The following is a 115343-nucleotide window of genomic DNA, read 5'->3' as shown; positions in this document are numbered from 1 at the left end:
CACCGCGATGCCGATCAGGACGAACATCGTTAGCACGCTTTCGGGCTCGGCGATCGTGAACGTGTAGATGGGGGGCAGGAAGAAGAAGTTATAGGCTAAGCCCGAAAGCACGCCGGTCGCGACGCCCGGCCACAGTCCCAACCGCCCAGACGCCACGATCACCGGCAGGAGGTAGATAAGGTCAATGCCGCCGACCCCGATCCATGGCTCGGCTAGATGCGCCAGCCCGGTCGTCGCACCGACCAAAGCGATCACGGCGAGACCATACAACGCCAAACTCCAGTCGCTTTGCGATACTGCGGTGCGGACGCGAGGCGGCGCCTCGCCCGCCGGAATGACGTGAACCGCCAAGCCTTCGCTCACCGCGAGCATCGCTTCGACCACCGAACCGTGACGTAACGCGAACCACCAATTGCGGCTCGATTTGCCGATGACGAGTTGCGTGATTCTGGCCTCGGTGATCTGCTCGCGCAGACCGGCGGTGACGTTCTCGGCGGGAACAGTCGCGATTGTCGCGCCCAAACTCGCCGCGAGGCCGAGCGTATCGGCGACTTGCCGTCGTTGCTCCTCTCCGAACCCGGCCGCGCGCGGGGTTTCGATGAAGACCGCTTGCCATGGCGCGCGCAGCGCGTCGGCGAGGCGTTTGGCCGTGCGAACGAGGTTGTCAGCGCCGGGTAATTCGCTCACGGCGACCAGGACGCGTTCGCCCCCCGCGTAGGTGCCGGTTACGGCCTGCGCATCGAGGTGATCGGTCAGCGCTCTATCAACGCTCATCGCCGCATGACGCAACGCCATCTCACGTAGCGCTGTCAGGTTTGCCTTGGAGAAAAAACGATCGAGTGCCCGCGTTGCTTCCGCGGGGATATAGACTTTTCCTGCCTTTAGGCGCTCGATCAGCTCGTCGGGGGGTAGATCGACAACTTCGACTTCTGCGCCATCGAACACGCTGTCGGGCACCGTCTCCCGCACGCGGACGCGAGTGAAACTCGCCACGACGTCATTGAGGCTCTCGACGTGCTGAACGTTGAGCGTGGTGTAGACGTCGATCCCGGCGTCGAGCAGTTCCATGACGTCCTGCCATCGCTTTGGATGGCGACTGCCCGGCGCGTTCGTATGCGCGAACTCGTCGACCAGCGCGAGTTGCGGCCGCCGGTCGAGGACCGCGTCGATATCCATCTCTTCGAGCGTATGCCCCTGATAGTCGATCGTCCGGCGCGTCATCACCTCGAGCGGCGCAAGTAGCGTCTCGGTCTCTGTACGACCGTGCGTCTCGACCACCGCGATGACAACTTCGGTGCCCGCGCGCCGCCGCTCGGCGCCCTCCTGCAGCATCTCGAACGTCTTGCCGACGCCGGGGGCGGCGCCGAGAAAGATCTTGAGCCGCCCGCGCGACTCCGCCTTCGCGGCGCGAAGCAGCGCATCGGGGGAGGGCCGGGTATCCGTCATGGCCGTTACCTAGGCACTGCCGCGCGCGCGTGAAAAGCCCTGCGGCGGCGTTCCTTATGGCTTCTTAATGCGAATGCCCCGGATTCGCCCGCGAACCTTAATGCCCATCGCGCCTATCTCGCCTGCCGACCCATTCGGAGGCTTCCCATGCCCGACATCACCTGGCTTGCCATTCTTGGCGGCCTGTTCCTCGCGACGCTCGCCTTCGTGCGGCTGTGCGACAACGCATGACGCTTCACCTCGCACTAGCGGGCGTCACCGCGTTCGGCCTCCTCCTCTACCTCATTGCCGTGCTCGTGCGGCCGGAGAAGTTCTGATGACCTGGCAAGGCTGGGCGTTGATCGCTCTCTTCATCGCCTTTCTGGCGGCGCTCGCAAAGCCCGTTGGGTTATGGCTGTTCTCGCTCTACGAGGGACGCCAGACGCCGCTCCATGTCGTGCTCGGGCCGGTCGAGCGCGGGTTCTACAAGCTGTCCGGAATCGATCCGGAGGCCGATCAGAGCTGGCGGCGTTACGCGGTGCACATGCTGGTGTTCCAACTCGTCACCGCGATCTTTACTTATATCATCCTGCGCGCGCAGGGCTGGCTACCGCTCAATCAGCGAAGTCTGCCGGGCCTTGGCGCCGATGGCGCGATGAACACCGCGATCAGCTTCGTCACCAACACCAACTGGCAGTGGTATGTTGGTGAGGCGACGGTCTCGAACCTCGGTCAGATGCTCGCGCTGACGATCCACAATTTCCTGAGTGCCGCAACGGGCATTGCGATCGCCTTTGCGCTGTTTCGTGGTTTCTCGCGACACGAGGCGAAGGGCGTCGGCAATTTCTGGGCCGACATGACTCGAGTCACGCTCTACGTCCTGCTGCCGATCTGCGTCGTCTACGCGCTGTATTTCGTGATCAGCGGCGTGCCGCAGACCTTCGCCATGTCGGTCGACGCGACCACGCTCGAAGGCGCGAAACAGACGATCGCGCTGGGTCCCGTCGCGAGCCAGGAGGCGATCAAGATGCTCGGCACCAACGGCGGCGGCTTCTTCAACGCCAACTCGGCGCATCCGTTCGAGAACCCGACCGCGCTGACCAATCTGGTCCAGATGCTGTCGATCTTCGCGATCGGTGTCGGGCTGACCTACACGTTCGGCAAGGCGGTCGGGGATACGCGCCAGGGTTGGGCAATTCTCGGCGCGATGACGATCCTGTTCCTCGCCGGCACGACGGTCGCCTATTGGCAGGAAGCTGCTGGCAACCCGGTGCTCCACAATATAGGCCTCGCCGGCGCGAACATGGAGGGCAAGGAAGTTCGCTTCGGCACGGCTGCCAGCGCCTTGTTTGCCGCGGTCACAACGGCTGCGTCGTGCGGCGCGGTCAACGCGATGCACGACAGCATGACCGCGCTCGGCGGGCTGGTTCCGCTGTTCAACATGCAGCTTGGCGAAGTGGTGATCGGCGGTGTCGGTGCGGGTATCTACGGCTTCCTGCTGTTCGCGATCCTCGCGGTGTTCGTCGCCGGGCTGATGGTCGGCCGCACGCCCGAATATGTCGGCAAGAAGATCGAGGCGCGCGAGGTCAAGCTCGCGGTGCTGGCGATCGCGGTGCTGCCGCTATCGATCCTAGGCTTCACAGCATTGAGCGCCGTGATGCCGGACGGGCTCGCCGGGCCGCTCAACAAGGGGCCGCATGGGTTCAGCGAAATGCTCTATGCCTTCGCGTCTGCCACCGCGAACAACGGGTCCGCTTTCGCTGGCCTGACTGCCGGAACACCCTGGTATAACGGCCTGCTAGCGGTTGCGATGTGGGTCGGGCGGTTCTTCGTGATCGTCCCCGTGCTCGCCATCGCCGGCAGCCTAGCGGCCAAGAAACACACGCCAGCCGGTGCGGGATCGTTCCCGACCACGGGCGGTCTTTGGATCGGTCTGCTGGTCGGGATCATCCTGATCCTCGGCGGTCTGACTTTCCTTCCCAGCCTCGCGCTCGGTCCGATCGCCGATCATCTCGCGATGATCAACGGCCAGCTTTTCTGAGGACATCGACATGACCACGACCTCAATGTTCTCGGGCGAGTTGATCGTCCCGGCGATCGGCGACGCCTTCAAGAAACTCGACCCGCGTCAGCTGATCAAGAACCCGGTGCTGTTCACGACGGCGGTGATCGCCTTGCTGCTGACCGTGCTGCTGGCGATCGGCGGCGAGAAGCTTGGGATCGGGTTCCAGTTCCAGCTCATCGTCTGGCTGTGGCTGACGGTGCTGTTCGGCACGTTCGCCGAGGCGCTGGCCGAGGGGCGCGGGCGGGCGCAGGCGGCAAGCCTGCGGGCGACCAAGTCGGAACTCCAGGCCAAGCGCTTGACCGGCGTCGGCGATACCTGGGGCATGATCGAGGCGTGGCGGCTTGCGAAGGGCGAGATTTTGCTGGTCGAGACCGGCGACTTGATCCCGGCCGACGGCGAAGTCGTCGAGGGTGTCGCGTCGGTCAACGAAGCCGCGATCACCGGCGAAAGCGCTCCGGTGATCCGCGAGGCGGGTGGCGACCGCTCCGCCGTGACGGCGGGCACCCGCGTCATTTCCGACCGCATCAAGGTTCGCGTCACGCAGGAGCCGGGGCAGGGCTTCCTCGACCGCATGATTGCGTTGGTCGAAGGGGCTGAGCGGCAGAAGACGCCGAACGAAATCGCGCTGACCATCCTGCTGGTCGGCCTGACGATCATTTTCCTTATTGCGGTCGGCACGATCCCCGGGTTCGCGAGCTATGCTGGCGGCAGCGTGCCGGTCGCGATTCTAGCGGCGCTGCTGATCACGCTCATCCCGACCACGATCGCGGCGCTGCTGTCGGCGATCGGCATTGCGGGCATGGATCGCCTGATCCGTTTCAACGTGCTCGCCAAGTCGGGCCGCGCTGTCGAGGCGGCGGGCGATGTCGATACCTTGCTGCTAGACAAGACCGGCACGATCACGATCGGCGACCGCCAGGCGAGCGAGTTCCGCCCGGTTACGGGTATCGAGGTCAAGGCGTTGGCCGACGCGGCGATGCTTGCCAGTCTGGCCGACGAGACGCCCGAGGGCCGATCGATCGTTGTGCTGGCGCGCGACAAGTTCGCCGCCGCTGCGACCTTGCCCAGCGATGCCGAGGTCATTCCGTTCACAGCCCAGACGCGCGCGTCAGGCGTCAAGGTCGGCGGCGTGGCGGTGTTGAAGGGTGCAGTGGACTCGATCCTGAAGTCGCTGGCCACCGACGCCCCCGGTGCCGCTGAACTCAAGAAGATCACCGACGACATCGCACGAGGTGGCAAGACTCCGCTCGCGGTCGTCCGAGACGACCGGTTGCTCGGCGCGGTGGCGCTCAAGGACGTGGTCAAGGCTGGCGTCCGCGAACGGTTCGCCGAACTGCGCCGGATGGGCATCCGCACGGTGATGATTACCGGCGACAACCCCCTGACCGCCGCCGCCATCGCTGCCGAAGCCGGGGTCGATGACTTCCTTGCCGAGGCGACGCCGGAGGACAAGCTGGAGCTGATCCGCAAGGAACAGCAGGGCGGCAAGCTGGTCGCGATGTGTGGCGACGGCACCAACGATGCGCCCGCACTCGCGCAGGCGGATGTCGGCGTCGCGATGAACACCGGCACGCAGGCTGCGCGCGAAGCCGGCAACATGGTCGATCTCGACAGCGACCCGACCAAGCTAATCGAGGTGGTCGGACTCGGCAAGCAACTGCTGATGACGCGGGGCGCGCTCACGACATTCTCGATCGCCAACGACGTGGCGAAATATTTCGCGATCATCCCTGCGATGTTCGTCGCGCTCTACCCGGGTCTCGGCGTGCTCAACATCATGGGCCTCGCCAGCCCGCAAAGCGCGATCCTGTCGGCGATCATCTTCAACGCGCTGATCATCCCGTGCCTCGTCCCGCTCGCGCTGAAGGGCGTGAAGTATCGCGCGATCGGTGCGGGCCCGCTGCTCGCACGGAACCTCGCCGTTTACGGGCTTGGCGGCCTGATCGCGCCGTTCGTCGGCATCAAGCTGATCGACCTCGCCGTCGTCAGCCTTCACCTCGCCTGAGGACAATCGATATGTTCAAGGACCTCACTTCATCGTTGCGCCCAGCTCTCGTGCTGACGCTGCTGTTCGCCGCGCTGCTCGGGCTCGTTTATCCCGCTGCTATTACCGGTATCGGCCAGATCATTGCGCCGGCCGCCGCAAATGGTAGCCTAATCAAGGAAGCCAAGGGCAACGTCATCGGCTCGGCGCTGATCGGTCAGGCCTTCGCAAGCGACGCCTATTTCCACGGCCGCCCCTCCGCCGCCGGCAAGAACGGTTACGACGCCACCGCCTCGTCAGGGTCAAACCTCGGCCCGACCAGCCAGGCGCTGGTAGATCGCGTCAAGACCGACCTCGCCGCAGCCAAAGCCTCCGCCCCAGGTAATAACGTTCCCGCCGACCTGGTGACGGCCTCCGCCTCGGGGCTCGATCCCGATCTCAGCCCCGAGGCGGCTTTGTTCCAGGCGGCGCGCGTCGCGAAGGCGCGCGGGGTCGCGTCGGACAAGGTGAAGGCACTAGTGGCGGACAACACCGCCTATCCGCTGTTGGGCTTCATCGGCGAGCCACGCGTGAACGTGCTCGCTCTCAACCTTGCGCTCGACCGGATCGCGCCCCGGCCGTAACAGGAGGCATGGCCGCACAGCCCAAAATCCTGATCGTCGAGGACGACGCGCACATCCGCCGTCTGCTCCGCGTGGCGATCGAGCGAGCGGGCTATGCAGCGGGCGAAGCGGCGACGGCGCGTGAAGCGCTGTCGATCGCAGACATTGATAAGCCGGCGGTTGTGCTCCTCGACTTGGGTCTGCCGGATCGGGATGGTTTGGAACTGATCCAGTTATTTCGTGGAAAGGCGTCCGTCATCGTCGTGTCAGCCCGCGAGGATACTGGCGAAAAGGTAGCCGCGCTCGATCTTGGCGCCGACGACTATTTGACCAAGCCATTTGATACCGAGGAACTCCTGGCTCGCGTTCGCGCTGCGCTTCGCCATCATGCGGCCGGCGCCTCCGGGCAAACGCAAATCACCGCTGGCGACGTTGAAATCGATCTCGACCGCCGCCGCGTCCGTCGCGCAGGCGAAGAGGTTCACCTGTCACCGAAGGAGTACGATGTCCTTGCCGAATTGGCGAAACGCCCCGATCGTGTAATTGGGCACCGCCAGTTGCTCCGCACCGTCTGGGGTCCGGCACACGAAGATCACATCGACTACCTCCGCATCGTAGTGCGCAACCTACGGCAGAAGTTGGAAGCCGACCCCGCTCGCCCCCATTTACTGATCAACGAACCAGGTGTCGGCTATCGACTGATGGATCGAGACTAAGTTCATCTTCATGGAGCGCCCGATTCACTTCTCCTTGGCCATAAAGGCCGTGGAGAATGACGATGGGATATTCACGATATGACCCGGCAATGCAGGGACGCCCTGCGTGGAACGCCGGACGAATGGTCGGCACCAAACGTCCGCTGACCCAAAAGCAAATTTGGGCTGTTCGCTTTTTCCTCGAACGCGAAGGACGGCTTCGCGATCGCGCGCTGTTCGACCTCGCAATCGACAGCAAACTGCGAGGCTGCGACTTGGTCAAGGTTAAGATCGGCGACCTGGTTTCGGGTGCCGAGATCAGAACTCGGGCCATCGTCATCCAGCAAAAGACCGGACGCCCCGTCCAATTCGAGCTGACTGCAGACGTCCGATCCAGCCTCCTGGCATGGCTGGAACGACGCGGTGGTTCGATTGACGACTATGTCTTTCCAAGCCGGGTCAATAATCTCGGACATCTCAGCACTAGGCAATACGCTCGCTTAGTCGATGAGTGGGTGACCGCAATCGGGCTTAGACGCGAAGAGTACGGCACGCATTCGATGCGTCGAACGAAGGCATCAATGATCTACAAGGCCACCGGCAATCTTCGAGCGATCCAGATTCTGCTCGGGCACACCAAAATCGAAAACACGGTCAGGTATCTCGGCGTCGATATTGAAGACGCGCTGCTTCTCGCTGAGCGCACGGAGATATAATTGATGCGGCCCTTCAGACTGAAGGGCCGCTTTGTCGGCCTTCCAGTCGGAGAGCCGTCAGTCTGCAACCGGCCCAATTGCCGACGTCACTTTTCGGCCCATAGCGGAGTCTGATCACACGGCGTGATGGGACTTAAGCGCCGCCCTTCAACATCGCAGTCCAATCCACGCTGCTCATGCCTGCAGCCATCGCGCTCCAGTCGATGCAGGAATAGTCGATCCGGTGCAGCTCGCGGTGGAGCGTGCGGATGCGCGGGGCGAGACCATAGCGGCCGCCGGTGGTGAGCGGCGCGTGGCCGCAGATCTGGTCGAGCGTGCGGTCGGTGATGCCGGCGTCGTTGCCCTTGGCCTTGAACGTGTGGCGGAGCGAATAGAACACCAGCCGGCGGTCACGCGCGACATGTCGGTCGATGATGCGGTTGATCCGCTGACTGGCCTCCTTGGTCCGCTTGCCGACCTTGTTCTCCTTGAGGTCCGGGAACAGCTGGCTGTGGCCGGCGGCCCTGAGCGCGTCGAGATACGTCTCGAACCCCAGCTCGATCAGCTTGGCGTGTACCGGGATCAGCCGGATCGAATCCTCGTTCTTCACGCTCTTGGCGGCGAAGGCGTCGTCCTCATCCTCGGCATCGCCTTCAAGCGAGTACCTATCGATGTCGAGGTAGATGATCCTGCCGTCGCGCTTGACGTCCGCCAGCGCGACCTGTCCGACCTCCTCGAGCCGAGCGCCGGTGGTGGCTGCCAGCAGAAACAGCCAGAAAATCGTGACATCGCTGATCCGTGAACGCGAGTTCCAGCTCGCGTGGTGGGTGAACAGGGGTGCGGCGAACAGCGTAGTGAGTTCATGGTCCTCGAACGAGCGCCGCTTGCGATTGCTCTTCGAATACCCCTCGATCTTGATGCGCACGCCGGCATTGGCCGCGATCCAGCGCTGGTCGGCGGCGTAGGTGAGAAGCGCTTGGAGCGCGCCGACCCGCTTCTTGAGCGTCGACGGCGAGCATTTGGGCTTGGCGCCGCCGTGCTTGGCCACCCGTGCCCGGAACGGCAGCAGGCGGTCGGCGCGCGGCATCGTGGCCGGAAGCTTCGCCGCCTCGTCGCGATAATCGTAGAGCAGGTCGGCATCGATCATCGCGACGGGCAGGTCGCCCGCATAGTCGATGAAGTCATCCACCGCTGCCTCGAACTCGATCGCGGTCTGCGGCCGGGGATCGCGGCCGTCCTTCCATTCGGCGAACAGCTGCTTGAGGCGCAGGTTGGCCCGCAGCCGCGGGCGGATGGTCGATGGGCGCCGCGGGGCGAGACGGGCGCGGTTGACGTCCTCGTCGCCTGAGCGATGCGTATCGACAATCTCGAGCAGGGCGGAAGTGAGCTCGTCGTTGGAGAATCGTTCGGCGCCGTCGTGAAACGCGCGCAGCCGCGCGACGGGGCCGTCGAGGCAGTGGCGCCATCTCGACGGCGCGTCGTGCCAGCGCAACCGAATCCAGTTCGAGCCCGCGCGCTCGGCGTCACCTTCGTAGCTGGTCGCGAGGATCGCCTCGAATCGCTCGCGATCGGCGAGCACGGCCGACCAGTCGGTATTGGCGGCCGGCCCCAGCAGGGCCGGCGGGAAGACGTCGTCGGCGCTCGCCGACATGCGCCCGCCGGCCGCGGCGTCGAGTTCCATGAAGGTCATGACCAGCCGCTGCGCGCCGGTCAGCCCGGTGTCGCCGGCGGGACCCTCGCACCACCTTCGCACCAGCGCGGCGGGGGTGGGGACCAGCGTGCCCTCCGCCATCTGGCGCCGGGCGTCGGCCAACTTCTCCTCGAAGCTCGCATTCTCGCGCGCGAACGCGACTTTCGCGACCGCAGGGTCCTTGGTGCCGAGCGTCACCTTGACCTGGAGGCGCCCGCCGAACGCCGCGCGCAGCGCCTCCGGCACCGCGCGGCGGAAGTAGAGCTGACCGGTCCTGGGGTCCGCGAACGGGGTCGCCATGCTGAATCTCTTCACGTCTCTCTGTACCCATATTCTGTACACACAGCGGGTGAAAGAGGCGTAAATCCGGCACTTTCAGGCAGTTGCGCCTGACTGGTGACCCCTACGGGGCTCGAACCCGTGTTTCAGCCGTGAAAGGGCCGCGTCCTAACCACTAGACGAAGGGGCCGTCCTGAGTGCGGATTGCCGGTTAGGGAAAGCCGGGCGCGGGGTCAAGCGAATCGACGGCGCTATTTCGTCGCGATCGGTCGCGGATTGAAGGTGCTGATGTTCAGGCGATCGAGATCGGCGGCCATCAGGCCGCTAAGGTCCTTGCCACCCGGCGTGTTTAAATGGACGAGATCGATGAAGCCGTCCGCTGATACGCGATCCGAATAGTTCAGGATCGTCAGGTTGGGGCTGCCGCTTTCCTGCCTCAGCCGTGCGGCGATCAGGTCGCTGACCCCCGCCGGCAACGTGTCACGGAGCCAGGGGTGCAGCGGCATTTCGACCAGGACGACGCGCGTTCCCCGCGCCTGCAGGCGGCGGATCAAGTCGCCGGCGACCTTCGCCGCGCCGCTCTGGCTGTAGGTTTCGATCTTGTCGCCACCCGACAGTCGCAGGCGGTTCAGCGACTTGCGCAGGAAATCCGCGGGATAATGTTCCACGCCCAGCGTTCGCATCAGCGGACGCCACGGATTGTCGGCCGGCGCCTTCGCATCGGCGCCGCCCAGCGCCTTTTGCAGTTGCCCGTGGACGCCGAGCAGGGTGGTATCGAACCAGCCGCTGATGTCGGCCCGGCGTCGCACGATCCAGGCGCCGTCACGCACCGTGTCGCGGACGCGATCCTTGACCGATTGCGTTTCGGCGACCGCGGCGTCGCCCTGGCGCAATTTGCTAACGTCGATGAAGTCGAGTGGGGTGAACCCGATGATCGCGACGTCGGGCCGCAAGTCGCTGTCGGTCAGGATCGCTGCTTGTTCGGCCACGGCGGGCATGCCTGCACCGGCGCCCGCGACGCCCAGGAAGCGCCAGCGTTCGCCCATGTCTTTCGACAGGACTTCCAGCCGCACGCCTTCGCGCACATCAGAAATGCCGATGACCGCGGCCAGCGGGCGATCGGCCGCGACGTTGCCGTCGCGATAGGCGGTGACCGCACCTGACACGCGATCACGGCTTTCCAGGATATAGCCGATCCCCGCCGATCGATCGGGCAACCACGCCAGCGCCGACGACCGGTCGAGCGCAAGCAGACCGAAGTTGAATACGACGACCCAAATGACGATCGCGGCGCCGATCAGCAGGAACGGCCGGAAGCGGGAGAGGATGCCGGCGACCATGTCAGAACTGCTGATAGAAGAAGGCGGCGTCCTTCATGGACAGCGCATAGACGCAGATCAGCTGGAACGCGACGATCGCCGTGCGGACCGGCATGCTGCGGACGAGGCGAAGCGTGGTCTTGATCATCGGCTATCGTCCTATCAGCGCGACGGCGAGGAAGGCGAACGCGACATAGACGTACGTCACGACCGTCGCGACCACACGGATCGCCATGTTCTTGCGATACGCCACCATCTGTTGCGGCGTCAGCGCCTTTTGCAGGAAGTGGGTATACACCCGAACGCCGACCAGCCCCAGCGCGTGCAGCGCGCCCCAGGTCAGCCATTTCAGCGCGATGCCGTGCCACAGCCCGACCAGCAGGAACGACACGGTCGTCGCGAACGATGCATACAGCAACGGGCGCGGCCGCATCCTGCTGCGCATCAGCGCGATCTGGATCGGCATGAACACGTTGCGCTTGACGAAGTGCGACAGCGAAATGTGCCAGCGATCCCAGAAATCGATAACATTGCGAGAGATCAGCGGGTTGCGGAAGTTAACCGGCGTGGTGACGCCCGCGAGCTTGCCGATGCCGAGCGCGATGTTGCTGTACGAACTGAAATCCAGATACGACCACAGGGTGAACATCAGCGTTTCGAGCACGAATGCCGCGCCGTCCGACCTGAACCCGCTCAGGAAGATCTTGTCGATGAAATAGCAGAGCACGAATTTGTTGAACAAACCGCGCGCGATCACCTCGACCGCCTGCATGACGTCTTCGTTGGTGAGCCGCGCGTCGTCGAACGGCTTGCGCGCGAAATCGTCATAGGCGGCGATCGGGCCGGCGGCGAGCATGTGGAACGGGACCAGATAGTTGGTCAGCATCACCAGCGACGGCGCGGCGTGCTGGCCCGAAAAGACGCCCCGGATGACCTCGACGCAGCGCAGCGTGATGAACGAAAAGCCGACGATGGCCAGGATCGATCCGACCGCAGTGAACGAGGCGACGCTGGCCTGTAACTTGTTCACCATGAACATGAAAAACAGGATGGTCGACGATATCGTCAGCGTCGCGAGCTTGGCCGATTTGATTGAAAACGATTGCAGGACGACGAACACCGCGCCGACGAACAGCGGCACGAAGACCACGCTCTTCCCGAGCAGCAGGAAGAGGAACGCGAGATTGACCCCGGCGAAGAGATAGGACTTCGCCCGCACGCCCGATGCCATGTTGAGCAGAGCGATCGCCGCGAAGGCGACCGCCCAGAACATGACGCTGTTGATGGCGATTTCGTTCTGGTTGAACACTAACGCGTTCCACCCGCGGTTCGGCGCAGGAACGCGTAGCTGCCGCCCGCCGCGACCTCTTCGAAGCCGTGCTTATCGTAGAAAGACCGCGCGCGGCCGTTGTCGATCCGCACGGTCAGGGACAGCGGATCGGTACCCGCTTCGGCGATCGCTTCCTGCAACACGGTTTCGGCGAGACCGGAGCCGCGCGCGGCTTCGGCGATCGTGATGAAGGCGAGGTAAGTGCCGTCGCCGGCGATCTCCGGAAACCCACCGCGCAACTGGCGCAAGTTCATCGCGAAACCCGCAAACTGCTCGCGCTCCAGCGTGCGGCCGACGAGCTGGAAGCTGTTATACTGCCGCTCGGCAAGCTCGCCCATCGGATAGGTGCACAGGATCGCCGCGACCCGATCGCCGTCGACGATCGCGCGGCAATGCTCCAGCTCGGTTCCCGGTGCGCCGAACTCGTTCGCGATCAGTCGATCGGCCGCCGCGTCGGACAGGCTCTGATAATAAGGCGGCACCGCCTGGCGAACGAGCGCTGCCGCCTGCAACTGCTGCTCGGGCGTCAGGGTTTGCACGGGTACCATCGATCGCGCGGTCATGACGGCGATGTCAGCCGATTTCCGCCATCAGCGGGTGGCGTTTCAACGCCTGATAGTCGACCTTGCCGTTCACGTTGAACGGAATGTCGTCGACGATGAACACGCGTTCCGGCACCATATATTCGGGCAGCTGTTCCTTGGTTCGCGCGATGATGTCGCTTTCCGCTGCCGTGGCGCGGAGCGCGAACGCGACGCAGCCCATCGTCATCCCGCCTTCTTCCGGCGTCCAGGGCAGTACTGCGACCAGATCGCTGCCCGAAATCGTGCGCACCGCGTGCTCGATTTCCTGCAGTTCGACGCGGTAGCCGCGGATTTTCACCTGATGGTCGGCACGGCCGGCATAGTGATAGCCGTCGGCCGGATTATAGCGGCCGAGGTCGCCGGTACGATACCAGCGCCGGCCCTCAGCTTCGAAGAACCGCTCGGCGGTCAGATGCGGGGCGTTCCAATATCCTTGGGTTACCTGCGAGCCCGACAGACAAATTTCGCCTTGCTCGTGGGTGACGCGCACGCCGTCGGTGAACAGGCCGATATGCTGGTCGGGCAGCGGCTCGCCCAGCGATACCACCGCGGGCGGGACCTCCTGGCCGGTATGATAGTGGAACCAGCTGAACGCCACGGTGGCTTCGGTCGGGCCGTAGATGTTGTAGATCACCGAATTGGGTGCGGCGACGGCCCAACTCTCCGCGACCGCGCCGACCAACGCCTCGCCGCAGAAGAACGAATAGCGCAGCGAGGGCAAAGCGTTCGGCGTCAGCTGCCCGGCCTGCTTCAGCCACGCCGCGGTCGATGGAACAGACAGCCAGCCCGTGATCCCGAACTCCTGCACGATCCGGGTCGATAGCAGCACCGAATTCTCCGGTACCGAATACAGGCATGCACCCGCGAGCCAGGTCAGGAACATGTCGTGGACCGACAGGTCGAACGACAGATCGACGATCTGCATCACCCGGTCGTCCGGGCCGAAGCGGCAGAACGACTGGATACCGCTGAGATACGCGAACACGTTGGCGTTGGTGATCGGAACGCCCTTCGGCTTGCCCGTGCTGCCGGAGGTGAAGAACAGATAGGCGAGATCGCCATCGCGGCGCTCGGCGGTGAATTCGGCGTCGAGCGCGAATGCGGTGAGATCGCCCTTGACGCGTTGCGGCAGATCCAGGTCGCCTGCAGCCTCGGCGCTTTCGGGAAGGATGATCAATTCGGGCGTATCGACGCCCTCGATCAGTTCCTTGAGCTGACTGCGATGGCTTTCGTCGCAGATGATCACGCGCGCGCCCGAGTCACCCAGGATTTCGCGATTGCGGAGCAGCGGGAAACGCGGGTTGAGCGGGACGTAGCCAGCGCTCGCCAGCAACGTCGCGAGAATGCCGGCATAAGCCGTCTCGGTACGGTCGGCCAGGATCGCAACGCGGTCGCCAGGCACAAGATCGACGGCATCCGCGATCAGCGTCGCCATCGCGGCGGCTTGGCCGAACAGCTCGGCATAGGTCAGAGTCTTGCCCTTGCACCACAATGCTTGTGCGTCCGCATGTCGGCGCGCCGATGCGATCAGCGCCGCGCCAAGGCTCTTTTGCCCGACCAGGGCGCCTTCTGCAGAGTTCGACATTTCCCCGCCCCCGCGATCGTCAGCCGCCGGTGTGGCGCAGCACGGCGTCGATCAGCGACCCGGCATTTTCGAGCTGAGCCACCTCGGAGAAGCTGAAGCGGATGTTATAATGCTGTTCGATCGCGACGATGATCTGGACATGGGTCAGCGAGTCCCAGCCGTCGACATCCTGCGCGGTCGTATCCTCGGTCATTGCTACGCCGGGGACCCCCAGGACGCTTTCCACGATCCCCTGGATGGTCTCGAGGATTGCCGCACGACTCTGTTCCATGATGTGCCCCAGTTTTAAGCCGACAAACGCCACGTATTCGCCGGCGAAGGCCTTAGCGAAATGCGATCTGTAGTAAACCCGCCCTAAACCGCGTTAACTTCGATTACGTTACTAGTCGGCCCAGGCGGCGTCATCGAGGTGGAGTTCGGCGGCCGGGCGCGACGCCCAATCATCGACCTTCGGGCGGCCCGCGAGCCATAATTTGCGGTGCGCTGGGGCCTGCAGCAGCGCCTGGCCGAGCGCGGTATCCGCACTGCGGAACGCCATCGCCTTCAGGCTGCGGCCGTCGTCGCCCGCCATGATCGCGCGAACGTGACCGTTGCCCACGACATCGACTTTGATCGCGCGGAACGGGCCGGCGACCACGCGCGGGGCCGGCCAGCCCATGCCATAGGGGCCGCCGCCGTCGATCGTCTCGCACAGCATCGGCGTCACGCCGCCGGGCGCGAGCAGGGCATCGACCAGCAGTGCACGGTCGGCGTTGCTGCGCGCGACGGCTGCGGCGAGACGGTCTTCTAGGAAGGCCGCGAACGCGGCGAGCTTGTCCTCGGCGATGGTCAGCCCCGCCGCCATGGCGTGTCCGCCACCCGCGACGAGCAAGCCGGCTTCCTTCGCCGCCAGCACGGCGTTGCCCAGATCGACGCCGGGGATCGACCGACCCGATCCCTTGCCGATCCCGGCGTCGTCGATCGCGATGACGATGACCGGCACGCCCAGCCGTTCCTTGAGCCGCCCCGCGACGATGCCGATCACGCCGGGGTGCCAGCCCTTGCCGGAAACGACGGTGACGGTCGCGCCGTGCGGCTGGTTCTCCGCCTCTTGCTGCACCAGCGCTTCGATCGCGCGGCGTTCTTCGTTGAGTCGGTCGAGTTCGGTGGCGATGGTACGCGCCTCGACCGGGTCGTCGGTGGTGAGCAGCCGCACGCCCAGATCGGCGCGCCCGACGCGCCCGCCAGCGTTGATCCGTGGACCGAGCGCGAAGCCGAGGTCGCTACAGGTCGGCGCGCGCGTTAGCCGGGCGGCTTCGGCCAGCGCGGTGAGGCCGATATTGCGGCGCTGCGCCATGACCTTGAGGCCTTGCGCGACGAACGCGCGGTTGAGGCCCTTCAACTGCGCGACGTCGGCGACGGTGCCGAGCGCGACGAGGTCGAGCACGTCGAGCAGCTTGGGCTCGGCGCGATCGGCGAAGAAATCACGGCGGCGCAACTCGCGCAGCAACGCCGCACCGAGCAGAAACGCGACGCCGACCGCCGCCAAATGCCCGTGCTGCTTGCCGTCACGCTCGTCGAGGCGGTTGGGGTTCACCAGCGCCAGCGCGTGGGGCAGGGCGGTCGCACACTGGTGGTGATCGACCACGATCACATCGACCCCGGCATCGCGCGCCATATCGAGCGCCTCGAAAGCCTGCGCGCCGCAATCGACCGTGACGATAAGCGACGCGCCGCCCGCCGCGATCCGCACCAGTGCTTCGCCCGAGGGTCCGTATCCTTCCATCAACCGGTCGGGGATGTATGCCTGCGGATCGAGCCCGAGCCCGCGCAGCAACCGGATCATCAGCGCCGCCGACGTCGCGCCGTCGACGTCATAATCGCCGAACACGGTAACGGCCTCGCCCGCCTGGACCGCATCGGCCAGCCTGGCCGCCGCCTTGTCCATGTCGTTGAAGATCGAGGGGTCGGGCATGAAGCCGCGGATGCTCGGCGATCGATTGGCGTCGAGATCGTCGCGCGACACCCCGCGCGACAGCAGCAATTGCGTCACCAGATCGTCCGGCTGGAACCCCGGATCGCGCGCGTCGGCGGCGAGCGCGCGCCAGCGCCACGGCTGGCCCAGGATCGACCGCGTGATGTTGAGGATCGTGTCGGTCACGGCCCGCTATCTATCGCAGCCAGGTGCCTTCGCGGAACCACTTGGTGATGATGTACTTGACGCCCTGCACCACCGGCATGCCCTCGTGCAGCGTCAGCGTGTTGGGGCTACCGTCGGCGCTCATGTTGTTCCACGCGAGCAGAAGGCCGCGTCGCGGCGCGACGCGCAGGCCGGCTTCGGGGAACCAGGTCGCGCCGCCTTCCTCCACGTCGTTCAGATAAATCATCGCGGTCCAGGTCCGCTGCCCGCCGCTGCGCCTCATCTCCGGCCAGTATTTCTGGTTTTCGTGGAAGAAATCGTGGTGCGCGCGGAATTGCTGGCCGGGGGCGTAGCGCTGCCCCTGCATCGTCTCGCCGCTGACCGCAGGCAGGCCGAGCAGGTCGGCGATCGAATCGTCGATCGGCTGCACGTCCGGCGACCAGCGATCCATGTCGCAGCTCTCGCTGGTGCGGAAACCGTAATCCTCGCGCTCGGGCCGATCGGACAGCAGGGTCGAAGGACGGCGGTTGCCGTCGATGATCCGGATCAGCGTGTCGCACTGCGTCGGATTGAGGAAATCGAGATGGTAATAAGCTTGTGCCGCGCCGACCAAAGCGGGCTGCATCCGCGGATTGGCGTCGAGCCGCGCGGCTACGGTCTGGCCAATACGGGCGCGGTCCTTCGACGGGCCGCCGGCGGTGATCTTCTTCGTGCCTAGCATGGCCGGGACTCTTCGCCGCTGGCCCCGAAAGGCAAGAGCCCGGGAACGAATTCCCGGGCTCAAGCTTCTACGCGACGATCTCAGTAAAAGATGTCGTAGACGGTATCGACGACTTCGCCGGTGTAGATGTCGACCAGCAACGCGTCGTTGTAGTAGCGCACCCAGCGATACTCGCCATACGCCTCCGGTAAGCGATAATCGTAGGGGTCGTCGATCCAGTAATTCTGGCCGAACAGAACCTGATCGAGCACAAAGCCGATTGAGAACCGGCGATAGCCGTAGCTCCAGCCATACGGCGCATAGTAACGCGGCAGGCGGAAGGCGTTGCGGTTCGACGTGCGGTAACGCTGCCAATCATACTGATTGTTGCCGCGCCAGCCGCGGTTCCAATTGCCGCCGCGATTGCCGTCATTGCCGCGCCAGCGATTGTCGCCGTTCCAGTTGCGATTGTTGCCGTTCCAGCCGTTATTGCGGTCGCCGCGCCAGCCGTTGTTGGTGCGGTTGCCGTCGAAGCGGTTGCGATCGGCGCGCGCCCGCGCCTCGGCCTGTGCCCGTGCCTGGTCGTTCGCGTCGGGGTTTCCGCCGCCGTTGCGGCCGGCCCAGCCACCGGAGCGGTTGCCGTCGTTGTTGCCGCCATTGCCGTTCCAACGATTGCGGTCGGGACGCGCACGGTTCTGGTCCTCGCCGCGATTGACGAAGCCGCCGCCGTTGCTGCCGCCATTGTTGCGACCGGCCCAACCGCCGAAGCGGTTGCCACCGTCGCCACGCGCCTGGGGCGCCGGGGCGGGAGCGGGGGTCGGCGTCGAAGCGCCGTCGCCACGGCCACGCCAGCCGCCACCGTTGCCACGATTTCCGCCATTGTTGCCCTGCGGTTGGCTCGCACTCGAGTCGCCGCCGCCACGACGACCACGCCAGCCATCACGATCCTGTGCCGACGCCATCGCCGGCACGATCGCCGCCGCCGCCATCAGCCCGAGAAGAAAAGTCTTACGCATCCACGTAACTCCATCCGCCGGCGCACAAGCCGGCCCTACGATGACGCCTCTTTGCCCGAGTCGCGCTGACGCGATCCTGAATTGGCCCGTCAGCTAACAGAAAGAATTCTAGGGCGCAGGCGTCAATGCGGGGACAACGCGCGCGGCGTCCGAAGGATCAACGCCGGGCCGCGGACTCGCGACTGTGTCCTCGCCGCGCTGGATACGCCCGGCTCGTTGGATCGCCTCGACCAATCGAGGGTAGATGCCGCAGCGGCAGATATTGGTGATCCCGGTGCGGATCTGGTCCTCGCTGGGGCGCGGGTTGTTCCGCAGCAGCACCGACGCCGCCATCACCATGCCGGGGATGCAGAAGCCGCACTGGCTGACATTCTCCGCCAGGAACGCGGCCTGGATCGGGTGGCTGCGGTCGTGCGACAACCCCTCGATCGTGGTGACGAAGCTGCCCTCGATCGATCCGATCGGGACTTGGCACGCTTTCTTGGCCGCGCCGTCCACGTCGACGATGCACGCGCCGCAATGCCCGGTGCCGCAGCCATATTTGGTGCCGGTCAGGTTCGACGCGTCGCGCAACGCGAACAGCAAGGGTGTCGCCGGGTCCACGCGATATTCGACCGGCTGATTGTTCACGGTGAATTTGGTCACCGCGCACCGATAGTCGGAAACGCGCCGTTTCCGCCAGCGACATTGTCGAAGGGGAAGGGCAGGGCGATATCTGGCGCATGACACTTCCCACTCTGTTCGTGCCGCATGGCGGCGGCCCCTGTTTCTTCGTAGACCCCGATGGCGGTCCGTCCGACGCAATGTGGCAGCCGATGGAGGATTACCTCGCCGGCCTGATCGCCAGCCTGCCCGAGCGGCCCAAGGCGATCCTGTTGGTGTCGGGCCATTGGGAGGAATCGGCGATCACGCTGCACACGGGCACGCGCCCCGGCTTGCTCTACGATTATTACGGCTTTCCCGAGCACACCTATCACCTGCGCTGGGACGCGTCTGGTGCGCCCGACCTCGCGCGCCGCGCCGCCGCGTTACTGAATCGCGCCGGTTTCGAAACGCGCGAGGAGCATGAGCGCGGTTGGGATCATGGCGTCTTCATTCCGATGAAGGTTGCCGTGCCGAACGCCGACATTCCGCTCGTCCAGATGTCGCTCCGCGCCGATCTCGATCCGGCCGACCATATCGCCATCGGTCGCGCACTGGCGCCGTTGCGCGACGACGGCGTGCTGATCGTCGGGTCGGGCATGAGCTTCCATAATCTGCGCGTCCGCGGTGAGGCCGCGGTCGAGCGGTCGCGTCAGTGGGACGAAGCGCTGACTGCTGCCGTTACAGACGATGATCCGACCCGCCGCGCCGAACGCGTCGCCAATTGGGCTAGTCTGCCCCACGCCAAGTTTGCCCACCCGCGTGAGGAGCATCTGCTACCGCTCATGGTGGCGCTCGGCGCGGGCGGTGACGGGTCCGCGGTGCGCGATCACGCCAGCAACGTGCTGGGCTGGGACATCTCGGGCTATCGCTTCGATTGATAACGTTCACAACTGCCAACTCGCGACGGGTTGCGGCGTAACCCAAGCTGGTCCATCAAGGCGCCCGGAACCGGTTCCAGACCGGTCGCAGGGAGAGCGAGTTCATGGCCATCAATCCGGGCGTTGCGGCGTCGACCAATCCAGACACGGTGGGCGCAACGCACGAGGGTGTGAACGCCCCAGGCTTGCAGGTCTTCGTCTTTGCGCTGTTCTTCATCTTCGGCGGCATCACCAGCCTGAACGACGTCATCATTCCGAAGCTGAAAGAGCTGTTCACGCTCAACTACACGCAGGCGATGCTGGTGCAGTTCTGTTTCTTCACCGCCTATGCGGTTATCGGCATTCCCGGCGCGATGCTGGTCAAGAAGATAGGCTATATGCGCGGCGCGGCGGCGGGGCTGCTGACGATGATGGTCGGCTGTCTGCTGTTCATCCCGGCATCGAGCACGGCGACCTACGAATTGTTCCTGTTCGCGCTGTTCGTGCTGGCGACCGGCGTCGTGCTGGTCCAGATCGTTGCCAATCCGCTCATCACCTTGCTCGGTCCACCCAAAACTGCCTCCAGCCGGTTGACGTTTGCCCAAGCGTTCAACTCGCTCGGCACGACGCTTTTCCCGATCGCGGGAGCCGCGCTTATACTCGGTAGTCTGGCCAAAGTTCAGGCGAAGGACCTGAGCGGACCGGCGCTCGATTCCTATCGCACCGCCGAGAGTCAGGCGATCGTGCACGGCTATCTCGGCCTCGCGGTAGCGCTAGCGATCGTCGCGGCGGTCGTCTGGTCGTTTCGCAACCGATTGAAGGGGGAGGCGCATCAGGCCGGTACCGGTCTCGCCGGACTCGATTTGCTCGGGCGGCCGCGCTTCGCGTTCGGCGCGTTGTGCATCTTCCTGTATGTCGGCGCCGAGGTCTCGATCGGCTCGCTGATCGTCAACTACCTCAAGCAATCGAACGTCATGGGGCTGACGACCGAAGCGGCGGGCGGCCTGATCTTCGTCTATTGGGGCTGCGCCATGATTGGGCGCTTCATCGGTTCGCTGGTGCTGCGCCTGATGAGCCCGGGCAAGGTGCTGGCGGGCGTCGCGATCGGTGCGATCGCGCTGATCGCTGTTTCGACCCACACGACCGGCACGACGTCGGGCTACAGTCTTCTGTTGATCGGTCTGATGAACTCGATCATGTTCCCGACGATCTTCACGCTGGCGTGCGAAAAACTCGGTGCGCGGGCGGCCGATGGGTCCGGGATCATCAACGTCGCGATCTTCGGCGGCGCAGTGCTGCCGCTGGCGACCGGCGCGCTGGCCGATACGACCGGCAGCCTGGCGCTGGCGCTGCTGCTACCGGCGGCGTGCTATGCGATCATCGCGGCGTTCGGTGTGTACGCCCGTCGTCCCGCCGAGGACTATGCCGACGCCTAATGGGGCTGGCGCTCGCCGAGCCGTGGGGCGAACCGGCCGAGCGCGAGGTCGGCGTCGGAGAAGCGGATCGGGGTGCGCAGGCCGTCGAGCCGCTCGCCAGGGACGACCATGCCGCGCGCAGTGACTTGCGCGTCGGTGAGCGCCTGTTCGACGGTGTTGATCGGCCCGACCGGCACGCCGACCGCCTCCAGCTTGGCCAGCAGATCGTCGCGTTCGAAGCGTGACGTCGCGTCGCGGATCGCGGCAAACAGCGGCTCGCGGTGGACGATCCGCCCGGCATTGGTCGCCCAGCGTTCGTCGGGCGCGATCCCGACGACGCCGCAGAACCGCTGGAACTGACCGTCATTGCCGACCGCCAGGATGAACCAGCCGTCGCTCGTCGGAAAAACCGCATAGGGCGACACGTTCATGTGCGCGTTGCCGACGCGTGGCGGCGTGATGCCGCTCGCGAAGTAATTGGCCGCCTGATTGGCGAGCACGCCGGTCATCGTGTCGAGCAAGCTCATGTCGATATGCTGGCCGCACCCGGTCCTCTCTCGCTGGATCAGTGCCGCTTGGATGCCGATCACCGAATAGAGCCCCGTCGCGATATCGGCCATCGCGACCCCGATCTTCTGCGGCGCGCCGTCGGGCTCGCCGGTCAGGTCCATGATTCCGCCCATGCCCTGGATGATGAAGTCGTAGCCGGGGCGTGACGCGTACGGGCCGTCCTGACCGAAGCCGGTGATCGAGCAATAGATCAGCCGTGGATTGATTCCGGCGAGGCTGGCATAATCGAGTCCGTATTTGGCGAGGCCGCCGACCTTAAAATTCTCGATCAGCACATCGCTGTCGGCGGCGAGACGGCGGACCGCGGCTTGGCCTTCAGGCGTGGTGAAGTCGAGCACGACCGACGACTTCCCTCGATTGCAGGCGTGGTAATAGGCGGCGTCCTTGGTCCCGTCGGGGTTCTCGATGAACGGCGGCCCCCAGGTCCGTGTATCGTCGCCTGCCGGACTTTCGACCTTGGTCACCTCCGCGCCGAGATCGGCGAGTACCTGGCCCGCCCACGGCCCCGCGAGGATGCGCGCGAGTTCGAGCACCTTTAAGCCTTCAAGCGGAGCCTTCTTTGTCACGTCATTCCCGCGAAAGCGGGAACCCATCTCCCGCAGCCTGCCAAGAACATCCCGTCGGTGATGGGCCCCCGCGTTCGCGGGGGTGACGGTTGAAATCTAGAACGCGGCGATCCCGGTGATTGCACGGCCGAGGATCAAAGCGTGGACGTCGTGGGCGCCTTCGTACGTGTTGACGGTCTCCAGGTTCATCAGGTGGCGCATCACCTGATACTCGCCCGAAATCCCGTTGCCGCCATGCATGTCGCGGGCGGCGCGGGCTATATCGAGTGCCTTGCCGACATTGTTGCGCTTGATGATCGAGATCATCTCCGGCGCGAACTTGCCCTCGTCCATCAGGCGACCGACGCGGAGAGACGCCTGCAGTCCAAGCGCGATCTCGGTTTCCATGTCGGCGAGTTTCTTCTGGTAGAGTTGCTTGCTGGCGAGCGGCACGCTGAATTGCTTGCGGTCGAGCCCGTATTGCCGCGCGGCATGCATGCAGAACTCCGCCGCGCCCATGCTGCCCCAGCTGATCCCGTAGCGCGCGCGGTTGAGACAGCCGAACGGCCCCTTCAACCCCTGCACCTCGGGCAGCAGCGCGTCCTCGCCGACCTCGACCTCGTCCATCAGCACCATGCCGGTGATCGATGCGCGCAAGCTCAGCTTGCCTTCAATCTTCGGCGTCTCGAGCCCCTTCATGCCTTTTTCGAGCACGAACCCGCGAATGCCGCCGCCATGCGCGTCGGACTTCGCCCAGATCACGAATACGTCGGCGATCGGAGAGTTGCTGATCCACGTCTTCGCGCCCGAAATCGAATAGCCGGTCGCGGTCTTGGTCGCGCGCGTCGTCATGCTGCCGGGGTCGGAGCCGGCGTCCGGCTCGGTCAGTCCGAACGCGCCGATATATTCACCGGTCGCGAGCTTAGGCAGGTATTTGCGGCGCTGCTCCTCGGATCCGTATTCGTAGATCGGGAACATCACGAGGCTCGATTGCACCGACATCATCGAGCGATAGCCGCTGTCGATCCGCTCGACCTCCCGCGCGACCAGGCCGTAGGCGACGTAGCTCGCGCCGACCCCGCCATATTCCTCCGGGATCGTCGGGCCAAGCAGCCCGAGCTGCCCCATCTCGCGGAAAATCGCCGGATCGCTGGTCTCGTTGGCGAACGCGTCAATCACGCGCGGCGCGAGTTTGTCCTGCGCATAGGCACGCGCGGTGTCGCGCACCATCCGCTCGTCCTCGGTCAGCTGATCCTCGAGCAGGAACGGGTCCGCCCAGTCGAAATGCCCCATGCCGGCCATCATTGTCTCCTTGATGGCCCTGCATTGCCGCGCCGCGCGGCTTGCGGCAAGGAAAAGCGATGAGCGATTTCCGCCCCCGCCGCAGCGTGCTGTTCCTGCCCGCGAGCAATGCGCGCGCAATGGAGAAGGCGCGCGGGCTGGCGGCGGACGTGGTGATCCTCGATCTGGAAGACGCGGTTGCGCCCGATGCGAAGGCCGCCGCGCGGGATGCCGCCGTGGCAGCGGCGCGTGAAGGATTTGGTGCGCGCGAATGCGTGATCCGGATCAATGCGGACGACGGCGACGACGTGGCGGCAGTCGCGTCGAGCGAGGCGGATGCGGTACTCGTGCCGAAGGTGCGTAGCGCCAGCGACGTCGCGCGATACCGCGCAGCGCTGGGCGACAAGCCCTTGTGGCTGATGATCGAAACCTGCGAGGCGCTCGGGCGACTACAGGATATCGCGGACACCGGCGCGCATGGGTTCGTCCTCGGCGTCAACGACCTTGCGCTCGAACTCGGCGCACGACCGGGGGCGGAGCGCGCGTGGCTGGCGCCGGTGCAGGCGATGGTGCTGGCCGCCGCGCGGTCGCGCGGAATGATCGCGCTCGACGGCGTCTGCAACGATTTCAACGACGACGATCGGCTGCGCGCGGAATGCGATGCGGCTGCGGCGATGGGCTATGACGGCAAATCGCTGATCCATCCGCGCCAGATCGATATCTGCAATGCGGCGTTCAGCCCCGGCGCCGATGAAATCGCCTGGGCGGCCAAAGTGCGCGATGCGTTCGCCAGTGGCGACGGCGGCGTAACCCAGGTCGAGGGCAAGATGGTCGAGGCGCTCCATCTGACGCAGGCCGAACGGATTTTGGGGATGGCACGATGACGACGATCGCCGGGGTCGAACTGGGCGGCACCAAATGCGTGTGTGTCCTGTCGCACGACGGCGCGACGATCGCCGAAGAGCGGCGGATTCCCACGACCGACCCCGAAACGACGATGGCCGCGATCGAGGATGTGCTCGACGGCTGGCAGGGGTTCGAGGCGATCGGGATCGCGAGCTTCGGACCGATCGGGATCGATCCGGGCGCGGCGAGCTTCGGGTTCGTCACCTCGACCACCAAGCCGGGCTGGGCGAATACCGACGTCGCCGGGCGCTTGCTCGACCGCTACCGCGTGCCGGTCGGCTTTCACAGCGACGTGGTCGGGGCCGGGCTGGCCGAGGGGCAATGGGGTGCGGCGAAGGGCCTGCGCGACCACGCGTACGTCACCGTCGGCACCGGGATCGGCATCGGCCTGATCAGCGGCGACAAGCCGGTCGTCGGGCTGACGCATCAGGAACTCGGCCATATCCGCCCCGTCCGCATGGCGGGGGACGACTGGCCGGGCATGTGCAGCTTTCACGGCGATTGCGTCGAGGGGCTAGCGTCGGGTCCCGCGATCAAGGCCCGCGCCGGCGTCAGCGCCGACCAAATCGCCGAGGATTCGCCGATCTGGCCGTTGATCGCGCATCCGCTCGCCCAACTCTGCCACACCCTCGTTCTGACCGGCGTGCCGCGCCGCATCGTGTTCGGCGGCGGCGTGGCGCTCGGCGTGCCGTGGCTGCTGCCGATGGTGCGCCGGATGCTGGATGCGAGCATCGGCGATTATGGCGACCGCTCGCTGCTCGGCGAGCTCGACGACTATATCGTTCCTGCCGCGCTGGGCGGAGAGGCGGGGCCGCTTGGCGCGATCCTGCTTGGACAACAAGCACTTGGCGACTGATATCGCGTCATTCCGGACCTGATCGGTCCGCCCCCTTTTACGCCTCGTTAACCCTACCTGCTTACGCCTCGGCAACATCATTGGGGGCTCGTGTAGGCGATGCCCGAACGAGGGGTAGGACAGTTGCGCATTCTGATCGTCGACGACGAACCGGCCGTCCATGACTCCTACCGGCGCTGCTTCGCGCGCGCGGATACGGCGAGCGCGACCGCGCTTCATGACATGGCGACGGAGCTGTTCGGCGAGGACGCACCGATCCTGCCGAGCGATGATGCCGACGCGATCCAGTTCGATGCCATACATTGCAGCCAGGGGCTCGACGCCGTGGCCGAAGTCGAGGCGGCGATCGCCGCGGGCAATCCGTTCGCGGTCGCGTTCATCGACGTGCGCATGCCGCCCGGCATCGACGGCAAGGAAACCGCGACGCGCATCCGCGCGCTCGACCCCGACATCAACCTAGTTATCGTTACCGGCTTCTCCGATTTCTCGCCGATCGAGATTTCGAAGGCGGCGGGGCCGGCCGACAAGATCTTCTACATCGCCAAGCCGTTCGAAATCGCCGAGATCGTCCAGACCGCAACGGCACTCGGGCATCGCTGGCAGGTCGATCGCGAACTCGCCGATGCGATGGCGAAACTGAACCAGCAGGCGATCGAACTCGCCGCCAATGAATCGAAGGCGCTGCACCTCGCGACGCATGACTCGCTGACCGAAGCGCCCAACCGGCTGGCCTTCGTTCGCGCGCTGGCCGAAAAGGTGCGGAGCGGCGGGATGTTCGCCGCCGCGATGGTCGATCTCGATCGCTTCAAGCTGGTCAACGACACGCTGGGCCATCTGGCAGGCGACGAACTGATCCGCGCGATCTGTACGGTCTTGCAGCAGAACGTGCCGGAAGGCGCGGTCGTCGCGCGCCTGGGCGGCGACGAGTTCGGCGTGCTGTTCGACACCGCCGGCGAAGAGGCGGCGGTGATGGCGTGCGATCGCATCGTCGCGGCGTGCGCGGCGAGCTTCCGCATCTTCGGCCATTCGGTCCAGGGTGCGGCGTCGGTCGGCCTGGTCGTCGTGTCGGGCGACGAGGTACGCGATCCGGTCGATACCATGCGCCGCGCCGATCTCGCGCTCAACGACGCCAAGAAATCGGGACGCAGCGTCGTGCGTTTGTACAACGATTCGATGGACGAAAGCGTCCGCTTCCGTCGCCGTATCGAGGGCGGGTTGAGTCAGGCGATCGCGCAGGGCGAACTGAGTCTCGCCTATCAACCGATCGTCGCGGGCGACGCGATGGAAGTGGTCGGCTTCGAAGCGCTGCTGCGCTGGCGGACCGAGGAATTCGGCCCGATCAGCCCGGCGTTGTTCATCCCGATCGCCGAGGAATCGAATCTGATCCACGAACTCGGCGACTGGGTGCTCGACGAAGCGCTGACGGTTCTCGTGGACTGGCCGGGCCAGTACGTGTCGATCAACTTCTCGCCGCGCCAGTTCCGCCGCCAGAACTTCGTCGGCTATGTGATGGAACGCGTACAACGCGCTGGAATTTCACCCAATCGCGTGCAGATCGAGATCACGGAAACCGCGATCTTCGACAATGCCGAACGCGCGGCGGAAACGCTCTACAAGCTGCGCCAGATGGGCTTCCGCATCGCGCTCGACGATTTCGGGACCGGCTATTCGTCGCTCTACAACATCCGCAAGTTCGCGCTCGACTGCCTAAAGATCGACAAGAGCTTCATCGACGGCATGGGCCGCGAACGCGAAAGCGCCGCCATCGTCCAATCGATCGTCCATCTCGGCAAGGCGCTGGGGCTCGGCGTCGTGGCGGAGGGGGTCGAGACCGAAGCGCAAGTCCAAGCGCTCCGCGTCGCCGGCGCAAGCCATTTGCAGGGCTATTATTTTTCCCGTCCGGTGCCAGCAGAAGAAGCCAAGGCCTTGGCGAACGAGCGCTTCATCGGTGGTGAGGACGATCTCGACGGCGACGAATTCGCGGTCCTGCCGGGCGACGGAACCAACGGCTGATGGCGAGCATTCGCGCCATCGTCGCGCGAACGCGAAAGGCTTCGCTGGCCGGCAAGCTGCTCATCATCCTGGCCGGGGTCGGGGTGATCGGATCGATCGCGCTGACTTTGCTGCTCGCTGCGGTCATCACGCCCAGCTTCAACGCGCTCGAACGCCAATCGATCGACGGCCATATCGAACGCACGCGCGCAACGCTCAACGATTTCGCCGCCAAGGTCGAAAGCTCGGTGCGCGACTATGGCGACTGGAACTCAAGCTACGACTATATCGTGAAGCCGACCAAAGCATTTGAGGAAGAAAGCTTTTCCCGGCTCGCGATGGCCAACCTCGAAGTCGATGGCATGGCATATCTGCGCCCCGACAAGAGCCCGGTGATTGCCCGTTGGGTCGATGCCAAGTCGGGCGAGGAACGCAACGACCTGCGCGATGCGATGCTTGCCGCGATCCGCGCTATCCCGTTCGAGGGAGTGATGCGATCGGGCAGTTCCGGGCATTTCTACTTGCGGCTCGGGCAAGTGGTTGCCGCGGTCGGGGTGGCGCAAGTACGTCGCAGCGATGGCAGCGGCGCTCCGCGCGGCTATGTCGTCATGGCGCGGCGGATCACGTCGGCGCAACTCGGCCAATTGCTCCAAGTGCCGGCGCAGCTGGAATTCGCCGCGACCGGCCAAGCGATGATTGTGACGGGTGCCGATACGATGCGGATCGCGGTTCCCGTACCGGGCGCCGATGGTGGCCCGGTCGCCGCCGCGAGTTTCGCCGTCCCGCGCGACGTGTCGTTGCTCGGTCGGCACATGCTGTGGTTGGCGGTATTGGGATCGACGATCCTGCTCGCGATCGTGCTCACCGTGCTCAGCCGGATGACCAAGCAACTCGTGCTGGATCCACTCGGGCGGGTAGAGGAGCACATGCAGCGCGTTCGCGATTCCGGTTCGCTGAGCGCGCTCGAAGTCGACACGACACGCAGCGACGAGATCGCGTCGTTGGGACGCAATTTCAATTCGATGCTCGCCCAACTTAAGGATCTACGCGAACAGGTCGAAGTGCAGAGCTTCGAGCTCGGCCGCTCCGAAAGCGCGGTGGCGGTGATGCACAACGTTCGTAATGCGCTCAACCCGGTCACGACGATCCTGAGCGCCGAGATCGGTCTGCCGCTGGTCGATCGCGCGATGCTCGATAAGGTTATGACGGAACTCGCCAGCGGTGATCTGGCCGTGGATCGGCGCGCCAAGCTCGTCGCCTTCACCAATGCCGCGCTCGATGCCGAGGACCGCCAGCGCACCGATCGGCGCGATCAGCTCGAGATCGCGCGCGATGCGATGCGTCAGGCGCTAGAGATAATCGGCGCCCAACAGCAACTCGCGCACGAACGCCCCGGCCTTGAAACTTGCGACGCGACCCAGATCATCGCCCAGAACGCGACGATCGCGCGGCATTCGGGCGGCGGCGCATCGATCATGTTCGGCTTCCCGGCGAAGAGCCATCCGGTGCTCGCCAACCGCGTGCTGCTGAGCCAAGTGATCGGCAACCTGTTCTCCAACGCGGCGGAGGCGATCGCCGCGGTCAGCGGGTCGGGCAACATCACCGTGACGATCGACGACACACGCGACGGTCGCGTCGAAATCGCGATCCGCGATACGGGGGGAGGGGTTCGACCCCGCCGACGCGCCCAATCTGTTCCAACGCGGTTTTTCGACGCGCGATCACAAATCGGGCGGATTGGGCCTCCACTGGTGCGCCAATTCGATGGTCGCGATGGACGGCTCGTTGCGGCTCGAAAGCGCCGGTGTCGGATTCGGCGCGGTAGCGCGTCTGACGTTACGTGCGTCGCCGGCCGAGACTGTCGAAACCGACGTTGCAGCATAAAAATGGGGCGGCAAGCGTGTCCGCTGCCGCCCCGCTTACCTTCAGACGCAACGCGTCAGGCGTAGCGCACGCGGGTCGTCACCGAACGGCGGCGAAGCGTTCCGCCGATCGCGCCGAACCCGAGCAGCATCATCGCCCACGTCGCAGGCTCCGGCACAGCACCGCCGGTGGTCTGATTGTTGGAAGTCAGGCGGAAATCCTGGAATGTCCATGCCTGACTCGCGGTCAGGCTGTTGGCCTGCAGCCGGATGCCGAGCGAATTCCAGTTATTGGCGATCGCCTGGTTGAACACGCTCGTAATGTCGAAGCTGAAGATGCTGCCGACGGGCGTCGAACCGGGGCTGACGTTGAATGTACCGATCGTGGCGACGGCCGCCGCCTGGAAGTCGCTGATGTCTTCGAGATTGTTGCCCTGATAGGCGTAGATCGTGATCGGCCCGGTGAACGGCGTGTCGTTGACGCCTGAGAACAAGCCGCCCGCTTTGTAGACGTCGAACGTGACGAACGCCGTCGGCGACGACGTCAGGCCGGTCAGATTATACTCCGACAGTCCGCGCACGACTTCGGTCGAATACATGCCGACCTCGGCCTTGCCCGCCGGGTTGCCGAACGAGCCACCGGTGTTGGAGTGATAATGGTTACCGTTGGGCGACCCGGCGCCATCGTTGGCGACCGCGAAGGTGAAGCCGTTGGTGATGGTTTGGGCGGATGCCGGCATCGCGACGAGCGCCAGACCGCCGGCAGCGATCATCGCAAGTGATTTGTATACGGTCATGGTAATCCCCTATTGCACAATAGAAAGGCTGATGTTCGCCGTGCAACCCGGGCGGGACTCGGAGTTCCCTTAACGCCACGGTAAGATATTGGATTGTTTCGTCAAGGTAATCGAGCAACGGTCCGTCTCATCGAGAGACTGGCGGGCGTCCTAGGCGGCCCTTTCATTGGCGATGTCGTCCGTCCGCCGCAGATACGGTGGTACGAGGTTTTCTGCCCGAAACCACTCCTGCCGTTCAGCGCTGAGAGTGGCGAAGTTGCCGATCACGCGACGGCAATCGGGCGCGCGGCACTGGCAGATCATGTGCCAGTTCGACTGCGCGAGCGTCGTGGAATAATCCCAGGTGATTTCCTCGCCCGCAGCGATCTCGCGGATCGCGACGAGGAACACGCCGTTATCGGCGAAGCGTAGTCCCGCGTTGGGCGCACAGCTGTGATTGACGAGGTCGTCGATCCGCCCTGACGGTCCCATGAAATGATCCGGCGTGACTTGAACGAAGCGATCCGACGCTCCGCGCATCAAGGTGGGTACGCGATCAGCGCGAAAGCGGCGGCCCGTGAATTCGATCAGGCGCTCGCCCTCGGCAAAGCGTTGCGCCGCGACTACTGCCTTGCCGAGGTGCGTTTCGGTCACCTTGAACAGATTGGCGGGCGTACGGACCGCGTCGAGCAGGTAGAAGCGTCCGTTTCGCCGCCCGAGCGAACGCAGGGGGTTGATCGTTACCAGCCCGACCATGAACCACATGCTGGCGTGGCACAGCAGTTCGACGAGGATATAGGCATATTCGCCGACCGGGCTGCCGGGGGTGCGCGCCGCCAGCATCAGCGTCGCAAGATCGCCGAGGGTCCACAGTGCCCAGGCCGGCGACCATTCGCGGCGGCGGTCGGCGGCGACGCTCGCCCATGTCGGCCAGAAGCTGACGGGGACCGCGGCGACCACCAGCATGTGCGCCCAGAAGGCGTCGCGGAACAGCGCCCAGATGATCAGCGCGGCCAGGCTGGCCGCGATGCAGAAGCCCTCGATCCGGGACGGCGCGCTCCACGCCGATCGGCGCCACAGAGCGACCGTGATCGCGACGCAGGCGAAGGCGGCGAACAGGAATACCCAGCGCTGGATGCCGTCGGGATTGACCGCGGCATAGGTCGATGCTTCCACCGCAGTGGCGGCGGACCAGATCAGCCAGGATGCGCGGTTGGGCTCCACCAGGTTGCGCCGCAGCCCCGCAAGGTACGTCGCATAGCCCGCGAACGTCGCGGCCAACGCCACCAGAAACAATGTCTGGACCATTCACCCTCGCCCGATGCGCAATGCGTGCGCAACGGTTCATTTACCATGATCGGCGGAATCCGTCCATTCGAAAGCCTTGGAATCGTGGGGCTTAGCTAAGTGATTGAGTTTCGATTCTAATCTTCGCACCAAAACAAAAGGGCGGCCGCGTCGAAACGCAGCCGCCCTTTGTCAAGGTCGTATAGCCCGTCAGGGTTTGACTGGAATATCGGCCAAGGTGGTGGTCGTCGTAGCGTCGTACCCAGCCAGCATCTTGAGCTGCTGACCGTTGCCGAGGTCACCGCCCGAACAGCTCAGCATCTTGTTGATGCAATTCGCGGTCCAGAGATCGATCACGCTGTCTTCCCAGGCACCGAACCAATCGGCGTGAATGGTCGAACCCGGTTCCATGTCGGCCATACCGGCCATGCGATCCGAGGCGAGGTACCAGTTCTTCGTGGTCGCGTCGGTCGAATACCAAACGCCGAGCTGGAATTCGGGGATGATGTAGGGGTGGGTTTTCGGGCAGACGGCGTGTCCCTGGCCGTCCTGTACGCGGTACGCCATGTGGCTGCGATGGTCCGGGCTGTCGAGTTGCGTACCGTTCCAGCAATCGGGCGCCACCAGAACGGCACCGATGCGATCGCCGGTCGGGCAGCCGCGCAACGCCTCCGCGATCGTCGCGAAGTGACCGGTCGTGGCGCCGGCGCCATCGCAGTTCCACCAACGCTTGGTAGTGTCGGTCGGCGTGCTGGCCGGATCGAGCATATTGTACCCGAAGATGTAGCGCAGGCCGCGGGGCAGCGGCAGGCATGCCGTCGCATAGGTGGTGCAGCGCACGTCGGTCACCGGATAGCGCTTGTAGTAGACCGCCAGGCCGTCGGGCATCACGACCTTGCCAGCGCCGTTCATCATCGCCGGGACCCAATAGGCCGAACGGTTGAGCATGTCGTTGCAAGTGCTGTCACCGGACGTCCGCAACGAGTCATAGGTAGAATTGGCGTCGGCCTTGGTATTGCCGAAGAAGGTATGGAGGTGCGATTTTCCCGGTTGCCCCGGATATACAATCGGATCGTTATAGGCGTTGTGCGACGGTGCGCAGTTGAAGCGGAATGCTCCCACATCGTCGGGTGCCATCGATCCCGGAAGATCGCCGGTGCCCCAAGATGCTTGTAGATAGTCCTGCAGCTGAATGCCGGACGACACTTTTGCCAGCCCCTGCAGCGATGGCGCGGCAATGCCGGCGGTAGTCGGCGTAGGCGTGGGCGTTGCCGTTGCCCCTGGGGTCGGGGTCGGAGTTGGCGTAGGGGTCGGATCGTTCGCAACTGCGGTCACACCCGGCGATCCACCTGCGCCGCCGCATGCCGATAAGGCAAAGGCTGCAAGCAAAAAGGCGCAATGGCCTGACGAACGGAGGGCGCGCGATAGCATGCCCAAAAACATGGACGAGATGACGTAAAAACCCAGTTAAACGGAGTGTTTGTAATTGTTTACCACGTTTAGCGGCGATCGCGTCGAAGCCAATTCCAAGTCCCGAAACTCGTCTTGTGCAACGCACAACTCGGCTTAATCCGGCCCTTTCGATGGTTATTTGCGCATTAGGATTTGGGACCGGCGCACAACAAAGTGTGCCCAAGGCTGTTCGCCCGAGCGGTTACTTCGCCGATATCAGCGAGCGCGCCGACTGGGTCGCGGCAACGTCGTGTGAAATGAAACGTCGGGAATCGACGAAAGTTCCGTGCGAGCCTCAAGCTCGATTCGGCGCTCCGTCGATTTCTTTGAGCAGGCCGTCGAAATAGGCGATCGTCTTTGCCAGTCCGTCCTTCAACGGTACGCGTGGCTCCCACGACAATTTGGCTTTCGCCTGGGAGATGTCCGGCTGACGTTGACGGGGATCGTCTTGCGGCAGCGGATGATGGACGAGCTCGACGCTCGACCCGATCAACTCGCGTACCAGTTCAGCCAGCTCCCGCATCGTGAATTCGACCGGGTTGCCGATATTGATCGGCCCCGTCACGTCCGCCGGCGTATCCATCAGCGCCATCATGCCGGCGACGAGATCGTCGACGTAACAGAACGAGCGCGTCTGTTGGCCGTCGCCGTACAGCGTGATCGGCGTGCCGGTCAGCGCCTGGACGATGAAGTTTGACACCACGCGCCCGTCATTGGGGTGCATGCGCGGGCCATAGGTGTTGAAAATCCGCATGACCTTGATCTCGGTGCCATGCTGGCGGTGATAGTCGAAGAACAAAGTCTCGGCGCAGCGCTTGCCTTCGTCGTAGCAGGAGCGCGGACCGATCGGGTTGACGTTGCCCCAATATTCTTCGCGCTGCGGATGCATCGTCGGATCGCCATAGACTTCGCTGGTCGATGCCTGCAGCACCTTGACCTTCAGCCGCTTGGCAAGGCCGAGCATGTTGATCGCGCCCATAACGCTTGTCTTGGTCGTCTGGACGGGATCGAACTGGTAATGGACCGGCGAGGCGGGGCAGGCGAGGTTGTAGATCTGATCGACCTCGACCGACAGCGGGAAGGTCACGTCGTGGCGTAGGATCTCGAACGACGGGTTGTTGCGCAGATGCGCGACGTTGCGCAGCCGGCCGGTATAGAAATTGTCGACGCACAGCACCTCGGCACCGCGCTCGATCAACCGATCGCACAGATGCGATCCGATGAAACCCGCCCCGCCGGTCACCAGCACACGTTGTTCGAACGCCGTCATACATCCCCCTGGGTTGGGGTCGGGCTATCGTGTGGCGCAGACCCGCGCAAGGCATTCCACCCTGATCGACGGTGTCGAATAACGTTCGCTCGGCGGATTTCGTAACCGCTCCGGCGCATTGTCCCGATTCCGTACGGCGACGGCGCTTATACACTCGTCGCGTCATAATGTTGTGCCAATTTCGTCGTTAACGGCTTCGTGACGTTTGCGAACATACCTGAGTTGGGGCATGGCCGAAGCGGACATTCAGGGTTCATAGCGGGGCAGGCACTTCCTTTGGATATGGCCGTATCACAGACAATACTGACAGCTGATCGCGGCTCGATGGAGCGGCGGCGGATGCGGCTGTATGCGCTGTGTCTCTCGCTCGACGTGCTGGCGATCGTTACCGGCTTCTGGCTCGCCAGTCTGATCCGCGGCGGTCAGGGTCTTGCTCTAAACGGTATTCCGCTCGCACTCGGCGCGTTGCCGTTCTTTGTCTCGTTCGGGCTGGCGTACGGGGCGTACAGCGTCAAATGCCTCAGCGACTATGTCGAGTCCGCGCGCGCCGCGTTGGGTGCTTTCGGTGCGACGTCGCTGATCATCGTGACCTTTGCTTTCCTTGCGCAGGTCGGTGCGGTGATGTCGCGGCTGGCCTTCGTCTATTCGGTCATGATCACCGCGATACTTATCCTGGTCGGCCGCGCCATCATCGCCGGGTTGATCCGGTGGGCGCTCGACAGTGTTGCCGAGCGGTGTTTGCTGATCGTCGATGGCGCGCCCGTAGAAGGCGCGACGATTTGCGAAGTACTCGACGTCAAGGACCTCGGGCTGCGGCCCGATCTGGCCAATCCTGATCGTGTGGCGCGGGTAGGTGAGCTCGTCGATCCCTACGACAAGATTTACCTCAGCGTCGCAGAAGAACATCGCGAGGCCTGGATCACCGCGCTCAAGGCGACGGGGGCTAGCGTCGAACTATTGGTCTCGACGGGCGATATCCATGGCGCCGTCGGTCTGGGTAGGCTGGGCGATGCCGATACGCTGATCCTGTCGCTCGGGCCGCTCAGTCTTTCGAGCCGTGTTCAGAAGCGGTTGCTCGACCTGGCGCTGACGATCCCCGCGTTGATCCTGCTCGCCCCGCTGCTGATCGTCGTGGCGATCGCGATCCGGCTCGATTCCAAAGGGCCGGCGTTGTTCGCACAAACCCGCATCGGCCGCAGCAGCCGCCCGTTCAAGATCTACAAGTTCCGATCGATGAATCTTGCGCAGACCGACGCGACGGGTTCGGTGTCGGCGAGCCGTAACGATCAGCGCGTCACGCGCGTCGGCAAGTTCATTCGCGCGACGAGCATCGACGAGCTGCCGCAGCTCTTCAACGTGCTGCTTGGCAATATGAGCCTGGTCGGGCCGCGCCCGCACGCCACCGCATCGACCGCCGGCGACCAGTTGTTCTGGGAAGTGTCGCAGCATTACTGGATGCGGCACGCATCGAAGCCCGGTATCACCGGCCTTGCGCAGATCCGCGGCTATCGCGGATCGACCGAAAAGCGCGAGGATCTGGAAGGCCGGTTGCGGTGCGACCTCGAATATCTGCAGAATTGGACGTTTTTCGGCGACCTCGCGATCCTGGCCGCGACGGTAAAGGTGATCAAGCATGACAATGCGTATTGAGGCGCAGCCGACCCCGTCGCGCGGCCGCTGATGTTCAAGGCTCTCACCCGACGGCTGATCCCTTCTGTTTATGCGCGACTCGATACCGATGCGCGGTTGGGCGTCGCCGATCTCGTCAGTCGCAATTTCGAGGAAACGACCTATCGGCGCCTCGCCGGACTGGGGTTCGCGCCCGACGGCTATATCGATGTCGGTGCGTATCACGGCAATTGGACGCGGCTCGCGAACAAGGTGTTGGGCCAAAAACCGAGCCTGATGGTCGAAGGGCAGGCGGCGTTGCTGCCGGCACTCGAGAGCTATGCGGCGACGCGGTCCGATCTGTCGGTCTATGGCGGCGTTTTGTCCGCAACGTCTGGCGAGGAAGTCTCGTTCTACGAAATGGGCACCGGGTCCTCGATCTTCGCGGAGGCCAGCAACGCCCCGCGTGAACGCAAGACGGTAACGACGCATACGCTCGACGAAGTGGCCGCCGATTTCCTCACGACCGTCGCCGCGCCGTTTCTCAAGATCGACGTGCAGGGTGCCGAGTTAAAAATCCTCGCGGGTGGGGCCAAGGTGCTGGAGCGCGCGTCGCTGGTGCAACTCGAAGTCGCGATGCTGCCCTATAACAAGGGCGCGCCGCTAATGCCCGAGGTCGTCGCGTGGATGGCCGAGCGCGGCTGGTTGCCGACCGAGATATCGGGTTTCAGCCGTCCCTCGGGGCCGCTGGTTCAGATCGACTTGCTGTTCGCGCGCGCCGACTCGCCGCTTCGTCCCAGCGAGTTCCGTTTTTGACGATGACGTCGCGCGATGCCGATCAGATCGCAACGGTGAGCGATGGCGGCCCAGAGCGAGTTCCGACGGCCGGACCCGCGGCAAACGAACGGATGCTCGACATCGATCGCTCGAAGGGTTTGGGCATCCTGTTCGTCGTCTGGGGCCATCTGGCCGGGGGGGGCGCTGATGAACGCACCCTTGTGGTTCTACGTGTCGGTCGCCGTCGTCTACGAATTCCATATGCCGTTCTTCATGTATCTGAGCGGCTTCGTGTTCTTCTCGATCGGTGCGGTGGATCGCTTCTACAAAGCGCCGGCCACGTACGTTTGGAAACGCTTTGATCGATTGATGATCCCGTTCATCGTGTTCGGACTGCTCGTGGTCATCGGCAAGTACGTCGCCGCCAGCCTTGGCCCGGTGGACGATGGTGTGAACGGCATCGGCAGCGGTATCGCGAAGGTCGTCGCGAACACTCCCGACAACCCCAGTCTGTCGATCTGGTACCTGCTTGTCCTGTTCATCTACAGTGTCGTGACCCCGATCCTCTGGCGGATCGGCGGGCGACACATCGCGATTCTGCTGATTATCGGCGCCGTGGGTTGGTGCTTTGCTCTGCCCGAAGCCTATTACGCGGCCCGGATCGCGACATATTTCCTCTTCTTCGCGGTCGGCGGGTTTATCGCCTTATATCGCGAGCGCACGTTGCCCGCGATGAAGATGCTCTATCTCCCGGCGCTCGCGCTGATGGGTGTGCTTTGCTACTTCTTCCTCGGCAATCCGTTCGCACTGCTGGTGTGCGGATTGGCGTCCATCCCGGCGCTCCACGGCCTATTCCTCCAGGATTTCTGGGAGGGCGACCGCTTCTTCCTGACGATCGGCCGTTATTCGATGGCGATCTACCTGCTGAACACGATCTTCATCGGCATCGGCAAGATCGCGATCCTCCGCGTCGTGCCGCACGAAGGCGCGATGTTCGTGGTCGTGGTAGCGATATTGTTCGTGATCGGGGCGGCCGGCCCGATCATCGCGCGGACGGTGCTTGCGGCTATTCACCCCTTCCGCCCACTTCTGCGCTATGTCGATTAGCGGCGAATCGGTGTAGTCGGTGATCGCCGTGTTTTTTGTATCGAGAGATTCGACCCAGGCATGACCCTCGTCATCTTTTTTCTGGTGCTGTTGAGCTTCCCGCTGATCCTGGGACTGCTCAAGTCGTATCCGCACCGTCGAGTCTGGGCGTTTACAGTGCTTGGCGCGCTGCTGTTTCTCGGTGACGAGATTAGGCTGGAAGGGTTCATCATCGGCTGGCCGGGCTGGTTCGGTACGGTACGCGGTATCGCAATTTCACCGGCCGACGCGCTGGCGCTCGCTTTGGTCATGACGCGCCGCCCGGTGCGCGGTAACCTGCCGTTCTGGGGCGTGTTCGCCGTTTACGCCGTAGCATTGACGGTTTCGATGATGCCGGCATCCGTGCCGATGGCGAGTGTGTTCGCGGTCTGGCAGTTCGCGCGCATGCTGTTGCTATTTTCGGCGATTGGCGGCGAATGTTTTCGGCCCGATCTGCGGCAGGGGCTGCTCAACGGTTGCGGGCTGGGTCTGATGGTGCAGGCCGGCTTCGTGATCTGGCAGAAGCTGCACGGCGTCGTTCAGGCGCCGGGTACGATGGCGCACCAGAACATTCTGGGCATGTTGACCGAAGTGTCGTTGTTGCTGCTGCTGGCATCGTTGTTGTCGGGTAGCCGAAGCAAGTTGCAGATGGCGGGGATCGTTGCCGCGTTGATCATCATCGCCGGCGGCGGATCGCGCGGTGCCTTGGTGCTGGCAGGTAGCGGAGTCGTCATCCTGATGATCCTGTCGCTCGCGCGTCGGGTTACCCCGACCAAGATGACGATCATCGGCGCAGGCGTGTTGGCGTTAGCGGTAGCGGCGCCGTTTTCGCTGATGACGTTGAACCACCGTTTCGGAGGTAAATCGGTCATCACGCAGGAAGACGAACGCAATTCGTTCGAAAAGGCGGCGAAGGCGATGGCGGCGAACCATCCGTTCGGCGTCGGCGCAAACCAGTTCGTGCTGGTGTCCAATCGCGATGGCTACGCCGCGCGGGCGGGTGTGCCATGGCAGGTCAACGATCGGTCGATGCCGGTGCATAACGCCTATCTCCTCGCGCGCGCGGAAACGGGATTGTTCGGGGAACTGGCCTTCATCCTTATGCTCGTCCTGCCAGCGGTCAGGGGGTTATGGTTTGCGTTCACCAATAAACGCAGCCCTGGGGGCGAGATCGTGCTCGGCGCTGGCGTGGCGATGGCGCTGAACGTCGTGCACAACAATTTCGAATTCGCGGCATTCACCTATAACGTGCTCGCGCTGCTAATGGTGTGCATGGCGCTGATCGGTGGCGAGATAAGGGCCGCGCGAAACGCCGGGCGTCCGGCGCCCAAGCCTAAGGCTCCCGTTAGGCCGATCAATACGATGAGTCGGCCCGCCGTTTCCTGAGGACAGCTGTCCAGAACGCGACGCGTCGCATGCCAGTGCCGTGCTGCCGGATGTCATTCCGCAGTTCCGGCATGACCTCCAACGTGGCACAGGCGCTTCGTCGCAACACAAAATTGAATCTTTGGGACGATAAGAAGAGATCGATCGGGGACGCATGGTGACGGAATTCTGCATGAAGGCCGGCGGTGTGCTACGATCCGGCCGCATCTCCACAATCGGGCGGCGTTCCGCGTAGGCGAGTACATGAACGGAACGGCTACCCCCAATAGACTGATTTCGTCCGCCATGGGATTGTGGCGTGGACGTCTTGCGCGCCAGGCGATCTGGCTGACCGTACCGTTTGGCCTGCAACAGGGCGTTCGGTTGGTCACCAACGTCATCCTCGCTCGTTTGCTGGCGCCCGAAATGTTCGGGATCATGCTGCTGATCAACACGATGAGGACGGGCATGGAGCTGTTGTCCGACATCGGCATCGGCCAGAGCGTCGTTCGTAGCCAGCATTCGGCCGATCCGGTATTCCTGGACACCGCCTGGACCGTGCAATTGATGCGCGGCGTCCTGCTGGCGTTGGTCGCGCTGGCGGCCGCGGCGCCGATCGCGCACGCTTATAACAACGCTTCGCTGTTGCCGATCTTCTCGCTGGTCAGCCTGGGTTTCCTGCTGACCGGCCTGCAATCGCCGGACATCTTCCTGATGCAGCGTGACATGCGTCTGGGGCAGCGCGGCGTGTACGACGTCGTCTGCGCGATCGTGGTCAGCGCGATCACCGTCGTCCTGGCGATCATGTGGGGGAATATCTGGGCGTTGGTCTGGGGACTCGTGCTCGGAATGCTGTTCTCGACCGCAATGACGTTCGCGTTCGCGCCGTTCCGGATCCCGAAACCGACGCTGCATCGGAAATACCTCGCCGAGATCCTGCATTTCGGAAAATGGATATTCCTCGCAACCGCCGTTTATTTCGCGTCGATGAGCACCGACCGCATCTATTTTGCCGCGGTGTTGCCGCTGTCGTTGGTCGGCGTGTACGGCGTCGCGCGAACTTTTGCCGATCTGCTCGTGGCGCTGGCGCAGCGCCTGGGCGGCTTCCTCGTCTTTCCCAAGGTTGTCGAGCTCCGCAACAGTTCGAGCGATATCGCTGCCAGCTTCCGGCACAATCGGCGCTTGGCGCTCGGCGGAATCGCGTTGGCGATGACGGTTGCGCTGGTCGGCTCCGACCGCCTCGTCCTGACGCTGTACGACGCGCGGTATCACGCCGCGGCATTCATGTTGCCGGTGCTGCTTGTCAGCGTGTGGTTCTCGGTGCTGGCATCGTTCGGCGAGTCCGCGTTGCTCGGGCTTGACCGGCCCAAGGCTGGAGCATTCGGCAACGTCGCGAAGTTCGGCGTATTGATCGTCGGGCTGCCGTTCTTCGTGCCGCAATACGGGATCTTCGCCGGTCTGATCGTATTGCTCGTCGCCGAGGCAAGCCGGTGGCTCGCGATCTCGATCGCGTTGCGCAGCGAACGGATGGGGTCGCTGGGTGACGATCTGGGCATGACCGTCGCGATCGCCGCGGGTGCCGTCGTGCTGAAGTGGCTGCTCGGCTTTGCAGGCCTGGTTCCGACGTTCCAGCAATGGTGGGCATTGGGCGCGACGGTGCATGGCTGACACGGCGCAGATCGGCATCGTCGCGATCGGCCGTAACGAAGGTGAGCGGCTGATCCGTTGTCTTGCGTCGATGCCGCTGGGCATGCCGGTCGTCTATGTCGACAGCGCCTCGACCGATGGCAGCCAGGCGGCGGCGGAATCGGCCGGGGCGATCGTGCTCGCGCTCGACATGGCCAGGCCGTTCACCGCGGCGCGGGCGCGGGCGGAAGGCGTCGCGATGCTGTTCGATCGCTTTCCGGATACCGACTTCGTGATGTTCATCGACGGCGATTGCGAGATGGAGCCGGGCTGGCTCGATGCCGGGGCCGATTTCCTCTCGACGCATCCTGACTTCGCGGCGGTGTGCGGCCGCCGGCGCGAACGTCACCCGGAAGCGTCGTTCTACAACGCGCTCGCCGATCTCGAATGGGATACGCCGGTGGGTGAGGCCGAAGCGTGCGGTGGCGATTCGATGATGCGGGCCGACGCCTATCGCCAGGCCGGCGGGTTCGACCCCAGGATCATCGCGGGCGAGGAGCCCGAATTGTGCAGCCGGTTGCGCAAGGCCAACTGGCGCGTGATGCGGCTCGACGCGCCGATGACGATCCACGATGCAGCGACCTTCCACTTCAGCCAATGGTGGAATCGCGGCGTACGTAGCGGTTTCGGCTATGCGCAGACGTGGCGCGCGACGCGGTCCGGAGGGAGTGGGCTCTACGCCCGCGAACTCGCGCGCGCCGTCGTTTGGGCGGGCGTGCTGCCGCTGGTCAGCATCGTGGCGGCGGTGGTCGTTCATCCGGCGGCGATCCTGCTCTGGCCGGTGCTGAGCTTGCTCCAACTGATACGGCTCGGCGCGAAGTGGGGCATGCGCCGGGCCGTGCTGACCGTGACGATGCGCTATGCCGAGCTGCTCGGGGCGTTGCGCTATGGGGGGCGCTTGGCTAGCGGATCGCCCGGCGGCACCATCACCTACAAATAGGATATCGGCCGGGGCGATATGATCATTGGCTATCTGGTCAGCGAATATCCTGGGATATCGCACACGTTCATCCGCAGGGAGGTCGCGACGTTGCGTGACGCCGGCCTGGACATCCGTACCTATAGCGTACGCAAGACCGGCGTGTCGGCGGACGACAGCGATGCTCAGGCCGAGCGCGATCACACCTTCGTCATCCAGCAAGCATCGGCGTCTTCCTTCGTCGGGACCAATATCAAGGCGCTCGCCAAGCATCCTGTCCGCTATTTCAGCACGCTGAAGCTCGCCTTCGGTCACCGCGTGCCGGGACTACGCGCGTTGCTGCTGTGCGTTTTCCATTTTCTCGAAGCGATCGTGCTGGCCGATCGGCTCGAACGCGATGGCGTGACGCGGCTGCATGCGCATTTCGCCAATGCCGGTGCGACGGTCGGCATGTTGGCTGCGCATTTCCGCGGGCTGCCATGGAGCCTGACGCTGCATGGTATTTCGGAATTCGACTATCCCGCCGGATGGCTGCTCCCGGCGAAGCTCGAGCGCGCGGATTTCGCCGCGTGCGTTTCCTATTTCGGCATGGCGCAGGCGATGCGGCTGACGTTGCCGGAAATCTGGAAGAAGCTCGCCGTGGTGCGATGCGCGATCGATCCCGCGAGCCTGCCGGTCGCCGATCGTCATTCGCGAAGCGGTGCGTTGAAGCTCATCTGCGTCGGCCGGCTGTCGGCCGAAAAGGGTCACGCCGGACTGATCGGGGTGGTTCAGCGTTTGACTCGGGCCGGCGCCGACATGCATCTGACGTTGGTCGGCGATGGACCGCAACGCGTTACGCTCGAAGCGCTAGTCACCGAACTCGACGTGCGCGATCGCGTGACATTCGCCGGCGCCGCGACCGAACGGGATACGCTGGAGGCGATCGCCAAGGCGGATATCCTGGTGCTGGCAAGCTTCATGGAAGGCCTGCCGATCGTGCTGATCGAAGCGCTGGCGATGGGCATTCCGGTCGTCGCAAGCCGCGTCGCGGGGATCCCCGAAGTCGTCGAGGAAGGGCGCACCGGCCTGCTGTTCGAGCCCGGCAATTGGCGACAGCTCGAAGACGCCTTGGGCCGGCTGTCGCGCGAGCCGTCGCTGCGCGACGATCTCGCCCGGCAAACACCGTCGCAGCAATTCGGCCAGTTCTTCTATCCCGATGCGGCACGTCCGCTGATCGGGTTGTTCAACGACGCGCCGACCGGCTGAGCACCGCCCTTAGTTCTTCAGTGGTTTTTGCGCCACGAGCACGAACAGCGGGTTCTGCTTGAACAGCAATTTGTTCACCGCATGGATGCCGACATTGTTCGCCAACCGGAACGGGAACTTGCGATAGAGGTGCTGCAGGCTGACCTTGAACCCAGCGTCGCGCAGGCCTTTCTGCATCGCGAACGGATCGAGCAGGCGCTCGGCATATTCGCCGGTTTCCGGATTGCGGCACCATGACAGTTCGGGGCGCACGGGCAGCTTGCCGTTGGCCTTGAAGTCGTGCGCCGCCTGTTCGATTTCCGGGCGGATCAAGCCGGCGGTCGCGTGGACCAGCTTGGCGACGGCATCGTCGCCCATTCCGGGTTCGACGGCGCGGATCATGCGCTCGCGCATTGCGCCATAGGGTTCGGCGTTGGCGTGCTCGATCGGTCGCACTTCTTCCTTCAGCCAGGTGGCATGCTCCCACGACGAGTCGCGTTCGGCCCACATCGTGAAATTCCGCTCGCGAAACGCCGCGTTGTACGCGTTGCTGTCGTTGACGATCACGAGACGCCCGCCGGGTTTGAGCAGCGCGAAGCAGCGCGCGTACATCGCTTCCAGACTGTGGACGTGCTCGACAGCCTCGCTGCTGAAGATGCCGTCGAACGATTGGGCGGGCAGATCGACCTCGCAGACGTCGCCGACCATCGCCTCGACCTTCGCGACGCCGCCCTTGACACGCAGTTGCGTCAGGCACTGCTGCACGCCGTCGATCATCGAGGGCAGGATATCCATCGCGACGACGGTCGAGTCGGTCTCCTTGGAGAGAGCGAGCGCGTCCCAGCCGAACCCGCAGCCGACCTCCAGGATGCGCTTTCCGCCATAGAAGTGGCCGAGTTCGGCGACGTGGCCGATCCACCAGCTGAACCGGTCCCAATCTTTGTCGTCGATGTCGCGCCGATAGACTTGCAGATCGGGATGATCCGATCCGTGCGCATATTCCTCGATCGTCGATTTCAGCGTTTCCGCCGACACGTTACTCATGACAATTCCCCCGTTTGCCGACGCCGGCCGATATCTATTTGCCCAAGCCCTTGTTCCTATCGACGACGAGGACGCCGCGATCCTCGTCGGCGCGCAACGCCGGCTTCGGCGAGACGGCGACCGGATCCGGGCGTGCCGGGGCGCCGAGCAAGTCGTCCTTCACGATCGTGCGGTTGGGTGACAGCAACCCGGCGGGGTCGGTCGTCTCGCCGCCGCGATTGACACCGACCAGCTCCGCGGCAGGATCCGCATTGGGATCGACGATCGGCAGCACGACCGGCGGTGCCTCAGCGCTCGCATTGTAGCGTTCCCCGAATCCCGGCGGCCGACCGAGGCCGCCACGCATCGTGTAGAAGATGTGTGCGCCGATCGTCGCCACCTTGTCGAGCGATCCGGCCCAATAGGGCACGACGTAGTTGGCGTGGTAGTGCGTCGACAGGCCGACCGATCGCTCGACGCTGCCCGACAGCGCCGCGAGCGCGATCCTCCGCGCCTGCGCCCAGCCGCCGATGCTCGGGCGTCGCGCCAGGCTGCCGTCGCACGTGAAGCTGAACTGGCACCCGGTGCGCTGCTGCGATCCCTGGTACACGACGCCGCAGACCGTGTGCGGGAAGATCGGGCTGCGCATGCGGTTCAGCACCACTTGCGCCACCGCGCGCTGGCCGGTTTCGCTCTCGCTGGCAGCCTCGTAATAGATCGCCTGGGTCAGGCAATCGAGCGCAGCCGCCGCACCATTATTGGGTCCGACCATCGACGCCGTCGGGATGAAGAACGGCCGCGCGAAACTGGTCGGCATACCATCGAGCGGGCGGGCGGCGTTGATCGCCAGCGCATCGCTCGGCGCGATCGCAAGCGGCGTATTGGTCAGCAGCGTTCGGACCTCCTCGGCGGAGGGCGGCACCGCAATGGTGGCGGTCGACGATCGTTTCGACGCGACCGCGCCCGGCCGCACGTCACCGTGAACGAGTAGTGAGGCTGCGATGACGAACAGCATCGCCGTGGCCAGCCACGCGTAACGCGCCGCACCGCGAGTGGTCGCGCCATTGTTCGTTTTAGCGCTACCTCGTCGTCCGCCGTCGAATGACGAAACGAGCAGCATCTCGTCACCCGTTTTGGGCATGCGCGGACGATGCCTGGCGGCGGGCCGGGGCCTCACCGGCATCGGTTCGCGAACCCGGGATGTCGTTGCTGCCAAAACGTCACGCTCCACCAACGCGCGACTCCGCGTCTCGGCCAAAGCGGCTATCGGTGTCGGATCGACGAGTCCAGAATTACGATCGCGCCATTAACCCTGAAATGGGACGCCGGCGGTCGAAACGACCCGTTACGGCCGGTCGGGGCCGTCCATCTTATTGGGGCCGATCGGCGGGAATTTCAGCACCTTGAACACGTAGACGGCGACCAGCACCAGCACCGCGGCCGCGCCGATATCGGAATAATGGTTACCCAGATAATTGGCGACGGCACAGCCGAGCGCTGGGAACAGATATTCCATCAAATGATCGCGCGTACGCTCTTCGACGGACCGCTGCAGCATTAGGACGACCAGGCCGCCAAAGCAGATGATCGTCACCCAATCCCAGACAGTTTCCATCGCTTCACTTGCTCCCCAGCGGGCCGATGATCGGTTCGTCGCGCCGACCGGCGACCCCTCTATTTCGCTAACGCACCGCCGGGCGAAGTCAATGCCACTGCGTTGTCACGAATCGACACAGCACACTTTGCCATATTGCCTGCAACAACAATTGAATGGCATTGAGCGATCGAGTTTCGCGGGCGCAAGCGACGCGTAGGGGGTATCAATCGCGCATGCGCATCCTGTTTGCCTTGCCGGGCTTTCATGCCCAGGATCGTGGCGCCGAAGTGGCGCTGTTGGCCGTCGCGCGCGAACTGGCGCGGGGCGGGGACGACGTGACGGTGATGGGCGGTGGGCCGGAGCGGCCGGACGAACCCTATCGCTATGTCCACGTGCCGATCGTCGATCGCAAGCGCTTCGAAAAAGCGCCGCAATTCCCACCGTTCCGGTCCGACACAGCGTGGGAAGACGCGACCTTCGGAACGACGCTGCTGACCAAGTATCGCCCGAAGGATTACGACGTCGCGATCACGTGCAACTTTCCGTTCTCGCACCTCGCCCTGCGGCGGCCGACGTTCGGGAAATCGCCGCTGCAGATTTATGTCACGCAGAACGGCGACTGGCCGGCGCGGAGCGGCAAATCCGAATATCGCCTGTTTCGTTGTGACGGACTGGTCTGCACGAATCCGGATTACGAAGCCGAGAACAAGGATCGCTGGCCGACCGCGCTGATCCCCAACGGCATCGTGCTGGAGCGTTACAAGGCGGTCGAGCCGGATCGCGCCGGGCTCGGTCTGCCGGAGGGCGTGCCAATCGTTCTGATGGTCAGCGCGTTCATCGACACCAAGCGCGTGGCGGACGGCATTCGTGCGGTCGCGAAGCTGCCCGATGCATATCTGGTGGTCGCCGGTGACGGGCCGTTGCGGGCGGAGGTCGATGCGCTGGCGGCGCAATTGTTGCCGGGCCGGTTCAAGCGGCTGACGCTGACCGCTCCGGACATGCCGCGGCTTTATGCCTCGGCCGACGCGTTCCTGCACATGTCGCTGCTCGAATCGTTCGGTAACGTCTTCGTCGAAGCGATGGCGAGCGGGTTGCCGATCGTCGGCCATGATACGCCGCGGTTGCGGTGGATCGTCGGCGATCGCGACACGTTGTGCGATACCGAGAATCTAGACGCCGTGGCGGACGCGCTGCGCCGCGCGCTGGCGACCGGGCGCGGTCCGCAGGATCCGCGATCGGCCGAGTTCGGCTGGCCGTCAATCGCCGCGCGCTATCGGTCGTTCATCGTCGGACTGCTCGAGCGGCGGAAGGCTGCGTAGTGATCCTGTCGATCGTCGCTTGGATGCTGGCATTGGCGGCCGGCGTGCCGCTGGCGATCTTTTCGCTGGAGGTGGCGGTCGGGCTGGCCAATTCCCGGCGGTCTGTCGCTGGGACGACGACGGGCCGAGTGGTGGTGCTGATTCCGGCGCATGACGAGGCGGCTGGTATCGCGCCGACGATCGAAGCGTTGAAAGCCGTCGCCAGCGATGCTCGCATCCTGGTGGTCGCCGACAATTGCTCCGACGATACCGCAGCGGTGGCGCGAGCGGCCGGCGCCGAGGTGATCGAACGCCATGACGCCATTGCGCGTGGCAAGGGCTACGCGCTGGCGTTCGGCCGCGACCATATCGCCGCGACGGGGGCGTGCGACGTCGTGATCGTGCTCGACGCCGATTGCCGCCTGGCGCCGGGCAGCGTCGCGGCGCTGACCGCGCGCGCGATGCGCGGTCAGCCCGCTCAGGCGATCAACCTGATCGCGCCCGATCGTACCGCGCCGCCGATGACGCAGATCTCCGGCTTCGCGATGGTGGTGAAGAACCTCTATCGCTCGCGCGGCATGACGCGGATGGGCGGGTCGGCGCTGCTGACCGGGACCGGCATGGCGTTCCCCTGGACGTTGTTTGCCGACGCCGATCTCGGTTCGGGGTCGCTGGTCGAGGATCTCGGGCTTGGCATCACGCTGGTGCGGGCCGGGCATGCGACGTTGCTGGTCGAGGGTGCTTCGGTATCCAGCGCCCCGCCGCCCGAGGATGCGGCACTGGCGCAGCGCACACGGTGGGAGCATGGCTTCCTCGATACGGCGCGGAACGCCGCCTTGCCGCTGCTGGGGTCGGGGTTGCGGCGTTTGTCGGCGAAGGAAATTCTGTTGGCGAGCCATTTACTCGTACCTCCGCTTGCGTTGCTGTTGGCGGTCGCGACGGCGTCGTTGGGCGTGGCCATCGTGCTGGCGCTGGTCGGCGCGAGTCTGGTGCCGGCGATCACCCTCGCGGCGATATTCGCGGCAGCACTATGCGTGACTTTCGCGGCATGGCTGCACGGCGGGCAGCGCTGGTTGAGCGGGGCGGCCTTGCTCAAGGCGCCGCTCTATATCCTGTGGAAGCTGCCCATCTATCTCGGATTTCTGCGCGGGCGCGAGACCGAATGGCGGCGCACCTCGCGATCGGATTCTTAGGAAGGCAGCCGCGCCTGGGCGAAAGTTTGTCTTAAGGACTTCGCCGCTATCGTCTGTCCTCTGCGGCAAGGGGGCCGCGACCGGAGATCGAGCCGATGAGCGCACAACGCAAGCTGGTTGACCCAGCGCCGACCACGCCGGTGGAAGACGCCGTGCAAGCCGATTACCAGTCGCCGCGGACGGCCGATGGCGAGTTGCCCATGTCGCCGGCGGTGTTGCTGCAGGAGCAACTAGCCGCACGCATCGCCGACGCGAATGTCAATCCGGTTGAGGCGCAGGCCGCGGCGGAGGATCGCAGGTGGCCGATGCCGCTGCGCATCGCGACGATCGTGGGGCTCAGCCTTGCGCTATGGGGCGGCATCGTTCTGACGGCTGTCAAGATTATAACCTAATAGGTTATATTATGCTTTCCTACACGATACCTGCGCATTTATTTATACGCCTTTAGGGCGTAGCGCTGCATCGTGCGACACGCCCTTTTCGGAAGGGTGACACTATGACAAATACTCTGAGAGACAAGGCTCCCGCCACCGTCGGGGCCTTCCTCTGATGTCGGGCATGGGCCTCTCGATCCCCGATCTGGCGACACGCCGCTCGGGTACCGCCGCCGTGCCGTTCGTGATCACCAATATGGTGATCGAGGGCGATAGTCAAACCAGCACGACCCCCGACCAATCGACCAATCGCGACGCTTTCTACAGCTACACCTATGCCGACGATCCGGCCAATGCGGCGGTGACGATCCATGTCCGCGCGCAGGCGAGCCGGACGGTCGGCGGGGCGGCATATAGCGGTCCGCCGCTCGAGGGGGCGGACACGGGCTCGCCGACCGGCAACACCTTGCTCGATCATCGCAGCGACGACGTCGCGTTCGGCCCGCAGCTGCTGACGGCGATGCTGGGCAGCAACGACCTCGGCACCTTCTCGGTCGACAACACGATCGCGAAATGGTTGGCCTATGCGCCTACCGTACGAGGAGCGGGGATCAAGCTCGGGGTGGTCGCCCCGCCGCCCTATCATCCGGGGCATCCCAGCTATGGCGCCTTCATGCCGTTATGGTCGGACTATGTTTCGCGGCTGCGTACTCCGTCGGTGCGCTCGACCTTCGCCGACTATTATATTCCCCTCGGCGAGCATCCCGACTTCCGTGATCCGGCGCTGGTCGATGCGATGATCAACGCGAGCGACAAGTTGCACCTGACGCCTGGTGCGAGCGTCATCACGTCAGGCCAGTATCGCGCCTATCAAGTTTACAAAGCGGCGATCGACACGATCCGCGACCAGAGCCGCACCAACAGCAGTTCCATGTACGGATCGTCCTGGCCAACCAGCGAAACCAATCTGACCCCTGGGGCGACGATCACGCGGCGTGTGATAATCAAGGGTATCGCGCATGCCGGCCTGACATCGGGTGCCAGCGTGAGTGGCCCGACCGGGACAACCATCGCGCTGAACGGCGGCATCGCAAGCTCGGTCGTCGGCACTAACAGCGGGGATGGCCGAGCGATCTACAATGGCGACGTGCTCGATATCGCGATTCCGCTCAGCGCACTGAACAGCACGGCGGTCAGCATCGACCTGACGATCGGCGGCGAAACGCGGACGATCACCTATACAACCACTGCCAACGTGACGCCGGCGACCTATGCGCATCAAGACGTGATGAACGTCCAGCCGGCCGATTCCGTGCATACCTATACCGGGCTCGCATTCGACAATGTCGGCATCGGTCTGCTCGCGATCTACAGCCCCGCCGCGGCGCCGACCGGCATCAGCGTTGGCGGCGTGAGCGCCACGCGGCTGGTGAAACAGACCACCGATTTCAGCGGTCAGTTGTCGATCTGGACCGTCCCGATCACTGCGACCGGTGTGCGGAACGTCGTGGTCACCTTGCCGACATGGGCGGGACAATCGACCCTGTCGTGGGGCGTGGTGAAGAATGCCGACGCGACGATGCAGCAACTAAGCCCGGCGAGCGACGGATCGGCGCCGACCAGCGAAGCGAGTCCACACGCGACCGGCGGTCTGACCGTGCCGGCAAACGGTATCGCCGTCGCGTTCTTCGGCGAATATGGCGGCACGTCGATCACCCCGGCGACCGCCGGCAGCGGCACGACGCTGATCGACGAAGGCAGCGGTGCGTATCAGGGCGAAAGCTACGGCATCGCGGTCGGCACGCGGACGACGACCGGCGCGGCGAGCTTCGCCTTCGCGTTCGGCACCTATCCTCGCGCAGCCGCGGTGTTCAAGGCGGCGGGGACGTGACCCCCCGTCGCGCGCCGCGCCACCGCCACCAAATCGCGAAGATCGGCGGACCTTCTATCAAGTAGCGGCGCCACAAGCGGCGCGGCTCGCTGAGCAGGCGGAACGCCCATTCGAGCCCCATCCGCTGCATAACGCGCGGCGCGCGGCGCTTGGCGCCGGTCAGGAACTCGATCGACGCGCCGATGCACAATGCGACACCGCGCGCCTTGCCGCGTTCCCGAATCTGGTGCGCGACGATCTCGCTTTGCGGTGCGCCGATCGCGAAGAGCGTCAGGTTGGGTTGCTCGGCTTCGACGAAATCGACGATCGACTGCTGAGCGTCGGGATCGTGCAATACGCCGAACGGCGGTTCGAAATGCAGCACCTCGGCGGTGGTGAGTTGGGATTGCAGCCACGCTGCGTCGGTGTCGCGACCGCCGATCAGCGCGACCTTCGTACCCGATGAAACACCAGCTTCGATCAGGATGCGCGTCAGGTCGCTGCCTGGCACCACCGGCAGCGAGAGGCCCGACAGGCCAGCGAGCTTCGCCAGGATGCGGCTATCGTTGATGCAGAGATCGGCATCGCGCTCGGCCGCGACGAACGCTGCGTGCCAGGGCGCGCCGGCATTGTTGTGCAGACGGACGACGTGGTCGACGTTCGGCGTAACGACGTATTTGAAGCGCGGCGCGGCCAACGCAGCGAGCACCCATCGCGCTGCCTGATCGAGTTCCATCCGCGCGAAATGCAGGTCCAGGAATTCCACGCTGTCGGGCGGTGGCGCGCCGCCCGCATTCACCGCCAGCTGCTGCCCAACAACGGACTGGGCCGGCGCTCGCCCGGGGGCAGATCGATCGAGAACGTCTTGCGCGCGGTCGCTTCGCCGGCCTTCGCATCCTCGACGCATAGCGGCTGCGTCGTGCGCCCGCAGGCGGCCGCCAGCAGCAGCCAGCCGCTCACCTTGGCGGGTGCGCGCTGGGTCAGCCGGCGGGCGACGTCGGCCGCGCCGTCGGCGTCGCCGGTGCTGACCAGCCACGTCACGTAATGCGCGACGGGCGCGGTATCGAGCGGCCGGGCGCGCGTGCCGTCGAGGAAGGCGCGGCGAACCCCGGCATTGTCGCCCTTGCTGCGGTAGGCCTGCGCGAGCAGATCGAACCCGTCGCGATCCGGGCATTGGCTGGCGATTTCCTGCGCGGCGACGACCGCCGTCGATGGCTGGCCGCGGCGGATCGCGTCGGACGCGCGAACCGCCAGCGCGTCGCAATTGTTCTTGTCGGTCGCCAGCACGGCCTCGGCCGCCGAGGCATCGGATCCGCCGCTTTCCTTGTACGTGATCTTGGCGCGCAGCCCGTCTGCCTCGCCGCCGGGCAACGATCCGACCAACGCGCGGGCCGTCTTGGAATCGTTCGCAGCGAGATAGAACCGCGCCACCATCAGCCGTGCGACCGGCGCGCCATCGCTGGCGAGGGTGGAAATCTGATTGGCATCGAGCGGCGACGAATCATATTCCGCCCACAAATCCTTCAGGCGATCCATCGCGTCGTGATCTCCGCCATGCTTGGCCAGCAATGCCCATACTCGCCCGTTCGCGTCGTCTTTCCGGCCGAGCTTGTAGTCGAGGTTGGCCTCGTCGATCGTCAGGTCGATATTGTCCGGTACGATCTCGCTAAGCGCTTTGAATTGCTGCAGCATGACCTCAGGAATCGCCCTGATCGCGGGCGCATTCGAGCAGCGCCGACACGATCATCTGGGTTGGGCCGATCTGCTTCAGCCCGTCGCGCAGCAAGGCCAGCGCTTCCGGTTGCTGGTTGTTGAGGAACATCGCGCGGGCCTTCAGCACCATGCCGGCTTCGTTCTTAGGATCGACCTTCAGCATCTGTTCGCCGACTGCCTGCGCCCCGTCGATATCCTTGCGGCCGAGCAACTGGACACCCTTGACCAGCAAGGCCGGAAGATTGTTCGGATCGTTCGACAGGATGCGATTGGTGGCCGCGGTCGATTCCGCCTCCCGGCCCATCGACGCGCCGATCTGCGATACCGCTTGCAACGCTTCGGGGTTCATCGGGTCGATCGACAGCGCCAGGCTATAGGCCTCAAACGCGCCCTGATAATCCTTGCGCTGATAGTTGATCCGCCCGTTGAGCAACTGGAATTCGATCTGGTCGCCGCGTAGCGAAATGGCCCGCGCGATCGCGATTTGCGCGCCTTGCAGGTCACCCGCGTCAAGCAACGCCTGCGCTTGCGCGGCCTCCGCATAGGCGCGTTTGGTCCTGTCGCCACAGCCACTTATTAATACCGTCGCAGATAATGCCACAATGACACACCGGTGTCGTAACCATGTTGCGGAGCGGGTTTTGGACTGGAAGGCAGACATTCGCACTGCTATAGCGCCGCCATTACCTCAGTCGAGCGGAATGGAGTTCAAGTATTGCGTTTTTGCCTGACAGGGGAGGGGCGGCAACTGCCGGCCATGGTTAAAACGATCGGTTGCGCCATGGCAATGATGGCAATCCCGCTTTCGGCACCGGCCACCGCACAAGCGACGGCCGACACCAGTGCAACCCAAGCCACCTATACGATCAATGCCGGCGACGAGCTGGAGATCTACGTCTGGGGCGAAGAGCGGCTCCAGCGTGTTCTCCACGTATTGCCCGACGGCACGATCGCGTTCCCGCTGGTCGGTCAGTTGCGGGTGCAGGGGCTCCTGCCGCAAGCGGTCGAGCGCCTCGTGAGCGAGCGTCTGAAAAGCCAGTATAAGGGCGACGTGCCCAACGTTACGGTGTCGGTCCGCTCGCCGGTCGGCCTGTCGTTCTCGGTGGTCGGTAAGGTGCGGTCGCCCGGGTCGTTCAACCCAGGTCGCTACATCAACGTGCTCGACGCGGTCAGCCTAGCCGGCGGCCCGGCGGACTTCGCCAATCTCGACGGCGTATCGATCATCCGCCACCAGGGCAGTCAGTTGATCACGCTGAAGGTGAAGCTGGGGTCGGTGTTCAAGGGCAGCGCGAGCGGCAGCACACTCGACAAGACTAACATTGTCCCGCTGGTGGCGGGCGATATCGTCGTCGTACCGTAAATTTCACGGGACGCGGCAAGGGGGTTTGGGAAAATGCGCAGTCGAGCAGTTCGGCACGCCGGACGCTGTATCGGGCTGGTCGCCATCGTCGGCGTACCGGGCGCCGCATACGCGCAGGACGTGCAGACGAGCGTGGTCGCGTCGGTCGGCGGTTCCGCGGAAAGCAATCCCTATAACGACACCAATTCGCACGGCGCGGCCGTCGCGGCGACGGCGGACGTGCGGGGTACGGTCGTTGCGCGCGACGACCGTACGACGGTCGACGTCACTGGCTGGGCGTCGTTCCGCCAGTTCCTCCGCCGCTACGGACTTGAGGACAGCTATGGCGTCAACACCGATATCTCCAGTCGGCAGTCGGATCGACTGACGCTGCGCGGTTCGGGATCTTTCTCGTACAGCGTAGGCGGCTTCAGCGGTTATGGTCGGCCCAGCCTGTCGCCGGTCGATCCGACGAGCATCATTCCGGATCCGACGCAGCCCGATCCGCTGGCGGGTCTCAATCCGCTGACCGGACTGAGCGACGCGAACATCCTGGGCCAACGGACGCGCTTCACCTCGTACGGATCGGGCGTTGGCGCGGATATGCAGCTCGGCGCGCGGTCGAGCGCGTCGCTCGATCTGTCGGCGCGCGCGCTTCGCTTCGCGCTGACGTCGTACGACGATTACAATACGTATAGCGGCCAATTGCAGCTCAACCACCGGCTCGACGAACTGTTCTCGGTCGGTTTGATCGGCACGCTGACCAAGACCAACTATCTCAGCCTGCGCCAGGGTGACGCGCGGACGGCCGAGTTGCTGGCGTCGGTCGATCGCCGGCTCGGGTCGCACTGGTCGCTGAACCTCGGTCTCGGCGCGTCTTTCACCAAGATCGACGGCCGTGGCGGCTTACCGGATACGAATTTCACCGCGCTCTCGGCTCGCCTGCGCTTCTGCTGGCAGGACGAATCGTCGAACTTGTGCCTGGGCGCTCTCAGGAGTCCGCAGCCCGCGGCCGACGGCAATGTCCGCGTGTCGGATACGCTCACCGCGGACTATTCGCTGCGGCTGTCGGCGCGCGAGAATCTGTCGGTGTCGGGCGCCTATTCGCGGACCGGGCGCGGCCGTACGGCGGCGATCGGTGGCGGAGCGCCGGCGATCGACTTCGTCAACGCGTCGGTGCGCTACGATAACCAAATCAGCAAGAAATTGACCGCATTCGTAGCGAGCAATTTTTCGAAGAGCATCACATCGGGGCTGCGGCGCCGGCCGAACGTGGGAATTTCGATGGGCCTGCAGGTTCGCATTGGGACGGGACAGTGAACGACTATTACAACGGTGATGATGCAACTGTCGTAGCGGCCGGCGATGGCGGCTTTATAGCGCAATTGCCGTCGATCATTTGGCAGCGCCGCTGGTTCCTGATCATCCCGTTGGTGATCGGGCTGGTCGCGGCGGCGGCGGCGGCGTTGCTGTTACCGCGCCAGTACGAGATCGAGCGCTACCCTGCTGGTGCAATCGCCCAGTCTGCCGAACGATGTCATCGGTACCGCCAGCGACGCCGACCTGATCAACCGCAGGATCGAAGCGCTTCGCCAGCAGATCATCACGCGGCCGAAGCTGCTCGCGCTGATCGAAACGAACGACCTCTACACGTCCGACCGCGCGCGCAAGCCGTTGTCGTCGATCATCGACACGATGCGCGGTGAAATCGCGCTGACGTCGATGGATGCCGATCTCAACGCCGCGAAGCCGGAAGACCGGACGATCGCGTTCAGGCTGAGCTACCGCTATTCGGATCCGGTCAAGGCCCAGGCGATCGCGCAGGACCTGATGGAGCAGATCGTCGAGCTGAACTCGACCGTCGACGTCGCCAACGCCAACCAGGCGGTGCAGTTCCTGACCGAACAGGGCAACAACCTGAAGCGCCAAATCGGCGCGCTGGAAGAGCAGATCGCGAAGCTCAACCTGCAATATGGCGGCGTGCTGGCACGGTCCAACACGCCGGTCACCGGCGGCAGCGTCGGCTACGACATGCAGATCGCCGATCTGATGCGTCAGAACCAGTCGCTGCAGTTGCAGAAGTCGGATGTCGCCACGTCTGATCAGCGCGATCCGGCGGTCGCCAGCGCCGAAACTGCCTTGGCCGCGGCGCGCGCGCAATTTTCGGAAGACCATCCCGACGTTCGGCTCGCGAAGGCGCGACTGGAAGAAGCGAAGCGCCTCGCCGCGCAGAACATCAAGAAGGTGCCGGTCAACAACATCGACGAGCAGATCAAGTTCAACAATGAACAGATCGGCAAGCTGCGCGCGGCCAAGGCCCAGGAAATGGGTGCGGTGTCCGCGACGATCAGTTCGCAGTCGAAGGCCCCTGCGGTACAGCAGCTAACGACCCAGCTGCAAGCCAAGCTGGACGGGCTGTACAAGCAGTTCGACGCCATCTCGGCGCGGCTGATGACCGCGCAGGCCGGATCGCGCGCCGCCAACGAGCAGTTGGGCGAGCGGCTGGTCGTGGTCGACCCCCCGGTCGTGCCGGACAAGCCCGCATCGCCCAATCGCCTGCTGATCTTTGCTGGCGGCGTGATCGGCGGCGGCGGCCTGGGCGTCCTGCTGGCGTTGTTGGTCGAGATGCTGCTGCGGCCGATCCGCACGCCGGGCCGCGTCGCGCAGATCACGGGCAGCCCGACGCTCGCTCTCATCCCGATCATTGCCGGCGACGGCAAGGCCGACGACCGCCCCTCATTCTGGCAGCGCGTCTTTCGCAATCCGTTCCGCCGCCGACCCAAGGAAGAAGACGCCGCATGACCGACAGCCCGATCGCACCGGACATGGGGGCGGCGAATGCATCCGGCGTGCTGACGACGGCGCGCCCGTTGTTCCAGCCGGCCGACCCGCTCGCGAAGCTCAACCTGTCGCGTGAGATGCTCGACGACCAGCGGATCGTCGGTTTCAACAACCGCGACCGCCGGTCGCGCGCCTACCATCTGCTGCGCGCGCAGGTCACGAAGATCATGAAGCGCAATAATTGGCGCATGATCGGCGTCACCAGCGCGACGCCGGACGCCGGCAAGACCTTCACGTCGATCAATCTCGCGGCCGCCCTCGCGGCGACCGCCGGGACAACGGTGGTGCTGGCCGATCTCGATCTCCGCCGCGGGTCGATCTGGGATACGTTCGGGAACCCGACGGACAAGGGTCTGAGCGACTATCTCGAAGGCAAGATCGACAATCCCCGCGACATCGCCTGCCGGATCAACGAATCGAAGCTGGTGATCGTGCCGACGATCCGCAGCGAGGCGCCGTCGAGCGAACTTCTGGCGTCGGACCGGTTCCGCTCGTTCATCGAACAGTTGCGCGCGATGCCGCAGGACGTCCTCATGATCTTCGACTTGCCGCCGGTGTTCGCCGACGACGATGCGATCATGTGCATGGAGTATCTCGATGCGTATCTGCTGGTCGTCGACCACGGCGTGTCGACCGCGCGCCAGATCGAGGAAACGGTCCGCTTGCTGCACCCCGCGCCGTGCCTGGGCACGGTGCTGAACCGCTACAAGGGCGGGTTCGCCGATCCCTACGGCTACGGTTACGGCGATCGCTACGGGATGAAGAGTTACGACTGAGCGTTAGAGGCTGACAGGTAAGTTCAGAACGACATGACAAAGTGCCACGCCCGATGACCGACGATGTCCATAATGCGCCAGAGCGTGCGGCGGTGATCGTCGATTCCGTGGACGGCACCGTGACCAGCGCACCGGGCGGATCGACGGTCGCCATCGCGCCGCGAGGTCCCGGTTTGTGGTCGGGGCCGACGCTGTTGGCCGCACTGGTGCTGGCGGCCGGCGCCGTGGCGATCGCGTTGCCGACGATGTTGATGGTCGCGCGCGAAAGCTGGTCGACCGAACAGGGCGCGCACGGCCCGATCGTCCTGCTGACCGGCGTCTGGCTGCTCTATCACGCGTGGAAGGATGTCGGGCCGATCGCACCGCCGCCTTGGTGGCGGCCGGTCGTGCTGATGGTGCCGTTGCTTGCGCTGTACGTCGTCGCCCGCATCTCGCAGATCGTCGAGATCGAAGGCTATGTGATGTACGCGGTATTGCTCACCGGCGCCTATGCCATCGTGGGCGGCGCGGTGCTTCGGCGGTTGGCGTTTCCGTTGTTCTATATGGCGTTCGTCTTTCCGCCGCCCGATACGGTGGTCTACGCGCTGACGCTACCGATGAAGATCGCGATCACGGAAACGGCGGTGTGGTTGCTGTCGCTGTTCGGCTATCCGATCGGCTATACCGGCGTGTCGATCCAGATCGGCCAATATCAGTTGCTCGTGGCGGCCGCCTGCGCGGGGCTCAACTCGATTATCTCGCTATCGGTGCTTGCGACATTCTACATCTATGTCCGCCATGCCGGTAATCTGGCGCGCGCGGCGGTGCTGGCGCTGTTCATCATTCCGGTCGCGATGGCGGCGAATTTCGTCCGCGTGCTGATCCTGATCCTGCTGACCTATTATGCCGGTGAAGCGGCGGCGCAGGGCTTCCTGCACAATTTCGCCGGGCTGACGATGTTCGCAGCGGCGCTGCTGATCCTGTTCGGGATCGACTCCGCGGTCGGCCCTATCCTTGGGCGGATCAAGTCGGAGAACAACCCGGCACCGGTCGATGCAGGAGGAGCGGCGGTATGACCGACGACGGCAAGCCGGGGTTCGGCCCCCGCGTCAATCGGCGGGCATTCATTGCGGGTGGTGCGATGCTCGCGGCGTCCGGCGCGGCGATGTCGCGCATCCCGCAGCCGATCGCGCCGGCGATCGCGAGCGACAAGTTCAACGCGCTGGTCCCCGATACGATCGGGTCGTGGCATTTCCAGCAGACCAGCGGGCTGGTCCTGCCGCCCGAGGACGCATTGTCCGCGCGACTGTACGACAATTTGGTCACCCGGACGTACTCCGACCCGGCGGGGCAGGTGATCATGCTGCTGATCGCCTACAAGAATTTCCAGGACGGCGTGTTGCAGATCCATCGGCCGGAAATCTGCTATCCGGCGGGCGGCTATACCCTGTCCCCGACCGTCGCCACCGAGATTCCGTTGGCCTCCGATCGGGTCCTGCCTGCCAACGCCTTTTCGGCGATCGGCAACAGCCGGAGCGAGCAAGTCCTATACTGGACCCGAATCGGCGAAGCATTCCCGGTGCGCTGGTCGGAACAGCGGCTCGCCGTGCTGCGTGCCAACCTGGCACGGATCAACCCCGATGGAATGCTTGCGCGCGTGTCGATGCCGAACGACGATATGGCATCGAGCCGACCACTAATGATCAAGTTTATCGAAGACTTGCGGAATGCGGCGGCGCCTCAGTTGCGCCGGATACTGTTCGGACCGCTGGCCTAGAAGAGTTTGGGATCGACGTTTTTTTTCGAAATTCACATGAAGGACTGATGGACATGACCAAGTTTTCTTCGCGCCGTCGCGGCTGGCTGTTGCTGGCGGTGGGCGCTGCTTCGCTCGTCGCGGGCTGTCATTCGAAGCCGACCGGTCAGGTCGTGGCGACGATCGACGGCGACGAAATCACGCTGACCGAGCTGAACGCCGAACTCGCGTCGATGCAGATCCCCGCGGGCGCCGACAAGAAGCTGGTGCAGAATGCCGCGCTTGAGCGGATCGTCGAGCGCAAGGTGCTGGCGAAGGCCGCGCGCACCGATGGTCTAGACCAGAACCCCGAATTCATCGTCCGCCGCCAGCAGCTCGAGGACGCGCTGCTCGTCCAGATGCTGGCGAAGAAGGTCGCCGGCAGCATGAAGGCGCCTGCCGCCGGTCAGGTCGACAAGTACATGACGGACAATTCGAACATGTTCGCGGCGCGGACGATCTACACGGTCGATCAGCTGCAGTTCGATACGCCGAAGCGCCAGGACTACGTCAAGGGTCTCGCCGCCGCGAAGACCATGGATGACGTCACCAAGGTCCTGGACAGCAACGGCATCAAGTATCAGCGCGGGAATGCCCAGATGGACTCGGCGATGGTGCCGGCGCCGATGATGGCCCAGATCCTGAAGGTGCCGTCGGGCGAGCCGTTCGTCGTGCCGATGGGCGCGAAGGTCGCGGTCAGCGTCATCACCGGCAACAAGCCGGCGCCGATGACGGGCGATCAGGTGCGTCCGTTCGCGACCAACGCCGTGCGCAACGCCGAACTCGGCAAGATGCTGCAGCAGCGCCTCGCGGCCGAAAAGGCGAAGGTGAAGATCCAGTATCAACCGGGCTTCTCGGCCCCGCCGGCGGGCACGCCGGGTGCGCCGGGCGCGTTGCCCGCGCCGGGCGGAGCGACGCCGAGTAATTGAGATAGCGCCGACGACGGGGCGCTAGTCGCAAAAAGAGGCGAGCCGTGGCGATAGTGACCGACGGTGCGACGCGACATCAAGCGGAGATTCCCGCATTGGATGGTCTGCGCGCGCTGGCGATCACGATCGTCATGTGCTCGCACGTCGGCTTGCAGAACGTGATGCCGGGTCAGTTCGGCGTCACCCTGTTCTTCTTTCTCAGCGGCTATCTGATCACCACGTTGCTGCGGCGTGAGTTCGAGCAGCATGGGCGGATTAGTTTTCGCCAATTCTACTTGCGCCGCGCGGTTCGCATCCTGCCGCCGATGTACATCACCATCGCGTTCCTGGCGGTGCTGTCGCTGATCGGCGTCATCCACCCGCTGTCGTGGATCGGCGTGCCGTTCGATCTCGCATTTCTAACCAACTATTTCTCGGTCAGCGGCGTGCCGATCGGCCTGTGGTCGCTCGCGGTCGAAGAGCATTTCTACGTCGCTTTCCCGCTGCTCCTGTGGATGCTGGCGCGGCGGTTCAGCATGGCCCAGTGCGCGATCGTGCTGGTGGGGCTCTGCGCGATCGTGCTGGGGGTTCGGCTGTCGGAAGCGCAGCGGGTGGTCGATCTCAAGGACATCAACTTCTGGACCCATACGCGGATCGATTCGATCCTGTTCGGCTCGATCCTCGCTTTGTGGAACAACCCGGTGATCGACCGGAAGGACGTCCTGCCCAAAGGGGTGGCCGGCTACCTGCTGGCCACGGCCCTGTTGCTGCCCACGTTCACGATCCGTGACGAAGCGTTCCGGCAGACATACCGCTACACCATCCAGGGATGCGGACTACTGGTCCTGTTCAACGTCGCGATCCGCGATACGGGAGTGGTGGCGGCGGCGCTGAACAACCAGCTGACGCGGCAGATCGCGACGCTCTCCTACACGTTGTACCTCGTCCATACCGGTATGATCATGGCCTTCTCGCCAGCGGACGGCACGCATCCTGTCGCCGCGACGCTGGGCGCCTTCGCCGCGTCGATCGCTTACGCCCTGGCGATGCACCGCTGGATCGAACGTCCGCTCAACAATCGTCGCCGTCAGATCGAACAATCCTGGCGGCACGACCAAACGTCGGTCGTGTCCGATGCCCCCCAGCCGGAAAACGGTGCCTAGTTCCAATCAGCAGGTAAGAAATGGTCGGGAAGAGAGGATTCGAACCTCCGGCCCCTGCCTCCCGAAGGCAGTGCTCTACCAGGCTGAGCTACTCCCCGACGGAGTGACGGACGGGCGATATGTCGCGACCGGCCGCTGCTTGGAAGCGGGGCCTATACCGAGGCAAATCCTAACGTGCAAGCAGATGAATCACCCACCGCGCGCCGCCAGCATCGCGTCGATGCTGGTGAACTTTTCGCGGGGTGATCCGTCGCGCGCGGCGGCGGTTTCGGCGGCTTCGATCTTTTGCCAATCGCGGAAAGTGACGACGTCGGTGTCGCGTTCGACGAGCAACGCGTCGAGCCCGGGGCGGCCGGCCTTGCCGCTGTCGTCGATCGTGTCCTCGGCGATATGCTCTGCCATCAGGAAGCCATCGGGGCGGTTGGTGCCGATCGTTCCTGTCGGCCCGCGCCGCGCCCAGCCGACGGCGTACAGCCCGGGGCCGATCCGTCCCTCGACATTGGCGAAGCGCCCGAGCTTGGCGTCGTAGGGGACGCCTTCGATCGGTGGCGTGCGATAGCCGATGCAGCTCACGACCAGCGCCGCCGGCACTGCATAGGTTTCGCCCGTGCCGTGCGCGCCGCCATCCGCACCGATCGCGGTGCGTTCGACGATAACGCGCTCGACCTTGCCGTTGCCTTCGATCGCGACCGGCATCGCGTAGAAATCGAAGTCGATCGTGATCGGCTTGGCCGCAACGTCGACCGTCGCGAAGTTGCGCAGATGGGTGACCGACTTGCGCAGGCCCGGCTCAAGCGGCGCGTCGTCGGCTTCCGGCGGCAGATCGTCGGCGGCGACGTGCGGCGCGGCGCGCGACAAATGGCCGAGCTCGCCCAGTTCCTTCGGCGTCATCGCGATTTGATGCGGGCCCCGCCGCGCGAGGATCGTGATCGTTTCGTGCGCGGCGGTGCCGAGATGATCGAGCGCGTGGCCGACAATGTCCGACCCGGCAAACTCCTCACCGGTCTTGGCCAGGATACGCGCAACGTCGAGCGCGACATTGCCCGCACCGACGACGACCGCGCCGGGGCCGCTCAGCACGGGCGCGAGGTCGGCGAAGTCGGGGTGGCCGTTATACCAGCCGACGAACGCGGCCGACCCCACGACGCCGGGCAGATCGTCGCCGGGAATGCCGAGCGGCCGGTCGGCGGGTGCGCCGGTCGCCATGACGACAGCATCGTACAGGTCGAGCAATTCCGGGATCGTCACGTCCTTGCCGACCGTGACGTTGCCGACGAAGCGCACATTGTCCGACAGCGCGGTCGCTTCGTAGCGGCGGCTGACGCCCTTGATCGATTGATGGTCGGGCGCGACGCCGGTGCGGATCAGACCGTAGGGGACGGGGAGGCGGTCGATGATATCGACCCGCACCGCGTCGCCGAACTGCTTCTGGCACGCTTCGGCGGTGTAATAGCCCGCCGGCCCCGAACCGATGATTGCGACGTGGCGCATTTCCCCTCCCGACATTGGTCAGGAGGGGGATGCTAGCGTTTGGGGTCGCCGTGGCAACCCAGCCCGCGAGCGATCACGCTCGCGTCGTACGATTATTGCGTCGGCGCGAGGCCGGTGTTGAGCACCCAGCCGACATTGTCGTTCTCGTCGGCGACTTCCCACCACAGGCCGTTCTTGTTGCCGGTCGGATAGACGATCGCGCCGGGCGGCAGGGTACGGATGACCTTGGCCGTGCCCAGCGACGCGACGCGCATCGCCACCGGCCGCTGCGCCTGGAAGGTCTTGGCCGGCGCCGCTTCGGCGGTTCCGGTGTCACCAGGCCGAACCAGGCCGAGCGAGGTGACCATCTTCGAATAGGCCTGGATGAACGAGATCGTGATGATCTTGCCGATGTCGGTGTTGTCGTAACCGCCGCCGACCGCCGCCGCGCCGCCCGATCCCCAGAAACCGCCGCCGCCGGCCGCAAAGCCGAGGCTGTTCTTGGCGGCATAGCCTTCTTCGGTGGCGATCGTCTCGGTCGTGCGGACGTTGGTCAGCGACAGGACGGTGTTGGCTTCCATCTTTTTGCTGCGGATCCCGCCGATCAGCCCGCCGATTCCGCCGCCGATGATGCCGCCGACCGCGGCACCCGCGCCACCGCCGCTGACGTTGCTGTTGGCGCCGGAGATTTCAGCGATGAGGACATAGTCCGCCGCCTTGATTTGACCGTTGCCGACGTTCGAACCGCGCTGCAGACCGAGGCCGCCACCGATGTTACGCTCGCGCTCGGCTGCCTGCAGACCCGATCCGCGATCGACGAGATTGAAGCAGCCCGAGCGCTGGACGAGGACCTTGAGCAGCTTTTGCGGCGGGGCCAGCGAATATTGCGTCCAGGCGCGCGGATCGTCGCCATCGACGATCGACAGCGTGCCGAGCTTGCGCGTGCACCGCGGCACGTCGTTCATCGTCGCTTCCTGCAGCTTCTGGCCGCTGCTCGGCTTGGCCATCTTGCTCTGGGCCAGCGCCTCCCCGCTCGACAGGCACATTGCGAGAGCGACAACCGTCGCCGTCGAACTTCTGAACATCATGATCTCCCTCGTTCACTGTCCATTCGTGGTTGCCGTATCGGGCGTCGGGCATGCCGACGCGACCCTCCACGATCCCCCAGACCGGTGGAATCTATCAGACGACAGACGGCAGCAATAGGTTATTTCCGTCATCGACAAACCGGTCGACCGCAGGCGGCAAGTGTTGCTATCGCCACACCATGACGTCGTTCGACATCGCCCGCGAGTTTTTGGCCGAAATGTCGCCGATCGAGGGCGTCGCTGCGGTGCTGGTGCTGATTAACGTCTGGCTGGTCGCGCGACGCAGCATCTGGAATTACGCGTTCGGCATCGCCGGCGTTGTGATCTACGGCTGGGTATTCTTTCACGCCAAGCTCTACAGCGACATGCTGCTCCAGGTCTTCTTTCTGGTGCTCAACATCTACGGCCTCGTGCAGTGGCGCCGCTCGCAGGCCGAGACGGGCGAAGTCGTGGTCGAGCGGCTGGGTATCGGCAGGCGCTTCGTCTGGGCGGCAGGGATCATCGTTGCCGTCGCCATGTGGGGCTGGCTTATGGACACCTACACCGACGCCGCGCTGCCCTATTGGGACGCAAGTGTCGCGATGACGAGCGTCGCCGCGCAGATGCTGATGGCGTGGCGCAAGCTGGAGAATTGGTGGCTGTGGATCGCCGCCAATATTCTCTCGATCGGACTGTACGCCGCCAAGAGCTTGTGGATCACGATGGGTCTATACGTATTATTGCTCGGTCTGGCGATTTGGGGGCTGGCGCGTTGGCGGGCGGCGCGGCAAGTACGTCCGGCATGAAACTCCGCTCGATCTGTCTTCACGGCCCCGAAAGCACGGGCAAGTCCACGATGGCGCCCGAACTGGCGCGGCATTTCGGATCGGCCTGCGTGGTCGAATATGGCCGCACCTATACGGAGGCGTTCGGCACCGGCTGGACGATGGGCGATCTGGTCGCGATCGCGCAGGCACACGACGCGCAGACCCGATCTGCTATCGCCAGCGGCCGCACGCCGGTGATCCTCGATACCGATCCGCTGATGACCGAAGTCTGGGCGGAAATGCTGTACGGCAAGCACGATCCGTGGTTCGATAGCTGGAACGGATGCGCCGATCTGTATCTGCTTTTCGACATCGACCTGCCCTGGGTCGAGGACGGTACGCGAATGTTCGGCACGCCCGAAAAGCGCCAGCGTTTCTTTGAGCTATCGAAGGAAGTGCTCGAACGGCGCGGCGTACGCTGGGCGATGATCAGCGGACAGGGCGAGGATCGCTACCTCAATGCATTGAAGGCGATCCTGGGCACTGAAAAGGCGATGGGCGGCGCCTGAGCCTTTTGCGTTTGGCGCCGCGCCTGCTATCCGCGCGCGCACAATGACCACCCCGCTCGACAAAATCCGCAATTTCTCGATCATCGCGCACATCGACCACGGCAAGTCGACGCTGGCCGATCGCTTGATCCAGCGCACCGGCGGCCTCTCCGACCGTGAGATGTCGGCCCAGGTGCTCGACAATATGGATATCGAGAAGGAGCGCGGCATCACCATCAAGGCGCAGACCGTGCGCCTGGAATGGAAGGGCTACGAGCTCAACCTGATGGACACGCCAGGGCACGTCGATTTCGCGTACGAGGTGTCGCGCAGTCTCGCGGCGTGCGAGGGCGCACTGCTGGTGGTGGACGCAGCGCAAGGCGTCGAGGCGCAGACGCTCGCCAACGTTTATCAGTCGATCGAGCATGACCATGAGATCGTGCCGGTCATCAACAAGATCGACCTGCCCGCGGCCGAGCCCGAAAAGGTGCGGCACGAAATCGAGGAAGTGATCGGGCTCGACGCGTCGCATGCGATCCTTGCGAGCGCCAAGTCGGGGATCGGGATCGAGGAAATCCTCGACGCCGTGGTCGAACGGATCCCAGCACCGAAGGGCGACGCGACCGCGCCGCTCAAGGCGATGCTGGTCGATAGCTGGTACGACCCGTATCTCGGCGTCGTCATCCTGGTCCGCGTGATCGACGGCATGCTGAAGAAGGGTCAGCAGGTCAGCTTCATGCAGGCCGGGACGCAGCATCTCGTCGATCGCGTCGGCTGTTTCCGGCCGAAAATCGAGCAGCTCACTGAACTCGCGCCCGGTGAGATCGGCTTTATCACCGCGCAGATCAAGGACGTGGCGCAGGCCCGCGTCGGCGACACGCTGACCGACACCAAGCGGCCCGCGGCCGAGGCGCTGCCGGGGTTCAAGGAAGTCCAGCCGGTCGTGTTCTGCGGGCTGTTTCCGGTCGATGCCAACGACTTCGAGAAGCTTCGTGAGAGTATTTCCAAACTGCGGCTCAACGACGCGAGCTTCTCGTTCGAGATGGAAACCTCGGCCGCGCTGGGGTTCGGGTTCCGGTGCGGGTTCCTGGGACTGCTGCACCTCGAGATCATCCAGGAGCGGCTGACCCGCGAATACGACCTCGACCTGATCACCACCGCGCCGAGCGTCGTCTATCAGATCGAGCTGACGCATGGCGGCGGGCATATCGAGTTGCACAACCCGGCCGACATGCCCGAGGCGAACAAGATCGAAAGCATCGCCGAACCGTGGATCGAGGCGACGATGTACACGCCCGACGAATATCTCGGCAGCATCCTCAAGCTGTGCCAGGACCGACGCGGCATCCAAAAGAACCTGACCTATGTCGGCGGCCGCGCGCAGGCGACGTACGAACTGCCGCTCAACGAAGTGGTGTTCGATTTCTACGATCGGCTGAAGTCGCTGTCGAAGGGCTATGCCAGCTTCGACTATCACCAGATCGGCTATCGCGAGGGCGATCTCGTCAAAATGGGCATCCTGGTCAACGAAGAGCCGGTCGATGCGCTGAGCATGATCGTTCACCGCGCGACCGCCGAGGTGCGCGGGCGCGGCATGGTCGAGCGGCTGAAGGAGCTGATCCCGCGCCACTTGTTCAAGATCCCGATCCAGGCGGCGATCGGCGGCAAGGTGATCGCGCGCGAGACGATCAGCGCGATGCGCAAGGACGTGACCGCGAAATGCTATGGCGGCGACGCCACCCGCAAGCGCAAGCTGCTGGACAAACAGAAGAAGGGCAAGGCGAAGATGCGCGAGTACGGCTCGGTCAGCATTCCGCAGGAAGCGTTCATCGCGGCGCTCCGGATGGGTGACGACGGCTGACGCCCCGGGAACTCCTCGACGTCGCCAAGATTCCCGGCACCAACGACGAACTGCGGCTGTTCCGGCGCGGCGGCGATTTCATGATCGTGCTCGACCGCAACGAATTGATGAACAGCCGGATGAGCGGATCGGAAGAAGCGCTCGCGACGATGACCGCGGAGCGGCTGACCGGGCGCGCGGCGTCGCACTGGCTGATCGGCGGATACGGCATGGGCTTTACGTTGCGCGCAGCGCTGGCGGTCGTGGGCGACAAGGCGCAGGTGACGGTAGCCGAACTGGTGCCGGAGATCATCGACTGGGCGCGCGGGCCGATGACCGAGCTCGCGGCCGGGTGTCTCGATGATCCGCGCGTGACGGTCGTGCGCGACGACGTGGCTGCGCTGATCGATGACGCGCATGGCGACTACGATGCGATCCTGCTGGACGTCGATAATGGTCCGGACGGGCTGACGCGCGCCAGCAATGGTCGGCTCTATTCCGGCCGGGGTCTCGACGCGGCGCGCGCCGCACTCAAGCCCGGCGGCGTGCTGGCGATCTGGTCGGCGGCGCCCGATCCGCGTTTCGCGCGCCGGTTGAAGGACGCCGGCTTCGCGGTCGACGAGGTGGTCGTCCGTGCGCGCAGCAATGGCAAGGGGCCACGCCACGTCATCTGGTTGGCGACCCGCATCTGACCGCGAAGGATAAGGCGCGCTCGAACGTTTACCCCATGGACGACGGAACAGGACAGGATTGCTTGCGTTTCTTGCCGGTCCGTTCGGACGACCCAGAGTAACCAGTATCGAGAGGTCTGCCATGAACAAGTTTATGACCGCCGCTTTGGCTGCCGGCACCGCCGTCGCTGCCTTTGCCGCCATTCCCGCCGAAGCGCGTCAGGGCTGCGGCCCGGGTTTCCATCGCGGCTATTACGGCCGCTGCGTCCCCAACCGCGGCGGGGCCCCCGTCGTCGTCCGTGAGCCCGGCGTGCGTCTGGTGATCGGCAATTATTACGGCGGCCGCGGCTATTGGGATGGCCGGCGCTACTATCAGCACCGCTATCGCTACAATAATGGCTGGCGCTATCGCTAAGCCGATCTTCGCCCTCACAGGCGAGTGACGCAAGGACGCGGCGGGTTCGATGAGCCCGCCGCGTTGTCGTATCCGATCCATAGTGCTTGAAGGTCGTCGCGCGCGGTGCCACGACAACCGGCGATGTCGTCCCCCGGCGCCCCCGTCTTCTACGACCCCTCCGGACGCCGGCGCCGCCGCTTCGCGCTCGGCGTCGCGTCGTTCGTCGCGTTGTTGCTCATCGCCGCGATCGTCTTCGTCGTGTCGATCGGCGTTGTACCGGCGCAACCGTTGCTGCCGTTCAACTCGGAGCGGCCGGGTCACAAACTCGAGCCGCCCCGCGATACTGTGCTCAAGCGCACCAAGCGGACGATCGACTGGTATACGCGCCGGCTGACCGGCGAGACGCGCGCCAAGGTCGCGAAGGACGCGGGCAATGTGCCGCTGGCGATCGCGTTTCACGTGCCGTGGGACGCGCAATCGGCGGAGTCGCTGCGCCGGCATATCGACGAGCTCGACTGGGTGATCCCCGGCTGGGTGTCGATCACCGGGCCGAACCATCGGATCACGACGTTTCCCGACCCTGCCGGTCGCGCGGTGCTGAACGCGGCGACCCGACGGCCGCTGATCCTGCCGATGATCCAGAACGCGATCGAGGGGAAATGGGACGGCGCCGGGATGGCGGCGTTGCTCCACGATCCGAAGCAGCGCGCGGCGCTGCTCGACAAGATCGAACCCTGGCTGGCGGCGAACCGCGCGGGCGGGGCGTTCTTCGACTTCGAGGAACTGCCGCCGAGCGCGCAGGCCGACTACCGCGCCTTCCTGAACGAGGTGAACACGCGGTTCGACAAGCATGGCTGGGTGATCGCGATGGCGGCACCGGTCGGCGACCGGTCGTGGGACCTGCCGGCCTATGCAAAAATCGTCGATCGCGTGTTCCTGATGAGTTACGACGAACACGAACTATCCGGACCGCCCGGTCCGATCGCCTCGCAAGCGTGGTTCGCGAAGACCGTGGCCGACGCGGCACGCGGTATTCCGGCCTCCAAACTGGTCGTTGCGATCGGCAATTACGGGTACGACTGGTACGGCACGGGCGGCGACCCGATGACGGTCGAGGAAGCGTGGCAAGCCGCACGCGATTCGGGCGCGGTTCCGGTGTTCGACCGTGCCAGCGGCAATTCGGGTTTCGCCTATGAGGATGACGACACCGGCAAGCATGTCGTCTGGCTGCTCGATGCGGCGTCGGCCTATAACGAGATCGCGTTTCTGCGCCGCGCGGGCATCGGCGGTGTCGCGTTGTGGCGGTTGGGTGCCGAAGATCCCGGTCTATGGTCGCTGTTCGGGCGATCGCATCCCACGTTGCCCCCAGCATCGGCGATCAGCGACATCCCGCCCGGCACCGATGTCGATATCGAAGGCAAGGGCGAGATCCTGAAGATCGGCGCGGTACCGAGCGCTGGGAAACGCAAGGTCATCACCTTGCCGAACGGCGACGTCGCCGACGCGCAGTTCCTGGCGCTGCCGAGCCAATATATGGTGCAGCGCACCGGCTATCGCGACCGCGAAGTGGCGCTGACCTTCGACGACGGGCCCGACCCGCAATGGACACCGCAAATCCTCGATGTGCTCAAGCGCGAAGGCGTACCGGCGACCTTCTTCATCGTCGGCGAGAATGCGCTGACCGAGCGTGCATTGCTCAAGCGGATCGTCGATGAGGGGCATGAGGTGGGCAGCCACACCTATACGCACCCCAATCTCGCGGGCGCGTCCGACACCGAAACCGACGTCCAACTCAACGCGACGCAGCGGCTATTCCAGGCGTTCACCGGCCGCTCGCTCAAGTTGTTCCGCGCACCCTATTTCGGCGACGCCGAGCCGACCACCGCCGACGAAATCGGTCCGGCACTGCAAGCGCAGAATCGCGGCTATATCTCGGTCGGGCTGCACGTCGATGCCGAGGATTGGCAGCGGCCGGGCGTCCAGGCGATCGTCGATAACGTCGTCAATGGCGTGCTGAAGGGCGATACGGGCTGCGCGACCGGTAGCGACGACGAGTGCAGCCACAATATCGTCCTGCTTCACGACGCCGGCGGCGACCGCTCGCAGACCGTTGCCGCGCTGCCGATCATCATCAAGACGTTGCGCGATAGGGGCTTCACCTTCGTCCCCGTCTCGCGGCTCGCCGGCATTTCGCGCGACGTGGCGATGCCGCCGATTTCGGCGAGCGACCGCAGCGCAGCGCAGGTCGATCTCTTCCTGTTCGGCACGCTCGGTGCGATCGTCACGGCGCTGAGCTGGCTGTTCGTGTTCGCGATTTCGATCGGCATCCTGCGCGCTGTCGTGCTGTCGGCGCTGGCTTTGTTCCAGGCACGTCGCGAGGGGCGGACGGTGTTCCCCGCGATCGACGCCGACCGCTTCGTCACAGTGATAATACCCGCGTTCAACGAAGAGGCCGTGATCGAACGCTCGATCCGGACCGTGCTCGCCTCAACCGATGTACGGATCGAAGTGATCGTGATCGACGACGGGTCGAAGGACCGCACGAGCGCGATCGTCGCGGCGACATTCGGCGACGATCCGCGCGTGCGCCTGCTCACGCTGGAAAACGGCGGCAAGGCGCGCGCGCTCAACCGCGGGCTCGAACTGGCGCAGGGGGAGATCGTCATCGCGCTCGACGCCGATACGCAGTTCGAACCGACCACGATCGCCCGGCTCGCGCGTTGGTTCGTCGATCCGAAGCTCGGCGCGGTCGCGGGCAATGCCAAGGTCGGTAATCGCGTCAATCTCGTGACCCGCTGGCAGGCGCTCGAATATGTCACCGCTCAAAATCTCGAGCGCCGCGCGCTGTCGAGCCTGAACGCGATGATGGTGGTGCCGGGCGCGGTCGGGGCGTGGCGGCTGGCGGCGATCCGCGAGGTCGGCGGCTATCCGCATGACACGCTGGCCGAGGATCAGGATCTGACCATCGCGATCCAGCGCGCGGGCTGGCGCGTCACCTACGACCAATACGCCGTCGCCTGGACCGAGAGCCCGGAAAGCTTCGCCGGCCTCGCCAAGCAACGCTTCCGCTGGGCCTACGGCACGTTGCAATGTCTGTGGAAGCATGGGCGGATCATGCGCACCGGGCGCCCGCGCGGGCTCGCGTGGATCGGCGTGCCGCAGGCGATCGTGTTCCAAGTGCTGCTGGCGGCGATCAGCCCGATCATCGACCTTGCGCTGATCGTCAGCATGATCACGACATGGTTTGCGATCGAGGCGCATGGTTGGGCGCAGACGCAGACGAGCCTCGACAAGATGCTGGCGTATTGGCTGGTCTTCACGGCGATCGATCTACTGTCCGCGATCGTCGCCTTTGCGCTTGAGCGGCGCGAGAAATGGCGCTTGCTGTGGCTGCTGATCCCGCAGCGCATCGGCTATCGCCAGATCATGTATTACGTCGTGCTGAAGGCGATCACCCAGGCGTTGCGTGGACCCAGCGTCGGATGGGGCAAGTTGCAACGCACCGGCCGCGTGCAGGCGGGGTAGGCCATGTTCGACAGACTTACGCGTCGTCTTTTTGTCGCCGGCCTCGCCCTTCTCGCGATTGGTGCAGTTCCGGCGCCGACCGCGCCACTGGTGCTGGCGGCGGCAAGTCTTCAGGAATCGCTCGACGCGGCTGCGGATCAATGGGCGAAGGCGGGGCATCCGCGGCCGGTGATCTCGTTCGCCGCCTCGTCCGCGCTGGCGCGGCAGATCGAAGCGGGCGCCCCCGCCGATTTGTTCGTGTCGGCGGACGAGGAATGGATGGACGCCTTGGCGGCGAAGCGGTTGATCGTCGCGGGGACGCGGGCCGATCTGGTTGGCAACCGGCTGGTGGTGGTCGAGCCTGTAGGGCGCCACACCGCAGTGCCGCTCGACGGACGCCGTCTCGCGCGATTGCTCGGCGCGGGGCCGCTCGCGATGGCCGATCCCGACAGCGTGCCGGCGGGCAAATACGGCAAGGCGGCGCTGACCAAACTCGGGGCATGGGATGCGGTCGCACCGCGAGTCGTGCGCGCGGAGAATGTGCGTGCGGCGCTCGCGCTGGTCGAGCGTGGCGCGGCGCCGTTCGGGATCGTCTACCTGACCGATGCGCGGGCGTCGTCCAAGGTCCGGGTCGCCGGCGTGTTCCCAGCGGCAAGCCACCCGCCGATCGTCTATCCGATCGCGCGCGTGGCAACCGCGACCAATCCCGAAGCCGAGGGGTTTCGACGCTTCCTGCTGTCGCCGCGCGGCCGAGCGATATTCGCGCGGTTTGGCTTTACGGCGCCGGGGAGGCCGCGCTGACCCACGCCGAGTGGGGCATCGTCGCGTTGTCGCTCAAGGTCGGACTGGTCGCGACGCTCGCAACGCTGCCGCTGGCGTTCGCGATCGCCTGGTTCCTCGCGCGGGCTAAGGTGCGCGGCAAGATCCTGATCGAGGCGATCGTCTATTTGCCGCTCGTGGTGCCGCCGGTCGTGACCGGATGGATCCTGTTGCTCGCCTTCGCGCCCAAGGGGCCGCTTGGAGCGCTCAGCGGCGAGGTCCTGTTCAAATGGACCGGCGCGGCGATCGCGGCGGGGGTGATGGCGTTGCCGTTGATGGTGCGCGCGATGCGGCTGTCGATCGAGGCGGTCGATCGACGGCTGGAGGGCGCTGCGCGGACGCTGGGGGCAGGGCGCTGGCGCGTGTTCCGCACGATCACATTGCCGCTCAGCATGCCCGGCGTGCTGGCGGGGACCGTCCTCGGTTTTGCGCGGTCGCTGGGCGAGTTCGGCGCCACGATCACCTTCGTGTCGAACGTGCCGGGGCAGACGCAGACGCTGCCGTTGGCGATCTATGCGGCGCTCCAGCGACCGGACGGGGATGCCGTCGCGCTGCGGCTATCGGCGCTGTCGGTGCTGATCGCGCTGGCGGCTTTGGTCGCATCGGAGTTGCTGGCGCGGCGGATGCGGACGGCGATGATCCATGGCGTTTGATCTCGATATCGCCAAGCGGCTCGGCGAGACCGAGGTCGCGCTGCGGCTGGAGGCGGGGGAGGGGATCACCGTCCTGTTCGGTCCATCGGGTGTCGGCAAGACGAGCGTGCTCAACATGGTCGCGGGGCTGATCCGGCCCGATCGCGGCCACGTCCGCGTTGGCGGCACGACGTTGTTCGACGGTGCGACGGACGTGCCGGTCGAGCGCCGCCGCGCCGGCTACGTCTTCCAGGACTCGCGGCTATTCCCGCATATGCGCGTCGCCGCGAACCTCCACTACGCGAACGCCCGCGCGACGATGGTCGATGCGATCGCGCATCTGCTCGATATCGCGCAGTTGTTCGATCGCTGGCCGCGCACGCTGTCGGGCGGCGAAGCGAAGCGCGTCGCGATCGGTCGCGCGTTGCTCAGCGACCCCAAGTTCCTGCTGCTCGACGAGCCCACCGCTTCGCTCGATCGCGCCCGCGCCGCCGAGGTGGAACGCGCGATCGTCGATGTACGCGACGAGCTCGGCCTGCCGATTCTGATGGTCACCCACGACCGCGCCGAAGCCGACCGGCTCGCGACGCGGATCGTCGAAATGGCGCGCTAGATGCCGCCGAGATAGTCGCGCTTGCCGATCGGGACGCCCTTCATGCGCAGAATGTCGTAAGCGGTGGTGACGTGGAAATAGAAGTTGGGCAGCACGAACCCGAGCACGTAATCGCGCCCGGTGAAGGTGAACTCTCCATTGGGGAATTTGAGCACGACCGGCGCGTCCTCACGGCCGTTTATCGCCTCCGCGGGCACCGATTTCACGAAATCGATCGTCTTCGCGATGCGCGCCTGCAAGTCGTCGAAGCTGGCTTCGTTGTCCTCCATCACGACGTTTTCCTGCTCACCGAGCCGCACCATGCAGCCCTTGGCGCTGTCGCTGACGCGCTGCACCTGCGACACCAGATCACCCATGTCCTCGATCAGCCGCGCATCGAGCAATTCCTGTTCGGGCATACCGCTCTCGGCGGCGAAGGCGCGGCCCTTGTCGAGGATCTTCGAAAGCGCAGTGAGTGCGCGGATAAAGGTCGGTGCGGTGAGCGTGTGAAGGTCGGTAGCCACTGATATCCCCGTTGTTGCTGTGCGCGGCCTAGATGGGGGTCGTAGCGCAAAAAGAAACCGCCGCCCGGACATTCCCGGACGGCGGTCTCGTTTTCAGCAGTCGCCGATCTCAGCCGATCACTCGGCTTCGTTCAGATACTCGCCCGCATCGGCATCGGTGCCGGTGCCCGACACGGTCACCGCCGCCAACGCGTCGCTGCCCGTATCGTCCGCCACGTCGCGCAGCTTTTCGGCCGCACGCTCTTCCTCGGCCGAGTTCGGCGCGATCAGCGCTTCCTGCAGTGCACGCTGCTGGACGCGCAGCGCGGCGTCGCGGCTGGTGGCGGCGACTCGCAGACGGTTCATGCCCGCGCCGGTACCGGCGGGGATGAGACGACCGACGATCACGTTCTCCTTCAGGCCGATCAGCGTGTCCTGCTTGCCCTGGACCGCTGCCTCGGTGAGGACGCGAGTGGTCTCCTGGAACGACGCCGCCGAGATGAAGCTGCGGGTTTGCAGCGACGCCTTGGTGATGCCGAGCAGGACGGGTTTGCCCTCCGCCTTGCGCTGCTTCTTGTCGAGCTTGTCGTTGGTCTCGTCCATTTCGGCACGATCGACCTGCTCGCCCTTCAGCAGCGTGGTGTCGCCACCGTCGGTGATCTCGACCTTCTGCAGCATCTGGCGAACGATCACCTCGATGTGCTTGTCGTTGATCTTCACGCCTTGCAGTCGATAGACTTCCTGGATTTCCGACACGAGATATTCGGCCAGCGGCTCGATCCCCATCGTCTCCAGAATGTCGTGCGGATCGGGCGAGCCACCGATCAGGTTGTCGCCACGCTTGACGTAGTCGCCTTCCTGAACGTCGATCACCTTCGACTTCGGCACCAGATATTCCACGACCTCGCCGCCGTCGTCCGGCTGGATCCCGATCTTGCGCTTGGCCTTGTAATCCTTGCCGAACACGACGCGGCCCGAAACCTTGGCGATGATCGCCGCTTCCTTCGGGATGCGTGCTTCGAACAGCTCGGCGACGCGCGGCAGACCGCCGGTGATGTCGCGGGTCTTGGCGGACTCGCGAGCGACACGGGCAACGACGTCACCGGCCTGAACCGTGGCGTTGTCGTCGACCGACAGCACCGCGCCCGGCGCCAGCATGTAGCGCGCGGCCTCGCCGGCGTCGGACCCGGTCAGGGTCAGGCGCGGACGAAGGTCTTCCTTCGACTTGGCGCTGCCCGTCGTGCGGTTTTCGGTCACGACGCGCTGGGCGATGCCGGTGGCTTCGTCGGTCTGCTCGGTGAGCGTCTTGCCCTCGATCAGATCGACATACTTCACCGTACCGCCGGTTTCCGTGATCACCGGCATAGTGAACGGATCCCATTCGGCCATGCGGTCGCCCTTGGTCACGATATGACCGTCGTCGAACATCACGTACGCGCCGTAGGGGGATACGATCGACCGAGAGCTCACGGCCGTCCATGTCCTTGATCGCGATCTCGCCCGAGCGGGAGAGAACCACGCGGCGGCCGCGCTGATCGACGATCAAACGCAGGTCGCGGAACTCGACCGTACCATCGGCATGCGCTTCCAGGTTCGACGTTTCGTTGAGCTGCGCCGCACCACCGATGTGGAACGTACGCATCGTCAGCTGCGTGCCCGGCTCGCCGATCGACTGCGCCGCGATGACGCCGACCGCTTCGCCGATGTTCACCGGCGTACCGCGGGCAAGGTCACGTCCGTAGCACTTGCCGCAGACGCCGATCTTGGCTTCGCAGACCAGCGGCGAACGGATCTTCATGCCCTGGATGCCGATCGCTTCGATCTGCGCGATCATCGGCTCGTCGAGCAACGTGCCCGACGGGATGGCAACCTTGCCGGTCTTCGGATCAACCACGTCCTCGGCCGTGGTGCGGCCCAGGATGCGCTCGCCGAGCGACGCGATGACCGAACCACCCTGAACGATCGCGCGCATTTCGAGCATCCGCTCGGTGCCGCAATCCTCTTCCATCACGACGCAGTCCTGCGACACGTCGACCAGGCGGCGGGTCAGGTAACCCGAATTCGCCGTCTTCAACGCCGTGTCCGCGAGACCCTTGCGGGCGCCGTGGGTCGAGTTGAAGTATTCGAGGACGGTCAGGCCTTCCTTGAAGTTCGAGATGATCGGCGTTTCGATGATCTCGCCCGACGGCTTGGCCATCAGGCCGCGCATGCCGGCAAGCTGCTTGATCTGCGCCTGCGAACCGCGCGCACCCGAGTGCGCCATCATGTAGATCGAGTTGATCGGCTTCTCGCGACCCTTGTTCGGGCCGTCCTCGTACTTCTTGACCGCCTTGATCTCGTTCATCATCGAATTGGCGACCTGGTCACCGCAACGCGACCATGCGTCGATCACCTTGTTGTACTTCTCCTGCTGCGTGATCAGGCCGTCCTGATACTGCTGCTCGAAGTCCTTCACCTGCTCGCGCGTCTCGTCGACCAATTTGTCCTTGTCCGGCGCGATGATCATGTCGTCCTTGCCGAACGAGATGCCCGCACGGAACGCGTGACGGAAGCCGAGCGCCATGATCGCGTCGGCGAACAGCACGGTCTCCTTCTGGCCGGTGTGACGATAGACCTCGTCGATGACGTCGGTGACGTCCTTCTTGGTCAGCAGGCGGTTGACCGTTTCAAACGGTACCTTGTGCGACTTCGGCAGCGTCTCGCCGAGCAGCATGCGGCCGGGGGTGGTCTCGAACCGCTTCATCGACTCGACGCCATTCTCGTCGGTCTGCGGCACGCGGCTGGTGATCTTGGTGTGCAAGGTCACCGCACCGGCGTTGAGCGCCTGGTGCACCTCGGTCATGTCGGATAGCAGCATGCCCTCGCCGGGCTCGCCTTCCTTCATCATCGACAGGTAGTAGAGGCCCAGCACCATGTCCTGCGACGGCACGATGATCGGCTTGCCGTTCGCCGGCGACAGGATGTTGTTCGTCGACATCATCAGGACGCGCGCTTCCAGCTGCGCCTCGAGGCTCAGCGGAACGTGGACGGCCATCTGGTCGCCGTCGAAGTCGGCATTGAACGCCGAGCAGACCAGCGGGTGAAGCTGGATCGCCTTGCCCTCGATCAGCACCGGCTCGAACGCCTGGATGCCGAGACGGTGAAGCGTCGGCGCGCGGTTCAGCAGAACCGGATGCTCGCGGATCACTTCGTCCAGGATGTCCCAGACTTCCTTGCGTTCCTTCTCGACCCACTTCTTGGCCTGCTTCAAGGTCATCGAAAGACCCTTGGCGTCCAAACGGGCGTAGATGAACGGCTTGAACAGTTCGAGCGCCATTTTCTTCGGCAGGCCGCACTGGTGCAGCTTGAGCTCCGGACCGGTCACGATCACCGAACGGCCCGAATAGTCGACGCGCTTGCCGAGCAGGTTCTGACGGAAGCGGCCCTGCTTGCCCTTGAGCATGTCGGATAGCGACTTCAGCGGACGCTTGTTGGCGCCCGTGATCGTGCGGCCGCGGCGGCCGTTGTCGAACAGCGCATCGACGGCTTCCTGCAGCATGCGCTTTTCGTTGCGGACGATGATGTCCGGCGCGCGCAGTTCCATCAGCCGCTTCAGGCGGTTGTTGCGGTTGATCACGCGACGGTACAGGTCGTTCAGGTCCGACGTCGCGAAGCGGCCACCGTCGAGTGGCACCAGCGGACGCAGTTCGGGCGGGATAACCGGCACGACTTCGAGAATCATCCATTCGGGGCGGTTGCCCGAATCGATGAAGCTCTCGACGACCTTCAGGCGCTTGATGATCTTCTTGGGCTTCAGCTCCGACTTGGTCGTCGCCAGCTCTTCCAGAAGCTGCGTGCGTTCGCCCTCGAGGTCGAGGTCCTGCAGCATGATGCGCACGGCTTCGGCGCCGATGCCGGCGGTGAAGGCGTCCTCACCATATTCGTCCTGCGCTTCGAGGAGTTCGTCCTCGGTCATCAGCTGATACTTTTCGAGCGGGGTCACGCCCGGCTCGATCACGATATACGCCTCGAAATAGAGGACGCGCTCGAGCTGCTTGAGCTGCATGTCGAGCAGCAGGCCGATGCGCGACGGCAGCGACTTGAGGAACCAGATGTGCGCGACCGGCGCGGCGAGCTCGATATGGCCCATGCGCTCGCGGCGGACCTTCGAGACGGTGACCTCGACGCCGCACTTTTCGCAGACAATACCCTTGTACTTCATGCGCTTGTACTTGCCGCACAGGCACTCATAGTCCTTGATCGGACCGAAGATGCGCGCGCAGAACAGGCCGTCACGCTCGGGCTTGAACGTGCGATAGTTGATCGTCTCGGGCTTCTTGATCTCGCCAAACGACCACGAACGGATACGGTCCGGGGACGCAATGCCGATCTGGATCTGGTCGAAAGTCTCCGGCTTGGCCACCGGGTTCGCGAAGTTGGTCAGTTCGTTCATTTCTCAATTTCCTCTAGGGAAAAACCTCTGGGCGAAGGGGAGGGCGCCGCCGTTGAGCGACGCCCGTTTCCTCACTCCGCCGCGATCGCGATGCCGTCCTCGTCCACGCCAGGCTCGTCGTTCTTGAGCTCGACGTTGAGACCCAGCGAGCGCATTTCCTTGACGAGCACGTTGAAGCTCTCGGGAATGCCTGCCTCGAACGTGTCGTCGCCCTTGACGATCGCCTCGTAGACCTTGGTGCGGCCGACCACGTCGTCGGACTTCACCGTCAGCATTTCCTGCAAGGTGTAGGCTGCGCCGTAGGCCTGGAGCGCCCAGACCTCCATTTCGCCGAAGCGCTGGCCGCCGAACTGCGCCTTACCGCCCAGCGGCTGCTGGGTGACGAGGCTGTATGGCCCGATCGACCGTGCGTGGATCTTGTCGTCGACCAAGTGGTGGAGCTTCAGCATGTAGATGATGCCCACGGTCACCTTGCGGTCGAACTGATCGCCGGTGCGGCCGTCGAACAGGTCCGACTGGCCCGACGTATCGAGCCCCGCCAGCGTCAGCATGGCCGACACGTCCGCTTCGTGCGCGCCGTCGAACACCGGAGTGCCCATCGGAATGCCCGGCTTCAGGTTCTGCGCCAGCTCGACGATTTCGTCGCCCGAGCGTGCGTCGATCTCCGCGGCGTAGTGATCGCCGTAGATTTCCTTCAGCCGATCCTTGACCGCGGCCGGCATCGCGCCGCCCTTGGCATCGGGGTTCGCCTCACGCCATTCCTCGAGCGCCACGCCGACCTGCTGACCGAGCTGACGCGCGGCCCAGCCGAGATGGGTTTCGAAGATCTGCCCGACGTTCATGCGCGACGGCACGCCAAGCGGATTGAGCACCAGGTCGACCGGCGTCCCGTCGGCGAGGAACGGCATGTCCTCGACCGGCAGGATGCGGCTGATGACGCCCTTGTTGCCGTGACGGCCGGCCATCTTGTCGCCCGGCTGCAGCTTGCGCTTCACCGCGACGAAGACCTTGACCATCTTGAGCACGCCCGGCGGCAGTTCGTCGCCACGTTCCAGCTTCTCGCGACGGTCGTGGAACTTGTCGGTGATGACCTTGGCGGCATCATCGTACTGCACCTTGACCGCTTCGAGGTCACTCTGGACCTTGTCGTCGGCGACGGCGAACTTCCACCATTCGTGACGGTCGACGCTGTCGAGCAAGTCCTGATCGATCGCCGCGCCCTTCTTGAGGCCTTTCGGCGTCGCGGTGGCGGTCTGGCCGATCAGCATCTCGCGCAGACGCGACCAGGTCGCGCGGTTGAGGATGGTGCGCTCGTCGTCCGAGTCCTTCTTCAGGCGCTCGATCTCCTCGCGCTCGATCGCCATCGCGCGCTCGTCCTTGTCGATGCCGTGGCGATTGAACACGCGGACCTCGACCACCGTGCCGGCGACGCCCGGGGGCAGCCGCAGCGAAGTGTCGCGCACGTCCGACGCCTTCTCACCGAAGATCGCGCGGAGCAGCTTTTCTTCCGGCGTCATCGGGCTTTCGCCCTTCGGCGTGATCTTGCCGGCGAGGATGTCGCCCGGCTCGACCTCGGCACCGATATACACGATGCCCGCTTCGTCGAGGTTGCGCAGCGCTTCCTCGCCGACGTTCGGGATGTCGCGCGTGATGTCTTCCGGCCCGAGCTTGGTGTCGCGCGCCATGACCTCGAACTCCTCGATATGGATCGAGGTGAAGACGTCATCCTTCACGATACGCTCGGAAATGAGGATCGAATCCTCATAATTATAGCCGTTCCAGGGCATGAACGCGACGAGCGCGTTGCGGCCCAGCGCCAGCTCGCCGAACTCGGTCGACGGGCCGTCGGCGATCACGTCGCCGGTGTTGACCACGTCGCCCACCTTCACCAGCGGACGCTGGTTGATACAGGTGTTCTGGTTCGACCGCTGGAACTTCATCAGCGTGTAGATGTCGACGCCCGACTTGCCGGCCTCGACGTCGCCCGTCGCGCGGACCACGATGCGGCTGGCGTCGACCTGGTCGACGATCCCCGAACGCTTGGCCGAGATCGCGGCGCCCGAATCACGGGCAACGGTCTCTTCCATGCCGGTCCCGACGAACGGCGCTTCGGCGCGAACCAGCGGCACCGCCTGGCGCTGCATGTTCGAGCCCATCAGCGCGCGGTTGGCGTCGTCGTTTTCCAGGAACGGGATCAGCGACGCGGCGACCGAGACGAGCTGCTTCGGCGACACGTCCATCAGCGTGATGTTCTCGGGCAGCGCCATCAGGAATTCGCCTGCCTGACGCGAGGACACCAGTTCCTCGGTGAACTGGCGATCCTTGCTCAGCTCGGCATTGGCCTGCGCGATCGTGTGCTTGGCCTCTTCCATCGCCGACAGATAGACGACTTCGTCGGTCACCTTGTGATCGACCACGCGGCGGTACGGCGTTTCGATGAAGCCGTACTTGTTGACGCGGCTGAAGCTCGCGAGCGAGTTGATCAGACCGATGTTCGGGCCTTCCGGCGTTTCGATCGGGCAGATGCGGCCATAGTGGGTCGGGTGGACGTCGCGGACTTCGAAGCCCGCGCGCTCACGCGTCAGACCGCCTGGCCCAAGCGCCGAGACGCGACGCTTGTGCGTCACTTCGGACAGCGGGTTGGTCTGGTCCATGAACTGCGACAACTGCGACGAGCCGAAGAACTCGCGCACCGCGGCGACCGCGGGCTTCGCGTTGATCAGGTCGTTCGGCATGACGGTCGATACATCGACCGACGACATGCGCTCCTTCACGGCGCGCTCCATGCGGAGCAGGCCCACGCGATACTGGTTCTCGAGCAGCTCTCCCACCGAACGCACGCGGCGGTTGCCGAGATTGTCGATGTCGTCGATCTCGCCCTTGCCGTCCTTCAGGTCGACCAGGGTCTTGACCACCGCGAGGATATCCTCGGTGCGGAGCGTCGTGACGGTGTCCTCGGCGTCGAGGTCGAGGCGCATGTTGAGCTTGACGCGACCCACGGCCGACAGATCGTAGCGCTCCGGATCGAAGAATAGGCCGGCAAACAGCGATTCCGCGGTTTCGAGCGTCGGCGGTTCGCCGGGGCGCATCACGCGATAGATGTCGCTCAGCGCCTGCTCGCGTTCCTCGGCCTTGTCGGCCTTCAGCGTGTTGCGGATCCACGGACCCGTCGTGACGTGATCGATGTCGAGTAGTTCGATGCGGTCGATGCCCGCCTTGTCGAGCTTTTCGAGATTCTCGGCCGACACCTCGTCGCCCGCCTCGATATAGATCTCGCCGGTCTTTTCGTTGATCAGGTCATAGGCGCTGTAGCGGCCGAAGATTTCTTCGGTCGGGATCAGCAGCGTCTCGAGACCGTCCTTTGCCGCCTTGTTAGCGGCGCGCGGGCTGACCTTCTGGCCGGCCGGGAAGATCACTTCGCCCGACTTGGCGTCGACGATGTCGAACAGCGGCTTCTGGCCGCGCCAGTTCTCGACCGCGAACGGGATCTGCCAACCGCCCTGGCCGCGGACATAGGTCACGCGGTTGTAGAACTGATTGAGGATTTCTTCCGAGTTCAGGCCGAGCGCATAGAGCAAAGCCGTGACCGGCAGCTTGCGCTTGCGGTCGATACGGACGTTGACGATGTCCTTGGCGTCGAACTCGAAATCGAGCCACGAGCCGCGATACGGGATCACGCGCGCTGCGAAGAGATACTTGCCGCTGGCGTGGGTCTTGCCGCGATCATGGTCGAACAGCACACCCGGCGAACGGTGCATCTGCGACACGATGACGCGCTCGGTGCCGTTGATGATGAAGGTGCCGTTCTGCGTCATGAGCGGCATGTCGCCCATGTAGACGTCCTGCTCCTTGATATCGAGCACCGAGCGGGCTTCCGTATCCGGATCCACTTCGAACACGATCAGGCGCAAGGTAACGCGCATCGGGGCGGCGTAGGTGATGCCGCGCTGGCGGCATTCGTCGGTGTCGAACTTCGGCGGTTCGAGTTCGTAGTTCACGAAGTCGAGCTCGGCGGTTCCGGCGAAGTCGCGGATGGGGAACACGCTGCGCAGCGTCTTTTCGAGACCCGAGACGTAGCCGATCGACGGATCGGAACGCAGGAACTGTTCGTAGGATTCGCGCTGAACCTCGATCAGGTTCGGCATCTGCACCACTTCGTGGATGTTGCCGAATACCTTGCGGATGCGCCGCTTCGCGGTGCCGCCTTCGATCGCCTTGGTCGCCATGTGAGATTTCGCCCTTAAAAAACTGACTGGGTTAGCCTAGAATTCGTGCCCCGGAACCCCGGGACCAGGCACGCCACGACGCAAAAAAGCCGCTCATCCGAACTCTCGATTTCGAAAGTGGACGTGCAGCTTCTTGGCGTCGTGTGAACCGACAGTCTTCAATACGATCGACACGGTGCGCGACGCCGCGTCATTTCCCGAAGAGCTGTGGTGGAGGGCGGGATATAGGGGGCGTGTTGGAAAGTGTCAAACCCGGTCCAAGGCGAATCTGCAAAAAAGTCAACGAAAAATTGATGTGGTTTTTCCGTTATGAATCAATCGAGTGGCGTTTTTTGTCGGCGATCGTTGTGAAAATCGAGGTGAAGCGACGCGGAACCAGACTCGGGTTCCCATCATTATGGCAGCGTCATGAAAACGCAATTCGCCCCCCGCTTCGCCCACGCCGTCGCGCCGCTTCTGTGCGCCACCGCGTTCATCGCAACCCCTGCATTTGCTCAGGACACGCAGGCCGCACCGCCGGTCGTCGTGACCCCGCCGCAATCGGCCACCGTGCCGCCGCCGCCGGTCGTGCGCACCGTGCCGGATACGCCGCCCGAGGCGGCTGCTCCCGCAGCCGAACCGGCCGCTGCGCCGGCGCCGCGTGCCGTCACGCGCACGACGACCACGCGGACCGCGACACGTACGACGACGGCGCGTCCGGCGCCGGTCCGCGCTGCGCCGGCCCCCGAGCCAGCTCCCGCTCCTGTTGCCGCAGCACCTGAGCCGAAGTCCGTAACGCCCGCTCAGCCTGAAACGGCGGCTCCGGCGGCTGCGCCGGTCGCTAGCGCTCCGGCCGAATCGACGGCCGCGACGGATTCCGCGACGACGCGGACCAGCACCGGCGTGCCGCTCTGGGCGTGGATTGGTGGCGGCCTCGCCGCGCTCGCGATCCTGGCGATCGGAGTTTTCGCCCTGCGTCGCCGCCGCGTCGAAGAGGAATATTATGACGAGCCCTATGTCGAGGAGGCGTATGTCGAGCCGGCCTATGTCGAACCCGTCGCGGTCGCGCCGGTTGCCGAGCCGATGCCCGTCGCCAATGTCGCGCCGCGCAAGGAGCCGGAATTCCTCCGCCGCGCGGAGAGCGTCGGCGCGATCGAGCCGATCGCCGTGGCGCCCGACGAAGTCCATATCGTCGAGCCGGAAGCGGACGACGTCGCCGAACTGACCGCGGGTACCGCACCGGTCGCCGAGCGCCCTTGGCTCGAGTTCGCGATGCGCCCGGTCCGCGCCGGTACCAATGTCGATGAGGCGCTGGTCGAGATCGAACTGACCGTCGGTAACGCCGGGTCGGTGTCCGCCAAGGACGTCCGCATCTCGACCTTCCTGCTGTCGAGCGATCCGAACGGGTCGGAGATGGAGCGTCTGCTCGTCCAGCCGCCGGCCGACGCTACGACCGATCCGGTCACGATCGAGCCGGGTGAGGGCAAGCGCATCGACGCGACGCTCGCTTTGCTGAAGTCGGAGATGGGCGAAGATCTGCCCGCCTCGTTCCGCCCAATCGTCGTTGCCGATGCCCGCTACACGCTGGCTGACGGTACCGAAGGCCGCACCTCGGCCTCGTTCGAGATCGGCGTGACGCCGGAGGAAGGCGAGGGACTCGACCCGATCGAACTGAGCCGTGCGTCGATGTTCGACAATGTCGGGGCCGAACTCCACGGCGAACCCCAGCACGCCTGATATCGCTCCCATCAGGCACGCAAGCGCCCGTCCCGCACCTTGCGGGGCGGGCGTTTCGCATGCGGCGTTGATCGCATTGCCGTAGCGTCCTACGACGCCGCATCGCTTCCCCAAGGAGTCGCATCGGCATGATCAAGAAGCTGGCGTTGCTGCCACTCGTCGCCCTCGTCCTCACCCCCGCGATCGCGCAAGAAACGCAGGTGTGGCCGCCGAACGGCAACGACGTTCCCGCAAAGTTCAGCCCGCCGGTCGATCCCGCCGCCGACTACGTCACCCGCGAAGTCGAGATCCCGATGCGCGACGGGGTCAAGCTCCATACCGTCATTGTCATTCCTAAGGGCGCGACCAACGCGCCGATCGTGCTGACTCGCACGCCGTACCATGCCGACGCCCGCGCCAAGCGGGCCGACTCGCCGACGATGATCAATCGCCTGCCGCTCGCCGACGAAGGATTCGTCCGCAACGGCTACATCCGCGTCTATCAGGACATCCGCGGCAAGTATAAGTCTGAAGGTGGTTATGTCGTGACGCGGCCGGTGATCGGCCCGCTCAATGACACCAAGGTCGATCACACGACCGACGCCTACGACACGATCGACTGGCTGGTGAACAAGGCGAACCTGCCCGAATCGAACGGCAAGGTCGGGATGATCGGGTCGTCCTACGAGGGCTTCACCGTCGTCATGGCGCTGTTGAAACCGCACCCCGCGCTCAAGGTCGCGGCACCCCAGAGCCCGATGATCGACGGCTGGATGGGCGACGACTGGTTCCACTACGGCGCTTTCCGTCTCGCCAACATCGCCTGGCTCGGCGCGCAGACCGGCTACAAGGCCGAGGGCAAGGCGCCGCCGACCGGCGGCTATGACGATTACGACAATTTCCGCGACGTTGGATCGGCGGGCGATTGGGCGAAGAAGTCGGGCTACGACCAGTTGCCGTTCTGGAACCGCTTTTCGGCGCACCCCGCCTATGACGGCTTCTGGTCGGGCCAGGCGCTCGACGAGCTGATCAAGAAGAATCCGTCCAACGTTCCGACGATCTGGGAGCAGGGTCTGTGGGATCAGGAGGATATGTGGGGCGCGATCCACACCTATGAAGCGCTGAAGAGCGTCGGCAAGACCGGCAACAATTTCATCGTCATGGGTCCATGGCGGCACAGCCAGATCAACCGTGTCGGGTCCGAACTCGGCGTGTTCAAGTGGAACGGCGACACCGCGATGCAATATCGCGAGGACATGATCATTCCGTTCTTCAACCAATATCTGAAGGACGGCCCGGCGGTGACCCCGCCCGCGGCGACGATCTACAATACCGGCGAGAACCATTGGGACCGTTTCAGCGAATGGCCGCTGGCGTGCGACAAGGGGTGTCCGTCGCCGCTGACGCCGCTCTATCTCGGCGCTGATGGCGGGCTGGGCTTCGACGGCCAGTCGGCGGGCGGCGACAGCTATGTCTCCGACCCCGCCAAGCCAGTCCCGCATCTGCCGCGCCCGGTCAATTTCAACGACGGGCGCTGGGGCGACTGGCTGGTCCAGGATCAACGTTCCTACGATGGGCGTCCCGACGTGATGACCTATTCGACGCCGGTGCTAACCAAGGCCGTCCGCGTATCGGGCGCGCCGATCGCCGATCTGTTCGCCAAGACGACGGGCACGGACGGTGACTTCGTGGTCAAAGTGATCGACGTGTATCCCAGCGAATATGCGAGCGATCCGAAGATGGGCGGATATCAGCTCGCGATCAGCCTCGACATTTTCCGCGGCCGCTATCGCCAGAGCTTCAGCAACCCGTCGCCGATACCGGCCAACCAGGTGCAGGAATATAAGTTCCGCCTGCCGACGGTGAACCACGTGTTCCAGCCCGGCCACCGCATCATGATTCAGGTCCAGTCGAGTCTGTTCCCGCTCTACGACCGAAATCCGCAGAAGTACGTTCCGAACATCTTCTTCGCGAAGAAATCGGACTATCAGAAGGCGACGGTGACGATCATGCGTGGCGGAAAGACGCCGAGCCAGGTGCGGCTGCCGGTCGTGCCGCTCGCCCCGCCGCAACTGATGCGCTAGGGGAACGCGCCGCCCGCGTTTGGCGGCGGTTCAGGTAGAAGTGTCTAGCGTGGTCGGAATGACGGGGTTCGGGGTTTGGAAGCGTGCGAGCGCGTGGCTCGCGGGGGCGGCGATGCTGCCCGCGCTGGCCGTCGCGCAGACGACGCCGAGCGGACCGCAGACCGATCCGAGCCTCGACCGCTTCAGCCTGCCGCCCTCGACCCGTCCCAGCCCGCGCCCGACCCCGACATCGGGTCCGGTCATCGCACCGCTCAACCGCCCGAGCCCCACGCCGGCAGCGCCGATCGTCGTCGCGACTCCGACGCCGGCGCCCAGTGCTGCAGCGACGCAGCCCCCGGCTCGGACGCCAGCGCCAACCGCGACGCCGGCGCGTCGGCCTGCCGAAGCTACCGGTCAGCCGATGCGCACGCCGTCACCGACCCCGACCTCGGCACCGACGAGCGCGACGGCGGTCTCCGATACGACGCCTGCACCGATCCCGGTCGCGAGCCCCACGCCTGAGCCAACCGCCTCGGTACCGGCAACCGCCGACCAGCCCTCGGGCGGCATATCGACCGGTCTGCTTGTTGCGATCGGTGCAGCCGCACTGGCGCTCGTCGCTTTCGGCGGTTTCCTGCTCGGCCGGCGCCGCAGCGTCCGCGAAGAGGAAATCGCCGAGCCGATCGTGGCGCAGCCCGCCGTCGCGCCGCCTGCGCCGGCCGCGACGCCGGAAGGCGCTGCCGATATTCCCGTGCGGCGCCAGTTTACCGACGAGCCCCAGCCTCGACTGGAGATCAACCTGATCCCCAAACGCGCCGGCACCAATCTGATGGGCGCGGCGGTCGACTATCGCGTCGTCGTCCGCAACACAGGTACAGTGGCCGCGCGCGACATTCGCTTCGCCATGTACATGCTGAGCGCGAGTGCGCGCCAGGCGCAGGATCTGCAGATGATCTTCGCCACGCCGATCGAGCAACCGGTGGTGGCGCCATTCGACCTCGCGCCCGACCAGGAGATCGACCTGTCGGGCATGGCGATGCTGGCGCGCGAGCAGATCAACGTGATGACGATCGACGGCAAGCCGTGGTTCGTGCCCGTGCTGGCGATGAAGGCCGATTATCGCTGGGGCGAGAATGTCGGGGCGCCGGGTGTCGCCACCGCCGCGCACATGATCGGAATCGATCGCGGAGAGGGAGCCAAGATGACGCCCTTCCGCCTCGACGCCGGCCCGCACATGCATCCCGAAGTTGCCGAGCGGAAGGTCGCGTGACGGACAAGAGCTATGACGAGGTGGTGCTCGGTCGCCGGAGTATCCGCGGCTACAAGCCCGATCCCGTTCCCCGCGCACTGATCGAGGAGATCATCGGCCTCGCGATGCGCGCGCCGTCGTCGATGAACACGCAGCCGTGGAATTTCACCGTCGTGACCGGCGAGCCGCTTGATCGCATCCGTGCGGGCAATACCGAACGCATGGTCGCGGGCGTTCCGCAATCGCGCGAGTTCCGCACCGGCCAGCCGTTCGCCGACCAGCATCGCGACCGCCAGATCGGCGTTGCGAAACAACTCTTCGCAGCGATGGGTATCGCCCGCGAGGATGCCGAGCGGCGGCAGGACTGGGTGTTGCGCGGCTTTCGCCAGTTCGACGCACCGGTCTGCGTCATCGTGACCTACGATCGCGTGCTCGACGGCAGCGACGATACGCCGTTCGATTGCGGCGCCGTCGCGACGGCTTTGGTCAACGCGGCCTGGTCGCGCGGGCTGGGCGCGGTGATCAACAGCCAGGGGATCATGCAGTCGCCGGTGGTGCGCGAACATGCCGGGATCGCCGACGATCAGGTCATCATGAAGAGCATAGCGCTCGGCTGGCCCGACGACGATTTCCCGGCGAACGCGGTCGTCTCGACGCGCAAGTCGGTCGAGGAAGCGACGGTGTTCGTCGGGTTCCTGGACTAAAGTCGCGCGTTCAGGATCGCGTCGCGCATCGCGGGATAGACCATATCGTTGCCGTGCCCGCTCAAATGGTCCCCGTCGAAGAAGAGCGGGCGGCCCGTTGCGTCGATCGCGCGGCACGGGTCATCCGGGCACAAGATCGGGAAGGGATCCCACACGCTCAGGGCGGGATAGCGGCGTGCCAGCGCGGTCATGGCATCGACGACGTGGCGGCGCATGACCAAGGGACGATCGCGCGCGATCGTCAGGCCGCCGACGCAGATCGGGTTGGCGCGATCGTACCAATCGGAACAGCGGAACGGTGGCGCGGGAAAGATCGGCTTGGGCGCCTCGATCACGATCCTGAATCCCGCCGTCTGCAAGCGCGCGAGCGTATCCTGAGCCTCGGCGATCGCCACGTTGGACAAGGAATTGTCCACCGGCGAATCATGGACCTTCTCGTGGCCGAACTGATTGATCAGCCGCGTGATCCGCAGGCCAGGCAGGAACACCACATCACCGGGTCGGCCTTGAGTACGCAGATCATCGAAGAACGCGCGATAGAAGTCGGCGCAGCGGCGGCGGACATCCATCGGCTGGATCAGGCGGAGGAAGGGGCAGCCGGGGCGAAAATAGCTCGCGACGGGCACGCCAAGCTCGGCGGCGAGCTGGCGATAGTTCGGGGCATAGGCAGTGCTGTGCGAATCCCCGATCGCGAAGACGCGGAACCCCGCCGGACGCGTCGTGCAATCGCTCGGCGTCCAGCGATCCGTATCGCCGCCGCCGCGCCTGACTCGGTCGGTCGCGACGGCGCAATGCGAGAGCGCCGGATCCAGCGTATGGCGTGCGTCGGCATACCAGGTCGAATGATCGCGGGTGACGCCGATCGCTAACGCATCGGTGCGCGCCAGCATGACGAAACCTAGCAGCGCGCAGGCCAGCGTGCCGATTGTCATCCGCCCGACGACCCTGCGCGGCGGATATTTCGCAGCCTTTCCACGACGGCGGAACGGCTGCTCGACGAGGAAGTAAGACGCAGCCGCGAGCAATAATGCGAGCGCCGACGCGGCTAGTTGATGCGGCAGCGTGTCGAGTCCGACCGTCCAGCGAAACATCACGAACACCGGCCAATGCCAGAGGTATAACGAGTATGAGAGCCGCCCGATCGCGACCGGACCGGCGCTTGCAAACGCCCGGGTGATGGGCGCGTCGGGTGCCGCAACGACGCTGGCGATCAACCCGATCGTGCCGATCACCGGCAGGATCGCGAGCGGAAACGGGAAACCCCCGCGGTCGGGCAGGGCAAGCGCCGCCACGACCGCGACGACGCTCGCCGCCGCCAGCACGCGTCGCCGCGCCGCCGGCCATGCAGCCAGCACGGGTCGCCAGCGCGGCATCGTCAGGCACAGGATCATGCCAAGTCCGAGTTCCCAAAATCGCCCGACGATCAGGTAGAACGCATATTTCCGCTCGACCCAGGTCAGCACGCCGCACAGCACGAACGACGCCGCGCTCACCCAGCCGATCAGCCGAACCGCGCGGCCCGTATCGAGTTTCGCGCTGTCGAGTTTCTGATGCCAGAACAGCAGCAGCGGGAAGAAGAGGTAGAATTGCTCCTCCACGCCCAGCGACCAGGTGTGCGTGAACGGGTTGAACCCGGCCTGCACGCCGAAATAGCCGTCGGTGTCGGTCGCGAGGATGATATTGGACAGGCCGAAGAACGCGAAGCGCGCAGTCTGCGGCACCGCGCGGCTCAGCCACGCCTCCGGGACCAGCATCTGGTTCACCAGGATCGCAACGAGAAGCATCGCGAGCAGTGCCGGCATAATCCGGACGAGGCGGCGCGCATAGAAATAGGAGAGCATCGCGGGCAGGCGGTCGAAACTTTTGCCCATCATCGATCCGGTCACGACGAAGCCCGAGATCGCGAAGAAGATATCGACGCCGGAAAAGCCGCCCGGGAGCATGCCGGGGTGGAGGTGATAGGCGACCACCGACAGCACCGCGAGCGCACGCAGGCCGTCGATCGCGGGTATGTAGCCCAGCGGTTGCCGGACGGTTTCGCCTGTCATGTGAATTGTATCCCCAAGTCCGGGGCTTAGGGGCGGTTTGGGGATAAAAAAGGCAGCCCCGTTGCCGGGACTGCCCTTTATCTTGGCTTTGCCGTCATGGGCGTAAATCCCATGACGTCGGACGCTGGCGATACCAGCGCCGGCCGGCCTTGCGAGCGTGCGATCCAGCTTGCGCTAAATCGTCTCGCCCACTGCGGCTTACTTCAGCTCGACGGTCGCGCCGGCTTCTTCAAGCTGCTTCTTGATCTTCTCGGCTTCGTCCTTGTTGACGCCTTCCTTGACGGCCTTCGGAGCCGATTCAACGAGCGTCTTGGCTTCGGTCAGGCCGAGACCGGTGATCGCGCGGACTTCCTTGATGACGTTGATCTTCTTGCCACCGTCGCCGGTCAGGATCACGTCGAACTCGTCCTTGGCTTCTTCAGCGGCGGCGCCGCCGGCGCCACCGCCAGCGGCCGGGGCTGCAACCGCAACCGCAGCGGCGGCCGAAACGCCCCACTTCTCTTCGAGGAGCTTCGAAAGCTCAGCCGCCTCGAGGACGGTCAGTTCGCTCAGCTGATCAACCAGCTTGTTCAGGTCTGCCATGATATTCTCCGTTCTTCCAATTCGTCACCCCAGCGAAAGCTGGGGTCTCATGAGGTGATGCCCAGCGGCCCGAGATCCCCGCTTTCGCGGGGATGACGGCCGAGGGGCCGTCAAGCTGCTTCCTTGGCCCCATAGGCACCAAACACGCGAGCCAGCTGACCGGCCGGCGCCTGGGTGATGCTGGCGAGCTTCTGCGCCGGTGCCTGAATCAGGCCGACGATCTTCGCACGCAGTTCATCCAGCGACGGCATGGTGGCCAGAGCCTTCACGCCTTCGGGGTTGAGAGCCGTCGCGCCCATCGCGCCGCCGACGATTTCGAGCTTGTCGTTCGTCTTGGCGAAGTCGACCACCACCTTGGCGGCGGCGACCGGGTCGATGGAAGTGGCGAGACCGACCGGACCCGTGAGCATGTCGCCCAGCGAGAGATAGTCGGTGCCATCGAGCGCGATCTTGGCAAGCTTGTTCTTCGAGACCTTATAGGTCGCACCGGCCTCACGCATCTTCGTCCTGAGCTGCGTCGACTGTGCGACGGTCAGGCCGAGGTTGCGGGTGATGACCACCACGCCAACCTCGGAGAAGGTCTGCTTGAGATCGGCGACGGCCGCGGCCTTTTGAGCACGATCCATGCCATTCTCCACGTTTTGAACGCACGGCAACAGCGCCGTACGTCCGGTTCACAAGTCCAACGATGGGGAATGGGATGCCGCGCGAAAAAGCACGACGGGCCGGCGAACCGGCGAATATCCTGTCCCCGCCTCGGCAAGAAATTAAGCGCAGAAACTGCGCACTTGCTGTCTCGGACGGTGCCTGAGCGAACCCAGGCGAGCGGCGCCAATAGCGGGATAGCGTGCGAAGTCAAGCTTTCGCCCTGCATCGACCGTTGCTATCACCGATGTAAATAACGAGGAGAGGGCGATGACGCGGACGGGATTGCTGGCGGCGAGTGCCGTGTTGGCGCTGCTCGGCGGGTGCGGCGGGGCGAAGACCGATGCCAACGGCTTCACGATCGATCCCGACTTCGAGAAGAACCTGCAGCAAAAGCTCCTCGACGCGAAGCCCGGCGACGTCGTCACCATCCCGGCCGGCAAGTATAAGCTCACGCGCAGTCTCAGCCTGACCGCGGACGGCGTCACGGTGAAGGGCGCGGGGATGGACAAGACCATTCTATCGTTCGCCCGTCAGACCTCTGGCGCCGAGGGGATGCTGGTCACCGGTGACGACTTCACGCTGCAGGATCTGGCGCTCGAGGATACCAAGGGCGACGCGCTCAAGGTCAACGGCGTGAAGAACACCGTGATCCGCCGCGTCCGCGCCGAATGGACCGGGGGCGGCAAGACGTCGAACGGTGCCTATGGCCTGTACCCGGTGCAGGTCACCAACGTACTGATCGAAGGCAGCGTCGTGAAGGGAGCGTCGGATGCCGGCATCTATGTCGGGCAGTCGACCAACATCATCGTCCGCAACAATCGCGCCGAAGGGAACGTCGCGGGGATCGAGATCGAGAATTCGACCGGCGCTGATGTGTACGGCAACACCGCGACGGGCAATACCGGCGGCATCCTGGTGTTCAACATGCCCAATTTGCCGGTCCCGGGCAGCAAGACGCGCGTGTTCAAGAACAAGGTCACCGCCAACAACCACGCCAATTTCGGCGCGGCGGGCAGCGCCGTCAGTTCGGTGCCGCCGGGGTCGGGCGTGATCGTCAACTCCAACGACGAAGTCGAAATCTTCGACAACGACATCGCCGACAACCAGACCGCGAACGTCATCATCTCAAGCTATTACTCGACGGGGTTCGATACCAAGAAGGGTGTGGCCGCGGCGTACGATCCGTTCCCGCAGAATATCTACGTGACCGGTAATCGCTTCACCGGGGGCGGGACCGATCCGGGAACCAAATACGCGCCGCTGAAGGCGCTGGCCGGCGGCGCGTTGCCGGCAGTGCTGTGGGACGGGTTCGTCGATCCCAAGGTGCCGAACGCCGGGATTTGCGTCCAGAACGGCGATGCGAAGCTGCTCAACGCCGACGGACCGCATAAATTTGCCGGCGCCAAGATCGATACGTCGGTGGGTTGCGCCCCACCCACGCGACTGCCTGAAATCAAGCTGCCCGACGGCATGACCAAGGAAAAGTGACGAGTCGTCTCATCGGGCTGCTCGCGGCGATCCTGTTTGTCGCGGGATGCCTCCACCAGCGCGCGAGCGTGACGTTCATCGCCGACGGCAATCCGGAGAAGCTGTCCGATTGGGGGCTGTTCACCGTCGCCAACGGGCGGATCGCGCCGCATGCCGGCATGGTCACGTACGAGCTCAACAGCCCGCTGTTCAGCGACTATGCGCAGAAGTGGCGCACGGTGTGGATGCCGAAGGGCGTCGCGGCGACATACGATCCGGCAAAGTCGTTCGACTTCCCGGTCGGTACGATCGTTACGAAGACCTTCTATTACACGACGCCCGCCGACGCTGCGTCGCCGCAGACAAGCAAGGCGGTCGTGAAGATGACCCCGGCGAGCTACCAGAACGGCGTCGCTGGCCTCGACCTCAAGCATGTCCGGCTGATCGAGACGCGGTTGCTGGTCCGCCGCGCGGAAGGGTGGGTCGCGTTCCCCTATGTCTGGAACACGGAAGGAACCGACGCGACGCTCGAACGCACCGGCGCCGATGTTCCACTGACCTTCGTCGATGGCGCAGCGCGGACCGATTTCACCTATTCGGTCCCCAACCAGAATCAGTGCGCTGGGTGCCACGTCCAGGATTTCCGAGACCGCAAAGTCATGCCGATCGGGCTCAAGGCGCGACACCTCAACCGCGCGTTTCCGGGGGAGGGCGGGGAAATCAACCAGCTCCAGCGGCTGGTCGCGATGGGCTATCTCAAGGGCGCGCCGGGAAGTGGCGTCCCGCAGAATGCCAACTGGGAGGATGCCAAGGTCGATCCCGCCGCCCGAGCCCGCGCGTATCTCGATATCAATTGCAGCCATTGCCACAACGCCACCGGCGCGGCGCGGACGTCGGGTTTGTGGCTCGACGCGGCGACGATGGACCCGCGGCTGCTCGGCACGTGCAAACCGCCGGTTGCAGCCGGACGCGGGACGGGCAACCGGCCGTTCGACATCGTGCCGGGCCATCCCGAAACTTCGATCATCGCCTATCGTATGGCCAGCACCGATCCCGGCGAGATGATGCCCGAACTCGGCCGTTCGCTGACGCACAAGGAAGGCGTCGCGCTGATCACGCAATATATCCTGACGTTGGAGGGCGCATGCGAGCGGGAGGACGGGCCGCAATAACCGAACCGTCACCCCGGCTTTGTGCCGGGGTCTGCGCCTCGACAGGCGGTGTCGGGGAAAGAGGCGCGATCCGTCGCCGGTTGCTTGGCAGAACCCGGCACAGGGCCGGGGTGACGTCGAGATTTAGGCGAGCTTCACCAGCATGGTGTCGAGCGCCTGCAGGAAGCGAGAGCGATCGGTCTTCGAGAACGCGGCCGGCCCGCCGAGCTGGTCGCCACCCGCGCGTAGATCGGCCATGATCGCGCGGGTTGCGATGGCGGCACCGATCGAGCTCGTCGTGAACGGCTTGCCGGTGGGCGCCAACACCGCAGCACCCGCCTTCAGGCAGCGATCGGCGAGCAAGATGTCCGCCGTCACCACCACCGCGCCCGGCGCGGCGCGCTCGGCGATCCAGTCGTCGGCGGCGTCGAACCCGTCGCTCACCACGACGCGGTCGATCAGCGGGTGCGCGGGGATGCGGATCGGCGAGTTGCTCACGATGGTGACCGGCACCTCGAGCCGCCACGCGACCTTGTAGATCTCGTCCTTGACCGGGCAGGCGTCGGCATCGACCAGGATGCGGCGGCTAGCCATCGGCGGCTCCACCAGTCACCGTTCGCCCTGAGCTTGTCGAAGGGCGTGTTCCTGGCACGTGCTTCGACAAGCTCAGCACGAACGGATTTTTAGGCGCATCGAGATCACGGCCGGCGCGGTGCGCCCTTGCCGGCCGGGCCCTTGCGGAACGGCTTGCCCTTGTGACGGATAGGTGGCGGGCCATCGCGGCGCGGGGCGGGCGGGCGCTGGTCGTTGCCGGTCGGCGCGGCGCGGTGGAGCTTGGCGCGGGCGGGGGCGGCGGGCGCGGTGCCGGGGCCGTCGACCGGCTGGATGCGGATGCCGCTATCGTCCTCGCCGTCCTGCCCGGCGGTCTTGATAACCGAGGCCGCGAAGCGGTTGGCGATCGCGCGCGGGATTTGGAAACCGGTCTCGTTGGCCTGGATGCGGATCGCACCGACCTCGTTCTTGGTGATCCCGCCGCGGCGGCAGATCAGCGGCAGCAGCCAACGCGGGTCGGCATTCTGGCGCCGCCCGACGTTCATGACGAACCACACGGTGTCGTCGAAGCCGGGGCGATGATGCTGCTTATCGGGCGCGAGGTTCGGGTTCGGCGACGACGCCAGCAATTCCTCGGGTTGCGGCATCGACGCGCGGTGGGCGTGGACCAAAGCGGCGGCGATATCCTCGGGCGACTTCTTCGCCATCAGTTCGGCGGCGAGCGCGCGATCGTCGTCGTCGACCTCGATCTCGGCCAGCATCGCCTCCAGCATCCGCTCGCGGTCCTTGGCGCGAATGTCCTCAGGCGTCGGCACCGGCACCCAGCTGAAGTCGATCCGTGCGCCCTTCAGCATCATCTCGACCCGGCGGCGGCGCGGGAAGGGAACGATCAGGACGGCGGTGCCCTTCTTGCCCGCGCGGCCGGTACGGCCCGAACGGTGCTGCAACGTCTCCGCATCGCGCGGCAGCTCGACGTGCACGACCAGGCTCAGCGTCGGCAGGTCGATCCCGCGCGCGGCGACGTCGGTTGCGACGCAGACGCGCGCGCGGCGATCGCGCAGCGCCTGGAGCGCATGGTTGCGTTCGCTCTGCGAATGCTCGCCCGACAGCGCGACCGCGGCGAATCCGCGCTCGACCAGGCTGGCATGGAGGTGACGGACATTGTCGCGCGTCGCGCAGAACAGCATCGCCGTCTCCGCCTCGTGGAAGCGTAGCAGGTTGATGACGGCGTGTTCGATGTCCGAGGGGCTGACCGCGATAGCCTGATACGCGATGTCGCCATGGCCGCGATCCTCGCCGACGGTCGAGATGCGCAGCGCGTCGTTCTGATATTTCTTCGCCAGCGCGACGATCTGGCGCGGCATCGTCGCCGAGAACAGCAAGGTGCGGCGGTCGCGCGGCGTCGCGTCCAGCAACGCCTCGAGGTCTTCGCGAAAGCCCATGTCGAGCATCTCGTCGGCCTCGTCGAGCACCGCGACCTTGAGCGTCGACAGGTCGAGTGCGCCGCGCTCGCTATGATCCTTCAGGCGGCCCGGCGTGCCGACGACGATATGCGCGCCGTGGCTAAGCGCGCGGCGTTCGCGGCTGGCGTCCATCCCGCCGACGCAAGTCGCGATGCGGGCGCCGGCCTTGGCGTAGAGCCACGACAATTCCTTCGCGACCTGCAGCGCGAGTTCGCGGGTCGGCGCGATCACCAGCGCCATCGGCGCGCCGGCCTGGGGCAGGCGGCCGTCGTCGAACAGCTCGTTCGCCATGACGAGTCCGAAGGCGACGGTCTTGCCGGTACCGGTCTGGGCGGAGACGAGCAGGTCGCGGCCTCGCGCGGTCGGCTCGCTGACCTGCGCCTGCACGGGCGTGAGGGCGGTATAGCCCTTGGCGGTCAACGCCTCGGACAGGACGGGAAGAAGTTGCGAAAAGGGCAAAGAGTATCTCGAAATAGGAGGCCACGGCCCCGGCACGGCGACCGGAGCGCGTCAGGCGATGAAAATAGGGATTGCCGCGCCCCTACGCCAAATTCGTCAGTTTGGAAAGCTTGCCGCCTCGGAACGTTCTCCCCATCTCCCCGATGCAATCCCAACATAAAGGTGCCCGCATGACGATCCCCGCCGATTCCGTCTGGTTCATCACCGGTTGCTCGACCGGGTTCGGGCGCGAGCTTGCCAAGCTGGTGCTCGATCGCGGCTGGCGCGTGGTCGCGACCGCGCGCGGCAAGGACCGTGTCGCCGACATCGTCGAGCTGGCGCCCGATCGCGCGCTGGCGGTCGATCTCGATGTCGCCGATCAGGCGCAGATCGACGCGGCGGTAAAGGCCGCGACCGAGCGGTTCGGGCGGATCGACGTGCTCGTGAACAATGCCGGCTATGGCTACCAGACCTCGGTCGAAGAAGGCGAGGACAAGGAAATCCGCGACCAGTTCGAGGCCAACGTGTTCGGCCTGTTCGCGATGACGCGCGCGGTGCTGCCCGTCATGCGCGCGCAGAAGAGCGGTAATATCGTCAATATCACCTCGGTCGGCGGGCTGACCGGGTTTGCGTCGTCGGGCTATTATTCGGCGACCAAGCATGCGGTCGAAGGCTTCTCTGAATCGCTCCGGGCCGAAGTCCAGCCGCTCGGTATCTCCGTCACCTGCGTTGAGCCGGGGCCGTTCCGCACAGATTGGGCGGGGCGTTCACTCCACCAGACTCAGAGCAAGATCGCCGACTATGCCGAGACGGCGCAAGCGCGGATGGAAACGACCAGCGGCTATTCGGGGCAGCAGCCGGGCGACCCGGTGCGCGCAGGCGAGGCGATGATCGAGGCGGTCAGCCGCGAGCGCCCGCCGCGTCAGTTGGTGCTGGGCAAGTTCGCTTACGAAACCGCGACGGCGCTCTATCGCAAACGGCTGGAGGCGATCGAAGCCGATCGCGAGCTCAGCCTGAGCGCTGACTATCCGGCGTTGGCGGAAGCCTGAGCCGCGCGCTCAGGCATGGACCTTGATCGCGGCGTTCATCACCGTGACGAGAGCAAAGGTTAGCGCGACGGCGATCATCAGCCAGTAACCCGGCCCGAACGCGGTCGCGCGATCGGGGTCGGCGCTGTCGTACCAGATCCTGTGGACGCCGTCGGGCCGCCAGCCGGCGCGGACGTAGCGTTTGATCTCGGCGACGTGGCGCTCGCCATCCTCGTCCTGGTAATGGACGGTCTCCTCGATCAGCCGCTGATTGTCGCCGTCGGTGAGCCGCCAGCCGCGCAGCGTCCCCATCCCCCAGAAGTCGTCGCGCCGCTCGGCATCGGTATAGTCGGTTGCCCACACCACCGCCGCAGCCGGCTTCCACGCGGCGAACAACGTCGCCGCACGATAGAGGCAATAAAGCAAGCCCAGCATGAGCGCCGGCGCCGCAAAGGTTATGAAATCCCGCATCCCGGGACCTGATTAGTGGACAAATCTCACAAACCAGTAAAAGCAAAAGGGCCGGGAGTTTCCTCCCAGCCCCTCAATCCCGTCGTCCCAGCGAAAGCTGGGATCTCAGGCGTAACGCGATCCGCACGAGACCCCAGCTTGCGCTGGGGTGACGGCCAATTACGCGCCCGCGACTTCCGCGGTATCGACCTTGATGCCCGGGCCCATGGTCGAGCTGACGGCGACCTTGCGGACATACTTGCCCTTGGCGCCGGCGGGCTTGGCCTTGACCACCGCGTCGAGCAGCGCGTCGAAGTTGGCGCGCAGGTCTTCCGCGGGGAACGACGCCTTGCCGATGCCCGAATGGATGATCCCGGCCTTTTCGACGCGATATTCGATCTGGCCGCTCTTGGCCGCCTTCACGGCTGCCGCGACGTCCATCGTCACGGTGCCGAGCTTCGGGTTCGGCATCAGGCCCTTCGGACCCAGCACCTTACCGAGGCGACCGACGACGCCCATCATGTCGGGGGTCGCGATGCAGCGGTCGAAGTCGATCGTACCGCCCTGAACGATTTCCATCAGGTCTTCCGCACCGACCACGTCGGCCCCGGCGGCCTTGGCCTCGTCGGCCTTCGCGCCCTTGGCGAACACACCGACGCGAACGGTCTTGCCGGTGCCCTTGGGCAACGTGACGACGCCGCGGACCATCTGGTCGGCGTGGCGGGGATCGACGCCCAGGTTCAGCGCGACTTCGATGGTTTCGTCGAACTTGCTGGTCGCGTTCGACTTGGCGAGGGCGATCGCCTCGTCCACGCCGTGGAGCTTCTCGCGGTCGACGGTCAGCGCCTTATGCTTCTTGCTAACGAATGCCATCTTATCAGCCCTCCACCACTTCGAGGCCCATCGCGCGGGCGGAGCCTTCGATGATGCGGGTCGCCGCTTCCATGTCGTTGGCGTTCAGGTCCTTCATCTTCTGCTCGGCGATCGCGGTCAGCGCGCTGCGCTTGATCTTGCCCGCGGAAACCTTGCCCGGCTCCTTCGAGCCCGACTTCAGGTTCGCCGCCTTCTTGATCAGGAACGACGCCGGCGGGGTCTTCGTCTCGAACGAGAATGAGCGGTCCGCATAGACGGTGATGACGGTCGGGATCGGCGCGTTCTTCTCCATGTCGCCCGTCGCGGCGTTGAACGCCTTGCAGAACTCCATGATGTTCACGCCGCGCTGACCAAGCGCCGGGCCGATCGGCGGCGACGGATTGGCGGCGCCGGCCGGCACCTGTAGCTTGATATAGCCGGTAATTTTCTTAGCCATGTCTCACTCTTTTCCAAGTTTAGCGGTCCAAGCGGACGCAAGCGTCCTCCCGCAGATTTCCATTGCTGTAGCGTTGGAAGCGCGCGCCACTAACCGAAGTCGCGCCGCGTTGCAACGTAGGATTCGATTAGGAGCCGATGCACACCCGATCATGCGAAAGTAACAGCACTTAGGCATTGGCCGCGCCGCCAGGTAGACTGAAGGCGTTGGCTGACCGCACACGGGCGATGTAGCCGCCGATCGGCGGGCGGACGCAAGCGCATTACGAAAAATTTATGTCTTCCTTATGCGGTGAACGCTCGCCCGGCGTGTCAGGCAGCGGTCGCCGCCAGGAGGACGCGATGCTTTATCTTAAACGCCTGACCCTTAGTTCGCTGATCATCATTCCCGCCTTGCTGGCGATGCCCGCGCCGGCCGGGAGCGCCGCTGCGAAACGCGCGGCGTCGCCGCTGGCGCGCGCGTTGGCGGACCCGGCGCGTGGCACCGATCGGACCGCCGATGATCGGCGCCACCCCGCCGCGCTGATCGCGTTGGCCGGCGTGAAGCCGGGACAACGCGTGCTCGACCTGATTCCGGGCAGCGGCTATTGGACGCGGATCTTCAGCAGGATCGTCGGCCCGCGCGGCCGGGTCTATGCGGTGTGGCCGGAAGCTTACGGGAAGCTCGCGCAACCCAATGTCGCGACGTTGCGCGCTATGTCCGCCACCCCCGCCTTCGCCAATGTCGTGACCTCGGTGCAGCCGACCACCGACCTGACCGCGCCCGAACCGCTCGACATGGTGTGGACCTCGCAAAACTATCACGATTACGCCGACCCGTTCATGGGGTCGCCCGGCCCTGACAGCCTCGCCCGCGCCGTGTTCAAGATGCTAAAGCCGGGCGGGGTTTTCATGGTGATCGACCATATGAGCGCACCGGGCCGCGGCATGGCCGATACCGACAAGCTGCACCGGATCGATCCGGAAACGGTCAAAAAGCAGGCGAAGGCGGCAGGGTTCGAATTCGTCGGGGAAAGTCGTGTGCTGATCAACACGATCGACCCGTTGACGGTGCCGGTATTCAACGCGTCGATCCGCGGCCGCACGAGCCAGTTCGCCTTCAAGTTCCGCAAACCGATGCGGTAGACGTAGCCGAGCAATCCTAGTGCGCTCGCTTAACTCCGGTGGCGTGTTGTTGAGCGGCTTGGCCCTTCGCGCGCGCCGCTTCGGTCAACAGGCGAGCGCTGGTGCGGGTCGCGGCTTCCGGCGTCATCGCATAGGCGATACCGTCCGGGCCATCGACGATGACTTGGCCCTCAACGGCGTTCACCTCCGACGGCTTGTGCTGGACTTGTTTCATGACCGATCTCCTGCGCCCATAACGCGCGACAAGAGAAGATGGTCCGTTAGGATGATGACGCGGAGTAATCCGCCCCTTTGACGCAAAACAGCCGCCGGCCCCCCGACCGACGGCTGTTCGCCCCCGAACAACGACGCGGGATTTAGGCGTAGCGGATGCGCATCGCCGGCTTTGGCTTGCGGCGGATCGCAACGCCCAGGCTACCGAAACCGAGCAGCATCATCGCCCAGGTGGCCGGCTCCGGCACTGCCGAGCGGACCGCCAGATTGTCGACCTCGAACGAATTGCCGGTCGACGAGAAGGTCACGCTGGTGAACAACTCGCCCTCAGTACCGGTCACGGTGAAGCGGCCGTTGGTCGCGTCCGCACCCTGGTCGCCATTGGCCGGATTGATGAAGTTCGAGCCGGGGACGACGATCGCCTGGCTGGTGCCATTGATCGTCAGCGTGTTGTACGCGTCGATCGAGCCCCAATCGAACTGGAACGACGAGACTGGCGTTGCGAAGGTGTAGGTCGCCGAACCGCCGGCGAGAACCGACAGATAGGGCGTTCCCGACGGGATCGAATTGGCCGGCGGCGCGCCGTTGCCGTCGGCGGGCGGCACCTTGATCTGGAAGTTGGTGCCGGTCAGGCCGGTCGCGTCGTCGAACGTGTCGACGATGGTGTAGCCAGCCGCTGGTGTGGCGAGACCGCCGTCGAAGTGAATGTCGATCGCGGCCGAAGCGCCGGTCGCGGCCGTCGTGCCGGCAAGCAAGACGCCGACGGCGCCAATGATACGTTGTGCTTTCATCTCTATTACCCCTGTTGGATCGCGAAAAAGTAAAGCCAACTGCGATTCTCAGAGGGGGAGGTATTCGATTGTTTCCGTAATGAATAGTTTGTTAACTATGATGTGGGTTGGTTAATATTACTTGTATCATTTCGGGATGTATTGGCTCCGCGTACATCTTTGCCCGAAACGACGCCGAGAAGATCGCATTACGATTGTCGGTCAATGCCGGACGGACGAGAGGGTCGTCCGTCCGGCGGCCGGGACAAGCGGGATCAACCGCCCGGCAGACCCCGATGCTTGCCCAAGCCCCCAACGGGACGGCACCAAGGAAACCGTGTTCGACCGAGCAGGCGCTCGCGTCGCGGTGGATGCTATCCGCGACGCACGCGTAGGTCTTGCCGTTCAGCGCAGAATATTCGCCGATTTCGGCACATCGCGCGGTCGGCTCATTAATTCGTTGCAGCGATCGCGGTTTTCCGCCTAGCTCCGCTCATGATGCCACCGTCGGCAACCAGCCTTGCCTTGCTCGATCAGGTTTTCGGGCGATTGGCGAACTGTCCCTGTTTCGTGAAGGACAGGGATCTTCGTTACGTCCTGGCCAACCAGGCGATGCTCGATATGTGCGGCCTGCGCCATCGCAGGGAACTAATCGGGCATACCCCGCACGACATATATCCGCCGGCCCATGCCGCGCGATTCGAGGCGGAGGAACGCCGTGTCCTTGCGGGCGAGGCGATCACCGACTGGTTCGAGTTGATCGAGCCGTCGCGGCAAGCCCCGACATGGTTGCTGCTCGGCGAGTTTCCGTTGATCGACGAAGCGGGAGAGATCGTCGGCGTCGTCGGCGTGTCGCGCTTCCTGCGCCAGGCGTTCGCATCGCAGCGCGGTTACGACGGTTTCGCCATGGCGTTGCAGCATATGCGTGAACATTTCGACAAGCCGCTCGATTGCGGGACACTGGCCAAGCGCGCGGGGGTATCAGTCTCGCGGTTCGAACGCGAATTCGCGCGGCTGCTCAACACCAGCCCGCGAACCTACCAGCAGCGTATCCGCATCGACGAAGCGCGGCGGTTGCTCGCCGGCGACGCGACGATCGTCGAGATCGCGAATGCCTGCGGGTTCGCCGACCACAGCAGCTTCAGCCGGCGGTTCAAGCTGGTGACGGGGGAAACGCCCAGCGAATATCGCGCGCATTTGGTGGCGAGGCGGTAAAGCGACGCGGAAGTAAATTCCGCGTCGTTGTCGGTCGGCGAAGTCTTATTTGCTTCGCTCGACCTGCTCGAAGTCCAGTTCGACCGGCGTGGCGCGGCCGAAGATCGACACCGACACCTTGACCTTCGCCTTGTCGAAATCGAGTTCCTCGACGATGCCGTTGAAGCTCGCGAACGGGCCGTCGAGCACCTTTACGCTGTCGCCAATCTCGTAGTCGACCTTGATCTGCTGCTTCGGCGCGTTGGCCGCGGCCTCTTCCTTCGAATTCAGCATGCGCGCGGCTTCGGCGTCGCTGATCGCCTGGGGCTTGCCGTTGGGGCCGAGGAAGCCAGTCACCTTGGGCGTGTTCTTGACCAGGTGATAGACGTCGTCGTTCATTGCCAGCTTGGCCAGGACGTAGCCGGGCATGAACTTGCGTTCGACCGACACCTTCTTGCCGCGGCGCGCCTCGGTGACGGTTTCGGTCGGGACCTCGATCTGCTCGACCAGCTGTTCGAGACCCATGCGGGTCGCTTCCGACATGATCGCGTCGCGGACCTTGCCCTCGAAACCCGAATAAGCGTGGATGATGTACCAGCGTGCCACGTTAGGAACCCTTATTTGGTCGCGAGGCTGAGGAGGAACTTGACCAGCGCCTCGAACCCCGAATCGACCACGAAGAAGAAAATGCCGAGCAGCAGCGTCATGATCATCACCATGATACCGGTCATGATCGTCTCGCGCCGGGTCGGCCAGACGACCTTCTTGGTCTCCGCGCGCACCTGCTGGATGAATTCGACCGGGGATGTCTTCGCCACTGCTGGCCTCGCTATGAATGTTCGTCGCCGGACATAGGACCGCCGCCCGCTCCCGTGAAGGGTCGGACGAAGGATTTCCGATGTCGGATTGGGGCGGTGCTTAGCGTGGGGCGGGGGAAGGGGCAAGAGGTTGTCGGCCTTGCGCTCCTATCGCAGTGGCGATAGGGACCGCCGCGGCATAGGGGTGTAGCTCAGCTGGTTAGAGCGTCGGTCTCCAAAACCGAAGGCCCTCGGTTCGAATCCGAGCTCCCCTGCCACCTTCCGCCTTTACGCTGCCGCTGACGACTCGCCCCATTTTCGGCCGGCGAGCGCGCGCGCTTCGGCGACGGGCAGGGGGCGCCCGAAATAATAGCCCTGGACCTTGGTGCAGCCGAGCTCCTGGATCATCGCATGTTCCTGCTCGGTCTCGACGCCTTCGGCCGTGGTCGCCATGCCAAGCGACTGGGCGAGCGCGACGACGGCGCGGATGATCGCGATCGGCTCGGGCTGGCCCTTGGACGCGCCCTGAACGAAGCTGCGGTCGACCTTGATCGTCGAGAACCGCGTACGCGCAAGATAGCCGAGCGAAGAATAGCCCGTCCCGAAATCGTCCAGACTAAGGCGCACGCCGAGATCGAGGATGCGTTCGAGCACCTGCACCGCGCCGGTGCCTTCGCGCATGAATACGCCTTCGGTCACTTCGAGCTCGAGCCGCTCGGCGGGCAAACCGCTATTGGCGAGCGCCGAGGCGACCACCGAGACGAAGGCCGGGTTGTGCAGCTGTTCCGGCGAGACGTTGACCGCGACGCGGATCGGGTGGGGCCATTGCGCGGCTTCGGCGCAGGCCGATCGTAGCACCCATTCGCCCATCGGCACGATCAGCCGCGCATCCTCGGCCAGCGGCACGAACTTCGCGGGCGACACCACACCTAGCTCAGGATGCGTCCAGCGCAGTAGTGCTTCGAACCCGGTCAATCCGCCAGTGCCGGCCGCGACGACGGGTTGGTATTCGAGGTGCAGCTCGCCCTTTTCGAGCGCTTGGCGCAGCGCCATTTCGAGGACGCGCCGCTCCTCGGCCTTGACGTGCAGCTGCGGCTCGTACGTGTTGAACGCGCCGCCGCCGCCATCCTTCGAGCGGTAGAGCGCAAGGTCGGCGGAGCGGATCAAGTTTTCCGCGGTGCGCCCGTCGCGCGGGCCGATCGCAATGCCGATCGACGCGCCGATGAATAGCGTGTGCTCGTCCAAGTCGTACGGACGCGATAACGTATCGATGATCGCCTTGGCCAGCTGATCGAGCCGCTCGCTGTCGGAGGCGTCGCGCACCACGACCGCGAACTCGTCGCCGCCGAGGCGACCGATAATCTCGTTATCCGTGATCAGTTGCTGCAACCGCGCGGACACGCGGCCGAGCAAGCGGTCGCCGACCGGGTGGCCGAGCGAATCGTTAACCGCCTTGAACCGGTCGAGGTCGATCATCATGAACGCGCAACGCGTGCCCCATTTCTCCGCATCGGCCATGGCGTGGGCGAGCTGTTCATTGAGGAACAGGCGGTTGGGCAGGCCGGTCAGCGTGTCGAACCGCGCCATGCGGTTGATCTGGTCGGCGGATTCTCGCTGCGCGGTAACGTCCGATCCCACGCCGCGAAACCCGATGAACGCGCCGCGATCGTCGTGGCGTGGGCTGGCCGTCAGCGCGAACCAGCGTTGCTCGGCGCCGATCTGGACGGGCAGGAGCAAGTCGCGGAATGCTTCACGCTGTTTCAGCTTGTCGGCCAGGACACGCAGCCCCGGCGTGAATTCGCTTTTCTCCCAATGCGCGCCGGCCAGCACCTGGACCAGCGGCATGTCGTTGATCTTGACCGGGTCGAGGTTGAACGACCGGGCGAAACGCGGGGAGGCGCGGACGATGCGGCGCGCGCTGTCGGTCTCCCACAGCCAGTCGCCATCCTCCTCCTCGAACTCGCGCAGCAGCAGGCTCACGGTCTCGTCGCGTTCGGCAAGGCCGATCTCGCCGGCGCGGATCACGACGAGCGAGCGGGCGCGCTGCAGACAGCCGATCATCAGCAGCACGACGAACAGCGCCGTCGCCGCCGCCAGCAACGGGCTGCCGAAGCGGATCAGCATCGCGGTGATCGCGGTGCCGAGGATGCCGAGGAAGCTGAGCGTCGCCATCGGCAGCGCGGCCATCGACACGGCACTGGCGGTCATCATCACCGACAGCAGTATCCACAGCGCCATCGCGGTGCCGGCGCTGGCGTGCGAGCCCAATGCGATCGGCGGCACCGACCAGACGCAGGCGAGCCCGACGCCCTCGATCACCGTGTCGCGGACGTCGTGCAGCGTTGCGGTGGTGGCGTCGCGGTGGCGCGTTGCAAGGCGGCGAATCGCGACGGCGATGCCGACGATCCCGGTGCCGATGCCCCAACCGATCAACAGCGGCCGCGGCGCGATCCCGTCGAACAGCATCACGATCAGCGCGGCACCGACCAGATTGGCGGCGAGCAGGAAGAGCGCGAGTTGGCGTCCGGCGTGAAGCTGCGCCGCGCGGATCGGACCCCAGTCGGTCGTATCGGGGGGATCGTACAGCCCAAGCAACGCGCGGACATCGATCCGCGGCTTGGGGAATTGCGAGGAAGACTTCGTACTCACGCCAGCGCGAATAGCCCGGAGAGGGTTAGCGAACGGTTAGAAAATTGGGGAATTTCGGCGGATTTCTGTGGGTATGTATCCAGCCATTGGGCTCGAAATGTCTTTGTCGGGCATGAATTTTTTCGTGCGCCGCTGCATCCTTTCCAAATCGTTAACGTACCTGACCAGCCTTTCGTCCGCGATTTCCGCCGGCAAAAGGGGGAGACGCATGATGAAGAACAGAATGTTGGCGGCGGCCGTCGCTGTCGGAGCGATGGCAGTGGCCCTGCCTGCGCACGCAGGGAATTACATCATCAATTTCACGACCAATCAGCCACTTATCGGCGGGATCCAGACGGGCTCGGCGACCATCACGACCAGCGACGCGTTGACGATGAGCTCGCAGAATCGGTTGGGCTATGTGATCACCGGCATCAGCGGCATGCTAAACATGTCAGCGATTACCGGGCTCAGCGGGTTCCAAGGGTCGGACAACTACTTCTACACGACCGACAGCTTCGTCGATGGCAGCGGGCTGGGCTTCACCACGGCGGGCGGCACGAGCGCCAGCCTGTATTTCGCGAGCGCGGCGCAGAAATATCAGCTGACCTCGGTATCGCCATTCACCACCGGTTACGTTGCTGCGACCGCGACGCCAGCGGTGCCCGAGCCGGCCACCTGGGCGATGATGCTGATCGGTTTCGGCGCGGTCGGTGGCGCCCTACGCCGCCGCAAAGCGCAAGTCGCGGCCGTATCGTTCGCCTGACCGGGCGTGGCGCTGGCGGATTGCTGATCCCAACGGTTCGCCAGCGCCGAATTGCTCTCATCGATCGTGCTTCTTTCGAGATGATGTGGATCAGTTGCCTGCGATCACCGGCAGGCGTAGCCATGTCGCATGCCTGATCGCCTCGACGCCGACGCCGCGCGGGCGAACCTGATCGAAGCATTGCGACGCGCCGGCGACGAAGACCGCGCGGCGTTCCAGGATATCTACCGGCTGACCTCGGCGAAGCTTTTTGGCATTTGCTTGCGTATCTGCGGCGATCGCGCCGGTGCGGAGGATGTGTTGCACGAGGTGTACCTCACGATCTGGAAACGGGCGGGGGCGTTCGAGCCGGGACGCGCCAGCCCGATTTCGTGGCTCGCGACGATCGCCCGCAACCGCGCGATCGACTGGGTGCGCGCGAGGGGGATCCGCCCGACCCGGCCGATTTCCGAAGCCGGCATGGTCGCCGACGACGCGCCCGACCAGCTGACCGTGGCGCAACGCGACGAAATGTCGCGGCGGCTGCACGATTGCCTCGATGCTCTGGAGGAGCGGCAGCGGGACGCGATCCGCACCGCCTTTTTCGACGGCCTGACCTATGCCGAACTCGCCGAGGCGAAGGGCGTCCCGCTGGGGACGATGAAGAGTTGGGTGCGGCGCGGGTTGATGCAGCTTAAGGGGTGTGTCGGTGACGACTGACGATCCCGATATGACCGCCGCCGAACTGGCGATCGGGCTGCTCGAGGGCGAGGAGCGCGCCGCGGCGCTGCGCCGCGTGCTCGCCGATCCGGCGTTCGCTCGCGAGGTCGAGAGTTGGCGCAATAGGCTGGCCGGACTGTTCGACGACTATCGTGAGGTCGCGGCGCCCGATGCGGTTGCCGTGCGGCTTGCCGCTCCCGTGGAAACGTCACGACCGCGCAGTGCCTGGCCCATCCTGGCGCTCGCGACCGCGCTGGCCGCGGCGGTCGCCCTGTTCGTCGTTGTGCGGCCGGGTCCCGCGCCGCTACCGATCCCGGTCGTGCAGCCGCACCGGATGATGGTCGCGTCTCTGATGATGACCGACAAATCGACGTCGGTCGCCGCATTGGTCGATATGACGACGGGCGAGATGAGCATTCCCGACGCCGACATGGCGCCCGACGGCAAGAGCGCGGAACTGTGGATGATCGGCGACGACGGTGTGCCGAAGGCGATGGGCTTGCTCGCCGCCCAAGGCGCGTCGCGCATGACCCTAACGTCCGATCAGCGCCGTCAGCTTGCCGCCGGGGTTACGCTGGCGGTGTCGGTCGAACCGATCGGCGGCTCGCCCACCGGCAAACCGACCGGTCCGGTCGTCGCGGCCGGCAAACTTTCGGTCGCCTGACCGCATCTATCACCCGACCAAGGCCGTATCTCCGCGCGCAATCACCAACAGGGTGAAGCGAGGAGACAGGCACATGAAGGCAGTCCGAAACATCATGATCGCGGCGACGCTCGCGGCCGGCGCGACCGGCGGCATAGCGGCGATGTCGATGAAGAATCCAATGGTCGGCGGCGCGCCGATGTTCGCGACAAAGAACATCGTTCAGAACGCGATGAATTCGAAGGATCACACGACGCTGGTCGCCGCGGTCAAGGCGGCTGGGCTGGTGGATACGCTGTCGGGTCCCGGGCCGTTCACCGTCTTCGCGCCGACCAATGCGGCCTTCGCCAAGTTGCCGGCCGGCACGGTCGATACGTTGCTGAAGCCCGAGAACAAGGCGCAGCTGACCGGCGTGCTGACCTATCACGTCGTCCCCGGCCGCATCACCGCCGCGATGATCGCCGCCAAGGCGCAGGCCAATGGCGGCACCGCGACCTATACGACCGTCAACGGCGGCATGCTCAGCTTCAAGAAGATGGGCAAGGGCTGGGCGATCATGGACGGCAAGGGCGATACCGGCATGATCACCATCGCCAACGTGATGCAATCGAACGGCGTAATCCACGTCATCGACACCGTGATGCTCCCGTAACCGCGGGGGCGAGGGGCCGGCCGTCCTCCTGTGCCGGCCCCTCAACCATCGTCGTTTTCACTGCGCTGTCTGTAGTCGCCCGATCCCCAGTTTGCGGTCGCTGTCCGATGCCGCATCCAGCACGGCCCTGACTTTCTCCAGTCCCAGTTCGGTCAGTTGCACGATCGATCGCCGGCGGTCGCGGGTGTCGGGCGTGCGGTGGGCGAGACCACGCGTTTCCAGATTGCCGATCCAGCGCAACGCCGTCGTCTGCGGGACATGCGACGCCAGACAGAGTCCGCAAACAAAGGCGGGCTGGTCGCGCATCCCACTGATGAACAGGTCGAGCAGGATGTCCCAACCGGGATTGGCGACGAGTTCGGGATCGATGATCCGCGTGACGCAATTGCGCGCGCTCACCCAGGCCGTTGCCACGACGAGACGAAATTTGTCGCGGCTGTCCGGCGGCAGGTTGTCTGGCGCGAAAACGCCATACCCCATCGTTTGAACCGTCGTCATGGACGAACCCGTCGAATGAGCCTGACAGTTCCTGGGGAGGGACCTGAAAGGTCGGCGGTTCTGATTACCATGTAGTGCTATATCCCCCTTACGGCCCTCTCCCGTGAGCCAGTTCAGCATTCTTCCCTACATTTCGCTGTCTTTAGAACGGCCTGGACGAAATGTAATTGGAGATTCGCGACATCGTGCGGATAAGAAAAGGTCCGATTTGGTGCGATTGCGCGCGGGTGAGCTAACGTTGCATGTTGGCTCTGGCGGCACGGCTTGCTTGCTTGCGGCGCCGCACCACCATGTCGTCCGCCAGCATCCCGTCGCCGCACGCCTCGGCCGCCTTAGCGATGATCCGTTCGGCGACGCTGAGCGCCTGTTCCGGCGAGAGTTCGATGACGAGCTCTTCCGACGTCTCCAGGATGACAAGATGCGGCGCGCTCTTCACTTCGGGTGGCGGCTGCAGCGCGAATTGGTCGCCGGTGCGCAGGATGCAGGATTCGATGCATTTCAACTCGTGGAAGCGATGCAGGTCGAGGTGGCGTTGCGCGATTTCGGGCGTACTTGCGCGGTCCGCGGCGCGCTTTTCCTGCGCACTGCGCCGTGCATGATATTCCCGACGTTCAGCGACGGTTTCGGGGCGCATAGACATCTCCAAATGCTGGCTAAACATACTTCGCCCGAAGAGGCCTAACGAACTCTAAAAACAGTATTTAATCTGTACCGGATCGGTGTTTTTCAACGATTTGCGAAGTTGTTGGCGCCGACCTCGTTGACCGGACGCGCGACCGGTCGGTTTTGCCTGCCAGCGGTTAGACGTTGGTCTCAAACCCGGGTCGGTAACCATCAATTATAGCGACTGCTTAACCGCGATCCGGCTGGGCGGTCGCGCGACATGAAGCCGCGGAGCGACTTGAAGAATGACCTATCAAACGGCGTTGGGACTGAGCGAGCGACGCGCAGCGGAGCGGCACAAGAGCGTGCTGACCGCGGGCAAGATCGTCGTTGCGGGACGCGATCACTTCTGCCTCGTGCGCAACGTGGCGACCGGCGGGCTGCTGATCGAAATGCCCGAGCCCCCTGCAGCGGGATCGCGCGTGCGGATAGAAACAGCTGGCCTGGAAGCCTGCGACGCCAGCGTCATCTGGCGCGAAGATCGGCTCGCGGGCCTGGAGTTCTTGCTGCCGCAGGACGTCGATCTGGTCGGCCGCCGCGTGTCGGGCGAGGCCGGCCTAGTCGTGCGGGGCCCGCGGTTCCGCAGCGATCGGGTCGCCGAACTGCGCATCGCCGATCGGCACCGCGTGGTCGAGGTCGTCAATATCAGCATCGGAGGGGCGAAGCTGCGTGGTGCATCGGGGCTCGAGTCGAATGCGCTCGGCCAGTTGATCATGGGTCGGCCGATGCCGGCGCTGCTGGGAAACGTCCGCTGGTCGGTCGGCGACGAGGTCGGGTTCAAATTCGCCCAGCCGCTGAGCCGTGAGTCCATGGCGGTGTTGTTGAGTTGACCGGGGCCGCAACGGGCTCTTTAGAGGACGCGTAGGCGTAAGGGGTGGGAAGTGGCCGAGGATCGGGAACGGTTGCGATCGCAATATGCCGCCGCACTGACGGCACATTTCGGCCGCCGAGCGCTGACGATCGCGCGCCAGCAGCGCGAGGACGCGACCGGCGCCGCGCTGGATGAGTGGACCGCGCTGGTGGAATTGCTGGAGAGCGAGGCCGGCGACGAAGCTTAACCTCGCCGAAAAACCTACCCTAGCGCCACTAGCTTAAGCCGCGATCGCGTATGGCTTGATCTCGCCCGCCAGATACAGATTGCGCGCCTTCGCCCGGCTGAGCTTACCCGAGCTAGTGCGCGGCAACGTACGCGGCGGGATCAGTTCGATCACGCAGTTCATACCGGTCACCGACCGCACGCGCTCGCGGATCTCCTCGCGCAGGCGGACGCGTTCGGCTTCGTCGCTCGAGCGGCACTGGACCAGCACCGCCGGCGTCTCTTCACCACCCGGCGTGGTGATCGCGAACGCGGCGATGTCGCCAGCCTTGAAGCCGGGAAGTTGCTCGACTGCCCACTCGATGTCCTGCGGCCAGTGGTTGCGGCCGTTGACGATGATCATGTCCTTGGCCCGGCCGACGATGTAGATATAGCCGTCGGACATGTACCCCATGTCGCCGGTGTCGAGCCAACCGTCGGCCAAGCAGGCGGCGGTCGCTTCGGGATCGCGGAAATAGCCGACCATCAACGACGGGCCGGCGCACCATACCTTGCCGATCGCGCGATCGGGAAGGGGCGTGCCATCCTCTTCGCGGATCTCGATTTTCATGTCGCGGGCTGGCTTTCCGCAATTGACGATCGCGCGGTAACGCTGCGGCCGATCACGGCGGCCTTCCTGACCGGAAAGCTGCGTTTCCTCAACGAGTTCGACGCGGATGCCTTCACCCGGTGGCATGATCGACACCGCCAGCGTCGCTTCGGCCAGGCCGTAGCTGGGCAGGAAGGCGCTGGCCTTGAACCCGGCATCGGCGAAGGCATCGACGAACGACTGCATCACGTCGGGGCGGATCATGTCGGCGCCGTTGCCCGCGACGCGCCAGCGCGACAGGTCGAAGCGGTCGGCGACATGGCTCTGGCTGCCGATACGGCGCGCGCAGATGTCGTAGCCGAAGGTCGGCGAGTAGGAGAGGGTCGTCCCCGGATTGCGGCTGATCAGGTCCAACCAAGCCAGCGGGCGCCGCGCGAAATCTTCGGTCTTTAGATAGTCGGTCGAAACCTGGTTGGCGACGATCGACAGGAAGCAGCCGACCAAGCCCATGTCGTGATACCAGGGCAGCCACGACACGCAGCGATCGCCGTCGCCGACATGCATCCCGATCGAATGCGCCGCGAGGTTAGACAGCAACGCGGCATGCGTAATCGCGACACCGTGCGGGAAGCGGGTCGAGCCGCTGGAATATTGCAGATACGCAATGTCGTTGGTCTTCGCCTGCGGGAGCGTCGCATCGGGCGCAGCGCGGGTCGCAAACTCGGCCCAGTCGATACCCTCGACGTTGCAGTTCTTCGCCGCCTCCGCGCACATCGCGCCGATTTCGGGCGGATAGATCAGCATCGTCGGATCGCAGCTGTTCAGCTGGACCGAGAGCTGGTCGATATAGGATTGCGCACCACCGAAACTGGTCGGCAGGGGCAGCGGCACCGGCCACGCGCCGGCATAGATCACGCCGAAGAACAGGCTGGCGAAATCGGTCCCGGTCTCGGCTATCAGCGCGATGCGATCTTCGGGCTTCACCCCGGCGGCGATGAATCGCCGTGCCATCGCCAGCGCATCGTCGCGCAGCTCGGAGAAGGGATACGGCCGGATCAACGTCCCGCGCGGATCGTGAAAATTCAGGCCCTTGGCGCCTTGCGCGGCATAATCCAGCGCTTCGCCTAACGTGGCAAAGTCGGCGTAGCGGCGAGGCAGCGAGTCGTCGCTCGGCGTCGGGCTGAGCCCGGCCGGTCGATCCATCACTGTATCAGTCGTTTCCGTCATCATGCATTTTGCGCCCATGTTGTACGTGCGCCCATCTACGCGGGCTACATCCATGCCATCGGGAGACCCCCTGCCAATGGCACACGTTCAAAATCGAACGCCAGTGTGGCACAAACATGGCGATATGCCGCGAGTTCCACGTCGTCCTGTCCCTCCGCTCGACCGTTCTGGCCTCGAACGGCTGGCGTTGCGCTATGTCGAACGCTTCGCGACGACGCGCGGGCGCCTGACCGATTACCTGCTTCGTAAGATACGCGAGCGCGGCTGGAAAGATGATGTGGCGGCGGATCCGGCGGTCATCGCCGAGCGGTTCGCGGAACTCGGCTATATCGACGATCAGGCTTACGGTGAGGCCAAGGCCAGCGCGATGGCGCGACGCGGGCTGGGCGCGCGACGCGTGACCGGGGCGCTGCACCAGGCGGGGATACGGGGCGAGGATGCCGAGGCGATCGCGCCCCGTATCGAGGAGCGCGCGATCGACGCCGCGATCACCTTCGCCCGGCGGCGGCGGATCGGACCGTTCGCCGAACAGGTTGCCGATCGGCCGCTGCGCGAGAAGCAGATCGGGGCGATGCTGCGCGCGGGCCATGCGCCGGCGCTGGCGCGACGAATTGCGACAATGAATCCGGGTGACGACCTCACTGATCTGGATTAATTCGGGACCGAAACGACCGCACTCGATTCTTTGGGATCGCAAGTATACGTGATACAGCGGCGGGTCAGGGGGTAGTTGTGCGCGTAGAACCGCAGCCGGAACTGGAAGAACGGCCGCTGCAGCCGTCGGAATCGAGCGTCGCATCGAGCGCGCCCGACGAATCGCGCCATACCGGTGTGGTCAAATGGTTCGACGTCACGCGAGGATTCGGCTTCTTGGTCGATGACAACCAAGGCGGCGACGTGCTGATCCACTTCTCCGTCCTCCAGCCGCATGGCCGGCGCAGCTTGCCCGAGGGCGCGCGGCTCGAATGCCGCGCGGTGCAGCGCCAGCGCGGATTGCAGGCAACAGAAATCCTGTCGATCGACCTAACAACGGCCGTCGAGCCGCCGCCCCGGATGCGCAGCGACGGCGAGCGGGTCGATCCTGTCGCCATGCTCGATCAGGCCGGCGATTACGAAGCAGTCGCCGTCAAATGGTTCAATCGCCTGAAAGGCTATGGTTTCCTGGTGCGCGAAAGCGATCTCGGCGGATATCTTCGTCCATATGGAAACGCTGCGCCGCGCCGGATTGCCCGAAGTCGAACCGGACCAGCGGCTGCGTGCGCGAATCGTCGACGGCCGCAAGGGTCCGCTGGCGGTCGCGGTCGATCGGGACGAATAATCTGATGACAGTGCGTGGATTGTTGCTGCCGCTGGCGCTGTGCGCGCTGTCGGCAGGGTGTGCGAGCGGTAGCGGGTCGGACAACAGCGCGGCCGCGGTGCGGACGATGACCGTGACGATCGCCAGCAAGAACGGCGCGCATCCCTTTCAAGTCGAACAGGCCAAGACCGCCGACGAGCAGGAACGCGGGCTGATGTTCCGCATGGAGATTCCCGTCAATGGCGGGATGATGTTCTGGCCCTATCCGCCCGACGGCCCGCCGCGCGAGGCGAGCTTCTGGATGAAGAACACGCCGAGCGCGCTCGACATCATCTTCATCCGCGCGGACGGCACAATCGCGCACATCGCCGCCAACGCCGTGCCGTTCGACGAGACGCCATTGTCGTCGGGCGAACCGGTCGGCGCGGTGCTGGAGATCAAGGGCGGCCGCGCGGCGGCGCTGGGGATCGCCGAGGGCGACAAGGTGAATTGGGCGAAGTAGGCGCCGATATCGGGGACGTGTGAAGCGTAATGTGGGGGGTAATGTTGCGTAGCGTTGGTCAGGCTCGGCGAGCCTGGGGAAAGCGGACGATTGCTGTCGCTACGGTGATGGGCCTGTCCGTCCACTCCGTTCCGTCTGCAGCGGCCGCTCAGCAATGGTCCAAAGCCGGCAGTTGGACGATTTTCATGGATCCGGGCGACAATTGCTTCGCCGTCGATCAGTTTACCGGCGGGTGGCAATTCGCGGTGTCGATAACCGCGGAGCGAAAGCAACTCGTCATCATCGCCGGGCCGTTACGGTACGAAATCAACGATAAGCCGGATTTGATCTGGACGATCGGCACCGAGAAGTTTTCGCGCGGGGTCAGCATCGTGACGGCGGTCGACGGTGGCGGCAAACGCGTCATCGCGCCAATGCAGACCGATTTTCTTTCGAAGATGGAAGTCGCACCTTCGATCGAGGTGAACGACGCCGGCGGCAAGGTCGTCGGATTCAACCTGAACGGTTTGAAGCCGGCGATCGACGAGCTTCGCAAGTGCGGGCGCGAGTTGATCAGGCTGGATACGGGCAGCGGCCTGCCGGCGATAACGAAGGCGCAGCCGCGCAACCTCGCGTCGTTGATCACACCCGACGATTATCCGCCCGCGGCATTGCGTGCCAATCTGATGGGCCGGACCGTCGTTGCGCTCAAGATTTCCGCGCACGGGCTGGTCAGCGACTGTGCGGTCACCGGATCGAGCGGCAGCGCCGATCTGGACGATGCCACCTGTCGCGTCATGCGGGTACGTGCGCGGTTCACGCCGGCCAAGGATGGATCGGGCCGCCCGACGCGGGATTCCTACAACACCAACATCTTGTGGCAGATCCCGCACGATTGACGCGGCGCCGCCATTCGCTTGCCCTTGTCCCACCCGCCCGCTAATCGCTCGGCCATGGGCATCAATCTCAATCCCTTCACCTGGTGGAACGGCGCGAGCTGGGGCACGATGTTCGGGCTGATCGGTAAGGAACGCGTCGGCGAGGACGAACTCGGCAACGTGTATTACACCGGGGGCAAGGATACCGCGGGCAATCCGCGGCGCTGGGTGATCTATGCTGGCGCGAACGACGCCAGCCGGGTGCCGCCCGATTGGTTCAGTTGGTTGCATCATCAGATCGACGACGTGCCCGATCGTGCGCTGCCGCCGCAGCGGCGCTGGGAAAAGCCCGCCATTCCCAACCTGACCGGTACCGCGCTCGCATATCGCCCGCCCGGCGCGCTGGAAAAGGGCGGCAAGCGCGCCGCCGCGACCGGCGATTACGAAGCCTGGACGCCCGACGCATGAACTGGCGCCGCGTCGTCGGCATCGGCG

At 64.8% G+C, this 115343-nt stretch carries 103 protein-coding genes, 3 tRNA genes and 3 pseudogenes (2 of these 109 cut by a window edge); 62 read left to right on the top strand and 47 right to left on the bottom strand.

Annotation, left to right across the window (positions count from 1 at the left end):
- A protein-coding gene (locus tag FPZ24_RS11820) for a sensor histidine kinase (protein WP_146572227.1) crosses the window boundary here: on the bottom strand, positions 1 to 1446 show its 5' portion. Its footprint begins 1179 nt before the window's first position; 1446 of the gene's 2625 nt are visible here — the first part of the coding sequence; its start codon is at positions 1444 to 1446; its stop codon lies beyond the left edge, outside the window.
- 227 nt (positions 1447 to 1673) lie between these two features.
- Between FPZ24_RS11820 and FPZ24_RS11815 the strand changes: the two genes are divergently transcribed.
- From FPZ24_RS11815 to FPZ24_RS11790, 6 genes are all read left to right on the top strand, one after another.
- Positions 1674 to 1763 (top strand): potassium-transporting ATPase subunit F, encoded by a 90-nt coding sequence (locus FPZ24_RS11815; RefSeq protein WP_146572225.1) that lies wholly within the window; start codon positions 1674 to 1676, stop codon positions 1761 to 1763.
- Positions 1763 to 3466, top strand: coding sequence for a potassium-transporting ATPase subunit KdpA (kdpA, locus tag FPZ24_RS11810; protein WP_146572222.1), 1704 nt, complete (start codon positions 1763 to 1765; stop codon positions 3464 to 3466). Before FPZ24_RS11815 ends, kdpA begins: the two co-directional genes overlap by 1 nt.
- A gap of 25 nt (positions 3467 to 3491) precedes the next feature.
- Complete coding sequence (gene kdpB, locus FPZ24_RS11805; RefSeq protein WP_146574459.1) at positions 3492 to 5495, top strand: potassium-transporting ATPase subunit KdpB; 2004 nt, start codon at positions 3492 to 3494, stop codon at positions 5493 to 5495.
- Between the two features lie 11 nt (positions 5496 to 5506).
- A complete protein-coding gene (kdpC, locus tag FPZ24_RS11800; RefSeq protein ID WP_146572220.1) occupies positions 5507 to 6097 on the top strand; it encodes a potassium-transporting ATPase subunit KdpC in 591 nt (196 codons plus the stop codon).
- A gap of 8 nt (positions 6098 to 6105) precedes the next feature.
- Positions 6106 to 6792 carry a response regulator gene (locus tag FPZ24_RS11795; protein WP_146572218.1) on the top strand — a complete coding sequence of 229 codons (687 nt, stop codon included), beginning with the start codon at positions 6106 to 6108 and terminating at the stop codon, positions 6790 to 6792.
- A gap of 62 nt (positions 6793 to 6854) precedes the next feature.
- The gene (locus FPZ24_RS11790; protein WP_146574457.1) at positions 6855 to 7487 is read left to right on the top strand and encodes a tyrosine-type recombinase/integrase; all 633 of its coding nucleotides are present in this window, start codon (positions 6855 to 6857) and stop codon (positions 7485 to 7487) included.
- Between the two features lie 133 nt (positions 7488 to 7620).
- On the opposite strand, the gene FPZ24_RS11785 is transcribed toward FPZ24_RS11790, so the two are convergent.
- From FPZ24_RS11785 to FPZ24_RS11735, 12 genes are all read right to left on the bottom strand, one after another.
- Positions 7621 to 9456 (bottom strand): site-specific integrase, encoded by a 1836-nt coding sequence (locus tag FPZ24_RS11785; RefSeq protein ID WP_146572216.1) that lies wholly within the window; start codon positions 9454 to 9456, stop codon positions 7621 to 7623.
- Between the two features lie 94 nt (positions 9457 to 9550).
- Positions 9551 to 9625 (bottom strand) — tRNA-Glu (locus FPZ24_RS11780).
- 61 nt (positions 9626 to 9686) lie between these two features.
- Positions 9687 to 10775, bottom strand: coding sequence for a hypothetical protein (locus FPZ24_RS11775; protein ID WP_146572214.1), 1089 nt, complete (start codon positions 10773 to 10775; stop codon positions 9687 to 9689).
- 1 nt (position 10776) lies between these two features.
- Positions 10777 to 10902 (bottom strand): hypothetical protein, encoded by a 126-nt coding sequence (locus FPZ24_RS17785; RefSeq protein WP_275669346.1) that lies wholly within the window; start codon positions 10900 to 10902, stop codon positions 10777 to 10779.
- Positions 10903 to 10905: 3 nt separating this feature from the next.
- The gene (locus tag FPZ24_RS11770; protein WP_146572211.1) at positions 10906 to 12063 is read right to left on the bottom strand and encodes an MBOAT family O-acyltransferase; all 1158 of its coding nucleotides are present in this window, start codon (positions 12061 to 12063) and stop codon (positions 10906 to 10908) included.
- Positions 12063 to 12647 carry a GNAT family N-acetyltransferase gene (locus FPZ24_RS17330; RefSeq protein WP_205012833.1) on the bottom strand — a complete coding sequence of 195 codons (585 nt, stop codon included), beginning with the start codon at positions 12645 to 12647 and terminating at the stop codon, positions 12063 to 12065. Before FPZ24_RS17330 ends, FPZ24_RS11770 begins: the two co-directional genes overlap by 1 nt.
- 10 nt (positions 12648 to 12657) lie before the next feature.
- The gene (locus FPZ24_RS11760; protein ID WP_146572209.1) at positions 12658 to 14253 is read right to left on the bottom strand and encodes an amino acid adenylation domain-containing protein; all 1596 of its coding nucleotides are present in this window, start codon (positions 14251 to 14253) and stop codon (positions 12658 to 12660) included.
- Positions 14254 to 14272: 19 nt separating this feature from the next.
- A complete protein-coding gene (locus tag FPZ24_RS11755; protein ID WP_146572207.1) occupies positions 14273 to 14524 on the bottom strand; it encodes an acyl carrier protein in 252 nt (83 codons plus the stop codon).
- Positions 14525 to 14635: 111 nt separating this feature from the next.
- Positions 14636 to 16393 (bottom strand): single-stranded-DNA-specific exonuclease RecJ, encoded by a 1758-nt coding sequence (gene recJ, locus FPZ24_RS11750; RefSeq protein WP_146572204.1) that lies wholly within the window; start codon positions 16391 to 16393, stop codon positions 14636 to 14638.
- Positions 16394 to 16403: 10 nt separating this feature from the next.
- On the bottom strand, positions 16404 to 17093 hold the full coding sequence (locus FPZ24_RS11745; protein ID WP_146572202.1) for a prolyl hydroxylase family protein: 690 nt from the start codon (positions 17091 to 17093) through the stop codon (positions 16404 to 16406).
- An 80-nt stretch (positions 17094 to 17173) separates the two neighbouring features.
- Positions 17174 to 18088: an RcnB family protein gene (locus tag FPZ24_RS11740; RefSeq protein WP_146572200.1), complete on the bottom strand. Its 915-nt coding sequence runs from the start codon at positions 18086 to 18088 to the stop codon at positions 17174 to 17176.
- A 108-nt stretch (positions 18089 to 18196) separates the two neighbouring features.
- The gene (locus tag FPZ24_RS11735; RefSeq protein WP_146572197.1) at positions 18197 to 18733 is read right to left on the bottom strand and encodes a (2Fe-2S)-binding protein; all 537 of its coding nucleotides are present in this window, start codon (positions 18731 to 18733) and stop codon (positions 18197 to 18199) included.
- Positions 18734 to 18810: 77 nt separating this feature from the next.
- Here FPZ24_RS11735 and FPZ24_RS11730 point away from each other — a divergent pair, with 77 nt between their 5' ends.
- Positions 18811 to 19611 (top strand): DODA-type extradiol aromatic ring-opening family dioxygenase, encoded by an 801-nt coding sequence (locus FPZ24_RS11730; RefSeq protein ID WP_146572195.1) that lies wholly within the window; start codon positions 18811 to 18813, stop codon positions 19609 to 19611.
- A 104-nt stretch (positions 19612 to 19715) separates the two neighbouring features.
- On the top strand, positions 19716 to 21026 hold the full coding sequence (locus FPZ24_RS11725) for a sugar MFS transporter (protein ID WP_146572192.1): 1311 nt from the start codon (positions 19716 to 19718) through the stop codon (positions 21024 to 21026).
- Here the strand turns inward: FPZ24_RS11725 and FPZ24_RS11720 are convergent.
- Positions 21023 to 22141, bottom strand: coding sequence for a CaiB/BaiF CoA transferase family protein (locus FPZ24_RS11720; protein WP_240047442.1), 1119 nt, complete (start codon positions 22139 to 22141; stop codon positions 21023 to 21025). The genes FPZ24_RS11725 and FPZ24_RS11720 overlap by 4 nt on opposite strands.
- A gap of 96 nt (positions 22142 to 22237) precedes the next feature.
- Positions 22238 to 23422 (bottom strand): acyl-CoA dehydrogenase, encoded by a 1185-nt coding sequence (locus tag FPZ24_RS11715; RefSeq protein ID WP_146572188.1) that lies wholly within the window; start codon positions 23420 to 23422, stop codon positions 22238 to 22240.
- A gap of 59 nt (positions 23423 to 23481) precedes the next feature.
- Between FPZ24_RS11715 and FPZ24_RS11710 the strand changes: the two genes are divergently transcribed.
- From FPZ24_RS11710 to FPZ24_RS11695, 4 genes are all read left to right on the top strand, one after another.
- A complete protein-coding gene (locus FPZ24_RS11710; RefSeq protein ID WP_146572185.1) occupies positions 23482 to 24285 on the top strand; it encodes an HpcH/HpaI aldolase/citrate lyase family protein in 804 nt (267 codons plus the stop codon).
- Positions 24282 to 25163: an ROK family protein gene (locus FPZ24_RS11705; protein WP_146572183.1), complete on the top strand. Its 882-nt coding sequence runs from the start codon at positions 24282 to 24284 to the stop codon at positions 25161 to 25163. Before FPZ24_RS11710 ends, FPZ24_RS11705 begins: the two co-directional genes overlap by 4 nt.
- Before the next feature lie 99 nt (positions 25164 to 25262).
- Complete coding sequence (locus FPZ24_RS11700) at positions 25263 to 27176, top strand: putative bifunctional diguanylate cyclase/phosphodiesterase (RefSeq protein ID WP_146572181.1); 1914 nt, start codon at positions 25263 to 25265, stop codon at positions 27174 to 27176.
- Positions 27176 to 29104: a CHASE4 domain-containing protein gene (locus tag FPZ24_RS11695; RefSeq protein WP_240047441.1), complete on the top strand. Its 1929-nt coding sequence runs from the start codon at positions 27176 to 27178 to the stop codon at positions 29102 to 29104. The genes FPZ24_RS11700 and FPZ24_RS11695 overlap by 1 nt, the downstream gene beginning before the upstream one ends.
- On the opposite strand, the gene FPZ24_RS11690 is transcribed toward FPZ24_RS11695, so the two are convergent.
- The 4 genes from FPZ24_RS11690 to FPZ24_RS11670 form a co-directional block, all read right to left on the bottom strand.
- Positions 29095 to 29814: a PEPxxWA-CTERM sorting domain-containing protein gene (locus FPZ24_RS11690; protein ID WP_240047440.1), complete on the bottom strand. Its 720-nt coding sequence runs from the start codon at positions 29812 to 29814 to the stop codon at positions 29095 to 29097. The two genes, FPZ24_RS11695 and FPZ24_RS11690, sit on opposite strands and share 10 nt — an antisense overlap.
- A 150-nt stretch (positions 29815 to 29964) precedes the next feature.
- On the bottom strand, positions 29965 to 31101 hold the full coding sequence (locus FPZ24_RS11685) for an SET domain-containing protein (protein WP_146572179.1): 1137 nt from the start codon (positions 31099 to 31101) through the stop codon (positions 29965 to 29967).
- A 189-nt stretch (positions 31102 to 31290) separates the two neighbouring features.
- Positions 31291 to 32286, bottom strand: a complete 996-nt coding sequence (locus FPZ24_RS11680; protein ID WP_146572177.1) for a DUF1996 domain-containing protein — start codon at positions 32284 to 32286, stop codon at positions 31291 to 31293.
- A gap of 541 nt (positions 32287 to 32827) precedes the next feature.
- On the bottom strand, positions 32828 to 33802 hold the full coding sequence (locus FPZ24_RS11670; RefSeq protein ID WP_146572173.1) for a UDP-glucuronic acid decarboxylase family protein: 975 nt from the start codon (positions 33800 to 33802) through the stop codon (positions 32828 to 32830).
- A gap of 339 nt (positions 33803 to 34141) precedes the next feature.
- Here FPZ24_RS11670 and FPZ24_RS11665 point away from each other — a divergent pair, with 339 nt between their 5' ends.
- The 7 genes from FPZ24_RS11665 (at position 34142) to FPZ24_RS11635 (ending at position 42530) form a co-directional block, all read left to right on the top strand.
- Positions 34142 to 35452, top strand: coding sequence for an exopolysaccharide biosynthesis polyprenyl glycosylphosphotransferase (locus FPZ24_RS11665; protein WP_186728799.1), 1311 nt, complete (start codon positions 34142 to 34144; stop codon positions 35450 to 35452).
- Positions 35453 to 35482: 30 nt separating this feature from the next.
- Complete coding sequence (locus FPZ24_RS11660; protein WP_146572168.1) at positions 35483 to 36226, top strand: FkbM family methyltransferase; 744 nt, start codon at positions 35483 to 35485, stop codon at positions 36224 to 36226.
- Positions 36227 to 36394: 168 nt separating this feature from the next.
- On the top strand, positions 36395 to 37294 hold the full coding sequence (locus FPZ24_RS11655) for an acyltransferase family protein (RefSeq protein ID WP_186728796.1): 900 nt from the start codon (positions 36395 to 36397) through the stop codon (positions 37292 to 37294).
- Positions 37295 to 37354: 60 nt separating this feature from the next.
- Complete coding sequence (locus FPZ24_RS11650; RefSeq protein WP_146572163.1) at positions 37355 to 38698, top strand: O-antigen ligase family protein; 1344 nt, start codon at positions 37355 to 37357, stop codon at positions 38696 to 38698.
- Between the two features lie 243 nt (positions 38699 to 38941).
- Positions 38942 to 40345 carry an oligosaccharide flippase family protein gene (locus FPZ24_RS11645; RefSeq protein WP_146572161.1) on the top strand — a complete coding sequence of 468 codons (1404 nt, stop codon included), beginning with the start codon at positions 38942 to 38944 and terminating at the stop codon, positions 40343 to 40345.
- Complete coding sequence (locus tag FPZ24_RS11640; RefSeq protein WP_146572159.1) at positions 40338 to 41303, top strand: glycosyltransferase; 966 nt, start codon at positions 40338 to 40340, stop codon at positions 41301 to 41303. Before FPZ24_RS11645 ends, FPZ24_RS11640 begins: the two co-directional genes overlap by 8 nt.
- An 18-nt stretch (positions 41304 to 41321) precedes the next feature.
- Positions 41322 to 42530: a glycosyltransferase gene (locus tag FPZ24_RS11635; protein ID WP_146572157.1), complete on the top strand. Its 1209-nt coding sequence runs from the start codon at positions 41322 to 41324 to the stop codon at positions 42528 to 42530.
- Between the two features lie 9 nt (positions 42531 to 42539).
- Here the strand turns inward: FPZ24_RS11635 and FPZ24_RS11630 are convergent, their stop codons facing one another.
- The 3 genes from FPZ24_RS11630 to FPZ24_RS11620 form a co-directional block, all read right to left on the bottom strand.
- Positions 42540 to 43553 carry a class I SAM-dependent methyltransferase gene (locus FPZ24_RS11630; protein ID WP_146572155.1) on the bottom strand — a complete coding sequence of 338 codons (1014 nt, stop codon included), beginning with the start codon at positions 43551 to 43553 and terminating at the stop codon, positions 42540 to 42542.
- A gap of 34 nt (positions 43554 to 43587) precedes the next feature.
- Positions 43588 to 44673 carry a cell wall hydrolase gene (locus tag FPZ24_RS11625; RefSeq protein ID WP_240047439.1) on the bottom strand — a complete coding sequence of 362 codons (1086 nt, stop codon included), beginning with the start codon at positions 44671 to 44673 and terminating at the stop codon, positions 43588 to 43590.
- A 204-nt stretch (positions 44674 to 44877) separates the two neighbouring features.
- Complete coding sequence (locus tag FPZ24_RS11620; protein ID WP_146572153.1) at positions 44878 to 45147, bottom strand: XrtV sorting system accessory protein; 270 nt, start codon at positions 45145 to 45147, stop codon at positions 44878 to 44880.
- Between the two features lie 215 nt (positions 45148 to 45362).
- Here FPZ24_RS11620 and FPZ24_RS11615 point away from each other — a divergent pair, with 215 nt between their 5' ends.
- The 4 genes from FPZ24_RS11615 (at position 45363) to FPZ24_RS11600 (ending at position 49885) form a co-directional block, all read left to right on the top strand.
- Positions 45363 to 46448, top strand: coding sequence for a glycosyltransferase family 4 protein (locus FPZ24_RS11615; RefSeq protein ID WP_146572151.1), 1086 nt, complete (start codon positions 45363 to 45365; stop codon positions 46446 to 46448).
- Entirely contained in the window at positions 46448 to 47620 is a 1173-nt protein-coding gene (locus FPZ24_RS11610) for a glycosyltransferase family 2 protein (protein ID WP_240047438.1), read from the top strand. Before FPZ24_RS11615 ends, FPZ24_RS11610 begins: the two co-directional genes overlap by 1 nt.
- Positions 47621 to 47715: 95 nt before the next feature.
- Positions 47716 to 48012: a hypothetical protein gene (locus FPZ24_RS11605; protein ID WP_146572149.1), complete on the top strand. Its 297-nt coding sequence runs from the start codon at positions 47716 to 47718 to the stop codon at positions 48010 to 48012.
- 157 nt (positions 48013 to 48169) lie between these two features.
- Positions 48170 to 49885, top strand: coding sequence for an SGNH/GDSL hydrolase family protein (locus FPZ24_RS11600; protein ID WP_186728795.1), 1716 nt, complete (start codon positions 48170 to 48172; stop codon positions 49883 to 49885).
- Here FPZ24_RS11600 and FPZ24_RS11595 read toward each other — a convergent pair.
- The 3 genes from FPZ24_RS11595 to FPZ24_RS11585 are packed head-to-tail and all read right to left on the bottom strand — an operon-like array spanning position 49866 to position 52178.
- On the bottom strand, positions 49866 to 50663 hold the full coding sequence (locus FPZ24_RS11595; protein WP_186728793.1) for a WecB/TagA/CpsF family glycosyltransferase: 798 nt from the start codon (positions 50661 to 50663) through the stop codon (positions 49866 to 49868). The genes FPZ24_RS11600 and FPZ24_RS11595 overlap by 20 nt on opposite strands.
- Positions 50660 to 51556, bottom strand: a complete 897-nt coding sequence (locus FPZ24_RS11590; RefSeq protein ID WP_146572142.1) for a tetratricopeptide repeat protein — start codon at positions 51554 to 51556, stop codon at positions 50660 to 50662. Before FPZ24_RS11590 ends, FPZ24_RS11595 begins: the two co-directional genes overlap by 4 nt.
- Before the next feature lie 4 nt (positions 51557 to 51560).
- Positions 51561 to 52178, bottom strand: coding sequence for a tetratricopeptide repeat protein (locus FPZ24_RS11585; protein WP_146572140.1), 618 nt, complete (start codon positions 52176 to 52178; stop codon positions 51561 to 51563).
- A gap of 180 nt (positions 52179 to 52358) precedes the next feature.
- On the opposite strand from FPZ24_RS11585, the gene FPZ24_RS11580 reads away from it, so the two are divergent.
- From FPZ24_RS11580 to FPZ24_RS11545, 8 genes are all read left to right on the top strand, one after another.
- Positions 52359 to 52937, top strand: coding sequence for a polysaccharide biosynthesis/export family protein (locus FPZ24_RS11580; RefSeq protein WP_146572138.1), 579 nt, complete (start codon positions 52359 to 52361; stop codon positions 52935 to 52937).
- A gap of 33 nt (positions 52938 to 52970) precedes the next feature.
- On the top strand, positions 52971 to 54236 hold the full coding sequence (locus tag FPZ24_RS11575; protein ID WP_146572136.1) for a hypothetical protein: 1266 nt from the start codon (positions 52971 to 52973) through the stop codon (positions 54234 to 54236).
- A gap of 189 nt (positions 54237 to 54425) precedes the next feature.
- Positions 54426 to 55718, top strand: a complete 1293-nt coding sequence (locus FPZ24_RS11570; protein WP_146572134.1) for a GumC domain-containing protein — start codon at positions 54426 to 54428, stop codon at positions 55716 to 55718.
- Positions 55715 to 56533, top strand: coding sequence for a CpsD/CapB family tyrosine-protein kinase (locus FPZ24_RS11565; RefSeq protein WP_146572132.1), 819 nt, complete (start codon positions 55715 to 55717; stop codon positions 56531 to 56533). Before FPZ24_RS11570 ends, FPZ24_RS11565 begins: the two co-directional genes overlap by 4 nt.
- Positions 56534 to 56586: 53 nt before the next feature.
- The gene (gene xrtV, locus FPZ24_RS11560) at positions 56587 to 57588 is read left to right on the top strand and encodes an exosortase V (protein WP_146572130.1); all 1002 of its coding nucleotides are present in this window, start codon (positions 56587 to 56589) and stop codon (positions 57586 to 57588) included.
- Positions 57585 to 58289 (top strand): exosortase-associated protein EpsI, V-type, encoded by a 705-nt coding sequence (gene epsI, locus FPZ24_RS11555; protein ID WP_146572128.1) that lies wholly within the window; start codon positions 57585 to 57587, stop codon positions 58287 to 58289. Before xrtV ends, epsI begins: the two co-directional genes overlap by 4 nt.
- Positions 58290 to 58342: 53 nt before the next feature.
- The gene (locus tag FPZ24_RS11550; RefSeq protein WP_186728791.1) at positions 58343 to 59236 is read left to right on the top strand and encodes a peptidyl-prolyl cis-trans isomerase; all 894 of its coding nucleotides are present in this window, start codon (positions 58343 to 58345) and stop codon (positions 59234 to 59236) included.
- Between the two features lie 44 nt (positions 59237 to 59280).
- Entirely contained in the window at positions 59281 to 60378 is a 1098-nt protein-coding gene (locus tag FPZ24_RS11545; protein ID WP_146572124.1) for an acyltransferase family protein, read from the top strand.
- A 21-nt stretch (positions 60379 to 60399) separates the two neighbouring features.
- Here the strand turns inward: FPZ24_RS11545 and FPZ24_RS11540 are convergent.
- From FPZ24_RS11540 to FPZ24_RS11530, 3 genes are all read right to left on the bottom strand, one after another.
- Positions 60400 to 60476: transfer RNA gene (locus tag FPZ24_RS11540), tRNA-Pro, on the bottom strand.
- 91 nt (positions 60477 to 60567) lie between these two features.
- Entirely contained in the window at positions 60568 to 61869 is a 1302-nt protein-coding gene (locus FPZ24_RS11535) for an FAD-dependent oxidoreductase (RefSeq protein ID WP_146572122.1), read from the bottom strand.
- A 92-nt stretch (positions 61870 to 61961) separates the two neighbouring features.
- Entirely contained in the window at positions 61962 to 62933 is a 972-nt protein-coding gene (locus tag FPZ24_RS11530; protein ID WP_146574447.1) for a CsgG/HfaB family protein, read from the bottom strand.
- Positions 62934 to 63115: 182 nt separating this feature from the next.
- Between FPZ24_RS11530 and pnuC the strand changes: the two genes are divergently transcribed.
- The 9 genes from pnuC to FPZ24_RS11485 all read left to right on the top strand — a co-directional run bounded on the left by pnuC (position 63116) and on the right by FPZ24_RS11485 (position 72706).
- Positions 63116 to 63721: a nicotinamide riboside transporter PnuC gene (gene pnuC, locus FPZ24_RS11525; RefSeq protein ID WP_240047437.1), complete on the top strand. Its 606-nt coding sequence runs from the start codon at positions 63116 to 63118 to the stop codon at positions 63719 to 63721.
- On the top strand, positions 63718 to 64251 hold the full coding sequence (locus FPZ24_RS11520) for an AAA family ATPase (RefSeq protein WP_146572120.1): 534 nt from the start codon (positions 63718 to 63720) through the stop codon (positions 64249 to 64251). The genes pnuC and FPZ24_RS11520 overlap by 4 nt, the downstream gene beginning before the upstream one ends.
- 43 nt (positions 64252 to 64294) lie before the next feature.
- Positions 64295 to 66091 carry a translation elongation factor 4 gene (gene lepA, locus FPZ24_RS11515; RefSeq protein ID WP_146572118.1) on the top strand — a complete coding sequence of 599 codons (1797 nt, stop codon included), beginning with the start codon at positions 64295 to 64297 and terminating at the stop codon, positions 66089 to 66091.
- Positions 66088 to 66762: a spermine/spermidine synthase domain-containing protein gene (locus FPZ24_RS11510; RefSeq protein WP_146572116.1), complete on the top strand. Its 675-nt coding sequence runs from the start codon at positions 66088 to 66090 to the stop codon at positions 66760 to 66762. Before lepA ends, FPZ24_RS11510 begins: the two co-directional genes overlap by 4 nt.
- Positions 66763 to 66883: 121 nt before the next feature.
- Complete coding sequence (locus FPZ24_RS11505) at positions 66884 to 67156, top strand: GCG_CRPN prefix-to-repeats domain-containing protein (RefSeq protein ID WP_146572115.1); 273 nt, start codon at positions 66884 to 66886, stop codon at positions 67154 to 67156.
- Between the two features lie 123 nt (positions 67157 to 67279).
- Complete coding sequence (locus FPZ24_RS11500; RefSeq protein ID WP_146572114.1) at positions 67280 to 70663, top strand: polysaccharide deacetylase family protein; 3384 nt, start codon at positions 67280 to 67282, stop codon at positions 70661 to 70663.
- Positions 70664 to 70666: 3 nt separating this feature from the next.
- Positions 70667 to 71443, top strand: a complete 777-nt coding sequence (modA, locus tag FPZ24_RS11495; RefSeq protein WP_146572113.1) for a molybdate ABC transporter substrate-binding protein — start codon at positions 70667 to 70669, stop codon at positions 71441 to 71443.
- Positions 71440 to 72114: a molybdate ABC transporter permease subunit gene (gene modB, locus FPZ24_RS11490; RefSeq protein WP_146574442.1), complete on the top strand. Its 675-nt coding sequence runs from the start codon at positions 71440 to 71442 to the stop codon at positions 72112 to 72114. The genes modA and modB overlap by 4 nt, the downstream gene beginning before the upstream one ends.
- Entirely contained in the window at positions 72104 to 72706 is a 603-nt protein-coding gene (locus FPZ24_RS11485; protein WP_146572112.1) for an ATP-binding cassette domain-containing protein, read from the top strand. Before modB ends, FPZ24_RS11485 begins: the two co-directional genes overlap by 11 nt.
- On the opposite strand, the gene FPZ24_RS11480 is transcribed toward FPZ24_RS11485, so the two are convergent.
- The 3 genes and pseudogenes from FPZ24_RS11480 to rpoB all read right to left on the bottom strand — a co-directional run bounded on the left by FPZ24_RS11480 (position 72703) and on the right by rpoB (position 81846).
- Positions 72703 to 73209 carry a DUF1993 domain-containing protein gene (locus FPZ24_RS11480; RefSeq protein WP_146572111.1) on the bottom strand — a complete coding sequence of 169 codons (507 nt, stop codon included), beginning with the start codon at positions 73207 to 73209 and terminating at the stop codon, positions 72703 to 72705. The genes FPZ24_RS11485 and FPZ24_RS11480 overlap by 4 nt on opposite strands.
- Before the next feature lie 117 nt (positions 73210 to 73326).
- Positions 73327 to 77620: pseudogene (gene rpoC / locus FPZ24_RS11475) on the bottom strand (DNA-directed RNA polymerase subunit beta').
- 71 nt (positions 77621 to 77691) lie between these two features.
- Positions 77692 to 81846, bottom strand: a complete 4155-nt coding sequence (rpoB, locus tag FPZ24_RS11470) for a DNA-directed RNA polymerase subunit beta (RefSeq protein ID WP_146572110.1) — start codon at positions 81844 to 81846, stop codon at positions 77692 to 77694.
- Positions 81847 to 82254: 408 nt separating this feature from the next.
- Here rpoB and FPZ24_RS11465 point away from each other — a divergent pair, with 408 nt between their 5' ends.
- From FPZ24_RS11465 to FPZ24_RS11450, 4 genes are all read left to right on the top strand, one after another.
- On the top strand, positions 82255 to 83562 hold the full coding sequence (locus FPZ24_RS11465) for an EGFR-like transmembrane domain-containing protein (RefSeq protein ID WP_146572109.1): 1308 nt from the start codon (positions 82255 to 82257) through the stop codon (positions 83560 to 83562).
- A 128-nt stretch (positions 83563 to 83690) separates the two neighbouring features.
- A complete protein-coding gene (locus FPZ24_RS11460) occupies positions 83691 to 85625 on the top strand; it encodes a CocE/NonD family hydrolase (protein WP_146572108.1) in 1935 nt (644 codons plus the stop codon).
- Positions 85626 to 85674: 49 nt separating this feature from the next.
- Positions 85675 to 86874 carry a hypothetical protein gene (locus FPZ24_RS11455; RefSeq protein ID WP_146572107.1) on the top strand — a complete coding sequence of 400 codons (1200 nt, stop codon included), beginning with the start codon at positions 85675 to 85677 and terminating at the stop codon, positions 86872 to 86874.
- A complete protein-coding gene (locus FPZ24_RS11450) occupies positions 86871 to 87557 on the top strand; it encodes a nitroreductase (RefSeq protein WP_146572106.1) in 687 nt (228 codons plus the stop codon). The genes FPZ24_RS11455 and FPZ24_RS11450 overlap by 4 nt, the downstream gene beginning before the upstream one ends.
- On the opposite strand, the gene FPZ24_RS11445 is transcribed toward FPZ24_RS11450, so the two are convergent.
- From FPZ24_RS11445 to rplJ, 3 genes are all read right to left on the bottom strand, one after another.
- The gene (locus FPZ24_RS11445; protein ID WP_146572104.1) at positions 87554 to 89605 is read right to left on the bottom strand and encodes an acyltransferase family protein; all 2052 of its coding nucleotides are present in this window, start codon (positions 89603 to 89605) and stop codon (positions 87554 to 87556) included. The two genes, FPZ24_RS11450 and FPZ24_RS11445, sit on opposite strands and share 4 nt — an antisense overlap.
- Before the next feature lie 198 nt (positions 89606 to 89803).
- Entirely contained in the window at positions 89804 to 90187 is a 384-nt protein-coding gene (rplL, locus tag FPZ24_RS11440) for a 50S ribosomal protein L7/L12 (RefSeq protein ID WP_146572101.1), read from the bottom strand.
- A 110-nt stretch (positions 90188 to 90297) separates the two neighbouring features.
- Positions 90298 to 90813 (bottom strand): 50S ribosomal protein L10, encoded by a 516-nt coding sequence (rplJ, locus tag FPZ24_RS11435; RefSeq protein ID WP_146572099.1) that lies wholly within the window; start codon positions 90811 to 90813, stop codon positions 90298 to 90300.
- Between the two features lie 289 nt (positions 90814 to 91102).
- Here rplJ and FPZ24_RS11430 point away from each other — a divergent pair, with 289 nt between their 5' ends.
- Positions 91103 to 92323 carry a parallel beta-helix domain-containing protein gene (locus FPZ24_RS11430; RefSeq protein WP_146572097.1) on the top strand — a complete coding sequence of 407 codons (1221 nt, stop codon included), beginning with the start codon at positions 91103 to 91105 and terminating at the stop codon, positions 92321 to 92323.
- Positions 92320 to 93474, top strand: a complete 1155-nt coding sequence (locus tag FPZ24_RS11425; RefSeq protein WP_146572095.1) for an SO2930 family diheme c-type cytochrome — start codon at positions 92320 to 92322, stop codon at positions 93472 to 93474. Before FPZ24_RS11430 ends, FPZ24_RS11425 begins: the two co-directional genes overlap by 4 nt.
- A 123-nt stretch (positions 93475 to 93597) precedes the next feature.
- On the opposite strand, the gene FPZ24_RS11420 is transcribed toward FPZ24_RS11425, so the two are convergent.
- The gene (locus FPZ24_RS11420; RefSeq protein WP_146572092.1) at positions 93598 to 94047 is read right to left on the bottom strand and encodes a YaiI/YqxD family protein; all 450 of its coding nucleotides are present in this window, start codon (positions 94045 to 94047) and stop codon (positions 93598 to 93600) included.
- 104 nt (positions 94048 to 94151) lie between these two features.
- Positions 94152 to 95927: a DEAD/DEAH box helicase gene (locus FPZ24_RS11415; protein WP_146572090.1), complete on the bottom strand. Its 1776-nt coding sequence runs from the start codon at positions 95925 to 95927 to the stop codon at positions 94152 to 94154.
- 170 nt (positions 95928 to 96097) lie between these two features.
- On the opposite strand from FPZ24_RS11415, the gene FPZ24_RS11410 reads away from it, so the two are divergent.
- On the top strand, positions 96098 to 96955 hold the full coding sequence (locus tag FPZ24_RS11410; RefSeq protein ID WP_146572088.1) for an oxidoreductase: 858 nt from the start codon (positions 96098 to 96100) through the stop codon (positions 96953 to 96955).
- A 9-nt stretch (positions 96956 to 96964) separates the two neighbouring features.
- Here the strand turns inward: FPZ24_RS11410 and FPZ24_RS11405 are convergent, their stop codons facing one another.
- From FPZ24_RS11405 to rplK, 3 genes are all read right to left on the bottom strand, one after another.
- Positions 96965 to 97369: a hypothetical protein gene (locus tag FPZ24_RS11405; RefSeq protein ID WP_146572086.1), complete on the bottom strand. Its 405-nt coding sequence runs from the start codon at positions 97367 to 97369 to the stop codon at positions 96965 to 96967.
- A gap of 195 nt (positions 97370 to 97564) precedes the next feature.
- Entirely contained in the window at positions 97565 to 98257 is a 693-nt protein-coding gene (rplA, locus tag FPZ24_RS11400) for a 50S ribosomal protein L1 (protein ID WP_146572084.1), read from the bottom strand.
- Positions 98258 to 98261: 4 nt separating this feature from the next.
- Complete coding sequence (gene rplK, locus FPZ24_RS11395; RefSeq protein ID WP_146572081.1) at positions 98262 to 98693, bottom strand: 50S ribosomal protein L11; 432 nt, start codon at positions 98691 to 98693, stop codon at positions 98262 to 98264.
- Between the two features lie 341 nt (positions 98694 to 99034).
- On the opposite strand from rplK, the gene FPZ24_RS11390 reads away from it, so the two are divergent.
- The gene (locus tag FPZ24_RS11390; protein ID WP_146572079.1) at positions 99035 to 99817 is read left to right on the top strand and encodes a class I SAM-dependent methyltransferase; all 783 of its coding nucleotides are present in this window, start codon (positions 99035 to 99037) and stop codon (positions 99815 to 99817) included.
- Between the two features lie 16 nt (positions 99818 to 99833).
- Here FPZ24_RS11390 and FPZ24_RS11385 read toward each other — a convergent pair whose 3' ends face one another.
- Both FPZ24_RS11385 and FPZ24_RS11380 read right to left on the bottom strand, forming a co-directional pair.
- Positions 99834 to 100031 carry a hypothetical protein gene (locus tag FPZ24_RS11385; protein WP_146572077.1) on the bottom strand — a complete coding sequence of 66 codons (198 nt, stop codon included), beginning with the start codon at positions 100029 to 100031 and terminating at the stop codon, positions 99834 to 99836.
- A gap of 142 nt (positions 100032 to 100173) precedes the next feature.
- Positions 100174 to 100821: an Npun_F0296 family exosortase-dependent surface protein gene (locus FPZ24_RS11380; protein ID WP_146572075.1), complete on the bottom strand. Its 648-nt coding sequence runs from the start codon at positions 100819 to 100821 to the stop codon at positions 100174 to 100176.
- A 474-nt stretch (positions 100822 to 101295) separates the two neighbouring features.
- Between FPZ24_RS11380 and FPZ24_RS11375 the strand changes: the two genes are divergently transcribed.
- Complete coding sequence (locus FPZ24_RS11375; RefSeq protein WP_146572072.1) at positions 101296 to 102015, top strand: AraC family transcriptional regulator; 720 nt, start codon at positions 101296 to 101298, stop codon at positions 102013 to 102015.
- A 45-nt stretch (positions 102016 to 102060) separates the two neighbouring features.
- Here the strand turns inward: FPZ24_RS11375 and nusG are convergent, their stop codons facing one another.
- Together nusG and secE are read right to left on the bottom strand one after the other, a co-directional pair.
- Positions 102061 to 102600, bottom strand: a complete 540-nt coding sequence (nusG, locus tag FPZ24_RS11370; RefSeq protein WP_146572070.1) for a transcription termination/antitermination protein NusG — start codon at positions 102598 to 102600, stop codon at positions 102061 to 102063.
- Between the two features lie 11 nt (positions 102601 to 102611).
- Positions 102612 to 102812, bottom strand: a complete 201-nt coding sequence (secE, locus tag FPZ24_RS11365; RefSeq protein ID WP_186728789.1) for a preprotein translocase subunit SecE — start codon at positions 102810 to 102812, stop codon at positions 102612 to 102614.
- A 180-nt stretch (positions 102813 to 102992) separates the two neighbouring features.
- On the opposite strand from secE, the gene FPZ24_RS11360 reads away from it, so the two are divergent.
- Positions 102993 to 103069 (top strand) — tRNA-Trp (locus tag FPZ24_RS11360).
- A 10-nt stretch (positions 103070 to 103079) separates the two neighbouring features.
- Here the strand turns inward: FPZ24_RS11360 and FPZ24_RS11355 are convergent.
- Positions 103080 to 105440, bottom strand: coding sequence for a putative bifunctional diguanylate cyclase/phosphodiesterase (locus FPZ24_RS11355; protein ID WP_240047436.1), 2361 nt, complete (start codon positions 105438 to 105440; stop codon positions 103080 to 103082).
- Between the two features lie 112 nt (positions 105441 to 105552).
- On the opposite strand from FPZ24_RS11355, the gene FPZ24_RS11350 reads away from it, so the two are divergent.
- The 4 genes from FPZ24_RS11350 (at position 105553) to FPZ24_RS11335 (ending at position 108179) form a co-directional block, all read left to right on the top strand.
- Complete coding sequence (locus tag FPZ24_RS11350; protein WP_240047704.1) at positions 105553 to 106185, top strand: PEPxxWA-CTERM sorting domain-containing protein; 633 nt, start codon at positions 105553 to 105555, stop codon at positions 106183 to 106185.
- Between the two features lie 129 nt (positions 106186 to 106314).
- Entirely contained in the window at positions 106315 to 106884 is a 570-nt protein-coding gene (locus tag FPZ24_RS11345) for a sigma-70 family RNA polymerase sigma factor (RefSeq protein WP_146572066.1), read from the top strand.
- Positions 106874 to 107548, top strand: coding sequence for an anti-sigma factor (locus tag FPZ24_RS11340; RefSeq protein WP_240047435.1), 675 nt, complete (start codon positions 106874 to 106876; stop codon positions 107546 to 107548). Before FPZ24_RS11345 ends, FPZ24_RS11340 begins: the two co-directional genes overlap by 11 nt.
- Before the next feature lie 94 nt (positions 107549 to 107642).
- Positions 107643 to 108179, top strand: a complete 537-nt coding sequence (locus tag FPZ24_RS11335; RefSeq protein WP_420853399.1) for a fasciclin domain-containing protein — start codon at positions 107643 to 107645, stop codon at positions 108177 to 108179.
- A gap of 57 nt (positions 108180 to 108236) precedes the next feature.
- Here the strand turns inward: FPZ24_RS11335 and FPZ24_RS11330 are convergent, their stop codons facing one another.
- Positions 108237 to 108677, bottom strand: a complete 441-nt coding sequence (locus tag FPZ24_RS11330) for a winged helix DNA-binding protein (protein ID WP_146572062.1) — start codon at positions 108675 to 108677, stop codon at positions 108237 to 108239.
- 232 nt (positions 108678 to 108909) lie between these two features.
- On the bottom strand, positions 108910 to 109311 hold the full coding sequence (locus FPZ24_RS11325; RefSeq protein ID WP_146572060.1) for a hypothetical protein: 402 nt from the start codon (positions 109309 to 109311) through the stop codon (positions 108910 to 108912).
- A 274-nt stretch (positions 109312 to 109585) separates the two neighbouring features.
- Here FPZ24_RS11325 and FPZ24_RS11320 point away from each other — a divergent pair, with 274 nt between their 5' ends.
- Both FPZ24_RS11320 and FPZ24_RS17215 read left to right on the top strand, forming a co-directional pair.
- Complete coding sequence (locus FPZ24_RS11320; RefSeq protein ID WP_146572057.1) at positions 109586 to 110170, top strand: PilZ domain-containing protein; 585 nt, start codon at positions 109586 to 109588, stop codon at positions 110168 to 110170.
- A 51-nt stretch (positions 110171 to 110221) separates the two neighbouring features.
- Complete coding sequence (locus tag FPZ24_RS17215; protein WP_186728787.1) at positions 110222 to 110398, top strand: hypothetical protein; 177 nt, start codon at positions 110222 to 110224, stop codon at positions 110396 to 110398.
- Positions 110399 to 110431: 33 nt separating this feature from the next.
- Here FPZ24_RS17215 and FPZ24_RS11315 read toward each other — a convergent pair whose 3' ends face one another.
- Positions 110432 to 112168 carry a fatty acyl-AMP ligase gene (locus FPZ24_RS11315; protein ID WP_240047434.1) on the bottom strand — a complete coding sequence of 579 codons (1737 nt, stop codon included), beginning with the start codon at positions 112166 to 112168 and terminating at the stop codon, positions 110432 to 110434.
- 148 nt (positions 112169 to 112316) lie between these two features.
- Between FPZ24_RS11315 and FPZ24_RS11310 the strand changes: the two genes are divergently transcribed.
- The 6 genes and pseudogenes from FPZ24_RS11310 to FPZ24_RS17850 form a co-directional block, all read left to right on the top strand.
- The gene (locus FPZ24_RS11310; protein ID WP_146572053.1) at positions 112317 to 112847 is read left to right on the top strand and encodes a regulatory protein RecX; all 531 of its coding nucleotides are present in this window, start codon (positions 112317 to 112319) and stop codon (positions 112845 to 112847) included.
- A gap of 116 nt (positions 112848 to 112963) precedes the next feature.
- A pseudogene (locus FPZ24_RS11305) lies at positions 112964 to 113510 on the top strand (cold-shock protein).
- A 4-nt stretch (positions 113511 to 113514) separates the two neighbouring features.
- Complete coding sequence (locus tag FPZ24_RS11300; protein WP_146572051.1) at positions 113515 to 113991, top strand: DUF192 domain-containing protein; 477 nt, start codon at positions 113515 to 113517, stop codon at positions 113989 to 113991.
- Between the two features lie 185 nt (positions 113992 to 114176).
- Positions 114177 to 114869 carry an energy transducer TonB gene (locus tag FPZ24_RS11295; RefSeq protein WP_186728785.1) on the top strand — a complete coding sequence of 231 codons (693 nt, stop codon included), beginning with the start codon at positions 114177 to 114179 and terminating at the stop codon, positions 114867 to 114869.
- A 54-nt stretch (positions 114870 to 114923) separates the two neighbouring features.
- Complete coding sequence (locus tag FPZ24_RS11290) at positions 114924 to 115316, top strand: NADH:ubiquinone oxidoreductase subunit NDUFA12 (RefSeq protein WP_146572047.1); 393 nt, start codon at positions 114924 to 114926, stop codon at positions 115314 to 115316.
- Positions 115313 to 115343 (top strand): annotated as a pseudogene (locus FPZ24_RS17850) (DUF2155 domain-containing protein); its annotated part runs 422 nt beyond the window's last position; the annotation flags it as partial. The gene FPZ24_RS11290 and the pseudogene FPZ24_RS17850, both read left to right, overlap by 4 nt.

The sequence above is a fragment of the Sphingomonas panacisoli genome, assembly GCF_007859635.1.
In the GTDB taxonomy this organism is placed as follows: Bacteria; Pseudomonadota; Alphaproteobacteria; order Sphingomonadales; family Sphingomonadaceae; genus Sphingomonas; species Sphingomonas panacisoli.
This window is presented reverse-complemented; position numbering and strand designations above follow the sequence as displayed.

Bases quoted from the DNA above. Each gene is read 5' to 3' on its own strand.
- modA (WP_146572113.1), top strand. From the start codon at position 70,667: ATGTTCGACAGACTTACGCGTCGTCTTTTTGTCGCCGGCCTCGCCCTT.
- FPZ24_RS11635 (WP_146572157.1), top strand. From the start codon at position 41,322: ATGATCATTGGCTATCTGGTCAGCGAATATCCTGGGATATCGCACACG.
- kdpA (WP_146572222.1), top strand. From the start codon at position 1,763: ATGACCTGGCAAGGCTGGGCGTTGATCGCTCTCTTCATCGCCTTTCTG.
- FPZ24_RS11290 (WP_146572047.1), top strand. From the start codon at position 114,924: ATGGGCATCAATCTCAATCCCTTCACCTGGTGGAACGGCGCGAGCTGG.
- FPZ24_RS11320 (WP_146572057.1), top strand. From the start codon at position 109,586: ATGACCTATCAAACGGCGTTGGGACTGAGCGAGCGACGCGCAGCGGAG.
- FPZ24_RS11650 (WP_146572163.1), top strand. From the start codon at position 37,355: ATGACCCTCGTCATCTTTTTTCTGGTGCTGTTGAGCTTCCCGCTGATC.
- pnuC (WP_240047437.1), top strand. From the start codon at position 63,116: ATGACGTCGTTCGACATCGCCCGCGAGTTTTTGGCCGAAATGTCGCCG.
- FPZ24_RS11550 (WP_186728791.1), top strand. From the start codon at position 58,343: ATGACCAAGTTTTCTTCGCGCCGTCGCGGCTGGCTGTTGCTGGCGGTG.
- FPZ24_RS11380 (WP_146572075.1), bottom strand. From the start codon at position 100,821: ATGAAAGCACAACGTATCATTGGCGCCGTCGGCGTCTTGCTTGCCGGC.
- FPZ24_RS11630 (WP_146572155.1), bottom strand. From the start codon at position 43,553: ATGAGTAACGTGTCGGCGGAAACGCTGAAATCGACGATCGAGGAATAT.
- rplA (WP_146572084.1), bottom strand. From the start codon at position 98,257: ATGGCATTCGTTAGCAAGAAGCATAAGGCGCTGACCGTCGACCGCGAG.
- FPZ24_RS11520 (WP_146572120.1), top strand. From the start codon at position 63,718: ATGAAACTCCGCTCGATCTGTCTTCACGGCCCCGAAAGCACGGGCAAG.
- FPZ24_RS11710 (WP_146572185.1), top strand. From the start codon at position 23,482: ATGAGCGATTTCCGCCCCCGCCGCAGCGTGCTGTTCCTGCCCGCGAGC.
- FPZ24_RS11330 (WP_146572062.1), bottom strand. From the start codon at position 108,677: ATGACGACGGTTCAAACGATGGGGTATGGCGTTTTCGCGCCAGACAAC.
- FPZ24_RS11755 (WP_146572207.1), bottom strand. From the start codon at position 14,524: ATGGAACAGAGTCGTGCGGCAATCCTCGAGACCATCCAGGGGATCGTG.
- FPZ24_RS11740 (WP_146572200.1), bottom strand. From the start codon at position 18,088: ATGCGTAAGACTTTTCTTCTCGGGCTGATGGCGGCGGCGGCGATCGTG.
- FPZ24_RS11500 (WP_146572114.1), top strand. From the start codon at position 67,280: ATGTCGTCCCCCGGCGCCCCCGTCTTCTACGACCCCTCCGGACGCCGG.
- FPZ24_RS17330 (WP_205012833.1), bottom strand. From the start codon at position 12,647: ATGACCGCGCGATCGATGGTACCCGTGCAAACCCTGACGCCCGAGCAG.
- lepA (WP_146572118.1), top strand. From the start codon at position 64,295: ATGACCACCCCGCTCGACAAAATCCGCAATTTCTCGATCATCGCGCAC.
- FPZ24_RS11640 (WP_146572159.1), top strand. From the start codon at position 40,338: ATGGCTGACACGGCGCAGATCGGCATCGTCGCGATCGGCCGTAACGAA.
- rplJ (WP_146572099.1), bottom strand. From the start codon at position 90,813: ATGGATCGTGCTCAAAAGGCCGCGGCCGTCGCCGATCTCAAGCAGACC.
- FPZ24_RS11350 (WP_240047704.1), top strand. From the start codon at position 105,553: ATGAATTTTTTCGTGCGCCGCTGCATCCTTTCCAAATCGTTAACGTAC.
- rplK (WP_146572081.1), bottom strand. From the start codon at position 98,693: ATGGCTAAGAAAATTACCGGCTATATCAAGCTACAGGTGCCGGCCGGC.
- FPZ24_RS11310 (WP_146572053.1), top strand. From the start codon at position 112,317: ATGCCGCGAGTTCCACGTCGTCCTGTCCCTCCGCTCGACCGTTCTGGC.
- FPZ24_RS11655 (WP_186728796.1), top strand. From the start codon at position 36,395: ATGAACGCACCCTTGTGGTTCTACGTGTCGGTCGCCGTCGTCTACGAA.
- FPZ24_RS11445 (WP_146572104.1), bottom strand. From the start codon at position 89,605: ATGACAGGCGAAACCGTCCGGCAACCGCTGGGCTACATACCCGCGATC.
- FPZ24_RS11665 (WP_186728799.1), top strand. From the start codon at position 34,142: ATGCGGCTGTATGCGCTGTGTCTCTCGCTCGACGTGCTGGCGATCGTT.
- FPZ24_RS11785 (WP_146572216.1), bottom strand. From the start codon at position 9,456: ATGGCGACCCCGTTCGCGGACCCCAGGACCGGTCAGCTCTACTTCCGC.
- FPZ24_RS11535 (WP_146572122.1), bottom strand. From the start codon at position 61,869: ATGCGCCACGTCGCAATCATCGGTTCGGGGCCGGCGGGCTATTACACC.
- FPZ24_RS11590 (WP_146572142.1), bottom strand. From the start codon at position 51,556: ATGCTGCAGCAATTCAAAGCGCTTAGCGAGATCGTACCGGACAATATC.
- FPZ24_RS11375 (WP_146572072.1), top strand. From the start codon at position 101,296: ATGATGCCACCGTCGGCAACCAGCCTTGCCTTGCTCGATCAGGTTTTC.
- FPZ24_RS11760 (WP_146572209.1), bottom strand. From the start codon at position 14,253: ATGTCGAACTCTGCAGAAGGCGCCCTGGTCGGGCAAAAGAGCCTTGGC.
- FPZ24_RS11505 (WP_146572115.1), top strand. From the start codon at position 66,884: ATGAACAAGTTTATGACCGCCGCTTTGGCTGCCGGCACCGCCGTCGCT.
- kdpC (WP_146572220.1), top strand. From the start codon at position 5,507: ATGTTCAAGGACCTCACTTCATCGTTGCGCCCAGCTCTCGTGCTGACG.
- FPZ24_RS11300 (WP_146572051.1), top strand. From the start codon at position 113,515: ATGACAGTGCGTGGATTGTTGCTGCCGCTGGCGCTGTGCGCGCTGTCG.
- FPZ24_RS11745 (WP_146572202.1), bottom strand. From the start codon at position 17,093: ATGCTAGGCACGAAGAAGATCACCGCCGGCGGCCCGTCGAAGGACCGC.
- FPZ24_RS11645 (WP_146572161.1), top strand. From the start codon at position 38,942: ATGAACGGAACGGCTACCCCCAATAGACTGATTTCGTCCGCCATGGGA.
- FPZ24_RS11420 (WP_146572092.1), bottom strand. From the start codon at position 94,047: ATGGCTAGCCGCCGCATCCTGGTCGATGCCGACGCCTGCCCGGTCAAG.
- FPZ24_RS11615 (WP_146572151.1), top strand. From the start codon at position 45,363: ATGCGCATCCTGTTTGCCTTGCCGGGCTTTCATGCCCAGGATCGTGGC.
- FPZ24_RS11605 (WP_146572149.1), top strand. From the start codon at position 47,716: ATGAGCGCACAACGCAAGCTGGTTGACCCAGCGCCGACCACGCCGGTG.
- xrtV (WP_146572130.1), top strand. From the start codon at position 56,587: ATGACCGACGATGTCCATAATGCGCCAGAGCGTGCGGCGGTGATCGTC.
- rplL (WP_146572101.1), bottom strand. From the start codon at position 90,187: ATGGCAGACCTGAACAAGCTGGTTGATCAGCTGAGCGAACTGACCGTC.
- FPZ24_RS11670 (WP_146572173.1), bottom strand. From the start codon at position 33,802: ATGACGGCGTTCGAACAACGTGTGCTGGTGACCGGCGGGGCGGGTTTC.
- FPZ24_RS11345 (WP_146572066.1), top strand. From the start codon at position 106,315: ATGCCTGATCGCCTCGACGCCGACGCCGCGCGGGCGAACCTGATCGAA.
- FPZ24_RS11795 (WP_146572218.1), top strand. From the start codon at position 6,106: ATGGCCGCACAGCCCAAAATCCTGATCGTCGAGGACGACGCGCACATC.
- FPZ24_RS17785 (WP_275669346.1), bottom strand. From the start codon at position 10,902: ATGATCAAGACCACGCTTCGCCTCGTCCGCAGCATGCCGGTCCGCACG.
- FPZ24_RS11580 (WP_146572138.1), top strand. From the start codon at position 52,359: ATGGCAATGATGGCAATCCCGCTTTCGGCACCGGCCACCGCACAAGCG.
- FPZ24_RS11600 (WP_186728795.1), top strand. From the start codon at position 48,170: ATGTCGGGCATGGGCCTCTCGATCCCCGATCTGGCGACACGCCGCTCG.
- FPZ24_RS11625 (WP_240047439.1), bottom strand. From the start codon at position 44,673: ATGCCCAAAACGGGTGACGAGATGCTGCTCGTTTCGTCATTCGACGGC.
- FPZ24_RS11430 (WP_146572097.1), top strand. From the start codon at position 91,103: ATGACGCGGACGGGATTGCTGGCGGCGAGTGCCGTGTTGGCGCTGCTC.
- FPZ24_RS11705 (WP_146572183.1), top strand. From the start codon at position 24,282: ATGACGACGATCGCCGGGGTCGAACTGGGCGGCACCAAATGCGTGTGT.
- FPZ24_RS11295 (WP_186728785.1), top strand. From the start codon at position 114,177: ATGGATCCGGGCGACAATTGCTTCGCCGTCGATCAGTTTACCGGCGGG.
- FPZ24_RS11335 (WP_420853399.1), top strand. From the start codon at position 107,643: ATGATCGCGGCGACGCTCGCGGCCGGCGCGACCGGCGGCATAGCGGCG.
- FPZ24_RS11565 (WP_146572132.1), top strand. From the start codon at position 55,715: ATGACCGACAGCCCGATCGCACCGGACATGGGGGCGGCGAATGCATCC.
- FPZ24_RS11485 (WP_146572112.1), top strand. From the start codon at position 72,104: ATGGCGTTTGATCTCGATATCGCCAAGCGGCTCGGCGAGACCGAGGTC.
- FPZ24_RS11715 (WP_146572188.1), bottom strand. From the start codon at position 23,422: ATGGCCGGCATGGGGCATTTCGACTGGGCGGACCCGTTCCTGCTCGAG.
- FPZ24_RS11815 (WP_146572225.1), top strand. From the start codon at position 1,674: ATGACGCTTCACCTCGCACTAGCGGGCGTCACCGCGTTCGGCCTCCTC.
- FPZ24_RS11460 (WP_146572108.1), top strand. From the start codon at position 83,691: ATGATCAAGAAGCTGGCGTTGCTGCCACTCGTCGCCCTCGTCCTCACC.
- FPZ24_RS11410 (WP_146572088.1), top strand. From the start codon at position 96,098: ATGACGATCCCCGCCGATTCCGTCTGGTTCATCACCGGTTGCTCGACC.
- FPZ24_RS11790 (WP_146574457.1), top strand. From the start codon at position 6,855: ATGGGATATTCACGATATGACCCGGCAATGCAGGGACGCCCTGCGTGG.
- epsI (WP_146572128.1), top strand. From the start codon at position 57,585: ATGACCGACGACGGCAAGCCGGGGTTCGGCCCCCGCGTCAATCGGCGG.
- FPZ24_RS11775 (WP_146572214.1), bottom strand. From the start codon at position 10,775: ATGGTCGCCGGCATCCTCTCCCGCTTCCGGCCGTTCCTGCTGATCGGC.
- FPZ24_RS11685 (WP_146572179.1), bottom strand. From the start codon at position 31,101: ATGGTCCAGACATTGTTTCTGGTGGCGTTGGCCGCGACGTTCGCGGGC.
- rpoB (WP_146572110.1), bottom strand. From the start codon at position 81,846: ATGGCGACCAAGGCGATCGAAGGCGGCACCGCGAAGCGGCGCATCCGC.
- FPZ24_RS11620 (WP_146572153.1), bottom strand. From the start codon at position 45,147: ATGGAAACTGTCTGGGATTGGGTGACGATCATCTGCTTTGGCGGCCTG.
- FPZ24_RS11700 (WP_146572181.1), top strand. From the start codon at position 25,263: ATGCCCGAACGAGGGGTAGGACAGTTGCGCATTCTGATCGTCGACGAC.
- FPZ24_RS11385 (WP_146572077.1), bottom strand. From the start codon at position 100,031: ATGAAACAAGTCCAGCACAAGCCGTCGGAGGTGAACGCCGTTGAGGGC.
- FPZ24_RS11575 (WP_146572136.1), top strand. From the start codon at position 52,971: ATGCGCAGTCGAGCAGTTCGGCACGCCGGACGCTGTATCGGGCTGGTC.
- FPZ24_RS11465 (WP_146572109.1), top strand. From the start codon at position 82,255: ATGAAAACGCAATTCGCCCCCCGCTTCGCCCACGCCGTCGCGCCGCTT.
- FPZ24_RS11390 (WP_146572079.1), top strand. From the start codon at position 99,035: ATGCTTTATCTTAAACGCCTGACCCTTAGTTCGCTGATCATCATTCCC.
- FPZ24_RS11730 (WP_146572195.1), top strand. From the start codon at position 18,811: ATGACACTTCCCACTCTGTTCGTGCCGCATGGCGGCGGCCCCTGTTTC.
- kdpB (WP_146574459.1), top strand. From the start codon at position 3,492: ATGTTCTCGGGCGAGTTGATCGTCCCGGCGATCGGCGACGCCTTCAAG.
- FPZ24_RS11325 (WP_146572060.1), bottom strand. From the start codon at position 109,311: ATGCGCCCCGAAACCGTCGCTGAACGTCGGGAATATCATGCACGGCGC.
- FPZ24_RS11530 (WP_146574447.1), bottom strand. From the start codon at position 62,933: ATGTTCAGAAGTTCGACGGCGACGGTTGTCGCTCTCGCAATGTGCCTG.
- FPZ24_RS11695 (WP_240047441.1), top strand. From the start codon at position 27,176: ATGGCGAGCATTCGCGCCATCGTCGCGCGAACGCGAAAGGCTTCGCTG.
- FPZ24_RS11690 (WP_240047440.1), bottom strand. From the start codon at position 29,814: ATGACCGTATACAAATCACTTGCGATGATCGCTGCCGGCGGTCTGGCG.
- FPZ24_RS11315 (WP_240047434.1), bottom strand. From the start codon at position 112,168: ATGGATCGACCGGCCGGGCTCAGCCCGACGCCGAGCGACGACTCGCTG.
- FPZ24_RS11405 (WP_146572086.1), bottom strand. From the start codon at position 97,369: ATGCTGGGCTTGCTTTATTGCCTCTATCGTGCGGCGACGTTGTTCGCC.
- FPZ24_RS11725 (WP_146572192.1), top strand. From the start codon at position 19,716: ATGGCCATCAATCCGGGCGTTGCGGCGTCGACCAATCCAGACACGGTG.
- FPZ24_RS11660 (WP_146572168.1), top strand. From the start codon at position 35,483: ATGTTCAAGGCTCTCACCCGACGGCTGATCCCTTCTGTTTATGCGCGA.